109 protein-coding genes and 1 tRNA gene (2 of these 110 running past the window's edge) are annotated in these 115343 nt (G+C 65.2%); 52 read left to right on the forward strand and 58 right to left on the reverse strand.

Translation table 11 applies throughout. The features are described 5' to 3' along the window. From CH291_RS03045 to mrf, 6 genes are all read right to left on the reverse strand, one after another. On the reverse strand, nt 1-309 hold the 5' end (the start) of the coding sequence (locus CH291_RS03045; RefSeq protein ID WP_094686689.1) for a metallophosphoesterase family protein. It extends 1410 nt beyond the left edge of the window; 309 of the gene's 1719 nt are visible here — the first part of the coding sequence; it begins with the start codon at nt 307-309; its stop codon lies beyond the left edge, outside the window. 163 nt (nt 310-472) lie between these two features. Continuing rightward, on the reverse strand, nt 473-1654 hold the full coding sequence (locus tag CH291_RS03050; protein WP_094686690.1) for an RtcB family protein: 1182 nt from the start codon (nt 1652-1654) through the stop codon (nt 473-475). Between the two features lie 318 nt (nt 1655-1972). Continuing rightward, complete coding sequence (locus tag CH291_RS03055; RefSeq protein ID WP_094686691.1) at nt 1973-3031, reverse strand: VIT1/CCC1 transporter family protein; 1059 nt, start codon at nt 3029-3031, stop codon at nt 1973-1975. Nucleotides 3032-3057: 26 nt separating this feature from the next. Continuing rightward, complete coding sequence (gene rpmF / locus CH291_RS03060; protein WP_032388658.1) at nt 3058-3225, reverse strand: 50S ribosomal protein L32; 168 nt, start codon at nt 3223-3225, stop codon at nt 3058-3060. 3 nt (nt 3226-3228) lie between these two features. Further along, complete coding sequence (locus CH291_RS03065; RefSeq protein ID WP_094639541.1) at nt 3229-3489, reverse strand: type B 50S ribosomal protein L31; 261 nt, start codon at nt 3487-3489, stop codon at nt 3229-3231. Continuing rightward, complete coding sequence (gene mrf, locus CH291_RS03070) at nt 3486-4718, reverse strand: ribosome hibernation factor-recruiting GTPase MRF (RefSeq protein WP_094686772.1); 1233 nt, start codon at nt 4716-4718, stop codon at nt 3486-3488. Before mrf ends, CH291_RS03065 begins: the two co-directional genes overlap by 4 nt. Before the next feature lie 137 nt (nt 4719-4855). On the opposite strand from mrf, the gene rpmB reads away from it, so the two are divergent. The 7 genes from rpmB to CH291_RS03105 all read left to right on the forward strand — a co-directional run bounded on the left by rpmB (nt 4856) and on the right by CH291_RS03105 (nt 7977). Beyond that, nucleotides 4856-5092 (forward strand): 50S ribosomal protein L28, encoded by a 237-nt coding sequence (rpmB, locus tag CH291_RS03075; protein ID WP_032404320.1) that lies wholly within the window; start codon nt 4856-4858, stop codon nt 5090-5092. Then, nucleotides 5089-5259, forward strand: a complete 171-nt coding sequence (gene rpmG, locus CH291_RS03080; RefSeq protein ID WP_170944568.1) for a 50S ribosomal protein L33 — start codon at nt 5089-5091, stop codon at nt 5257-5259. Before rpmB ends, rpmG begins: the two co-directional genes overlap by 4 nt. A 2-nt stretch (nt 5260-5261) precedes the next feature. Then, nucleotides 5262-5567: a 30S ribosomal protein S14 gene (rpsN, locus tag CH291_RS03085; protein ID WP_068050178.1), complete on the forward strand. Its 306-nt coding sequence runs from the start codon at nt 5262-5264 to the stop codon at nt 5565-5567. Nucleotides 5568-5583: 16 nt separating this feature from the next. Continuing rightward, nucleotides 5584-5838 (forward strand): 30S ribosomal protein S18, encoded by a 255-nt coding sequence (rpsR, locus tag CH291_RS03090; RefSeq protein WP_008719028.1) that lies wholly within the window; start codon nt 5584-5586, stop codon nt 5836-5838. An 85-nt stretch (nt 5839-5923) separates the two neighbouring features. Next, a complete protein-coding gene (locus tag CH291_RS03095; RefSeq protein WP_094639540.1) occupies nt 5924-6850 on the forward strand; it encodes an AEC family transporter in 927 nt (308 codons plus the stop codon). 46 nt (nt 6851-6896) lie between these two features. Beyond that, a complete protein-coding gene (locus CH291_RS03100; protein ID WP_068050174.1) occupies nt 6897-7361 on the forward strand; it encodes a hypothetical protein in 465 nt (154 codons plus the stop codon). Between the two features lie 25 nt (nt 7362-7386). Then, nucleotides 7387-7977 carry a DUF1707 SHOCT-like domain-containing protein gene (locus tag CH291_RS03105; protein ID WP_094686692.1) on the forward strand — a complete coding sequence of 197 codons (591 nt, stop codon included), beginning with the start codon at nt 7387-7389 and terminating at the stop codon, nt 7975-7977. On the opposite strand, the gene CH291_RS03110 is transcribed toward CH291_RS03105, so the two are convergent. Together CH291_RS03110 and CH291_RS03115 are read right to left on the reverse strand one after the other, a co-directional pair. Continuing rightward, entirely contained in the window at nt 7958-9904 is a 1947-nt protein-coding gene (locus CH291_RS03110) for a vWA domain-containing protein (RefSeq protein ID WP_094686693.1), read from the reverse strand. The genes CH291_RS03105 and CH291_RS03110 overlap by 20 nt on opposite strands. Continuing rightward, nucleotides 9904-11289 (reverse strand): ATP-binding protein, encoded by a 1386-nt coding sequence (locus CH291_RS03115; protein ID WP_094686694.1) that lies wholly within the window; start codon nt 11287-11289, stop codon nt 9904-9906. Before CH291_RS03115 ends, CH291_RS03110 begins: the two co-directional genes overlap by 1 nt. A 236-nt stretch (nt 11290-11525) precedes the next feature. On the opposite strand from CH291_RS03115, the gene CH291_RS03120 reads away from it, so the two are divergent. Further along, complete coding sequence (locus CH291_RS03120) at nt 11526-12389, forward strand: DUF559 domain-containing protein (protein ID WP_094686695.1); 864 nt, start codon at nt 11526-11528, stop codon at nt 12387-12389. A gap of 67 nt (nt 12390-12456) precedes the next feature. On the opposite strand, the gene purH is transcribed toward CH291_RS03120, so the two are convergent. From purH to CH291_RS03170, 10 genes are all read right to left on the reverse strand, one after another. Further along, complete coding sequence (gene purH / locus CH291_RS03125) at nt 12457-14010, reverse strand: bifunctional phosphoribosylaminoimidazolecarboxamide formyltransferase/IMP cyclohydrolase (RefSeq protein WP_094639535.1); 1554 nt, start codon at nt 14008-14010, stop codon at nt 12457-12459. Next, complete coding sequence (purN, locus tag CH291_RS03130; protein ID WP_306437673.1) at nt 14007-14630, reverse strand: phosphoribosylglycinamide formyltransferase; 624 nt, start codon at nt 14628-14630, stop codon at nt 14007-14009. Before purN ends, purH begins: the two co-directional genes overlap by 4 nt. Nucleotides 14631-14701: 71 nt before the next feature. Then, on the reverse strand, nt 14702-16168 hold the full coding sequence (locus CH291_RS03135; protein ID WP_094686697.1) for a cell division protein PerM: 1467 nt from the start codon (nt 16166-16168) through the stop codon (nt 14702-14704). A 71-nt stretch (nt 16169-16239) separates the two neighbouring features. Further along, the gene (locus CH291_RS03140) at nt 16240-17436 is read right to left on the reverse strand and encodes a DUF5336 domain-containing protein (RefSeq protein WP_143545872.1); all 1197 of its coding nucleotides are present in this window, start codon (nt 17434-17436) and stop codon (nt 16240-16242) included. A 95-nt stretch (nt 17437-17531) separates the two neighbouring features. Next, nucleotides 17532-18656 carry a dimethylsulfone monooxygenase SfnG gene (gene sfnG / locus CH291_RS03145; protein WP_068050155.1) on the reverse strand — a complete coding sequence of 375 codons (1125 nt, stop codon included), beginning with the start codon at nt 18654-18656 and terminating at the stop codon, nt 17532-17534. A gap of 108 nt (nt 18657-18764) precedes the next feature. Continuing rightward, nucleotides 18765-19988 (reverse strand): acyl-CoA dehydrogenase family protein, encoded by a 1224-nt coding sequence (locus tag CH291_RS03150; protein ID WP_094686699.1) that lies wholly within the window; start codon nt 19986-19988, stop codon nt 18765-18767. A gap of 68 nt (nt 19989-20056) precedes the next feature. Then, nucleotides 20057-20404: a DUF2200 domain-containing protein gene (locus tag CH291_RS03155; protein WP_094686700.1), complete on the reverse strand. Its 348-nt coding sequence runs from the start codon at nt 20402-20404 to the stop codon at nt 20057-20059. A gap of 135 nt (nt 20405-20539) precedes the next feature. Then, nucleotides 20540-21451 (reverse strand): succinate--CoA ligase subunit alpha, encoded by a 912-nt coding sequence (gene sucD, locus CH291_RS03160; protein WP_068050146.1) that lies wholly within the window; start codon nt 21449-21451, stop codon nt 20540-20542. An 8-nt stretch (nt 21452-21459) separates the two neighbouring features. Continuing rightward, nucleotides 21460-22623: an ADP-forming succinate--CoA ligase subunit beta gene (gene sucC, locus CH291_RS03165; protein ID WP_032377331.1), complete on the reverse strand. Its 1164-nt coding sequence runs from the start codon at nt 22621-22623 to the stop codon at nt 21460-21462. Nucleotides 22624-22769: 146 nt separating this feature from the next. Then, nucleotides 22770-24635 (reverse strand): hypothetical protein, encoded by a 1866-nt coding sequence (locus CH291_RS03170; RefSeq protein ID WP_143545873.1) that lies wholly within the window; start codon nt 24633-24635, stop codon nt 22770-22772. Nucleotides 24636-24875: 240 nt separating this feature from the next. Between CH291_RS03170 and CH291_RS03175 the strand changes: the two genes are divergently transcribed. After that, nucleotides 24876-25895, forward strand: coding sequence for a M23 family metallopeptidase (locus tag CH291_RS03175; RefSeq protein WP_094686702.1), 1020 nt, complete (start codon nt 24876-24878; stop codon nt 25893-25895). Between the two features lie 69 nt (nt 25896-25964). On the opposite strand, the gene CH291_RS03180 is transcribed toward CH291_RS03175, so the two are convergent. After that, the gene (locus tag CH291_RS03180) at nt 25965-28454 is read right to left on the reverse strand and encodes a UvrD-helicase domain-containing protein (protein ID WP_094686703.1); all 2490 of its coding nucleotides are present in this window, start codon (nt 28452-28454) and stop codon (nt 25965-25967) included. A 295-nt stretch (nt 28455-28749) separates the two neighbouring features. Here CH291_RS03180 and CH291_RS03185 point away from each other — a divergent pair, with 295 nt between their 5' ends. Continuing rightward, nucleotides 28750-29040, forward strand: coding sequence for a chorismate mutase (locus tag CH291_RS03185; protein WP_068050144.1), 291 nt, complete (start codon nt 28750-28752; stop codon nt 29038-29040). Nucleotides 29041-29087: 47 nt separating this feature from the next. Here CH291_RS03185 and CH291_RS03190 read toward each other — a convergent pair whose 3' ends face one another. After that, the gene (locus tag CH291_RS03190) at nt 29088-30539 is read right to left on the reverse strand and encodes an NAD-dependent succinate-semialdehyde dehydrogenase (protein WP_094686773.1); all 1452 of its coding nucleotides are present in this window, start codon (nt 30537-30539) and stop codon (nt 29088-29090) included. A gap of 83 nt (nt 30540-30622) precedes the next feature. Here CH291_RS03190 and pgi point away from each other — a divergent pair, with 83 nt between their 5' ends. Beyond that, nucleotides 30623-32272, forward strand: a complete 1650-nt coding sequence (pgi, locus tag CH291_RS03195; protein ID WP_094686704.1) for a glucose-6-phosphate isomerase — start codon at nt 30623-30625, stop codon at nt 32270-32272. A 125-nt stretch (nt 32273-32397) separates the two neighbouring features. Next, complete coding sequence (locus CH291_RS03200) at nt 32398-33366, forward strand: type IV toxin-antitoxin system AbiEi family antitoxin domain-containing protein (RefSeq protein WP_094686705.1); 969 nt, start codon at nt 32398-32400, stop codon at nt 33364-33366. Nucleotides 33367-33433: 67 nt separating this feature from the next. Here CH291_RS03200 and CH291_RS03205 read toward each other — a convergent pair whose 3' ends face one another. Beyond that, the gene (locus tag CH291_RS03205) at nt 33434-35050 is read right to left on the reverse strand and encodes an acyl-CoA dehydrogenase family protein (protein ID WP_094686706.1); all 1617 of its coding nucleotides are present in this window, start codon (nt 35048-35050) and stop codon (nt 33434-33436) included. Next, complete coding sequence (locus tag CH291_RS03210) at nt 35037-35639, reverse strand: TetR/AcrR family transcriptional regulator (RefSeq protein WP_094668576.1); 603 nt, start codon at nt 35637-35639, stop codon at nt 35037-35039. Before CH291_RS03210 ends, CH291_RS03205 begins: the two co-directional genes overlap by 14 nt. Nucleotides 35640-35700: 61 nt before the next feature. Between CH291_RS03210 and CH291_RS03215 the strand changes: the two genes are divergently transcribed. Genes CH291_RS03215 through CH291_RS03225 form a run of 3 tightly spaced genes read left to right on the forward strand, consistent with a single transcriptional unit; the run spans nt 35701 to nt 37971 of the window. Then, entirely contained in the window at nt 35701-36465 is a 765-nt protein-coding gene (locus tag CH291_RS03215; protein WP_094686707.1) for a crotonase/enoyl-CoA hydratase family protein, read from the forward strand. Continuing rightward, nucleotides 36462-37709: a hypothetical protein gene (locus CH291_RS03220; protein WP_094686708.1), complete on the forward strand. Its 1248-nt coding sequence runs from the start codon at nt 36462-36464 to the stop codon at nt 37707-37709. Before CH291_RS03215 ends, CH291_RS03220 begins: the two co-directional genes overlap by 4 nt. 16 nt (nt 37710-37725) lie before the next feature. Further along, the gene (locus tag CH291_RS03225) at nt 37726-37971 is read left to right on the forward strand and encodes a DUF2630 family protein (protein WP_068050123.1); all 246 of its coding nucleotides are present in this window, start codon (nt 37726-37728) and stop codon (nt 37969-37971) included. A gap of 13 nt (nt 37972-37984) precedes the next feature. Here CH291_RS03225 and CH291_RS03230 read toward each other — a convergent pair whose 3' ends face one another. Then, nucleotides 37985-38743: an SDR family oxidoreductase gene (locus CH291_RS03230; RefSeq protein ID WP_094639520.1), complete on the reverse strand. Its 759-nt coding sequence runs from the start codon at nt 38741-38743 to the stop codon at nt 37985-37987. A 29-nt stretch (nt 38744-38772) separates the two neighbouring features. Here CH291_RS03230 and CH291_RS03235 point away from each other — a divergent pair, with 29 nt between their 5' ends. Continuing rightward, nucleotides 38773-40203 (forward strand): dihydrolipoyl dehydrogenase family protein, encoded by a 1431-nt coding sequence (locus CH291_RS03235; protein WP_094686709.1) that lies wholly within the window; start codon nt 38773-38775, stop codon nt 40201-40203. 55 nt (nt 40204-40258) lie between these two features. Beyond that, on the forward strand, nt 40259-41035 hold the full coding sequence (locus CH291_RS03240) for an IclR family transcriptional regulator (RefSeq protein ID WP_094686710.1): 777 nt from the start codon (nt 40259-40261) through the stop codon (nt 41033-41035). Here the strand turns inward: CH291_RS03240 and CH291_RS03245 are convergent. The 5 genes from CH291_RS03245 to CH291_RS03265 all read right to left on the reverse strand — a co-directional run bounded on the left by CH291_RS03245 (nt 41023) and on the right by CH291_RS03265 (nt 46300). Then, nucleotides 41023-42012 (reverse strand): 2-hydroxyacid dehydrogenase, encoded by a 990-nt coding sequence (locus CH291_RS03245; RefSeq protein ID WP_094686711.1) that lies wholly within the window; start codon nt 42010-42012, stop codon nt 41023-41025. The two genes, CH291_RS03240 and CH291_RS03245, sit on opposite strands and share 13 nt — an antisense overlap. Next, nucleotides 42009-42968, reverse strand: coding sequence for a hydroxymethylglutaryl-CoA lyase (locus CH291_RS03250; RefSeq protein WP_094686712.1), 960 nt, complete (start codon nt 42966-42968; stop codon nt 42009-42011). Before CH291_RS03250 ends, CH291_RS03245 begins: the two co-directional genes overlap by 4 nt. Further along, nucleotides 42969-44189 (reverse strand): CaiB/BaiF CoA transferase family protein, encoded by a 1221-nt coding sequence (locus tag CH291_RS03255; protein ID WP_068050101.1) that lies wholly within the window; start codon nt 44187-44189, stop codon nt 42969-42971. It abuts the gene before it with no gap. Nucleotides 44190-44221: 32 nt separating this feature from the next. Next, nucleotides 44222-45613 (reverse strand): GntP family permease, encoded by a 1392-nt coding sequence (locus CH291_RS03260; RefSeq protein WP_068050099.1) that lies wholly within the window; start codon nt 45611-45613, stop codon nt 44222-44224. Between the two features lie 126 nt (nt 45614-45739). Beyond that, the gene (locus CH291_RS03265) at nt 45740-46300 is read right to left on the reverse strand and encodes a molybdenum cofactor biosysynthesis protein (RefSeq protein WP_068050097.1); all 561 of its coding nucleotides are present in this window, start codon (nt 46298-46300) and stop codon (nt 45740-45742) included. A 74-nt stretch (nt 46301-46374) separates the two neighbouring features. On the opposite strand from CH291_RS03265, the gene CH291_RS03270 reads away from it, so the two are divergent. Continuing rightward, nucleotides 46375-47919: a carboxylesterase/lipase family protein gene (locus CH291_RS03270; RefSeq protein WP_068050095.1), complete on the forward strand. Its 1545-nt coding sequence runs from the start codon at nt 46375-46377 to the stop codon at nt 47917-47919. On the opposite strand, the gene CH291_RS03275 is transcribed toward CH291_RS03270, so the two are convergent. After that, on the reverse strand, nt 47912-48778 hold the full coding sequence (locus tag CH291_RS03275; protein ID WP_068050092.1) for a DNA-formamidopyrimidine glycosylase family protein: 867 nt from the start codon (nt 48776-48778) through the stop codon (nt 47912-47914). The two genes, CH291_RS03270 and CH291_RS03275, sit on opposite strands and share 8 nt — an antisense overlap. A 29-nt stretch (nt 48779-48807) precedes the next feature. Here CH291_RS03275 and CH291_RS03280 point away from each other — a divergent pair, with 29 nt between their 5' ends. From CH291_RS03280 to CH291_RS03290, 3 genes are read left to right on the forward strand one after another with little or no spacing between them, the layout of a single operon-like run. Next, a complete protein-coding gene (locus CH291_RS03280) occupies nt 48808-49608 on the forward strand; it encodes a thymidylate synthase (RefSeq protein WP_094686774.1) in 801 nt (266 codons plus the stop codon). Further along, on the forward strand, nt 49605-50114 hold the full coding sequence (locus tag CH291_RS03285) for a dihydrofolate reductase (protein WP_094686713.1): 510 nt from the start codon (nt 49605-49607) through the stop codon (nt 50112-50114). The genes CH291_RS03280 and CH291_RS03285 overlap by 4 nt, the downstream gene beginning before the upstream one ends. 54 nt (nt 50115-50168) lie before the next feature. Then, complete coding sequence (locus tag CH291_RS03290) at nt 50169-50495, forward strand: cupin domain-containing protein (RefSeq protein WP_068050089.1); 327 nt, start codon at nt 50169-50171, stop codon at nt 50493-50495. Here CH291_RS03290 and CH291_RS03295 read toward each other — a convergent pair. Beyond that, on the reverse strand, nt 50488-51348 hold the full coding sequence (locus CH291_RS03295) for a universal stress protein (RefSeq protein WP_068050086.1): 861 nt from the start codon (nt 51346-51348) through the stop codon (nt 50488-50490). The two genes, CH291_RS03290 and CH291_RS03295, sit on opposite strands and share 8 nt — an antisense overlap. A gap of 151 nt (nt 51349-51499) precedes the next feature. Then, entirely contained in the window at nt 51500-52405 is a 906-nt protein-coding gene (locus tag CH291_RS03300) for an acyl-ACP desaturase (protein WP_094686714.1), read from the reverse strand. 368 nt (nt 52406-52773) lie between these two features. Between CH291_RS03300 and CH291_RS03305 the strand changes: the two genes are divergently transcribed. The 3 genes from CH291_RS03305 to CH291_RS03315 all read left to right on the forward strand — a co-directional run bounded on the left by CH291_RS03305 (nt 52774) and on the right by CH291_RS03315 (nt 57227). Then, a complete protein-coding gene (locus CH291_RS03305; protein ID WP_230596303.1) occupies nt 52774-53973 on the forward strand; it encodes a PucR family transcriptional regulator in 1200 nt (399 codons plus the stop codon). Between the two features lie 84 nt (nt 53974-54057). Next, nucleotides 54058-54759, forward strand: coding sequence for an ABC transporter ATP-binding protein (locus CH291_RS03310; protein WP_094686775.1), 702 nt, complete (start codon nt 54058-54060; stop codon nt 54757-54759). A 50-nt stretch (nt 54760-54809) separates the two neighbouring features. Further along, nucleotides 54810-57227 (forward strand): FtsX-like permease family protein, encoded by a 2418-nt coding sequence (locus CH291_RS03315; protein ID WP_143545874.1) that lies wholly within the window; start codon nt 54810-54812, stop codon nt 57225-57227. A 47-nt stretch (nt 57228-57274) separates the two neighbouring features. Here the strand turns inward: CH291_RS03315 and CH291_RS03320 are convergent, their stop codons facing one another. Further along, a complete protein-coding gene (locus tag CH291_RS03320; RefSeq protein ID WP_094686716.1) occupies nt 57275-57508 on the reverse strand; it encodes a hypothetical protein in 234 nt (77 codons plus the stop codon). A 130-nt stretch (nt 57509-57638) separates the two neighbouring features. On the opposite strand from CH291_RS03320, the gene CH291_RS03325 reads away from it, so the two are divergent. From CH291_RS03325 to CH291_RS03345, 5 genes are all read left to right on the forward strand, one after another. Beyond that, a tRNA-Arg gene (locus tag CH291_RS03325) sits at nt 57639-57714 on the forward strand. Nucleotides 57715-57818: 104 nt separating this feature from the next. Further along, on the forward strand, nt 57819-59162 hold the full coding sequence (locus tag CH291_RS03330) for an HNH endonuclease (protein WP_179276432.1): 1344 nt from the start codon (nt 57819-57821) through the stop codon (nt 59160-59162). Between the two features lie 223 nt (nt 59163-59385). Next, complete coding sequence (locus CH291_RS03335; protein ID WP_179276433.1) at nt 59386-60786, forward strand: DEAD/DEAH box helicase; 1401 nt, start codon at nt 59386-59388, stop codon at nt 60784-60786. An 8-nt stretch (nt 60787-60794) separates the two neighbouring features. Further along, nucleotides 60795-62810: a DUF2232 domain-containing protein gene (locus CH291_RS03340; protein ID WP_306437672.1), complete on the forward strand. Its 2016-nt coding sequence runs from the start codon at nt 60795-60797 to the stop codon at nt 62808-62810. Then, complete coding sequence (locus tag CH291_RS03345) at nt 62807-63544, forward strand: energy-coupling factor transporter transmembrane component T family protein (protein ID WP_094668567.1); 738 nt, start codon at nt 62807-62809, stop codon at nt 63542-63544. Before CH291_RS03340 ends, CH291_RS03345 begins: the two co-directional genes overlap by 4 nt. 1 nt (nt 63545) lies before the next feature. Here CH291_RS03345 and CH291_RS03350 read toward each other — a convergent pair whose 3' ends face one another. The 6 genes from CH291_RS03350 to CH291_RS03375 form a co-directional block, all read right to left on the reverse strand. Next, nucleotides 63546-65234, reverse strand: coding sequence for a substrate-binding domain-containing protein (locus tag CH291_RS03350; protein ID WP_255183327.1), 1689 nt, complete (start codon nt 65232-65234; stop codon nt 63546-63548). 60 nt (nt 65235-65294) lie between these two features. Continuing rightward, nucleotides 65295-66926 (reverse strand): substrate-binding and VWA domain-containing protein, encoded by a 1632-nt coding sequence (locus tag CH291_RS03355; RefSeq protein WP_094686719.1) that lies wholly within the window; start codon nt 66924-66926, stop codon nt 65295-65297. Nucleotides 66927-66975: 49 nt separating this feature from the next. Then, a complete protein-coding gene (locus tag CH291_RS03360; protein WP_068050069.1) occupies nt 66976-67407 on the reverse strand; it encodes a type II toxin-antitoxin system Rv0910 family toxin in 432 nt (143 codons plus the stop codon). Nucleotides 67408-67489: 82 nt separating this feature from the next. Further along, the gene (locus tag CH291_RS03365; protein ID WP_176460550.1) at nt 67490-69124 is read right to left on the reverse strand and encodes a solute symporter family protein; all 1635 of its coding nucleotides are present in this window, start codon (nt 69122-69124) and stop codon (nt 67490-67492) included. Further along, a complete protein-coding gene (locus CH291_RS03370) occupies nt 69124-69423 on the reverse strand; it encodes a DUF485 domain-containing protein (RefSeq protein WP_032378306.1) in 300 nt (99 codons plus the stop codon). The genes CH291_RS03365 and CH291_RS03370 overlap by 1 nt, the downstream gene beginning before the upstream one ends. A gap of 218 nt (nt 69424-69641) precedes the next feature. Then, the gene (locus CH291_RS03375) at nt 69642-71384 is read right to left on the reverse strand and encodes a sodium/solute symporter (RefSeq protein ID WP_068283549.1); all 1743 of its coding nucleotides are present in this window, start codon (nt 71382-71384) and stop codon (nt 69642-69644) included. An 86-nt stretch (nt 71385-71470) separates the two neighbouring features. Here CH291_RS03375 and CH291_RS03380 point away from each other — a divergent pair, with 86 nt between their 5' ends. Further along, nucleotides 71471-72172, forward strand: a complete 702-nt coding sequence (locus tag CH291_RS03380) for a GAP family protein (RefSeq protein ID WP_218829008.1) — start codon at nt 71471-71473, stop codon at nt 72170-72172. A 13-nt stretch (nt 72173-72185) separates the two neighbouring features. Here the strand turns inward: CH291_RS03380 and CH291_RS03385 are convergent, their stop codons facing one another. The 8 genes from CH291_RS03385 to CH291_RS03420 all read right to left on the reverse strand — a co-directional run bounded on the left by CH291_RS03385 (nt 72186) and on the right by CH291_RS03420 (nt 81224). Next, nucleotides 72186-72491: a hypothetical protein gene (locus CH291_RS03385; RefSeq protein ID WP_231893895.1), complete on the reverse strand. Its 306-nt coding sequence runs from the start codon at nt 72489-72491 to the stop codon at nt 72186-72188. Between the two features lie 67 nt (nt 72492-72558). After that, a complete protein-coding gene (locus CH291_RS03390; protein ID WP_094639503.1) occupies nt 72559-73368 on the reverse strand; it encodes a LytR/AlgR family response regulator transcription factor in 810 nt (269 codons plus the stop codon). Continuing rightward, complete coding sequence (locus CH291_RS03395) at nt 73365-74537, reverse strand: sensor histidine kinase (protein ID WP_094669772.1); 1173 nt, start codon at nt 74535-74537, stop codon at nt 73365-73367. The genes CH291_RS03390 and CH291_RS03395 overlap by 4 nt, the downstream gene beginning before the upstream one ends. Beyond that, nucleotides 74534-75727 (reverse strand): alpha/beta hydrolase family protein, encoded by a 1194-nt coding sequence (locus tag CH291_RS03400; RefSeq protein ID WP_256980711.1) that lies wholly within the window; start codon nt 75725-75727, stop codon nt 74534-74536. The genes CH291_RS03395 and CH291_RS03400 overlap by 4 nt, the downstream gene beginning before the upstream one ends. A gap of 28 nt (nt 75728-75755) precedes the next feature. Then, entirely contained in the window at nt 75756-77384 is a 1629-nt protein-coding gene (locus tag CH291_RS03405) for a Na+/H+ antiporter (RefSeq protein ID WP_094686722.1), read from the reverse strand. A gap of 77 nt (nt 77385-77461) precedes the next feature. Further along, complete coding sequence (locus tag CH291_RS03410) at nt 77462-77650, reverse strand: antitoxin (protein WP_068051116.1); 189 nt, start codon at nt 77648-77650, stop codon at nt 77462-77464. A 42-nt stretch (nt 77651-77692) separates the two neighbouring features. Beyond that, nucleotides 77693-80089 (reverse strand): HAD-IC family P-type ATPase, encoded by a 2397-nt coding sequence (locus CH291_RS03415; protein WP_094686723.1) that lies wholly within the window; start codon nt 80087-80089, stop codon nt 77693-77695. Between the two features lie 19 nt (nt 80090-80108). Then, nucleotides 80109-81224 (reverse strand): MBL fold metallo-hydrolase, encoded by a 1116-nt coding sequence (locus CH291_RS03420; protein WP_094686777.1) that lies wholly within the window; start codon nt 81222-81224, stop codon nt 80109-80111. A 94-nt stretch (nt 81225-81318) separates the two neighbouring features. On the opposite strand from CH291_RS03420, the gene htpG reads away from it, so the two are divergent. Together htpG and CH291_RS03430 are read left to right on the forward strand one after the other, a co-directional pair. Further along, on the forward strand, nt 81319-83244 hold the full coding sequence (gene htpG / locus CH291_RS03425; protein ID WP_094686724.1) for a molecular chaperone HtpG: 1926 nt from the start codon (nt 81319-81321) through the stop codon (nt 83242-83244). 47 nt (nt 83245-83291) lie between these two features. Then, nucleotides 83292-84095, forward strand: a complete 804-nt coding sequence (locus tag CH291_RS03430) for a crotonase/enoyl-CoA hydratase family protein (RefSeq protein ID WP_094686725.1) — start codon at nt 83292-83294, stop codon at nt 84093-84095. A 62-nt stretch (nt 84096-84157) separates the two neighbouring features. On the opposite strand, the gene CH291_RS03435 is transcribed toward CH291_RS03430, so the two are convergent. Then, the gene (locus CH291_RS03435) at nt 84158-85804 is read right to left on the reverse strand and encodes a purine-cytosine permease family protein (protein ID WP_094686726.1); all 1647 of its coding nucleotides are present in this window, start codon (nt 85802-85804) and stop codon (nt 84158-84160) included. A gap of 113 nt (nt 85805-85917) precedes the next feature. Then, complete coding sequence (gene shbA, locus CH291_RS03440; RefSeq protein ID WP_068051103.1) at nt 85918-86499, reverse strand: RNA polymerase sigma factor ShbA; 582 nt, start codon at nt 86497-86499, stop codon at nt 85918-85920. Between the two features lie 201 nt (nt 86500-86700). On the opposite strand from shbA, the gene CH291_RS03445 reads away from it, so the two are divergent. After that, complete coding sequence (locus CH291_RS03445) at nt 86701-87660, forward strand: alpha/beta fold hydrolase (RefSeq protein WP_094686778.1); 960 nt, start codon at nt 86701-86703, stop codon at nt 87658-87660. Between the two features lie 73 nt (nt 87661-87733). On the opposite strand, the gene CH291_RS03450 is transcribed toward CH291_RS03445, so the two are convergent. The 3 genes from CH291_RS03450 to CH291_RS03460 all read right to left on the reverse strand — a co-directional run bounded on the left by CH291_RS03450 (nt 87734) and on the right by CH291_RS03460 (nt 90662). Then, nucleotides 87734-88408, reverse strand: a complete 675-nt coding sequence (locus CH291_RS03450; RefSeq protein WP_068051100.1) for a hypothetical protein — start codon at nt 88406-88408, stop codon at nt 87734-87736. Nucleotides 88409-88599: 191 nt separating this feature from the next. After that, a complete protein-coding gene (locus tag CH291_RS03455; protein WP_068051099.1) occupies nt 88600-89934 on the reverse strand; it encodes an ammonium transporter in 1335 nt (444 codons plus the stop codon). Then, nucleotides 89931-90662 carry an enoyl-CoA hydratase gene (locus CH291_RS03460; protein WP_094686727.1) on the reverse strand — a complete coding sequence of 244 codons (732 nt, stop codon included), beginning with the start codon at nt 90660-90662 and terminating at the stop codon, nt 89931-89933. Before CH291_RS03460 ends, CH291_RS03455 begins: the two co-directional genes overlap by 4 nt. A 62-nt stretch (nt 90663-90724) precedes the next feature. On the opposite strand from CH291_RS03460, the gene CH291_RS03465 reads away from it, so the two are divergent. Continuing rightward, nucleotides 90725-91792 carry an NAD(P)-binding domain-containing protein gene (locus CH291_RS03465; RefSeq protein WP_094686728.1) on the forward strand — a complete coding sequence of 356 codons (1068 nt, stop codon included), beginning with the start codon at nt 90725-90727 and terminating at the stop codon, nt 91790-91792. Here CH291_RS03465 and CH291_RS03470 read toward each other — a convergent pair. Together CH291_RS03470 and CH291_RS03475 are read right to left on the reverse strand one after the other, a co-directional pair. Beyond that, a complete protein-coding gene (locus tag CH291_RS03470; protein WP_094686729.1) occupies nt 91789-92610 on the reverse strand; it encodes a uroporphyrinogen-III synthase in 822 nt (273 codons plus the stop codon). The genes CH291_RS03465 and CH291_RS03470 overlap by 4 nt on opposite strands. A gap of 23 nt (nt 92611-92633) precedes the next feature. Further along, entirely contained in the window at nt 92634-93482 is an 849-nt protein-coding gene (locus CH291_RS03475; protein WP_094686730.1) for an aldo/keto reductase, read from the reverse strand. A gap of 89 nt (nt 93483-93571) precedes the next feature. Here CH291_RS03475 and CH291_RS03480 point away from each other — a divergent pair, with 89 nt between their 5' ends. After that, nucleotides 93572-95203 (forward strand): ABC-F family ATP-binding cassette domain-containing protein, encoded by a 1632-nt coding sequence (locus tag CH291_RS03480; protein WP_094686731.1) that lies wholly within the window; start codon nt 93572-93574, stop codon nt 95201-95203. A gap of 60 nt (nt 95204-95263) precedes the next feature. Here the strand turns inward: CH291_RS03480 and CH291_RS03485 are convergent, their stop codons facing one another. Further along, the gene (locus tag CH291_RS03485) at nt 95264-96094 is read right to left on the reverse strand and encodes an alpha/beta fold hydrolase (RefSeq protein WP_094686732.1); all 831 of its coding nucleotides are present in this window, start codon (nt 96092-96094) and stop codon (nt 95264-95266) included. Between the two features lie 81 nt (nt 96095-96175). On the opposite strand from CH291_RS03485, the gene CH291_RS03490 reads away from it, so the two are divergent. The 12 genes from CH291_RS03490 to CH291_RS03550 all read left to right on the forward strand — a co-directional run bounded on the left by CH291_RS03490 (nt 96176) and on the right by CH291_RS03550 (nt 107679). Then, nucleotides 96176-96631, forward strand: coding sequence for a MarR family winged helix-turn-helix transcriptional regulator (locus CH291_RS03490; protein ID WP_094686779.1), 456 nt, complete (start codon nt 96176-96178; stop codon nt 96629-96631). A 64-nt stretch (nt 96632-96695) separates the two neighbouring features. Then, complete coding sequence (locus CH291_RS03495; RefSeq protein WP_032372936.1) at nt 96696-96968, forward strand: helix-turn-helix transcriptional regulator; 273 nt, start codon at nt 96696-96698, stop codon at nt 96966-96968. Further along, on the forward strand, nt 96965-97516 hold the full coding sequence (locus CH291_RS03500) for a hypothetical protein (RefSeq protein WP_094639488.1): 552 nt from the start codon (nt 96965-96967) through the stop codon (nt 97514-97516). The genes CH291_RS03495 and CH291_RS03500 overlap by 4 nt, the downstream gene beginning before the upstream one ends. A gap of 16 nt (nt 97517-97532) precedes the next feature. After that, a complete protein-coding gene (locus CH291_RS03505; RefSeq protein ID WP_094686733.1) occupies nt 97533-98426 on the forward strand; it encodes an ABC transporter ATP-binding protein in 894 nt (297 codons plus the stop codon). Further along, nucleotides 98423-99622 (forward strand): ABC transporter permease, encoded by a 1200-nt coding sequence (locus CH291_RS03510; RefSeq protein ID WP_094686734.1) that lies wholly within the window; start codon nt 98423-98425, stop codon nt 99620-99622. The genes CH291_RS03505 and CH291_RS03510 overlap by 4 nt, the downstream gene beginning before the upstream one ends. Nucleotides 99623-99646: 24 nt before the next feature. Continuing rightward, nucleotides 99647-101131 carry a carboxyl transferase domain-containing protein gene (locus CH291_RS03515; protein ID WP_094686735.1) on the forward strand — a complete coding sequence of 495 codons (1485 nt, stop codon included), beginning with the start codon at nt 99647-99649 and terminating at the stop codon, nt 101129-101131. Nucleotides 101132-101659: 528 nt separating this feature from the next. Continuing rightward, on the forward strand, nt 101660-102331 hold the full coding sequence (locus CH291_RS03525; RefSeq protein ID WP_256980712.1) for a class I SAM-dependent methyltransferase: 672 nt from the start codon (nt 101660-101662) through the stop codon (nt 102329-102331). After that, nucleotides 102328-102936, forward strand: coding sequence for a TetR/AcrR family transcriptional regulator (locus CH291_RS03530; protein WP_179276421.1), 609 nt, complete (start codon nt 102328-102330; stop codon nt 102934-102936). Before CH291_RS03525 ends, CH291_RS03530 begins: the two co-directional genes overlap by 4 nt. 88 nt (nt 102937-103024) lie before the next feature. Further along, nucleotides 103025-104272 (forward strand): molybdopterin-dependent oxidoreductase, encoded by a 1248-nt coding sequence (locus CH291_RS03535; RefSeq protein WP_094686781.1) that lies wholly within the window; start codon nt 103025-103027, stop codon nt 104270-104272. Next, nucleotides 104269-104799, forward strand: a complete 531-nt coding sequence (locus tag CH291_RS03540) for a hypothetical protein (RefSeq protein WP_256980713.1) — start codon at nt 104269-104271, stop codon at nt 104797-104799. Before CH291_RS03535 ends, CH291_RS03540 begins: the two co-directional genes overlap by 4 nt. A 47-nt stretch (nt 104800-104846) precedes the next feature. Further along, a complete protein-coding gene (locus CH291_RS03545) occupies nt 104847-106703 on the forward strand; it encodes a propionyl-CoA synthetase (RefSeq protein ID WP_068047755.1) in 1857 nt (618 codons plus the stop codon). A gap of 73 nt (nt 106704-106776) precedes the next feature. After that, nucleotides 106777-107679 carry a DMT family transporter gene (locus CH291_RS03550; protein WP_068047735.1) on the forward strand — a complete coding sequence of 301 codons (903 nt, stop codon included), beginning with the start codon at nt 106777-106779 and terminating at the stop codon, nt 107677-107679. Nucleotides 107680-107715: 36 nt separating this feature from the next. On the opposite strand, the gene CH291_RS03555 is transcribed toward CH291_RS03550, so the two are convergent. After that, nucleotides 107716-109044 (reverse strand): cryptochrome/photolyase family protein, encoded by a 1329-nt coding sequence (locus CH291_RS03555; protein ID WP_068047738.1) that lies wholly within the window; start codon nt 109042-109044, stop codon nt 107716-107718. Nucleotides 109045-109185: 141 nt separating this feature from the next. On the opposite strand from CH291_RS03555, the gene CH291_RS03560 reads away from it, so the two are divergent. The 4 genes from CH291_RS03560 to CH291_RS03575 all read left to right on the forward strand — a co-directional run bounded on the left by CH291_RS03560 (nt 109186) and on the right by CH291_RS03575 (nt 112529). After that, the gene (locus CH291_RS03560) at nt 109186-109392 is read left to right on the forward strand and encodes a hypothetical protein (protein WP_068047758.1); all 207 of its coding nucleotides are present in this window, start codon (nt 109186-109188) and stop codon (nt 109390-109392) included. Nucleotides 109393-109402: 10 nt separating this feature from the next. Continuing rightward, complete coding sequence (locus tag CH291_RS03565; protein WP_068047741.1) at nt 109403-110131, forward strand: response regulator transcription factor; 729 nt, start codon at nt 109403-109405, stop codon at nt 110129-110131. Beyond that, on the forward strand, nt 110128-111429 hold the full coding sequence (locus CH291_RS03570) for a sensor histidine kinase (protein ID WP_179272084.1): 1302 nt from the start codon (nt 110128-110130) through the stop codon (nt 111427-111429). Before CH291_RS03565 ends, CH291_RS03570 begins: the two co-directional genes overlap by 4 nt. 62 nt (nt 111430-111491) lie before the next feature. Then, a complete protein-coding gene (locus tag CH291_RS03575; protein WP_094686737.1) occupies nt 111492-112529 on the forward strand; it encodes an isopenicillin N synthase family dioxygenase in 1038 nt (345 codons plus the stop codon). On the opposite strand, the gene CH291_RS03580 is transcribed toward CH291_RS03575, so the two are convergent. Further along, complete coding sequence (locus CH291_RS03580) at nt 112522-112881, reverse strand: FKBP-type peptidyl-prolyl cis-trans isomerase (RefSeq protein ID WP_032377394.1); 360 nt, start codon at nt 112879-112881, stop codon at nt 112522-112524. The two genes, CH291_RS03575 and CH291_RS03580, sit on opposite strands and share 8 nt — an antisense overlap. Nucleotides 112882-112966: 85 nt before the next feature. After that, nucleotides 112967-113641, reverse strand: coding sequence for a DUF2848 domain-containing protein (locus tag CH291_RS03585; protein WP_094669767.1), 675 nt, complete (start codon nt 113639-113641; stop codon nt 112967-112969). A 130-nt stretch (nt 113642-113771) separates the two neighbouring features. On the opposite strand from CH291_RS03585, the gene CH291_RS03590 reads away from it, so the two are divergent. Next, nucleotides 113772-115121 (forward strand): MFS transporter, encoded by a 1350-nt coding sequence (locus CH291_RS03590; RefSeq protein WP_068047780.1) that lies wholly within the window; start codon nt 113772-113774, stop codon nt 115119-115121. On the opposite strand, the gene CH291_RS03595 is transcribed toward CH291_RS03590, so the two are convergent. Next, nucleotides 115093-115343 carry the 3' end of a GntR family transcriptional regulator gene (locus CH291_RS03595; RefSeq protein WP_068047784.1) on the reverse strand. The gene runs 391 nt beyond the window's last position, so 251 of the gene's 642 nt are visible here — the last part of the coding sequence; its start codon lies beyond the right edge, outside the window; the stop codon is at nt 115093-115095. The genes CH291_RS03590 and CH291_RS03595 overlap by 29 nt on opposite strands.

A 115343-nucleotide genomic window follows, 5' to 3' on the forward strand; every position in this document is an offset into this window, starting at 1 on the left:
CAGCCCGGGATTGCGTGAGAGCTGAGCCGAGAACCGCAGCTGCGTCGCCGGGTCGTTTCCGAATCCCATGTGCCGTCCGGCCACGGCCAGCGGAGCGTCCTGCGCATAGGCGGTGCGTGCGAACACCGAATTCCCGACGCCTACCGCGGCGGCCGTCGCGGCCGCTCCCACCAGGAAGTTTCGGCGACTGACGGGGTGTCGCCGCAGGAACGACCGATGCCAATCGTGTTGCTCGGCCATGGTCATGTTCTCGGCGAGCGTGCCCGGGATGCCGGTTGCGACGGTCTCGCCTGCGGGATTGAGCGTCATGACTCGATCGTGGCGGTGACGCCCGCTCTATCCGTTAACCAAGCGAAGCACTTGAGTGAACAGCACGAGAACACCGATGCACAACGGGACGAACGAGGACAATCCCGTCGTGCATGGAAACTCGTGACCTACTACGAAATTCCACGCACGACGGGAGCTGAACTCAGGTCCCCTTGACGTTGAGGATCTGCCTCAGTTCGTGCTCGATGCTCACCAGGTCGCGGGCGTCCTCCATCACGACATCGATCGACTTGTAGGCGTCGGGAATCTCGTCGATGAAGTCGGCACTGTCGCGAAACTCGATCCCCTTCATCCGCTCCTGCAGGTTCTCGTGGGTGAACCGCTTCCTGGCCTCGGTCCGCGAGAACTGCCGACCGGCACCGTGAGGAGCCGAGCGAAGGCCGGCCCGCGAGCCCTTACCGACGACCACGTACGAGCGCGTTCCCATCGAGCCCGGAATGATCGCCTTGACACCCTCGTGTGCGTCCACTGCACCTTTACGGGTGAGCCACACGTCCTTGTGCGCGTGCGTTTCCTTCACCGTGTAGTTGTGATGGCAATTGATCCGCTCGACCTCGCGATGGTCGTCGGTTCCCATCCACTCGGCGAACACCGCACCGAACCGGTCCATCATCTCGGCACGGTTCAGGTACGCGAACCGCTGCGCCCACTTCAGGTCTCGGATGTACTTCCCGAATTCGGGTGAGCTCTCGGGCAGATACGCCAAGTCCTTGTTGGGCAACGCGATCCACCACTGCGCACACAGACGCTGTGCGACCGCGATGTGCTTCTTGGCGATCTTGTTGCCGACGCCCCTCGACCCACTGTGCAGAAACAGCCACACCCGATCGGTTTCGTCGAGGCACAGCTCGATGAAGTGGTTGCCGCCGCCCAACGAACCGAGCTGCTCACGCCACTGCGGTGAGTGGTTCAGCTCGACACCGTCCTTGGCCGCCAACTCCTCGAGTTCGAGCAACTTTGGCGCGGTGAAATCCCACCGGTCGACGCCGACGTTGTAGTTGCCGGGCGAGAGAGGGATGCTTGCCTCGATGGCGAGTCGCAGGTCCGTAAGATTACGGCCATCGACGTCGTCGAGTATGAATTCCGTTCGGACACCGATCATTCCGCAGCCGATATCGACACCGACGGCGGCCGGAATGACAGCACCCAGCGTAGGAATCACTGTTCCTACGGCGCTTCCCATACCGCTGTGGGCGTCGGGCATCAGCGCGACGTGCGGATGCACGAACGGCATCGACGCTGTTTCACGGGCCTGCTCGAGAGTCTTGTCTTCGAGCTGTGAAGCCCAATTGAGCAAACGCAAGCCCACCTTGTTCGGGGGCATGATGTTTCCTTTCTGCCCCCTTGCACAAGAGGGCGCTATTCGATGGGTCGATTCACGAGCGGAGCTTGTTTACCGCAGAGAGCGGCGCATCCCTCCGGTGAATACGCGCGCAGCACAAGGCCCGTACCTGCCCTCGTGTCGAGAGCGGCACCAGACAGAACGGTTGCGCGCATGACGAGGACCCTATCGAGCGAAACCATGCCCACGCGAGCGAATTATTCGAAACGTAGTGGGACTGAATGCACAGAAGTGCCATGCGCGGACGGGATCCCGTCGCTGAGGCCCGATAGTGTGCAAACCTGCCCACATCGCCGGGACCTACACTCCCCCACCGAATGCGAGTCCCAGTAGATACGTCGCCCCAGCCGCGCCGTAGCCGATGGCCAACTGTCGCAGTGCACGTTTGACCGGTGGCCCGCCGCTGAGCAGTCCCACCACCAAGCCGGTACAGATCAATGCGATTCCGACGAGGACGGCGGCAACGGCAAGTGCCACATAGCCTTCGAGGCCGAACAGATACGGCAGCACCGGGATGACCGCACCGGAGGCGAAGAAGCAGAAACTGGCCGCGGCGGCACCGAGGCCGGTTCCGATGGACTCGTGCTGATCGACGTCGGGGGCCATCTCGTCGGCAGGTAGTACTCGCAGCACTTCGGCGGCTTTGGCGTCGGCTTCCTCGTGGGTCATGCCCCGCGCCCGGTAGACCAGCGCCAGTTCGTTGGCGTCGACGTCGAGGTGTTGGACGGCATCGCGCGCGGCACTGTCCGGGGACGACGCCTCGAGCAGTTCCCGTTGCGAGCGGACCGAGACGTACTCGCCCGCGCCCATCGACAGCGCGCCGGCGAGCAGTCCTGCCAGTCCTGTGACGAGAACGATCTGATTGGACACACCGGATCCGCTGATACCGAGCACCAGAGCCAGGTTGCTCACCAAGCCGTCGTTGGCACCGAACACTGCGGCCCGGAACGTGCCGGACAGTCGATTGCGACCGCGAGCTGCCAGCGCCCTGATCACCTCGGCATGGATCTGCTCGTCGGCCGTCATGGCGTCGGTGGCATCGGAGTCGGTGGCATACGGAGAGCGCGTTTCGGCGCGCTGCGCCAATGCGAGCACGAACACCGACCCGAACCGACGCGCCAGCACACCGAGGATGCGGGTGCGGATGTCGCCCTTGAGCGGCATGCCGACCCGCTCGCCCAGCAGGTTTCGCCAATGCTGCTCGTGGCGGCCCTCTGCATCGGCGAGTGCGAGCAATATCTCGCGTTCCTCGCCGACGCGTCGACCTGCCAGATCGCGATAGACGGCAGCCTCGGCCCGCTCGTCGGCGAGATACTGCCGCCACCGCTTCACATCTCGCGCACTGGGTCCGTCGTTCATGAAAGTGAAGATAGACCCGTGGAGGGTCAGCTCGGGTCGTACACCCCGGTCTGTACTGCTTTGACCAATCTCCGTGGCACTCGGAACTCTCGACCTTGGAACCGCACGGTCACCAGATCGGGAGCAACGGCTTTCCACTGCGCACGACGGCTCCTGGTGTTCGAGCGCGACATCTTTCTCTTCGGAACAGCCATGATTCAGGCGTCCTTTCGGCTTCGTCGACCGTAACGCTTCTCGAATTTCTCGACGCGTCCCTGCGTGTCCATCACGCGGGCGGCTCCGGTCCAGAAGGGGTGCGATTCGGACGAGACGTCGACGACGATCAGCGGGTAGGTGTTGCCGTCTTCCCATTCGGTCTCGCGCGCGGACGTGACGGTGGACCTGGTGAGAAACCTGTTACCGGTGCTCGAATCCTGGAACACGACCGGGTGGTAGTCGGGGTGGATGCCTGGTTTCATTCTGTAGCCTCTCGTGATTGTTCTGCGTACGGGGATTCACTGCTGTCGCAGGGGTCTTCGTGCCACTGGCCGAACGGATCGGTCCAGCCGGACCACGCCGAGGGGTCCGTCATCTCGTCGTCGGATACCAACGCCCACTGCAGGGTTCGGTCGATCTCGGTGGGGTCGGCCTCGTGCACGAGGACCACCAGAGAGGTGTCACGGTCGCCGAACGTCTCGTCCCATCGCAGCGCCGCCATTGCCCGACGGGTGGCGTCGACGCGGTCCTGTTGCTCCGGTTCCATTGCGGCAAGCCACTTTTCGGCGCTCGCAACACGAAGACCGCCGCCTGCCGATTCGATCCACAGCGCTTCGTCGGGCTGAGTGGCGACCCACGCCCGCCCTCGTGCGGTCACGACGCCGTCGAGCAGCACGTCGATGGCCTCGTGCAATCGCTCGGGATGGAACGGCCGCGTTGCGGTGAACTCGACCAGGGTGACGCCGCAGTCGACGGCCAGCGGCGGCTGACCGCGCAGCAGTGGCGAATGCGCGTCGGTGATCGCGCCGCGACGGGCATCGGCGGGCACGGACGCGAGAAGCGCTGGGGCGTCGACCATTGCGTCCCGGGACACCCAGACGACGGGCGCATTCGGTGCCAGCCGCGCGAGGACGGCAGCAAGCCGGGCCCGCTCCCACGCGTCGACGTCCGGGCCCGCGGTGACGACGAGCGCATCGGCGTAGTCGACCTGCCCCACCACCAACTGCGCGACGGTTCGGTCGTCGTCCCCACTGGCGACGATCCCTCGGTCGGCCATGGCGTCGTCGCCGGTGGCGTCGGCCAGCCAGGTTGCGGCATCGAGGCAGTCGACTACTGCCTCGATGCGGACGTCACGCGAGGCCGGGCCGTCGATCTGCCCGACGACACCCGCCACGACGACGTTGTCCACGGCCCAGCACAGCGCCTCGGGCTCGAGCGCGGGGTCCATGGCGAGCACGATGCGATCGACGTTGCTGCGAGCGGACAGTGCGCGCAGCAGCGGCAGCAGATCCTCCCGAAGCGTGCACGAGACGCATCCGTGCGCCAGCTCCAGAATGGTCTCGCGCGGGTTCTCCCCCAGTACGGAGAGTGTGCGACGCACGACACCTTCGGCGACGCGGCTCAGATCGTGGCGGACCGCTACTGTCCCCGGCGCGAGCAGCGATGTCACGACTGCGTCCATGGCTCCGGTCCAGCCGGAGACGAGGACCATCGGGGTTCGATCGTCCGGTGAGTTGTTCACGAGCACCCTTCTTCTCGACAACGATTGTCATTCTCTGAGGATGCACGCTACATTCGAGATCACGCTTTGTCGAAAACGATTGTCATAATGGAAAGAAAGGAGTGCTCGTGTCCGCGCACTGCCAAGTCACCGGCCGCACCCCCGGCTTCGGAAAATCCGTCTCGCACTCCCACGTGCGAACCAGCCGTAGGTGGGACCCCAACATCCAACGCAAGACGTACTACGCACCCAGCCTCGGCCGACGCGTCACTCTCACGCTCTCGGCCAAGGGCATCAAGACCATCGACCGCGACGGCATCGATGCCGTCGTCGCCAAGATCCGCGCACGTGGGGAGAAGATCTGATGGGCAAGAGCACGGACGTCCGTCCGATCGTCAAGCTGAAGTCGACCGCGGGGACCGGCTACACCTACGTCACTCGCAAGAACCGTCGCAACGATCCCGATCGACTGGTGATGAAGAAGTACGACCCGGTCGTGCGCAAGCACGTCGATTTCCGAGAGGAGCGGTAGCCGTGGCGAAGAAGTCGAAGATCGCCAAGAACGAACAGCGCAAGGTCGTCGTCGCCCGGTGGGCAACCCGTCGCGCCGAGCTCAAGGAGACCATCCGCAGGCCCTCGAGCAGCGACTCCGAGCGCGCACAGGCCCAAGCAGCACTGCAGCGTCTGCCGCGCGATTCGAGTCCGGTACGATTACGCAATCGTGACGCTGCGGATGGACGTCCGCGCGGTTATCTACGGAAATTCGGGCTGTCCCGCGTGAAAATGCGCGAGATGGCTCACCGTGGGGAGCTGCCAGGCGTCCACAAGTCGAGCTGGTAAAGGGAAAAGGTTTCAGATGGCAGTCAAGAGAGCACCGTCGAAGAAGGTCCGCGCAGAGGCAGGCCGTCGACCGAAGAAGAACCCGTTGAACGCCGCCAAGGTCACCACGGTGGACTACAAGGACATCAACCTCCTTCGTCAGTTCATCTCGGACCGCGGCAAGATCCGCAGCCGTCGGGTCACCGGGCTCACCCCGCAGCAGCAGCGCCAGGTCGCTGTTGCAGTGAAGAACGCTCGTGAGATGGCATTGCTGCCGTTCACCAGCCGCTGATCCAAACTTTCGTTCAGAGAGGCCACGTAGCCATCGGCTACGTGGCCTCTCTGTCGTTCCCGATCCAGAGATGAGCAGTCCGTAGATGTCCGGCGTCCTCGAGGGCTTCACCGTCATCTTCGTCGTCATCGCACTGGGTTACCTGCTCGCCCACCTGAAAGTGCTCGGCGAACACGGCCAGTTCGTACTGAGCCGACTCGTGTTCTTCGTCGCGACGCCCGCGCTGCTGTTCGTCACGCTGGCGAACTCGGATCTGTCGGTCATTCTGTCGCCTGTACTGGCCGTAGCCGGCACCACGGCACTGCTCGTCGGCGCCGTCTATTTCGTCATAGCCAAGCTGGCTCTGAAACGAACCGTGCCCGACGCGACCGTCGGCGCACTTGCGAGTTCGTACGTCAACGCCGCCAACCTGGGTATCCCGATTGCCGTCTTCGTGCTCGGCGACGCGAACTTCGTCGCTCCCCTGCTGCTGTTCCAGATCATGGTCTACACCCCGATCGCGGTGACGATTCTCGACGTCTCGACGGAGATAGAGAAGGTCTCGGTGCTCAAGACCGTCACCACACCGTTCCGGAATCCGATCGTGCTGGCCGGCGCTGCAGGACTGGTTCTGTCCATCACCGGCTTCGAGCTGCCCGAGGCGTTGATGCAGCCGTTCCAGCTCGTCGGGAACGCGTCCGTCCCCGGCGCGTTGCTCGCCTTCGGCCTGTCTCTCTACGGTGCCCGAGTGCTGCAGAAGGGCATCAGTCCACGACGGGACGTAGCGCTGGCCACGGTGTTCAAGATGGCACTGCAACCCCTGCTCGGCTACCTCATGGCCCGGTTCGTGTTCGGTCTGGACGGGCACGATCTGTTCGCCATCGTCGTCGTCTCGGCGCTGCCGACCGCACAGAACGTGTTCGTCTTCGCCAGCCGCTACCAGCGCGGGGTGGTACTCGCCCGAGACACTGCGTTCGTGACCACGCTCGTCTCGATCCCCGTCATCGCGCTCGTGACACTCTTCCTCGCATGAGCCGAACACAAAGGTTCTCCTCAGCTCACAGCGCTAGTTTGGTTTCATGAGGTTTCTCGCTGCAGGAGTGATGTTGTGCCTGCTGCTGGTCGGCTGCAGCACCGCCTCCGGCAGCGACGACGAGACGACGCCGACGGTCGGATCCACCACACCGGTCGGTCTCGCTCAGCAACCCAGCGCACCTCCGGTTCCTCACGAAGTGCCCGTCGGCGACGTCGGCACGATGTTCGAGCCCACCCCCGATCTGATCCGCGCCACCACCACTCCGTTCGAGTCGTGGAGCCAGGTCTCCCCCAACACCATCGCGGTCCACTTCGTCACCGGCACTCCCGAGTGCTACGGAGCCGACGCGTCGGTGACCGAGACCGACACCACCGTCACCATCGAACTGCGTACCGGGACCAAGCCCGACGCCGCCGACAAGTCCTGCATCATGGTGGCCGTCTACGCCACCATGCAGATGACATTGGCCTCTCCCCTCGGGAGCCGCACCATCCTGAATGCGGCCTGACCCTCACGCAGGTAGGGTCCGGGCGGTGAGCGATCATCTGCCAGACCGAGATCGAAGCCGGATTCGCGCGGCCGATGCGGACCGGAATCTGGTCGCGCAGCTGCTGAGCGACGCCTTCGCGAACGGCCAACTCACCGTCACCGAGTACGACGAACGCACGGCAGCGGTGTACCGGGCGAAGACCTACGGCGAACTCGACGTACTGACCGGGGACCTGGTCCTGTCTCCGCCTCCCGCACGTGCACCATCAGGTGGCTCCGCGAACGACCGCGTGATCGCCATCACGAGCGGTGCGATGCGTAAAGGAGAGTGGACCGCGGCGGCGCGCATCGACGCGTTCGCCTTCTGGGGTGGCATCGAACTCGACCTACGCCGTGCATCGTTCTCCGCCGAGGAAACCACCATCAACTGCGTGGCCATCATGGGCGGCATCGAAGTCACCGTGCCACCCGGAGTGAGCGTCGAGGTCCGCGGCATGGGGATCATGGGCGGATTCGAGCACGTCAGCGCGGCCCACCCCGGCGCACCGCGCGTGGTCGTCACCGGCTTCGCGTTCTGGGGTGGGGTGTCGGTCGAGATCAAGGACCCCGACAAACCTAGGATCGCCGACGCTTGAGGTAGTCGGTCACCACTGCCGCACCCAATCCGTCGAGATCCGGCGCGATGACCCGTCCACCCACTCGTTCGGCCATCTTGTCGACAACTCTGGCCAGGCCGGGATCGTCACCGAGCCGGAAGATCGTCACCTGCGCACCGAGTTTCGCGACGGTATCGAGCTCCCGCACAGTCAATCCCAGAGTCTTCGACGACGGCGGATAGTCGAAATACGCATGGCCGTCCGGCTCGAGATGAGCAGTCGGCTCACCGTCGGTCACGATCAACACCACCGGCTGTGCGTTGGGATGACGCCGCAGGTGACGTACTGCCAGCATCAGTGCGTGGTGCAGGTTGGTGCCCTGATCGTAGGCACCGTCCAATCCCGCCAGCTCCAACGCCGTCAATGTCTGTGCGTGCCTGCCGAATCCGATCAGCTGCAGATCGTCCCCTCGGAACCTGGTGCTGACCAGATGGTTGAGAGCCAGTGCCGTGCGCTTCATCGGCACCCAGCGGCCGTCCATCACCATCGAGAACGACGTATCGACCAACAATGCAACCGCGGCCTGCGTTCTGGTCTCGGTCTCGCTGATCTCCACATCGGTCACCTGCAGCTGCACCGGAAAGCCCGATCCTGTTGCCGCTGAACGCAGTACCGCATTGTTGACCGTACGGGTCACGTCCCACGGTTCGGTATCGCCGAACTCCCACGCCCGCGATGCTCCCGTCGGCTCGCCCATAGCACCCGCCTTGCGAGTGTCCCGCTCGCCGCCGCGTCGAGACAGCTTTCCTGCGACATCCTTCAGCGCGGACTGCCCCAGCTGACGCATCGCTTTGGGTGACAGACGCCATTGCCCGTCGGCACCCTTGTCCATGAAACCCTGCTGCTGCAGCGCTTTTTCGAGTTCGGCGAGCATTCTGGCATCGGCCGCCGCCTCGGGCCCGAGTTGCTTCAGCAGGGCGTCGGCATCGATGTCGTCCAGTGCGGCACCGTTGTACTGCTGCGAGAGCTGATTTCCCAGGTTCTCGAGGTCGGCGATGTCCTGGAGCGCGCCGGTACCGTCGCCGAGTCCCATACCGTTCTCGCCGCGGAAGTTCTGCGAGCCGTCCCAATCCTCACCGGGCCGGGCCTGCTGGAGATTCTGATCGAGTTGATCAAGCTGGTTCAGCAGATTCGAGTCGCCGAAGGCCTGCTGAGCCAACGCATCGAGCTCGGCCCGCTGCTCGGGCGTCAGAGAGTTGCGCAACCGCTGCGCCGCTGCCGCCCGCTGGGCGAGCGAGTCCAACAACTCGCCGACATTCTCGGGGTTCTCCGGAAAATGCTGACCGTGCTTGTCCATGAACTTCTCGAACTGCTCGTCGGTGTCCTCGCCCTTGTTGTGGGCGTCGAGCAATTCGTTGAGGTCCTTCAGCATGTCGCTGATGGCCTGACGGTCCTCCTCGGTGGCACCTTCGAGAGCTTGCTTCATGCCCGCGAAACGCTGATCGAGCATTTCGCGTCCGAGCAGATCCTTGATCTTCTCGTAGTTCTCGCGACCCTCGGACGAACGCCAGTCGTAGTCCGAAAGTTCCTGCACCGCTTGGGCAGTGGACGGAGACAGATCGCCGATCTGCATCTCTTGGAAGCGAGCATCGTCGTCGAGAGCACGCGCCAACGCCTTGCGCTCCTCGAGTACTGCCTTGTCCAGCAGCTCACGTACTTCCTGCAGCGTGCCGTCGAGGTTGTTCTTCTTCAACAGATCTCGACGACGCTTCGCGGCCTGCGCGGCCAGGTCGTCGAGCCCGCGCATGTTCTTCGTCCCGCGACGCAGCATCTCCTGCAATGCCCGACGCGGTGACGCGCCCTCGAGCACGTCCTCGCCGATCGCGTCGAGCGCCTCGCGCAGATCCACCGGTGGCGCAAGGGGATCCGGACCGTCGTGATACCGCCCGTATCTGGAGCGACGCATCAGCTGTACACCGTCTGACCGTCGTCGTCGGGATCCTTGGAGATGCGACGCGCGAGGTAGAGGCCCTCGAGGGCAAGTTCCACGGCGGCCGCCTTCTCCCCGTCCGAGGTGGCGTTGAGCCGCTCGTGGATGTCGCCGATGACCTCGACGTCGGGCAGCTCGTCGAGCAGCGCCTTGGCGGTGATGCGGTCGCCGGTGACGATCGGTTCGCCGGTCTCCACTGCCGTCACCAGAGCGGCGAGGTTGATGCCGCCGAGGTGTGCTCGGACGGTATCGGCGGTCGCGCGGCGCAGCATGTGTTCGAGCACCTCGATTTCGCGGCCTTCTTCGCCGGATTCGAATTCGACCTTGCCGCGCAGCACCTCGATGATGGTGCCGAGATCCACCGGCCGGGCCACGGGCTCGGCCTCCCCCAGGATTGCGGCTCGGTGAACGGCTGCGGCAGCGATGGTTTCGGCTGCGGCGATCGCGAATCGGGCGGAAACGCCGGAGCGCTGGTCCACCGACGGCGACTCGCGCAGCAGTCGGGTGAATCGGGCCAACACCTCGAGCAGGTAGGTCGGGACTGCGGCCTGCAGCTCCGCTTCCTGATCGATGACGGCTACCTCGGCGTCGAGTTCGAGGGGGTAGTGAGTCCTGATCTCGGCTCCGAAGCGGTCCTTGAGCGGGGTGATGATGCGTCCGCGGTTGGTGTAGTCCTCCGGGTTCGCGCTCGCGACCAACATGACGTCGAGGGGCAGGCGCAGCGTGTAGCCGCGCACCTGGATGTCGCGCTCCTCCATGACGTTGAGCAACGACACCTGGATGCGCTCGGCAAGGTCGGGGAGCTCGTTGATCGCCACGATGCCGCGGTGGCTACGCGGGACCAGGCCGAAGTGAATGGTTTCCGGGTCGCCGAGGCTGCGGCCCTCGGCCACCTTCACCGGATCGACGTCGCCGACGAGGTCGGCCACCGAGGTATCCGGGGTCGCGAGCTTCTCGGCGTACCGCTCGCTGCGATGCCGCCACTCGACGGGAAGGTCGTCGCCGAGTTCCTTCACCTTCCTGATGCTGGCGGGAGTGATCGGCTCGTATGGATGCTCGCCCAGTTCGGCTCCGGCGATCACCGGCACCCACTCGTCGAGCAACAAATTCAGGGTGCGCAGCAGTCGCGTCTTGCCCTGACCGCGCTCGCCGAGCAGAACCACGTCGTGACCGGCCAGAATCGCGCGCTCGAACTGCGGCAACACCGTCGAGCCGAATCCGACGATCCCCGGCCACGGATCTGTGCCGTCGCGCAATGCCTTCAGAAGATTTTCCCGCAACTCTTCCTTGATCGACCGCTGCCGATGTTCGGATGCCTTGAGTTCGCCGAGAGTGGAGATGCCAGGTTTGGTAGAGGTCACTTCTCCACGCTACGAGCGTTTGCCGAAAGCTGCCATCGAGAGCGGGGTTCCCGTTCCGCCGAGCTCGAAGTTATGGACAGAAATCGGGCGGATTTCGTCCATAACTTCGAGTTCGGCGGTCGATGCACACTTCGGCCCAAGATCGATCACAGCGGCATAACTGTGGACAACTATTTAATTCATCCACAGCCAGCGCTCGGCCACTTTTCGCGCGAATCCGATGCCACTCTGCGTACATGGACAGCGCACCTTTCGTCGGATCCGAGGCGGTGGCCAACGGGTTGGTCACGCGCCAACAGCTCCGGCAGCACTTTCGTCGCATCTATCGCGACGTATACATCGACCCGAACAGCGATCTGGATGCGCCTACCAAGGCAAGAGCAGCGTGGTTGTACTCCCGAGGCAAGGCAGTGGTCTCAGGAATCAGCGCTGCGGCGGTGCACGGATCTGGCTGGATATCCGCCGACAGCGATGCCGAGCTCATCTGGGCGGAACACCGCCAGAAGATGGGCGGCCTTCGCATCGGCTTCGACGAGCTGCCAGCGGGAGAAATCGAGACGATCGACGGCTTGGTAGTCACCACAGCGGCGCGAACTGCATACGACCTCGGTCGACGCAGGCCGTTCGGAACCGCCGTGGCACGACTGGATGCACTCTGCCGAGCCACTGGAGTCGGCGTTCACGACATCGCCAGGCTTGCCGAGAACCATCGAGGTGCCCGTGGCATCGTTCAGCTCAGGGCCGTGCTCGCTGTGGTCGACGCGGGTTCGGAATCACCACAGGAGACACGCACCCGACTGGCCCTCATGGACGCAGGCCTACCCCGCCCACAAACTCAGATCGAGGTGGTGGGTCCGGATGGGAGAGTTTTCGCCCGCATCGACATCGGCTGGGCACGGTGGAAGGTCGCGGTCGAATACGACGGCGAACAACACTGGTCGGACGAGAAGCAGCGGGCCTGGGACATCGAGCGTCAACACCTGCTCGAAGCAATGGGCTGGACGGTGATCCGAGTCAGCGCGATGCAATTGCGCACCGATCCATGGGGCGTCGCGGCGAGAGTTCGAGACAAACTGCGTGCCGCCGGGGCAAAGGTCTAGCCGAACTCGAAGTTATGGACGGATTTCGCCGGAAATCCATCCATAACTTCGAGCTCGGCGTCAGGCACTAGTGCGCGAAGTGTCGCGATCCCGTCAGATACAGCGTCACGCCTGCATCCTGCGCCGCGGCGATCACTTCGTTGTCGCGTACCGAACCACCCGGCTGCACAACGGCTTTGACGCCTGCGGTCATCAGTACCTGCAAACCGTCGGGGAAAGGGAAGAAGGCATCGGAGGACGCCACCGAGCCGACGACGCGATCCCCGGCTCGCTGAACGGCGAGGTGGGCGGCATCGACGCGGTTGACCTGGCCCATTCCGACGCCGACCGAGGCACCGTCGTGGGCGAGTAGGATCGCGTTGGACTTCACGGCCCTACCTGCGCGCCAGGCGAATTCGAGATCCTTCAGGGTCTGCTCGTCGGCAGGCTCGCCGGCAGCGAGGGTCCAGTTGGCAGGATTGTCGCCGTCTGCGTCGAGAACGTCGCGCTGCTGCAGCAGTGCGCCGCCGGAGATCGGCTTGAGTTCGACGCCCGAGGTGGACGGTGCCTCCGCCAGCAGCACACGAATGTTCTTCTTGCGCTGCAGCACTCCCAGAGCACCGTCGGCGTAGGACGGCGCGATGATGACCTCGGTGAAGATCTCGGCCACCTGCTCGGCCATCTCGACGGTGACCTCGCGGTTGGCTGCGATGACGCCGCCGTAAGCACTCACCGGATCGCACGCGTGGGCCTTGCGGTGCGCCTCGGCGATGTCGTTGCCGACAGCGATACCGCACGGGTTGGCATGCTTGATGATCGCGACGGTGGGGTCGGCATGATCGAACGCCGCCCGCCACGCTGCATCGGAATCGGTGAAGTTGTTGTACGACATCTCTTTACCGTGCAGCTGCTCCGCCCGCGCGATGCCGGAGCTTGCAGGATCGACGTAGAGCGCCGCAGCCTGGTGCGGGTTCTCGCCGTAGCGAAGCACGGCCGAGCGATCCCAGGTTCCGCCGATCCATTCCGGAAACGACGATTCGGTATCGGGGGTCAGTACATTGCTCATCCACGACGCCACCGCGACGTCGTAGGCGGCCGTGTGCTGAAAAGCCTGTGCCGCAAGGGAAGTCCGCTCGGCGAGGGTGAATCCGCCACCGGCGACGGCCGTGAGCACGTCCTCGTAGCGGGCCGGGTCGACCACCACGGCAACCGAGGGGTGATTCTTGGCTGCGGCGCGCACCATCGACGGTCCGCCGATGTCGATCTGTTCGACGCATTCGTCCGGCGTCGCCCCGCTGGCGACGGTCTCGGTGAACGGGTACAGGTTCACCACGACGAGCTCGAACGCCTCGATGCCCAGTTCCTCGAGCTGCGAAAGGTGTTCGGGCTTACGGGTATCGGCGAGCACGCCGGCATGCACCCGAGGATGCAGCGTCTTGACGCGACCTTCGAGGGTCTCGGGGAATCCGGTGAGATCCTCGACCTTGGTGACCGGGATTCCGGCGTCGGCGATCTTGCTCGCCGTCGATCCGGTGGACACGAGAGCGACGCCCGCACCGTGCAAGCCGGTCGCCAGTTCGATCAGTCCGGTCTTGTCGTAGACGCTGACCAGCGCGCGGCGCACTGCTTTACGTTCACTCATCGGATTATCTGAGCCTTTCGTCCATCGGAGGTGACACCTGTGGTGGCCACGGCTGCGATCACGTCGACCAGCAACCGTCGCTCGACAATCTTGATGCGTTCGTGCAGAGCAGCTTCGTCGTCGCCGTCGAGAACCGGTACGGCTTCCTGCGCCAGGATCGGCCCGGTATCGACGCCGGAATCGACCAGATGAACCGTCGAACCGGTCAGTTTGACGCCGTGGTCGAGAGCGTCCCGCACGGCATGTGCGCCGGGGAACGACGGCAGGAGCGCGGGGTGAGTGTTGACGATGCGTCCGGTGAAGGCCCCGAGAAATTGCGGGCCGAGGATCTTCATGAAACCGGCGGTGACGACGAGATCGGGCTCGTGCGCCAGAACGGCGTCGGTGAGCGCGATGTCCCACTGGGCTCGATCGGCGTAGTCCTTCAATCCGACTCGAAAGATCGGCATTCCGGCCTCGTCGGCACGGCGGGCTGCGTCGCACTCTCGATCGACTCCGACGGCGACGATGCGCGCGGGATAGCTCTCGGCAGCAGTCGCGGAGATGAGCGACTGCAGAAGCGAGCCGGTCCCCGATGCGAGGACGACGACCCGCGCGGGTGTCTCACGCAAGGCAGTCAGCGCACTACTCCTGAATTGTCGAGGCGGATCGTTCGAGCCAGCGGAAAGCCTAGTCGCTGCGCCGTCGAGCCCTACCGGGCAGGTCCGTCCCGGTCTCCTGGAGGTGCAACGACCTCGGCATCCAGCGGTTCGGCGGTAGCAGCCTCGACGATCGCGTCCGGTTCTTCGGCCGCTGGCATCTCGGCCGGGACGTCGTCGACGACCTCCGCCTCGACGACATCCTCGACCACCTCGGTCTGTTCGTCGTCCTCCGATTCGGACGGGGCGGTCTCGGACGGGTCAGGCACGGATGGGGCCGGTTCGATCGCCAACTCGGCCACAGGTACCGGAGTCGGAGCGGGATCGTCGCGAGTCGGCTCGGGTTCTGCTCGACGCCACACGACGAAGGCTGCGGAGGCGGAACCGACGACGGCCAGCCAAGCGAACGTCAACAGCCCGAAGCTCCAGACGGTGACTTCGACTGTTCCGAACGTGCCGAGGTTTCCGCCCGCGGCGTAGCCGAGCAGTGCTGCGAGCGCTCCGGCCGCGGCCGCCACGACCCATACCGAGGACACTGCAACCTGGATGTCGGCGCTGCGGATGGCGCAGTCGCGGCCGAGCAGCAGTCCGGCGCCGATAGGGACGACGAGCATGACGACCCAGATCGTCTGGGCCGATCCTTCGGGGAGGACGGCCAGGATCGGCAGCGGTGGTAGCGGTCCTCCGGTGGTGGAGAACAGGCTGACCGACGCCTCGCCGAACCCGGCTGTGGAACCGGTGGCCACCGCGAGTGCACCGATGACGATGTTGGGGAGATAGAGCACGGACAGCACGGTCAGCCCGAGCATGCCGACAACATCGCCTCCGCTCTCGAGCAGTGCGCCGGCGGTCTCCCAGGAGACGAGCAGGGCGAGCAGTACGACCGCCGCCCCGCCTGCAGCGAGGATCGACAGCGCGCGCACGAAGGGCGCAACGAGCGCGCGAACCCAGTCCGGAAGTCCGCGGCGGATCACCACCGAGTCCCAGCACGCGAAGAGCAGACCGGTTCCGGATGCGGCCCCGTGCACGCCTGTGACCCAGGAGAAGGCCACGAGAGCATTGGGACTGGACAGTCCGATGACGGTGGACGCGTCCTTGGCGACGGCCAGAGCGATGGCGGTGACGGCGAGCGGGCCCGCCATCGACGCCGCGAATACCCACCGAAGCACGCGACGGTCGGTGTCGGAGTCCACCGCGTGGTGGACGGTACGAGCGACGGACCAGCCGATGATCAGGGTCGGCAGCAGCGGTGCGACGCCGAGGGATGTGCCGCCGATACTCAGGGGCACCAGGTGCACGGCGAACCACGAACCGGCGATCGCTCCGAGCGTTCCGGTGAGGTCGCTGTTGGCCGAGACGAGGGTGACCAGAGCAAGGGTCGTCGCGATCACCACGACCAGTCCGGAGGTCTTGAAGGCCACTGCGGCGAGCATGCGCGACTGATCGGGCGTCGGTCCGGTGCTCGCGCGGGGAGCCCGGGCGGCCGCGCGTCGCGTCTCTCGGTTCAATAGATCGCTCATCGCAACGAGAGTCGCATCATCTTCGCGGCGCGCCGGTCAGGCGCGCCGCGAAGTGGGTTGTGATGCCTGAATCAGTCGTTCTTCTTCTCGTCGTCCACAGCAGGAGTGGCACCGAACGACTGAGTGGGCGCGCCGTATGGCGTCGACTGCTCGCCCGATTCGGGCTCGTCCGACTTCGCCGGAGGCTGGCCGTATCCCGAAGGCTGGCCGTACTGGTACTGGTTCGGCGGATAGGCCTGCCCGCTCGGACCGGTGTACGGCGGCGGTGCATAGCCGCCCTGAGGCGACGAGGGGTTGGGGGCGGACTGTCCGTACGGCGGCTGCCCACCCGGGTTGTAGGAATGCTGACCCGACGCCTGTCCGCTCGGTGCTTGACCGCTGAGACCTTGACCGCTGGGACCTTGACCGAAGTTCGACGAGGTTCCCTGAGGCTGACCGTACGACGGCGGGTTGCCGTAGGCCTGCGGTTGCGAGGGTCCACCGAACGACGTCGTCGGCGCGTTGTACGGGTTCTGCTGGCCGTATCCGGGCTGCTGATTCTGGTTGCCGTAGCCCGCAGGCTTGGGAGCCGGAGCCTTGACGATGCCCGCGTCGAGCAGCAGTGCCAGCACCGCGGCGGCTGCTTGGACGAAGCCGAGGACGAGCACCAGGATCGCACCGATACCGAGCGAGCTGGTGGTGCTGGCGAACTCGTTGCCCTCTGCGCTGGGCAGACTGAACGACTGGAAGACCAGCACCAGCCAGCCGGCGATCGCCAGGGCGGCAACCACGGCCTGGTTCCTGGCGTCCTTCTGTATGAGCGAGGCACCGGCGATCAAGCCCGCTGCCAGCAGCAGAGCAACCGACACGGCGCTTCCGCCGGAGGCGAAGAAGGTGGTGCTGAACGACGTCTGGATGCTGCTCGGCAGTTCCTGAGACGAGGTGACCTCGGCGGTGACGAGGTCCAGCAGGCCGAGCAGGAAGGTGACGACGCCGAGCCCGAGGATCACGAACGTGAGAATTTTCGGCAGATTCGCCAGACCTGATCCGGGCGACTTACGTCCGGACGCGGCCGGCCCCGGTTCGGCCGGTGCCGAGGTGCCCGGCACCGGAGGGCCGAAGGGATTGGACACCGACGGCTGGTGAAAGGGCTGGTTCTGTCCTGGATGACCCTGTGGGTTGGACGACGGCTGATTCGGCGAGGACGACGGGCCGTAGGACGGGCCACCTCCGCCGTAGCCACCAGAGTTGGAGCCCCCTGTTTCAGGGCCGCCGGGCGAGTAGGTCATCGCGTCTCCTCATCTGAGATTGTCCGTACCCCAGGTCGGTCGGGTCCGAGAACTCACGCTACTGCACGGACCCGACCGATCGCGGAACCGAAAGGTCAGCGGGCTGCCACCAGCTCCTGGTCGTTCGCCTCGGCGGCCTCGAGTTCGCGAACCAGCGGCAGGACTTTCGCCCCGAAGTACTCGATCTCCTCCTGGAAGTGCAGGAAGCCGCCGAGAATCAGATCGACGCCGCGGCGACGGTAGGCCACGATACGCTCGGCCACCTGCTCCGGGGTGCCGATCAACTGCGTCTTGAACCCGTCGTTGTACTGAACGAGGTCCTCGAACGTCGAGTCGGCCCACATTCCCTTCTTGTCGCCTGTCGAATTGCCGGCCTGTTGCACCGCTCCCTTGAAACCTTCGACGGCAGGCTTGTTGGCCTTCTCTATGATCTCGCGCAATGTGTCTCGCGCTTCCTTCTCGCTGTCTCGCGCGATGATGAAGCCGTTGAGCCCGAACTTGACCTCACGCTGGTGATCACGCGCGACGCGTCGGAGATTGTCGAGTTGCTCGGTGACGCCGTCGAAATCTTTGCCGTTGCTGAAGTACCAGTCCGAGTACCGTCCGGCATTCTCCTGCGCTGCAGACGAATTGCCGCCCTGGAACAGTTCCGGGTTGGGACGACCGGGAGTGTTCAGCGGTTTGGGCTTGAGGGTGAAGTCGTGGATCCGATAGAAGTCGCCGCGGAAGTCGACGTCGTCCTCGGTCCAGATCTTTCGCAGCACCTGCAGGAATTCTGCACTGCGACGGTATCTTTCGTCATGTTCGAGCCATGGCTCGCCGAGGTGGGTGAACTCGTCCTTGAACCAGCCACTGACGACGTTGACGGCGAAGCGGCCGTTGGACAAGTGATCCGCGGTTGCGCCGAGCTTGGCCAGTACCGCCGGCTGCCACAGCCCGGGATGCACTGCAGCAATGACTTTGAGCCGCTCGGTCGCCAGCAGCAACGCGAGCGAGAAGCTGGTCGACTCGTGCTGGAACTCGGCCCCGTAGCTGGCTTCGTAGCGCACCTGACTCAAGGCGTATTCGAAACCGTTGTTCTCGGCCGTCTGCGCCAGCTTCTTGTTGTACTCGTAATCCCAGCTGGTGCGCTGTTCGATGGTGCTGGTGACCAGGCCTCCCGAGACATTGGGAACCCAGTATGCGAATTTGATCGCGTCGGTGATTTTTTCGGTGCTCATGTGTGCGTCATCCTTCGGCGGATCAATGTGCCATCCACGCGCTCAGATGGTGTGAATGGCACATTCATCCGGAAATCGGGGGTCGGATCGGGGCCAGAAAGGTGGGGACTACGAGTACCAGGTGGGCTCGGGCAGTTCGCCCGTGAGAACCCAGCGCCCGACCTCGCGTCGCTTGTATGCGACCGGATCGTGCAGGGTGTGCGTACGCACGTTGCGCCAGAATCGGTCGAAGCCGTACTTGCTGGCCGTCGCACGCGCGCCGAGCGCCTCGAACACCGTCGAGGTGATCTCCAGCGAGACCTCGGTTGCGCGAGCCTTGACGGCGGCGACGCGTACCTCGTGATCACCGCGCTCCTCGGCGGTGACGTTCCAAGCGTTGTCGTGAATCTTCTGTCCCTCCAATGCAACTGCGTCGGCGAGAGCTTCGACGGCCCAGAGCTTGGAGGTCAGATCGCCGTAGATGTCGATGATGTACGGCTCGTCGACGGCCTTGTCCACGGTGCTGTGCAGCCAGGCACGGGTTTTGTCCTTGGTGTACGACGCGGCCTCCTCCAGTGCGCCCCTCGCGATACCGAGGTAGAAGTTGACGAACACCAGCTGGATGGTCGGAACGTTGAGGGTGTTGTAGACGCGGGGCTGAAAAGCTTTGTCCACGAACCCTGCTGCGCTGGCCCAGTCGACGCGAACCTTGTCGATGGTGACACTGCCGCTCTCGGTCTGACGCTGGCCTATGTTGTCCCAGTCGTCGTGGAAGGACAGACCCTCGATGTTCGACGGCACGATCGCGAACACGTGATCGGTGCTGCCCTCGAGAGCACCTTCGAGCACGGTGACGTCGGAGACGCGACTGCCGGTGGAGAAGGTCTTCTTGCCGTCGAACACGATGGTGTCACCCTCGTCGGTGACGGCGACATCGTTGTCACGAGGGTTGACGGCACCGCCGAAGAACCATTTGTTCTTCGTGGCGTCTGCTTCGACGGCCTCGATCTGCTCGGAAGTTCCGACGAGTCGTGCGGCCCAGAACCACAGCAGGTGGTAGCCCAGCAGCTGACCGATCGAGCCGTCGGCCTTCGAGACGGTGCGAATCACCTGGTAGGCCGTCGGCCAATTCTGTCCTGCGCCACCGTGTTCGACGGGGCCGAGCAGGGTGACGAGGCCCGCGTCCTTGAGCAGCTGCACCTCGGCGGTGGGGATCTCGCGTCCCTTGTCGCGAGCGACGGCATCGACAGCGAGGAGTTGAGCTACCTCACCGGCGCGGGAAATCCATCCGGCAGCAGTGGTGGGGGCGTCGGGCCAGGACTTGGTGAGGGCACGGTTCTCGGTGGTTGTCATGACGATCAGTGAAGTCCTGCTCCGAGCCCGGGACCACACTTCGAATCAGCGTGATTTCAACAGCGCCGTCAGCTCCGCAGAATTTTCTCCATCTTCTTGCCCTTGGCGAGTTCGTCGATCAGCTTGTCCAGGTATCGGATTTTCTGCATCAGAGGGTCCTCGACGTTCTCGACGCGAATGCCGCAGACGACTCCGGTGATCAGGGTCGCGTTCGAGTTGAGGTCCGCTGCCGCGAAGAACTCGTCGAACGTCGTGTCGTCCTTCAGGTGGCGCTCGAGAGTTGGCTGATCGAAGCCGGTGAGCCAGCGGATGATCTCGTCGACCTCGGCTTTCGTCCGACCTTTGCGCTCGGCTTTGTTCACGTAGTGCGGATAGACCGAGCTGAAGGCGGTGGTGAAGATCCTGTGCACGCGCATCAATCTAGACCCCGCCGCGTGAATGTGACTTTGCCGCGCCCAGACGTGTGCAGTGGTCCATTGACGCGAACCGGGGCGCGCGCACGAAAAAGCCCGCCACCGAAGTCGGTGGCGGGCTTTTCACAGAAGCGAGTCCTACTTGACGGACAGCGATTCCAGGATTTCGCGCGCGAGGGCAGCGGTCTCGGACGGCGTCTTGCCGACCTTGACGCCTGCGGCCTCTAGTGCGTCCTTCTTCGCCTGCGCCGTTCCCAGCGAGCCGGAGACGATGGCACCTGCGTGGCCCATGGTCTTGCCCTCGGGAGCGGTGAAGCCTGCGACGTAGCCGACGACCGGCTTGGTCACGTTGGCCTTGATGTAATCGGCTGCGCGCTCTTCGGCGTCGCCGCCGATCTCACCGATCATGACGATGATCTTGGTGTCGGGATCCGCTTCGAACGCCTCGATGGCGTCGATGTGGGTGGTTCCGATGACGGGGTCGCCGCCGATGCCGATGGCGGTCGAGAAGCCGAAGTCACGCAGCTCGAACATCATCTGGTAGGTCAGCGTGCCGCTCTTGGAGACCAGGCCGATGGGGCCGGTTCCCGAGATGTTGGCGGGCGTGATGCCGACGAGAGCCTCACCGGGAGTGATGATTCCGGGGCAGTTGGGCCCGATGATGCGGGTCTTCTTGCCCTTCTCCACGTTGTAGGCCCACGCGTACGCGGAGTCCTGCACGGGGATGCCCTCGGTGATGACGACGAGCAGCGGGATCTCGGCGTCGATGGCCTCGACGATGGCGTCCTTGGAGAATGCCGGCGGGACGAACGCGATGGAGACGTCCGCTCCGGTCTTCTCCATGGCCTCGGCGACGGAGCCGAAGACCGGGAGTTCGATGTCGTTGCCGTCGGCGTCGACGTGCTTGACCGTGGTTCCGGCCTTACGTGCGTTGACGCCACCGACGACCTGGGTTCCGGCCTTGAGCATCAGGGCGGTGTGCTTGGTGCCTTCGCCGCCGGTGATGCCCTGGACGATGACCTTGTTGTCCTTGTTCAGAAAGATAGACATTGTTTCCTCTACTTCGCTGCCAGCTCGGCGGCCTTGTCGGCGCCCTCGTCCATGGTTCCGGCGAGCGTCACCAGCGGGTGCGCGGCGTCGGCGAGAATCTTGCGGCCCTCTTCGACCTTGTTGCCGTCGAGACGGACGACCAGCGGCTTGTTGGCGTCGTCGCCCAGCTTCTTCAGTGCGCCGACGATGCCGTTGGCTACTGCGTCGCATGCGGTGATGCCGCCGAAGACGTTGACGAACACGCTCTTGACCTGCTCGTCACCGAGGATGACGTCGAGGCCTGCGGCCATGACCTCGGCAGAAGCGCCGCCGCCGATGTCGAGGAAGTTGGCGGGCTTGACGCCGCCGTGTGCCTCGCCCGCGTATGCGACGACGTCGAGGGTCGACATGACCAGCCCGGCACCGTTTCCGATGATGCCGACCTGTCCGTCGAGCTTGACGTAGTTGAGGTCGTTCTCCTTGGCCTTGGCCTCGAGGGGATCGGCTGCGTCCTTGTCCTCGAACTCGGCGTGGCCGGCCTGACGGAAGTCTGCGTTGGCGTCGAGCGTCACCTTGCCGTCGAGGGCCAGGATCTGATCGTCCGGGGTGCGAACCAGCGGGTTGACCTCGACCAGGAGAGCGTCTTCGTTGATGAAGACCTCCCACAGCTTCTGGATGGTCACCGCAGCGGCGTCGAGCACCTCGGCGGGAAGCTTGCCCTTTTCAGCGATTTCACGAGCAAAAGCAAGGTCGACACCCTTGACGGCGTCGACCGGGATACGTGCAAGTGCGTCGGGGTTCTCCTCCGCCGTCACCTCGATTTCGACGCCACCCTCGACCGAACACATGGCGAGGTAGGTGCGGTTGGTGCGATCGAGCAGGAAGGAGATGTAGTACTCCTCGGCGATGTCGGAGGCTTCTGCAACGAGAAGCTTCTTGACGACATGGCCCTTGATGTCGAGTCCGAGAATCGCTTCTGCGTTCTCGGTGGCTGCTGCGACGTCCTTGGAGTACTTGACGCCACCGGCCTTGCCGCGGCCGCCGACCTTGACCTGTGCCTTGACCATTACTGGCTTGCCGATTTCTTCGGCAATCTGTGTTGCTCCGGCGACCGTGTCGGTGACACGACCGGCGGAGGTGGGTACGCCATGCTTGGCGAACAATTCCTTCGCCTGGTATTCGAAGAGATCCATCAGCTCACCGTCTCGTCTACGTTGACGCCCGCTCCAGGGGTGTGAGCGGGTCTGAGCATGGACTTTATCCAGGTGTCCCGACCGCGCATCGGGCGCATGCATGCTATGTGGCCTATCTCACCGCCACCGGCTCGATGAAACGGCCGTCACCGATCGTCGCGGCGGGCCGAAAGTGCCGCGGCGACACCGAGAACGACGATTCCCGCCACCAACGGGAGCACCGCAGGCCCCATTTCCGGATCGGTGGCGCGTGCAGATGTCAGCGGCCACGACGCCAGATGGACGATCCCGGCGACGGCTGCTCCGCCGAGCAGGACGCTGCCGCGTGCGACCCGAGCTCGCGCCGCGACGACGGCGGCCACGACCACGCCGACGGCGAGCAGCATCTGTCCCCAGGTGTCCCAACCCCATGGGAATTCGGTGACGGTGGCGGCAGTGAAATCGCTGCCCCGATACAGCGGCAGAGCCAGGCCGACAGCGAGAAGTACTGCACCGAACAAGCCGGTACCGAGCACCACGCCGTCGGTTGATGCGTCTGCGGACGTATCGACGTCGTCGCGTTCGGCCGAGCCGGCGAACAGTGCCAGCAGTCCGGTGGCCACCGCTGCGACGACGCCCGCGATGATCGCCAGAGCGCCGATGCCGGCACCGACGCCGTCCACGTCCTCGGCGAGCACCACCGACTGCAGCACCCCAGCCGCTGCGGCAACCGCGCCGAGCCAGAACACCGAGACGAACGGCCGCGCAGCCGAAGCGAATTCGGAGAACAGCAGCGGCACCGAACCCAGAATCATCACGAACCCCGCGACCATCACCACGCGAGTGGCCAATATCTGCGGCACGGCGATCCCCGAGTCGGTCTCCAGAATCGGCAACAACGATCCGACGACGAACAGCACGCCTGCAATTACGCCGATGCTGCCGGCCGCGGCATGCCACCTCGTCGATCCGAGGCCTGCGACACCGCGGACACTTCGCGCACCCGACTCGCGCTGCTGCGCTCTCTCCAGCGCCCGACGGTCACGCGCAGCAGCGACGGGTGCAAGCACTGCGCCGCAGATCAGCAGTCCGAGCCCCGCCAGCGTTCCCAGATAGGCACCGAGCCCGGCGTCGACCCGAGCTCCGGTGCTCAGCCCAGCGAGCAGCCCGACCCCGGCGAAACCGAGTACACCGACCCCGGCACCGACGGACGCACCCGACGCCACCTGCGGCGACAGGGAAGCCAGGGCCGACGCAGCCACCACGAGCGCCGCGATACCGACGACTCCGGAGCCCACCGCGACGAACACCGGCGACTCCACCACTGCCGTCACGATCACCACCGGATCGGCCGAGCGGTACAGCGAGGTAAAAGCCGCAACGGCCGCCAGCACACCGAACGCGCCGAGCAGCGCCGCGAGCAACGGTCCGACACGACCCGCCGACGCGCGGCCCACGTGTTCCGAATACACCGAGTGGCCGTACCCGTCACCGAGCCCGGCGCGGTGCACCGCAGACCACCCCGCAACACCCGCTAGCACCGACACAGCGTGACCGGCGAGCAGAACATAGGCACCGGCGGTCGCGTCGAGCATGGCGGCGCTCAGCGGGCGGAAGAGCTCGAGCCGATTCGCATCGATGGGATCGGACAGCAGGGCAACGTCGAGCAACGTGAGGCCGAGTGCCACTGCGCCGTATCCGGCCAGCAGAGCTGCGGCGAACTCGACGCGTTTGCCGACCACACCCGCCGCGGCTCCGAGGACAACGACGACGGGGACGGCAGCGGCCAGGATCGCGGCCGCCATTGCCCCGGTACCCACCGGCGAACCGTCCGCGCTGCGGACGACGCCGATCAGCTGGGCGGCCACTGCGGCAACCGCAGCGATCAGAGCGAGTGCGACGGCAAGCGCGATGCGCGGAGTGGGCGACGGATCGTCGGCTGGGCCGAACTCTCCGTCCTGGGGTCGGATTCGCTGCGGTTCCGCTCGCTCGGAGCCGGAGGCGGACGAGTCGTCGAAGGTGGGAGTCGGCACTCGGATCACGGTATCGGCTCGATCGATGCGAGAACCGTTACTGTCACCGTGTGCCGTCCACGTGTTCTCGTGTCCGATTACGAATGTGGCCCGTCACGACATAACCGCTGGTCGCCTTGTGAGCCATCTCACATATGCCGCCGGTTTGGGCTGTTAACTTGCGCGCCTCGCAATCATTTCGTTACCGTCTGCCGAGTCTTTCAGTAACGGCCAGGTCACGGATAACGGAGGTTGTAGGTCTTGCAGCAACACCGTGCGTCCTTCACATCGAGCAGATTCTCTCGACCCTCGGCCGAAGACGCGACCACGGTCTACAGCTACGAGCCCGCCGCCGCACCTGCCGACAACGGTGCATACGACGGGTATGCCTACCCCGCGTACCAGTACGCCGAGGCCGAGTACGTCGATACCGCCTACGTCGCAGCCGATGAGTCGCCGACCGTCGTCACCACGTTCGCCACCACCGCAGACGCCACCCCCGTGGCCCGTCGCGGCGGAGCGCACCGCATCCCCCTTCCCCCCACCGCACTCAAGGGCCGAGCTGCAGTACTCGCAGTGGCCGCAGGTGCGGTCGTCGCGGCCGGCCAGGCCGTCGTCAACGACGACGCACCCACCGCGGTCGCCACCTCCGAGTACGCACTCGCCGCAGGTGAAGCACCCGCTGCGGCAGCAGTCGCGGCCACCACCGCTCCGCAGACCACCGAGGTCGAAGCCGACTCGTCCAGCGCGACGCCGTCGGAGGCTCCGCAGATCCTCAGCATCGCTGCGCCGGTGGATCTGAGCCAGTTCAACGACCTGCTCGCCAAGGGCCAGCGCTTCAGCGAAGAGCGTGCCGCCCGCGAAGCCGCTGCGCGCAGGCCGCTGTTCGCACTGCCGGCGCAGGGCACCTACACCTCCAACTTCGGCACCCGCTGGGGCGTCCTCCACGCCGGCGTCGATGTTGCCAACGCCATCGGAACCCCGATCTACGCCGTCGCCGACGGCAAGGTGATCGACTCCGGTCCGGCCGCAGGCTTCGGCATGTGGGTTCGCGTGCAGCACGCCGACGGCACGATCACCGTCTACGGCCACATCGACACCTCGACCGTGACCGTCGGTCAGGACGTCATGGCAGGCGATCAGATCGCGACGATGGGCAACCGCGGCTTCTCCACCGGCCCGCACCTGCACTTCGAGGTCCACCTTCCGGGCGAGGTCAAGATCGACCCGCTTCCGTGGCTCGCTTCCCGAGGAATTTCCCTCGGCCCAGAGATGGACTGAGTACACCAGCTTTCGACTCGAAGCCGGACCCCGCTGTCGCAGGGTCCGGCTTTCGCGTTCTCGGCTCTGTTACAGCTTGGTCATCGGGACGCCGCCGATGAGCATCATCTTCACGCGACCAGCCGAACCGAAGTCGACCAACACCATCGCCTTGACTCCGGCACCGGTCGATTCCAGCACCGTACCCAGGCCGTACTTGTCGTGGCTGACTCGATCGCCCACAGCGAGAACGAGGTTCGAGTTACGCCCCTTGGCGGCACCGAAACTCGGCGTCGAACTCTGGCCGCGATTCGAGGAGCCGTAGCTGCCGGAGCCGTAGCTGTTCGAGCCGTAATTGTTCGAGCCGTATCCGCCACCCGATCCGTAGCTGCCGGATCTGCCCCCGCCGATGGCTCGGCCTCCCCCGGTGCCCGGATCCTCGCGTCGCCAGTCGATCAAGTGCTGCGGAACTTCCTGCAGGAAGCGCGATTCCGGATTCGCGATGGGCTGCCCCCATGCCGAGCGCATGATCGCGCGCGTGAGGTAGAGCCGCTGCCGCGCACGGGTGATCCCCACGTATGCCAGGCGTCGCTCCTCGGACAGTTCGTTGGGGTCACCGAGCGCCCGCATGTGCGGGAATTGGCCGTCCTCCCAACCCGTCACGAAGACGACCGGGAATTCCAGACCCTTCGCGGTGTGCAGCGTCATCAGGGTGACGACGCCGGTACCCGAATCGGGGATCTGATCGGTGTCGGCCACCAGAGAGACCCGCTCGAGGAACGCCGCGAGCGACCCCGGCTCGGCCAACCCGTCGACGCCACCGTCCGCGTCGGCGTTCTCGTCGTCCCCGGTTTCGAGAGCCTCTGCCGCCACTGCGGTCTGGTTACGCGCCTCCGAGGTGAATTCCCGTGCGACGCTGACGAGTTCATTGAGGTTGTCGAGGCGCGCGCCGTCCTGCGGATCACTGCTGGCTTCGAGCTCGGCGCGGTAGCCGGTGCGGTCGAGAACGGCTTCGACGACATCACCGATGTCGGCGATGTCGTTGCCGTCTCCGTCGGTGGCGGTGAGCACTGCACGTAGTTCGTCGAGCAACTCCATGAACTGCGCGATCAACTTCTGCTGCCGCGAGTTGAGCAACGCCACCTTGCCCGCAGCCGCGTCGTGCAATGCGCGTGAGAAGCTGATGTCTCGTTGCTCGGCGTGCACGGCGACACAGGCCTCGGCACGATCGCCGATCCCCCGGCGCGGAGTGTTGAGGATCCGTCGCATGCTGACGGTGTCGTCCTCGTTGGACAGCACCCGCAGGTACGCGACGAGGTCTCGTACCTCCTTGCGCTCGTAGAATCGGACTCCGCCGACGACCTTGTACGGCAGTCCGAGTCGGATGAAGATCTCTTCGAGCGCACGCGAGGAGTTGTTGGTTCGATAGAAGACGGCCACCTCGTCGAAGCGCACGTCTCCGCCGTCGACGAGCCGATCGATCTCGGAGGCCACGAACGACGCCTCGTCGTGCTCGTTGTCGGCGACGTAACCGACGATCAACTCGCCCTCGCCGGTGTCGGTCCACAGTTTCTTCTCACGCCGGCCGATGTTGCGCGAGATCACCGCGTTGGCGGCCGAGAGGATGTTCTGCGTCGATCGGTAGTTCTGCTCGAGCAGGATGGTGCGTGCGTCGGGATAGTCGCGCTCGAATTCCTCGATGTTGCGAATCGTGGCACCACGGAATGCGTAGATGGACTGATCCGCGTCGCCCACCACACACAGCTCGCCCGGCGCGACGGTGCCCTCGAGTGCACCGTCGGCGTCGGGGGTACCGACCAATTCGCGGACCAACATGTACTGGGCGTGGTTGGTGTCCTGGTACTCGTCGACCAGAACGTGCCGAAACCGGCGTCGATAGTACTGAGCCACCTGGGGGAACGCCTGCAGAATGCCCACCGTTTCGCCGATGAGGTCGTCGAAATCCATCGCGTTGGCCGCGCGCAGCCGCTGCTGATATATGCCGTAGACCTTGGCCACCAGCCGCGGGAGCTCGGCGGGATCGCCGTCGGCGTCCTCCGCTGCCTTGTCGGGGCCGATCAGCTCGTTCTTCAGGTTCGAGATGGCCGTCGAGAGCAGCCGCGCCGAGAACTTCTTGGTGTCGATCTGCAGATCCTTGGAGATCATCGTCAGCAGTCGCCGAGAGTCGTCGGCGTCGTAGATGGAGAAGTTCGAGTTCAGACCGGGCAGCAGCGCAGCCTGCGCGCGCAGGATCCGCACGCAACTCGAGTGGAAGGTCGACACCCACATGGCGTTCGCACGCGGTCCCACGAGTCCGGCGACTCGCTCGCGCATCTCGGCAGCGGCCTTGTTGGTGAACGTGATGGCCAGAACCTGGCCGGGTGACACTCCTCGCTCGGCCAGCAGATACGCGATACGACGCGTCAGCACCGCCGTCTTGCCCGACCCGGCTCCGGCCACGATGAGCAGCGGAGATCCGGTGTGCACGACGGCCTCACGCTGCTGGGGATTGAGACCTTCCAGCAGTGTGTCGGACGAGGTGTTCTGTCGGGATTGGAGGCCCTGGAGGAATGTGTTCATCGTGTGGTCAGGTTACCGGCGCGTACCGACAAACCCACATCGCGTGGTCGTCGGCCGAACCGACGACTTTTCAGGAGGGTTGACCCGTGGCACACTGGATCGGTGATCGAAAAAACCGTACGTCATCGCCTGCATCGGGTCGGCCACTGTTCGGCCACGCGTGCAGGAGCCTGTCGATAGACGCAACGCCCAGGTTCCGGACGGGACCGAACCGACCGGCGATGCAGTTCCGAATACGAAAGGCGTAACGGTGACGGACGACGCAGCGATCCAAGATGTGACCCGAGGAGAGACGATGGCCATGACGACGAAGATCGACTCAGAGACCGCAGTGCCCACGAGCGAAGCCGAGATCAACGACCTGCGCCAGGAAATCGATCGCCTCGATGCCGAGATCCTGACGGCCATCAAGCGTCGCTCCGAGGTATCGCAGATCATCGGACGCACCCGCATGGCCTCCGGCGGACCGCGCCTGGTGCACAGCCGTGAGATGAAGGTTCTCGAGCGTTTCAGCAGCCTGGGCCAGGAAGGCCACACGCTGGCCATGCTCCTGCTCCGCCTCGGTCGCGGTCGCCTCGGCCACTGATCCGCCCTCGGTTGGGCGCGCGGTGCGCACGCCCAACCGTCAGTAGCTCACTTCAGAGCGATGTACTTGGTCTCGAGATACTCCTCGATTCCCTCGGATCCGCCCTCGCGGCCGAATCCGGATTCTTTGACTCCACCGAACGGCGCTGCCGCGTCCGAGATCACTCCGCGGTTGACGCCCACCATGCCACTGTCGATAGCGTCGGCCACCCGTAGCGCCCGATCGAGACTCTCGGTGTAGATGTACGACGCCAGGCCGTACTCGGTGGCGTTGGCGGCGTCGATACCTTCCTGCTCGGTGTCGAAGCCCACGATCGGAGCCACCGGCCCGAACACCTCTTCCTTCAGAATCCGTGCATCGGCAGGCACTTCGGTGAGCACGGTCGCCGGGTAGAAGTAGCCGTCCCCGCCCGGCGCGGTGCCCCCGAGAGCCACCGTCGCGCCCTTGGCCACCGCGTCGTCGACGAGTTCCTGCACGGTCTCGAGCTGATCGGCATTGATCAGCGGTCCGAGCTTGGTATCGGGGTCGACGCCGGGTCCGAGCTTCATCTCGGCCATCTTTTCCACGAGTTTGGTGGTGAACTCCTCGCGCACGCTGTTGTGCACGTGCAACCGGTTCGCGGCGGTGCAGGCCTCGCCGCCGTTGCGCATCTTGGCGAGCATCGCTCCGTCCACCGCGTCGTCGATGTTCGCGTCGTCGAACACCACGAACGGGGCGTTGCCGCCCAATTCCATCGACGTGCGCAGCAACCGAGTCGCGGACTTCTGGACGAGAGACTTGCCGACGCCCGTCGAGCCGGTGAAGGTGAGCTTGCGCATCCGCGGATCCTCGATGAGGGGGCCGGTGACGTCACCGGACTTGGATGTCGTCAGCACCGACAGCACGCCTTCGGGCAAGCCGACCTCGTCGAAGATCTGCGCGAGCAGCAGCATCGTCAGCGGGGTCTCACGAGCTGGCTTGACGACGATGGTGCAGCCGGCGGCCAGAGCGGGCCCGATCTTTCTGGTACCCATCGCCAACGGGAAGTTCCACGGCGTGATCGCCAGGACGGGCCCCACCGGGGCCTTGGTGACGAGGATTCGACCGTTGCCCGCCGGGGCCGGGGTGTAGCGACCGCCGATGCGTACCGCTTCCTCGGCGAACCAGCGGAAGAACTCGGCACCGTATTTCACCTCGGCCTTGGACTCCGCGAGGGCCTTACCCATCTCCAGGGTCATCAGCAGCGCGATGTCGTCGGCGCGTTCGGTGACCTTCTCGAACGCCGCTCGGAGAATCTCACTGCGCTCGCGGGCGGGTGTTGCCGCCCAACCCTTCTGCGCCGCCGCGGCGGCGTCGAGCGCCTTCATCGCATCGGCGGGCGATGCGTCGGCCACCTCGGTCAGGGGCTTGCCGGTCGCCGGATCGTTCACCGGGAACGTCTTACCTCCCTCGGCGTCGACGGCCTTGCCGCCGATCCACAGTTTTGCCGGAATCGAATCGATCAATGCACGTTGGTCCATACCGTCCATGATGCCTCCGCAGCGCCCGATGCAAACGACAAACGACGCGCGCATGACTCGGCACCGGATTACTGTTGGTTCGTATGAGCGTCGATATCACCGGCACGGATGCCTGGCAGAAGCTGACCGATCACTACTCCACGATCGCCGATACTCATCTTCGGAACCTGTTCGCCGAGGACGCCGACCGAGCGCACACGTTCACGCTCGACGCCGCCGATCTGCATATCGACTACAGCAAGCACCGGATCACCCGCGAGACCATCGAACTGCTCGTCGAACTCGCGCGCACCGCCGACGTCGAGGGCAAGCGCGACGCCATGTTCGCCGGTGAGCACATCAACACCTCCGAGGACCGCGCCGTACTGCACACCGCGCTGCGCCTACCGGCCGACGCGTCGCTGACGGTCGACGGCCAGGACGTCGTCGCCGATGTGCACGAAGTCCTCACTGCGATGGGCGAATTCACCGACCGAGTGCGTTCGGGCGAATGGGTCGGTGCCACCGGCGAGAAGATCGCCACCGTCGTAAACATCGGCATCGGCGGTAGCGACCTGGGACCGGTCATGGTCTACAACGCGCTCCGTCATTACGCCGACGCGGGGATTTCCGCGAAGTTCGTTTCCAACGTCGACCCAGCCGATCTCGTCGGTGCACTCGACGGGCTCGACCCAGCGTCGACGCTGTTCATCATCGCGTCCAAGACGTTCTCCACCCTGGAGACACTGACGAACGCGACCGCGGCCAGGCGCTGGCTCGTCGACGCGCTCGGTGAAGACGCCGTCGCCAAGCACTTCGTCGCCGTCTCCACCAACGCCGAACGCGTCGCGGACTTCGGGATCGACACCGCCAACATGTTCGGCTTCTGGGACTGGGTCGGCGGACGCTACTCCGTCGATTCGGCAATCGGGTTGTCGGTCATGGCCGTTGTGGGCAAGGAAGCGTTCGGCGAGTTCCTCGACGGCTTCCATCGCATCGACGAGCATTTCCGGTTGACGCCGCTCGCCGAGAACGCGCCGGTACTGCTCGGCCTCGTCGGCCTGTGGTACAGCTCCTTCTTCGGTGCGGAAACCCGCGCGGTGCTGCCGTATGCGAATGACCTCTCCCGTTTTGCGGCATACCTGCAGCAGCTGACGATGGAGTCCAACGGCAAGTCCGTCAAGGCCGACGGCTCCCCCGTCACCACGCCGACCGGCGAGATCTTCTGGGGCGAACCGGGCACCAACGGCCAGCACGCTTTCTACCAATTGCTGCACCAGGGAACACGTTTGGTGCCTGCGGACTTCATCGGATTCGCCGAGCCCACCGACGATCTGCCGACCCGCGACGGCAGCGGATCGATGCACGATCTGCTGATGAGCAACTTCTTCGCCCAGACCAAGGTGCTCGCCTTCGGCAAGACCGCCGAGGAGATCGCTGCCGAGGACACTCCGGCAGATGTTGTGCCGCACAAGGTGATGCCCGGCAATCGGCCCACCACCTCCATCCTCGCCCCCAAGCTCACGCCGTCGGTGGTCGGTCAGTTGATCGCGCTGTACGAGCACCAGGTCTTCGTCGAAGGCGTCATCTGGGGCGTGGACTCCTACGATCAGTGGGGCGTCGAACTCGGTAAGACCCAGGCCCTCGAACTGACGCCTGTACTGACCGACGCCGAAGCGCCTGCTGCACAATCGGATTCATCCACCGATGCCCTGGTGCGCTGGTACCGAGCGCAGCGGGGTCGTTCCGCCTGAGTTGCGGCGGCGGATCAGCTCCCCAGTTTCGGATTTCAGACTCCGATCGGCGTCGGATATCCAAAACTGGGGAGCTTTTCCGTTGCTGATGGATCCGTTTCGGCACCCGGCGCGTCCAAGCAGTCATGGACTTACCCCAGACGGACCTGTTCACCCGAGCCGATGCGCTCGCATTCGGATTGACCGACGACGACCTGCGACGACTCCGCCGCACCGGGGAACTGTCGGTCCTGCGGCCGGGGTTCTACGTGTCGACAGCATCGATCGAGTCGGCGAGTCCCACCCAACGACATTCCTTACTCGCGCGGTCCTATCTGATGTCGGCTCCCCCGGACCACGTGCTCAGCCATGTCTCGGCCGCGATCGCCTGGGACTTCGACATCTGGCAGCTACCGCTGGACAAGGTGCACATGACACACGGTCTCGACTACGCCAGCAAGCGTCGGCCGCTACGAATCCTTCACGGCACCGCACTCGAGCCCTCCGAGCGGGCGACGATCAACGGCTATCCGGTCACCTCGGCAGCCCGCACCGTCGTCGACATCGCACGCACCACGACCGTCGAGCGGTCGGTGTGTGTAGGCGACAGCGCACTCAGGTCGGGTCACACCGACACCGACGCTCTGTCTGCTGCAGTGGAGACGGCGCGGTTCCGCACGGGTATCTCCGCCGCCCGGCGAGCGGTGTCGCTGATGACCGGGCGCAGTGAGAGTGTCGGCGAATCTCGAAGTCGGATGCTGTTCGAGACGCTCCCCCTGCCGACTCCGTTGCTCAATCAATGGGTGTACGACGGTGCGGGCCGCTTCGTCGGACGTGTCGACTTTCTGTTCTGGGAGTTCAAAGTGATCGGAGAGTTCGACGGCGAGTCGAAGTACGACTCCAAGCGGGTACTGCTCGACGAAAAGTATCGCGAGGACCGACTACGCCAGTTGGGCTGGGTGATCGTCCGGTGGAATTGGCGGGACCTCGACGATCCGCAAGCGCTACTTCGCCGCTTCGAGCAAGCCTTCGCCCGCGCAGCAGGCCTTCCCACACCGGCCGGGTGGTTCGGAGACCAGCGCCTTTCAACGGATCAGCTCCCCAGTTTCGGATAACCGACTCCGATCGGCGTCACAAATCCAAATGTGGGGAGCCGATCCCCCTCAGACTCGAGCCGAGAAGTCACACCCGCGCCAACACCGCCTCCGTATCGACGCCGACGGGCAGGGTGCCGAAAGCAATGCCCCAGTCACGGTCGAGTCGAGTGGCGCAGAAGGCATCGGCCACAGCGGAATCGCCGTGCATCACCAGCTGCGCGCCTTGGAAGGTCAGAGCCATCAGTTCGACGACTCGCCTGGCCCGGTATTCCATGTCGGAGGTGTCGGAGAGTTCCTTGCCGACGCGGGCGATGGCGTCGTCCAGGCGAGAATCCACGCCCGACGCCTGGCCGATCTCACCGAAGAAGGCCTCGACACTGTCGGGTTGACGGGCCAATGCGCGTAGGGAATCGAGTGCGGCGACGTTGCCGGAGCCTTCCCAGATGGACATCAGCGGTGATTCGCGGAACAGTCGAGGCATTCCCGATTCCTCGACATAGCCGTTGCCACCGAGACATTCGAGTGCTTCGGCGGCGTGTGCCGGCGCCCTCTTGCATACCCAGTACTTGGTGACGGCCAACGCGATTCGGCGCAGTGCACTTTCCTGCTCATCGCCGCGGGCCGAGCCGTCGGTGGCCTGCGCCAGGCGGATCATGGCAGCGGTGGCGGCCTCGGATTCGACGGTCAAGTCTGCCAGTACGTTTCGCATCAAAGGCTGGTCGACAAGGGCAGCCCCGAACGCAGCTCGATGACGCGCGTGATGGACTGCGCGCACTGTGGCGTTGCGGATTCCGGCAGCCGACCCGATGACGCAGTCCAACCGGGTCATGTTGACCATCTCGATGATGGTGCGCACGCCGCGCCCCTCTTCGCCGACGAGCCAGCCGGTCGCCCCGTGATACTCGAGCTCACCGGATGCGTTCGACTTGTTACCGAGCTTGTCCTTCAAGCGCTGCAGCATCATTCGGTTGCGGGTACCGTCGGGCAGCACGCGCGGCAGCATGAAACACGACAGCCCGCCGGGAGCCTGCGCCAGAGTGAGGAACATGTCCGACATCGGCGCGGACGTGAACCACTTGTGGCCGGTGATCGAGTACGTTTCGTCCGACGACGGAGTGGCCGTGGTGGTGTTGGCGCGGACATCGGATCCGCCCTGTTTCTCGGTCATCGACATTCCGGCGATCAGTCCGCGCTTCTCGGACGGAACACGCAGCCCGAAGTCGTATTCTCGCGAGGCCAGCAGCGGCTCGTACTGCGCGGCCAGAGAAGGATTGTGCCGCAACGCCGGAACGACGGCATAGGTCATCGAGATGGGGCACATGTGCCCGGCCTCCGCCTGCCCCCAGACGTAGAACTTCGCGGCGCGGGCAACGTGAGCACCGACGCGATCGTCGGCCCACGGACTGGCGTGCAGCCCGTGCTCGACGGCAACGGTCATCAGATCGTGCCAGTGCGGGTGGAATTCGACTTCGTCGATCCGATTGCCGTATCGATCGTGAGTCTTCAGCACCGGCGGGTTCTCGTTGGCGATCCGGCCCCAGTCCTGTGCCGCCACTCCACCGGCGAGGACTCCCAGTTGCCGAATCTCGTCGAGCGCCCAGCCGCCACCGGTACGCGCGACGCCGTCGAGCAACGACGGGTCCGCGGACGTGTCGAACGGACTCAGGTCGACTGCCTGGTTGAATACCTCATGCGTGTCCATCTCGAACTCCTAACGTGCGCAACGACAATGCGACCAGACCCGGTATCACGTCCACCGAGTTCTGCGATGACAACGGACCTACCAGCACTTCGCCGACGGCACCGACCAGCCCTGCTGCCGAGATGCGGACGTCCTGCTCGGGGATCTCGCCCGCAGCGATGCCGGCCACGATGGCGTCGGCGAAGGCATCGGTGAATTTCTGCCGGAACACCAACCGCTCGGCGTCGACGGCCTGGTCCACCGGTTCGGCCAACAACGCGTACGCCATCGTTCGGTTCTTCAAGGCCCGCCCGGCGAAGGTCTGCACCACTGCCGTGACCCGCTCGGCGGTGCTGCCGTGCCCGGAAACGGCCACCACTGCAGCGACCTCGCGGCTGCAGACCTCGCGAAAGATAGCGACGACCAGATCCGACTTGCCCTCGAAGTGCGTGTAGACGCTGCCTGCGGACACACCTGCTGCCGCGGCGACCGACGCGATCGACAGACCTGCGTAGCCCTGTGTGGAGAGCACCTCGATGGCAGCGTCGAACAGCTTTTCACGACCGGCGTCGAGTCTGGCCTGCACCGCGGGCGTCCGTCGATAGGGCATGCAAGGATTGAAGCACTGATTCACTGCTTCACGCAAGAGAACTCGAGTAGGGTTCACAGACATGTCGGTACGGATCGAACGATCAGGCCCCGTCACCACAATCGTCCTGTCGCGCCCTGAGGTGCGTAACGCGGTCGACGGCCCGACCGCCCAGGAGCTGACCCAGGCGTTCGAGGAGTTCGACGCCGACGAGTCCGCCTCGGTGGCCGTGCTGTGGGGCGCAGGCGGCACGTTCTGCTCGGGAGCCGATCTCGAGGCACTCGGGACATCACGCTCCAACCACGCCACCGAACACGGCGACGGCCCGATGGGTCCGACGCGAATGCGGTTGTCCAAGCCCGTCATCGCGGCTGTCTCCGGGTACGCCGTCGCGGGCGGACTCGAACTCGCACTGTGGTGCGACCTTCGCATCGCCGAGGACGACGCGACGTTCGGCGTGTTCTGCCGACGCTGGGGTGTTCCCTTGATCGACGGCGGCACAGTGCGTTTGCCGCGCATCGTCGGAACCGGCCGGGCGATGGACATGGTCCTCACCGGTCGTGCAGTCGATGCGCAGGAAGCTCTGAACATCGGACTGATCACCCGAGTCGTTCCGGTGGGGCGAGCGCGTTCGGAGGCGGAGGCCTTGGCTGCCGAACTCGCCCTGCTACCCCAGACCTGCATGCGCGAGGATCGCCTGTCCGTCCTCGAACAGGACGGCCTCGACGAGGAGGCAGCGCTGAAGAACGAGTTTCGGCACGGAGCCATCTCGATCACCGCCGACGCACTCACCGGCGCGAGCAAGTTCGTCTCGGGCGCGGGACGTCACGGCACCCCGAGTCCGTGAAGTCCACGCGTCTGTCGGTGATCGACGAGATATTTCTCCGGACCCACCGCGGCTACGGAATTCCCATTGCACTGCAGGGTATCTGGCGCACGACCGAGACGGTGAGCAGGGAAGAACTCGACAGGATCCACGACGAACTGGCCGTCGGGCAGCTCGGTCGTCGAGTCGGCAAGCCCCGCATCCCCGGGGCGCGACTTCGATGGGACATCTCATCCGAATCGCTTCCCCTCGAGTACGGCACCGACGCGGTCGACGACATCATCGGCTGGGCCGACGCGCAGGCAGACGTTCGACTCGATCCGCAGTACGGGCCCGGCTGGCGGTTGACGGCCGCGCCCGTTGCACACGGCGGAACCGTGCTGTCCCTGGTGTGTTCGCACGCGCTGGCCGATGCCCGTGAGCTCATCGACGCTGCGGCACAGGCATTCTCAGGATCGGCACCGGTGCATGTGCTGCGCCCGGGCTCGGACGTGAAGGATGCGCTCGCGATGATCGTCACCGTTCTCCTACGCTCCATCGCGGCGACGGCAAGATTGTGGGTCAGCAAGAAAGCCAGAGCCGAATTGCGAGCGTTCACCACCGCCGACAGCGGCGGTATCGCACCGCACCACGCGAAAAGAATGACGTCGGTGATCGTGGATGTCGATGCTGCGGAGTGGGATTCGGCTGCCCGACGCGTCGGCGGATCGGCCAATTCGCTGTTCGTCTCCGTCATTGCCGCCACGATGAACGAACTCGGCTCTCCCGCAGTGACCGTCGACATTCCTTTCCGCACCGGGTCCGGTGATGCCAATGCGATCGGCATGGCCACCGTCGCCGTGCGCGGAGACGACTCACCCGCGGCCATCCGGGCAGCGTGCAAGGCAGCGTTCGGCAAGCCCGTCGGAGCTCCGGCAGGCTATCCACCCGAGATCGTCCAGCTGCTCCCCCACCGTGTCGCCGCGAAGCTGACGTCGACCCCGGGGCGCGGAGAAGTGTTGTGCTCCAACATCGGCGACATTCCCGACGGCATCGCCGCGCTCGGCTCCCATCGATCGTGCGGACTCGCGACCCGGGCGATCCATCCGAACCCGTCGGGCGCACTGTCGACGATCCGAATGTCCACCTATCTCTCCCGACTGAACGGCAACTACACGCTCTCGCTGGTGTGCACCGATGACGCCCTCGCTGGATCGCCGGCCGAGCTCACCGCGGCCGTGCACCGAGCCCTGGCGACGCGGAACCTGGCCGCCAAACCCTGGTAGGTCTAGCGTTGTCGCCATGAACGAGCACGATATCCACACCAAGATCCAGCAGCTCATCGCCACCGAGCACAAGCTCCGCACCGAAGCCCAATCCGGGGACGTCGACCCGGACACCGAGAAGGCCCAACTGGCCTCCCTCGAGCACGCCCTGGACCAGTGCTGGGACCTGCTCCGTCAGCGTAGGGCGCGTATCGATGCAGGCAAGAACCCAGACGCGGCAACCGCCAACAGCGTCGACCGGGTCGAGGGATACCTGCAGTAGCCCGGCCCGGAACCTAGACCATTCGATCCGTCAGCACATTCGGCAGGAACCGCAGCGCCGCGTCGATGCCCCGCCACTTGAGTCCCGGTAGCGCGGCGCGGCGGGTTTCGCTCTCGATCGCGTCGACCATCGCCGATACTCCCTCGTCCAGAGTGGCTGTGAGAGCGGCACTGTCACCCGCGTTGGCCGACATGTCGGTGGCGATGAAGCCGGGCAGCAATGTGGTGACGGCGATGGCGGTTCGCGACAGTTCCGTCGCCAACGATTCACCCAGCGAGGCCACTGCGGCTTTGCTCGCCGAGTAGGTCGCCTTGGCCCCCGGCAGTCCCCGATCGGCGCTGACGGACGAGACGAACACCAGGTGCCCGTGTTTCTGTGCTCGGAAGATCGACAGGGCCGCCTCGGCCTGCGACAGCGCCCCGATGAAGTTCGTGTGGGCGGTCTGCAGGTTGGCCTCGGCTCGCCCGGTCCCGATCTTCGCACCCTTGCCGAGCCCGGCATTGACGATCACTCGATCGAGTCCACCCAATTCGTCTCGTAATTTTCCGAACACCTCACCGACCGCATCGTGATCGGTGACGTCGAGCGCCCGGACCGCCACGGTGATGTTCGGGTTGTGGTGCATCAACTCGGCGCGAAGGTCGTCCAACCGCTCGACCCGACGCGCACAGAGCGCCAGATCCCGGCCCATGCCTGCGAACCGTCGCGCCATTTCCTCACCCAGCCCCGAGCTCGCTCCGGTGATCAGAATCTTGTTCCGAGTGGTCGCCATAAGCGGCGAGCCTATGTCACTGTGGAGCAATGGCCTCAGAAAGCTCGGAATTCGATGTCATCGTCATCGGCGGTGGACCGGTCGGCGAGAATGCCGCCCAGTACGCCATCGCAGGCAGCGACCGCACCGCCGTGATCGTCGAGCACGAACTTCTCGGTGGTGAGTGCTCCTATTGGGCATGCATGCCGAGCAAGGCACTGCTGCGCCCCAGCGAGGTTCTCGACACCGCGCGAAATATGCCGGGCGTCAAGGAACTGGTGGGCGATCAACCCCTCGACGCCGACGCCGTCCTGGCCCGACGCGAATCCTTCACCCACGGTCTCGACGACTCCTCGCAGGTGGCGTGGGCCGAGTCGGCGGGCATCTCGGTGATCCGTGGCCACGGTCGCATCACCGGGGAGAGAACCGTCGAGGTCGACGGCCGCACGCTCTCTGCCCGGCACGCAGTCGTCCTCGCCACCGGAACCACCGCATCCGTACCGAACACACCGGGCCTGCGCGATGCCCTGCCGTGGATCTCCCGTGATGCCACCAACATTCACGAGACGCCCGGTCACATCGCGGTGATCGGCGGTGGCGTCGTCGCCACGGAGGCGGCCACCTGGTTGCTCTCGCTCGGAGCGAAGGTCACGATGATCGTGCGCGGATCGTCGCTGCTGGCCGGTTCCGAGCCGTTTGCAGGCGAACTCGTCGCCGAGGCTCTGAAGGGGCGAGGCGCGGAGATCATGCTCGACGCCTCCCTCGAGTCGGTGTCACGAGAGAACCCGGTCGACACCGGAATCGGCCGAATCCACGGGGGCACTATCCGTCTCGTCGTCGACGGCAGCGAGATCGTCGCCGATGAAGTGCTCGTTGCTGCGGGACGTACTCCGGCGAGCTCCGACCTCGGATTGTCGAGCCTCGGACTCGAGGACGGGCGCTACATCGACGTGGACGACCATCTGACCGTTCCCGGCCACGACTGGCTCTACGCGGTGGGCGATGTCAACGGCCGAGCTCCGTTGACGCACATGGGCAAGTATCAGGGCCGAGTGGCCGGGGACGTCATTGCCGCCAAGGCCGACGGCAAGCCGCTGAACAGCAAGCGATTCCGCGCATCAGCGGATCACGGCCAGATCCCCCAGGTGGTGTTCACGCCGGTCGAGGTGGCATCCGTCGGACCGACAGAGGCCAAGGCCCGAGAGGAAGGCATCGACGTCGAGATCGTGGCCCAGGACATCGCCGTCGCGGGTTCGTCTCTGCAGCAAGACGATTACTCGGGGCGAGCGCAGCTGGTGATCGACCGCGCCACCGACACGATCGTGGGCGCGACCTTCGTCGGACCGGGTGTGGCGGAGCTGGTGCATGCCGCCACTGTGGCTGTGGTCGGCAAGGTGTCGCTCGACGACCTGTGGCATGCGGTGCCGTCGTACCCGACGGTCAGCGAGATCTGGCTGCGGCTGCTCGAATCTCGTCGCTGAGTACGCGCTCGGCCACACTTGCCTCACGGATCGCGTGGCCGAGTAGATTGGACGGGTGACCACCGAGAGCGCGTCGAAGCAGCAACCGCTTCTGGTGCTGGGCAAGATCACCGAGATTCTCGACGCCTTCTCGTTCGACCGTCCGTCCATGACCCTCGGTGAGATCCAACAGACCACCGGCCTGCCGACCTCGACGGTGCAGCGCCTCGTGACCAATCTTGTGCAGCAGGGATTTCTGGATCGGAGCGGCGACCGCATTCGCATCGGGGTGCGCATGGCCTACTGGGCCGCGACGGCCACCAAGGACCTCGACGTGCTGTCGATCGTCAACCCCGTGCTCAAGGACATGCGAGACCTGACGACCGAGACCGCATGCTTCTTTCGGCCCGAACAGAACTACCGCGTGTGCGTCGCAATCGCCGAGACACGGCATGCCCTGCGCCGAGACATGTACGTCGGCAAGGTCATCCCGCTCAGCGCGGGATCGGCCAGCCGCGTCCTGTTGGCCTGGGACGACGAGCTCGCCGAGCGCGTCCTGTCTCGCGAACTCGAATCGATGACCGAGCAGACGGTGACCGAGGCCGAGACGATGCGAACGCTGTTGGCGCAGACCAGAGCCGACGGGTACGCGATCACCACCGGCGAGCGCGAAACCGGTGCCTCGGGATTGTCTGCGCCGGTGTTCGATTCGGCCGCGGACATCGTCGGTGCCGTCACGATCAGCGGTCCGACGCTGCGGATGCCGCAGTCGCAGTGCGAGGACTGGGTGGACCTGCTGATCTCCCATGCCGAGCAGATCACGAGAACCCTGGGCGGTCGCTACCCCGCGTGAGACCAGGCGTCGGGATTCACCGGATGCGGCGGCATCGAACCGCCGAACATGGCCGCTGCATTGGTTGCGCACAGCCGCGCCATCTCCGAACGCACCGACACGGTCGCGCTCCCCACATGCGGAAGCAACACCGTGTTGGGCAGCTCCGCCAAGCCTGGTTCGAGAGCCGGCTCACGCTCGTAGACGTCCAATCCCGCTGCGGCAACTGTGCCCTCGCGAAGTGCGGTCACCAGAGCTGCCTCGTCGATCACCGGTCCGCGCGCGGTGTTGATCACGATCGCCGACGGCTTCATCGCCCCGAGTACGGCGGCGTCCACCAGATGGTGCGTGGAATCCGACAGCGGAACATGGAGTGACAGGAAGTCGCTGGTCGTGACGATCTCGTCCCACGACGCATGCTCGACGCGACCGGCGAACTCACCGAGCTCGTTCTCGGAGACCTCGCGATCCCCGGGCGGGCGGGGGCAGAACTTGACCGTCATTCCGAAACCCAGTGCCCGACGCGCAGTGGCGCGGGCGATCCGGCCGAAGCCGGCCAGTCCCAGCACCCGGCCCGAGACATCGCTGCCGAGAAGCAGTTCGGGCTCCCAGCCGGTGAACGCGCCGGATCGGACGAACGCATCGGCCTCGACGGCGCGGCGGGCCGTCGACAGGATCAGCAACATCGCGATGTCCGCGGTCGAATCGGTCAAGACCCCGGGGGTGTTGGCGACCGTGATGCCCCGCTGGGTTGCCGCCGCGATATCGATGTTGTCGAATCCGACTGCATAGTTGGATATTCCGACCAGAGACGCCGACTCCAGCAACTCCGCGTCGAACCGATCACGCAATTGAGAGACGACCACGGAGTACTCACCCGAGGCGCAGGCCTCGACCAACTGCTGGTGATCGACTTCCCGCAGGTCCACTTCTCCTGCGGCGCGCAGGATGTCCATGCCCGGCGCGGGGATCTCGGTGGTGACGAGGATTCGACTCATGCGACCCACTCGAAGGCGGCAGGAGTGGAGCCTGCGGAACGACCGGTTCTGGATGAACCCTTGGAACGTGCACCTTGAACGGTTTTCGAGCGCATGGGCTCGTTCAATTCGGTGAGCAGTTCCTCCGACAGAGTTGCCATGGCCGCCAGGGTTTTCGGCTCGAACCAGTCCGGTCGCGTCGCGAACAGGATGTCCTCCGACGAGGTGTTGCCGCTGGCCCCCGGCGCGAAGGGACAGCCGCCGAGCCCGCCGAGCGAGCCGTCGACCATCGTGGCTCCGGCCGAGATCGCGGCGAGTGTGTTCGCGACGCCCAGGCCCCAGGTGTCGTGTCCGTGGAAGACCACTCTGCGATCGGGAGTTTCGGCGCGCACACGCTCGATCAGCGACTGCACCTGCACCGGTACCGCCTGCCCCAGGGTGTCGCAGATGACGATATCGGTTGCGCCGGTGGCACGTTGGTCGTTGGCGATCTCGATGACGCGATCCGGCGACACCTGTCCCTCGAACGGGCAGGTGAAGGAGGTCGCGATGCACAGCTCGATCTCACCGTCCACTGATCGAGTGATGTCCACGGCATCTGGCATCGCGGCCAGGGACACCTCGGTGGTCCGACCGATGTTGGCCTGATTGTGCGAGTCCGACGCGGAGAAGCAGTACTGAAAGTTGCGAGCCCCAGCGGCCGCGGCCTTCTCGACATGCCGCGGAGTGGCAACCCACACCCAGCATCGGGCGAGTTCGGCGGCGGTGAGCTCACCGATGACCTCGAGAGTGTTGGCCATCGGGGGCACCTTGTCGCCCCGCGCCATCGACCCGATCTCGAGCGACGGTACGCCGAGTTCGATGAGGGTCCTGATGATCTCGAGCTTGCGATCGGTGGGGAGCATCTTGCCGGTCAGCTGCAGACCGTCGCGCATCGTGACGTCGCGCAGCTCTGCGGCGGGAGCGAAGCGATACATTTACAGGCCCATCTCTTCGTCGGTGCGGCCGAGCAGGGTCGAGAGTACTTCCCTGGTGTGTTCGCCCAGATCCGGTCCGACGGAACGAATCGGCAGGGACGCGTCGCCGATCACCGGGACGACGCCGACGAATCCGACGTCGGTGGGCTTGTCGCCTCCGGTGTCGACCGAGAAGTGCTGAATCATGTTGCGGGCGGCGTACTGCTCGTCGGCGACGATGTCCGCGGCGGTGTAGATCGGGCCCGACGGCACTCCGGCGTCGTCGAGAATCTTCAAAGCCTGCTCGCGCGAATGCAAGCCGGTCCAGGCCGAGATGGCGGCATCCAGCTCGTCGCGTCGACGCCACCGACCGGCGTTGGAAGCCAGGTCCGGATCGGCTCCGAGGTCGGGGCGATCGATGGTCTCCATGTAGCGCTGGAAGATCGCGTCACCGTTGCCGGCGATGATGATCGAGTGACCGTCGTTGCACGGGTACGCGTTCGACGGGGCGATGCCCTCCATGCGGCCGCCCGTGCGCTCACGTTCGACACCGTAGGCGAGGTAATCCGGAATCAGCGATTCCATCATCGACAGGATCGATTCGTTCAGCGCCACATCGATGGAACGCTGCGCCAACGTCAGCGGCGACTGCTCGTCGGGTGCCTGCGCCGCGCGCTGTGTCTGCCGCTGGAACAGTGCCATGACGCAACCGAACGCGGCGTACAGTCCGGCGATCGAGTCGCCGATCGAGACTCCCACCCGGACCGGTGGCCGGTCCGGATCACCCACGAGATTGCGAAAACCGCCGTATGCCTCTGCGACAGCGGCGAATCCGGGTCGCTGCGACATCGGGCCGGTCTGACCGAAAGCCGAGATGCGCGTGATGATCAATTCAGGGTTGGCGGCAGAGAGCACCTCCGGCGAGATACCCCATTTCTCCAGAGTGCCGGGCCGGAAGTTCTCGAGCACGATGTCGCACTTGGCAGCGAGGTCGACGACGTCCTTGCGTCCCTGTTCGGTACGCAGGTCCAGCACGATCGACTTCTTGTTTCGATTGATCGTGCGATACAGCATCGATGTGGTGCCCGAGTACAGCCGCCAGTTACGCAGTTCGTCTCCGGTTCCCGGCCGTTCTACCTTGATCACCTCGGCACCGAAATCGGCAAGCATGCGCGCCGCGGTAGGGGCGGCGATGTAGTTGCCGAGCTCGAGAACTCGAACTCCGCTGAGCGGCAATGCCATCGTGTTCCTTTCGATACTCACAAAATCAGGGCTCACAGGATCCAGCTCATCGGGACGATCAACGCGATGGCGATGACCGATGCCACCGAGACGCCCACCGAGCACGTCTTGAGTGTGCCCCTGGTCGACTGTCCCATCAAGGACTGCAGCAGCCAGAATGTGTTGCTGGTGACGTGCACGGCGAACAGCGATCCGGCACCGGCGGCGAGCGCGATGAACACCGGATCGAGCCCGATCAACGGAGCGACCGGTGCCAGAATGCCCGCGGACGTGATGGCCGAGATCGTCACCGAGCCCACGGCGATGTGCAACGCGGCAGCGATGACCCACACCATCAACAGCGGAGCCGCGGTGCTGGCGGTGAAGTACTGGCCGAGGATGTCGCCGAGACCCGCCTCGTTGATGACGGCCGCGAGCGAACCACCGACACCGGTGAGGATGAGAATCTGGCCGCTCTCGGCGAAACCACGGGCGAGAGCTTTCTCCACTCGTGCCTGTCCGACGTGATAGCGGCCGATGAGGCAGGTGCCCACCAAGCCGATGAGCAGCGCGATGACCGGGCTGGCGATGAATTCGACCACCGGAACCGATATTTCGGCGACTTCGAGTACCGCTCCGACTGCGATGAGAACGAGCGCGAGCAGCAGCGGCGAGAGCAACACCAGCAGCGACGTCTGCTTCTCGGTGCGCACCTTCTGCGCCACGCCACCTCCGGTTTCGAGGGGCTCGTCCTCGGAATCGGCGGGCTCTGGAACCACAGGCTGCTCGACTACGGTGATCTGCTGCTCGTCCTTCTCCTCGTTCCACCAACCGTGTCGGAAGACGAACGACATGATGGCCACCGACAGCACGACGACGGGAACGATCAGGATCAACCCGTAGATCATCATCTTGCCCAGGGGCACTCCGAGCAGTCCGGCCAGCGCGAGCGTCGCGACACCGGGGACCATGAACACGATGCCGCATTCGAGCGAGATAGCCAGTGCGGTGGCCATTCTCGCCGTACCGTACTTGCCGATCTTGGGGGCGAGGTTTCGAGCGAGCGGAGCGGAGATCACCAGGAGCACGTCGAGGAAGATGGACTGCAGCACGGTCGCGATGGTCAGCGACAACGCGTACGGGAGTCGTTTGGGCCCGAACGTTTTGAGCAAGGTGCCGACGAGTCGCTGGATGGCGCTCATCTCCTGCAGCACCGAACCCATCAGGACTCCGAAGGCGATGAGCAGCCCCACCTCGGCCATGATCTCGCCGAACCCGCCCGTGATGGTGTCGACGGTGGTCGACACTCCGAGCTTGGTCGCCAGACCCAGATACGCGGCCCCGAGAACCAGCGAGATCACCGGATTGAAGTGAAAACGAACGATGAAGACCACCACCGCCAGCACGGCGACGACGGTGTTGATCACGATCCACATGTCGGACATCGGCAGTTCTTCCCACCAGACAGAGTGACCGTCGCCATTGAAGGCGGACCGGTGTGATGCGTCGCACCATTGCTCACATTATGGGCACAGATTTACTTCGTGAGCAAGAGTGGACCCGACTCGACGTCAGATGGGCTGTGCGCGCCGAACCGACAGCGCGGCTCGGGAGGCATCGAGCTCGACCGGCGAGCGCACCGCCACCTCGCCGACCCGCAAGATCCCGTCGGACAACGGTTCCACGCGAAGCCCGCCGCGACCGATCAACGCTTTACGGGCACCGTCGACGACCATCCGGTCCATCCACGCGCACGGGTGAGCCGGTCGTCCACCGCGAAAGCGGATCCACCCGTCACCGGAATCGAGTTCGAATTCCCGACCTCGCAACGGGTCGAGCTCGAGCCCACGCACGACGACGTTTCGCCTGGCCACGGCCGGGTCGGGGACCTCGACGCCGAGCACATCCCCCACTGCCTCCCAGGCCTCGACGGCCAGAAAGCTCACCGCCGCTTCGGTGTGCGCCCGCACGCCGAAGAACCGATCGCCCCGAATGCCCTTGTGGGCCACGATCTCGACACTCTCCGGCAGGTCGGTCGGTACGTCGGCCGGGCCGTCCTTGGATCTGCCGAAATAGGCGTGTGTGGGCGCTCGCAGCAGCTGCACGATCTCGGCGCGGTACTCGAAGTACATGCCCTCGAGTCTGCCGTGTGCCCGTCCCCCGCTGTTCTTACCCGCGGGTAAGGAGAGATCAGTACACTCGCGACATGGCTGTGACGACCCGCGTGACCACATCGGACGGCATCATCGAGGGAAAGCCGGTGGGTGATCTGATCACCTGGCGAGGCATTCCCTACGCCGCCCCGCCCGTCGGACCGCTTCGTTTCAGAGCGCCCCAACCGACCGAACCCTGGTCGGGTGTGCGCGACGCCACCGAGTGGGGCAATGCCTCCGTTCAGCACAAGCGCGGAACGATGCTCGCAGTGGGCAAGTACCAACCGTCGAGCGAGGATTGCCTGACGCTCAACGTGTTGGCCCCGAGCACACCGAGCGCGAGCCCGCGGCCGGTCATGGTGTTCATCCACGGTGGTGCCTACACGCTCGGCACATCGGCGACCCCGCTGTACGGCGGCGGCTCTCTGGTACGCCGCTCGCTGAAGGACGGCGACGGCATCATCTACGTGTCTGTCAACTACCGACTCGGCGCACTGGGTTACCTCGACATGTCCCAGTTCTCCACTCCCGAGCGGCCGTTCGACTCCAACCTGGGCTTGCGGGATCAGGTTGCGGCGCTGGAATGGGTGCAGCGCAACATCGCGAACTTCGGCGGCGATCCGAACAACGTCACCATCTTCGGCGAGTCCGCGGGCGGCAATGCGGTCACCACTCTCATGACCGTTCCCGCCGCGAAAGGCCTGTTCGCGCAGGCCATATCCGAAAGTTCCGCCCCGGGAATGACGGCCACCAAGGAGCGCGCCGACCAGTGGGCGCGCGAGTACGTCGGCTACCTCGGCGGCACGGTCGAGACCGCCACCGAGACCCTCGACAACGCCGAGGTGCTCCGGCTCGGTCGGGCGGGCACCAAACTCGGCCTCACCACCCTGCACCGCACCCCGGGGCTGCTCCCGTTCGGCCCGGTGATCGACGGCGACTTCCTCCCGGTCAGCCCGGTCGAGGCCTACGCGAACGGAACGGCGCACCGCGTCCCGCTGATCATCGGCACCAATGCCCGTGAGGGAACACTGTTTCCGAAGTTCCTCGACGCATTGCCCACCAATCCCGAGCGGATCACCAAGCTGTTCTCCCTCACCGATCCCGACGCCGAGGCCGTGGTCACTTCAGGCTACCGGGGCTACCCCAACGAGCGGGCAGCCATCGACTTCGGCGGCGACTTCACCTTCTGGAAGCCCTCTCTCGAAGTGGCCGAAGGACATTCGCGTCATGCACCCACGTACTTCTACCGGTTCGACTTCGCCCCGCGGTCGATGAAGCTGCTCGGCTTCGACGCCACCCACGGCTTCGAGTTGTTCGCCGTGTTCGGCATCAGCGAGACACTGTTCGGCAAGGCGCTGACGCTGGCAGGCGGGCGGAAGGCCTTCGCCGAGGTCACCGAGCAGGTCCAGTCGAACTGGATTGCGTTCGCCACCAACGGAAAACCCCTCGAATCGTGGCCGGCGTACAACGAGGCCGACCGCAAGACGTTGATCTTCGACACCCGCACCCGCGTACAGAAGGACCCACGGAGCGACCGTCGCAAGGCGTGGGAAGGCTACCGGGGCTACGACAGCCAGAAGCTCGAGCCCGTCACTTGAGCAGTCGCGACATGCGACGGTCGGCGAGAATCTTGCCGGCCGTCTGACACGTCGCGCAGTACTGAAAAGAGCGATCGACGTAGGCGACTTCGCGGACCGGGTCGCCGCACACCGGGCACGGAAGTCCGGTTCTGGCGTGCACGCGCATCCCCGATCTCTTCTCCCCCTTCAGACGCGCCGCATCCTGCCCGGCCGAGCGGGCCACCGCGTCGGACAGCACCGAGCGCATCGCCGCGTACAGCGCCCCGACGGCCTCGGGATCGAGCTTGCTCGACGATGCGAACGGCGAGAGCTTCGCCACGTGCAGTATCTCGTCCGAGTAGGCATTGCCGATGCCGGCCAACAGCGATTGATCCACCAACGAGGTCTTCAGCCGCGCGGTGGTGCTGCTGAGGATCTCGGCGAATTCGAGCTCGGTGACCGTCATCGCGTCGGGTCCGAGCCGGGCGATACTCGCCACCTGTTGCGGATCGCGTACCACCCATACCGCCAGCCGCTTCTTGGTCCCCGCTTCGGTCAGATCGATCGCGGGCGTCGCTCCCTCGGGGGTGAAGAAGTGGATCCGCAGCGCGAGGGGCCCTTTGCCCGGCTTCGGCGGCGCGGCGCTGGGGTTGTCCACCCACCGCAGCCATCCTCCACGCGAGAGATGGGTGATCAGCCAGAGGTCACCGGCTCGAAGTGCCAGGTGCTTTCCGAAGCGGGCGGCATCGGTGACGTCCTTGCCCTGCAGCTCGGTGATCGGCGGATCGAATGTCTTGAGAACGCTGAGCGCAGCGATGTCGATTCGGCCGATCACGGCTCCGACGGCATGCTCGCGCAGAAAGCCGGCAAGGGCTTCCACCTCGGGTAATTCCGGCATGCGTCCAGTATGCAGCTACGATGACCGTCGTGATGGTTCCGACTCCGTACGAAGATCTGCTGCGCCACATCCTCGATACCGGGACGGCGAAATCCGACCGCACAGGAACCGGCACCACCAGCGTGTTCGGGCATCAGATGCGCTTCGATCTGGCAGCGGGCTTCCCGTTGATCACCACCAAGAAGGTCCACCTGAAGTCGATCGTCTACGAGCTCTTGTGGTTCCTACGCGGAGACTCGAACGCCACGTGGCTCCAAGAGCGCGGCGTCAGCATCTGGGACGAGTGGGCCGCTCCCGACGGCGAGCTCGGCCCCGTCTACGGAGTGCAGTGGCGATCGTGGCCCACCCCGTCGGGCGAGCACATCGACCAGATCAGCCAGGTCATCGAGACCCTGAAGACCGATCCGGATTCGCGGCGAATGATCGTCTCGGCATGGAACGTCGGCGAGATCCCACGGATGGCGCTCCCGCCGTGCCACGCGTTCTTCCAGTTCTACGTGGCCGACGGAAAACTCTCCTGCCAGCTCTACCAGCGCAGCGCAGACATGTTTCTCGGCGTGCCGTTCAACATCGCCAGCTACGCACTGCTCACGCACATGGTGGCGGCGCAGACCGGCCTCGAGGTCGGCGAGTTCGTCTGGACCGGCGGCGACTGCCACATCTACGACAACCACCGCGAGCAGGTCACCGAGCAGCTCTCACGCGAGGCGTATCCGTACCCCACTCTCAAACTTGCGCAACGGGATTCGATCTTCGATTACACCTACGAGGACATCGAGATAGTGGACTACCAGCATCACCCGGCGATCAAGGCCCCGGTAGCGGTGTGAGTGCACCGCAGTTCGTCGGCCTGATCTGGGCTCAGACCACCGCCGGCGTCATCGGAGACGCGGGATCGATCCCCTGGCACGTCCCCGAGGACATGGCGCACTTCAAATCGAAGACGGCCGAGCATCCGGTGATCATGGGCCGCAAGACCTGGGACTCACTGCCCGCGAAGTTCCGTCCACTGCCCGGCCGTCGCAACATCGTGGTCACCCGCAACTCCTCGTGGACTGCCTACGGTGCCGAGAACGCACCGAGTGTCGCCGACGCCGTGGCCCTGGTGGGCGAGAGCCCGGTCTGGATCATGGGCGGCGGCGAAATCTATCGCAGTGCAATGGATATCGCGACCCACCTGGAGGTGACCGAGGTCGATCTCGACGTCGAGGGCGACACGAGGGCTCCCGAGATTCCGGCCGGCTGGGTCGCGACGGCGGGCGAATGGCAGAACAGCCGGGTCGACGGGACCCGATTCCGCTTCGTGGAGTACGGAAAGCCTACCCAACCTTCTTGAGCGCGTTCAGGATTCCCCCGTCGCGACTGCGAGCGGTGCGTCATACTGACGATCATGGACAAGAAGTCACTCACCGCCCTTGCCCGCCAACAGCTCAAACTTGCAGTCGGCGCGTCGAGTGGCCGCAGTTCGCAGACGGTGTACGGCGGTCACCAGCGCCACCTGCGGCAGACGGTCGTGGCTCTGGCCGCAGGGAACAAGCTGGCCGAACACGACCTCTCCGGCGAGTCGACCGTCCTGGTACTCAGTGGCAAGCTCGAACTGATCTCCGGTGAGCGCTCCTGGAAGGGCTCGACCGGCGACCTTCTCGTCATCCCCGACGCCCGCCACAGCGTCGAGGCCCTCGAAGACGTGAGCTTCCTGCTGACCGTCGCTATGTGAGCGCTTTCCGCACCACCAGCACGGGGCAGTCCGCGGTGTTGACGAGCGCGAAACTCGTGGAGCCCAACAGCATTCCACCGAATCCGCCGCGCCCCCGGTTGCCCACCACGATCAACGCCGCGGTTTCGGACAGTCCGCTCAGAACCCGCACCGGACGGTCCTGAGCGACGACGCGCTGCACTTCGACGTCGGGGAACCTCTCCTGCCAGCCGGCGAGGCTCTCTGCCAGCAGAACCTCCTCGCCGTCGGCGATGGCCTGCCAGTCCTTGGGCGCACGGCCGAACGACTGGGTGAGATCGACATCGGACCACACGTGAACCGCGATCAGCACGGCACCCCGAGCGGATGCTTCGACGAAAGCCCACTCGACCGCAGCCTGGTTGACGTCCGAGCCGTCGATACCGACGATCACCGGCCCCTCGGCAACCGGGCGGCCATCGATGTCGCGGCCTCGCACCACCGCGACCGGGGACACGCTGTGCGCGGCCAACGAGAGTGTGACAGCGCCGGTTTCGCTGGCCCCGATCACCAGCATCTCGGCCTGCGCCGAGACGCCGATGAGAACATCCATCACGCCGCCCTCGACGGCACTGGAGGTCACCTCGAAGGCTGGATCGTCGACGACCAGTGCGGCCAGCGTTTCTGCCGCCACCAACCTCGACTTGGCAGTGGCAACGAATTCGGTTGCTTCTCCTGCGAATTCGCTCAGGTCGACCACCCCCGGCATGTCGACGGCAGTGACGATGTGCAATCGCCGATCCCGTCGGTGAGCGCAGAGAGCCGCCCAGATCACGGCCTTGTCCGCTGCAGCGGATCCGTCGATACCGACGATGATCGGTCGAGAGCCTGTCACGTTTCGGGCCTCCGGTCTTGCGCGAGAACCAATCCTCGCGCGTATGACGAATAGGCGTTCAGGCTAGTCGATGGGGTCCGCCCGAGCGCCTCTTCGATTCGAATCGAACCGAAGAGGCACCGGTCCCACGGACCCCCCGGGGTATGTGGTGTCAGCTGGCGCGCAATGCGTTCGAGTATTCCCGGACTCGTGTGCGGCCGAGCTGGGTTGCGGCGTCCTGGGCGTCGAGATGATCGAGATAGTCGGCCAGTTGGTCGCGGCTGCGGGCTCCGGCACCGAGATCGGTGCGCTCGAAGATGCGCCACTGCGACAACAGGGGTCGCAGAACATCGTCGAGATGGCGGCGCAGATCGTAGATTCCGTCCCGCGAGATGAGCATCGCGCTGCGCGCGAACCCCGGCAGGTTGGTGCCCGGCAGCTGAAAGTTCATGACGACCTCGGTGATCGCCGTGACGGTGAGCGACGGTGCCACCTCGAGCGCCGCGGAGACCAGGTCGGAAAAGAAGCGGACATGCAGATCCTGATCGGCGACGATGCGTCCGAGCAGGCGATCGGCCACCGGATCGTGGCACTGAGCGGCAGTGTTGCGATGACAGATGCTCGACACCGACTCGTCGAGGGTGACCTGGGCCAGCGACCGGAGCAGGTGCGCTCCGTTCATCGGGGCGTCGAAACCCACCGTCATACACTGCGCTCGGGCTCGACCGAGGGCGACCGGATCGACGCTGCGGGTGGCCACCAGGTAGTCGGTGACGGCCACTGCATGCCGGGTCCGTTCGTCGCTCCACTCCGTGAGCCACGACGGCCAGACCCCGACCTCGGAGGCAGCGGTATCTCGCCGGTAGAGCGGAATGTTCTGTTCGACCAGCAGAGTGGTCACCAGTGCCGCTTTGGCGGCCTCGGTCAAGGTCGAGGGCCGCGAACCCCAGTACATCTCGGCTCGGACGTAGTCGGCCGGTTCCCACGGCGCGGCCTCGGCGCGATGACGAGCCAGGTTGGCCTCGATGGTCGGCAACAGTTCTCGCAGAACCGCGAACTGCCCGATATCACTGCGCATGACCGCCCCTTCGTCGCCCGCCTACCCACTCCGACGGAGACAAAGGTAGATCCGCCGAACTCGCACCGCGGAGCGCTTGCGGATTGTTTAGGGCAAGTCGCAAGCGCTCGGGGAGCGCGCTCGAGACAGGTCACAACGAGTTTTGCCGAAATGGTGGATCACGCGTTGATAACAACCTATGATCGACCCTGTTAGAGGCCTGGAAACAAACTTGAAGTACGAAAACGCCGCGGTTTCGTCGGGGATTGCATACATTGAGCCGCGGAAGCGCATCGATACGCGCAAGTAAGTTTGCTCTCCGATGACCTGAAGATCCCAACACGAAGGGTTGATCTGTGACCGTTCACAACTCGACTAGCCTCGGAATCATGGTCGCGGGTCAGCCTGCGTCGGCTCCTCTTCGCGACTTCCGTGCAGTGGCACGGCTCCTCGTGGGGCACTTCGCCGCCAACACCCCCTGCGGGTCGTTGCCGGGCGAACAGCTCCACGGCGACGTCACCGAATTCACCGTCAAGTGCATCAGTATCGCCGTGCAGATGCTCGACGAACGGCGTGCTCCGGCCGAGTCCGACCTGGCCGAACTCCGCGCCAAGGCCAGCCAGTGGGCCCGCGAGGGTGTGCCCCTCGAGTCCGTGCTCAGCGTCTACCACGAGGGCATCCAGATCGGCTGGAATCTGGTGTCCAAGAGGGCAGGCGAGGGTGATGCCGCGCAACTGATCGAGGCCGCCCGGATGTTCGTGCTGCTGTCGGAGAAGGTGTCCATCGCCGCCAGCAAGAGCTACGTCGAGGAACTCCAGGCGGTCGCCAGCGAGCACCACACGGCAGCACACACCCTGGTGACCTCGCTGCTCAGCGGACACAACGCGGTCTCGATGGCCCGTCAGTCCGGCATCGAACTCGCCGACAGTTACCTCGTGCTCGCCATCTCGGTGCCGCCGCACCCCGACGAGAACGACCCCAACATCCAGAAGACCGTCGCCGCCCGCAGAAAGCTGCGCCGCGTCCAGGCCGAGCTGGCCACGATCTGCGGTCGCACTCCCCTCTCTCTGCTCAGCACCGAGGGTGGCACCGTGCTCATTCCCGGCACACACGACGACGAGTGGGTCGAGGCCCTGGTGCATCGCATCGGTACCGCCGCCGAGGTTCCCGTCACCGTCACCGCCGAGCAGGCCGCAACCGCCGACATCCCCACCGCAGCCGATCAGGTACACGAACTTCTGTCGCTGGCACACCAGCTGCACCGCCCGTCCGGCCTGTACCGCATGGACGACCTGGTGCTGGAGTACCAGCTCACGCGGCCTGGCCCCGGGCGGCGCCACCTGACCCAGATCCTCGAGCCACTCGATTCGTCCCCCGAGCTGCTCGAAACCCTCGAGATCCACATCTCCCACGATCTGAACCGTCAGCGGTCCGCTCGCCAGCTCCATCTGCACACCAACACCGTCGATTACCGCCTCAAGCGGATCGCGCAACTCACCGGGTTCGATCCCACCCGTCCCTCGGGAATTCGGCACCTGCAGGCCGCACTGGTGGCCCGGCGGCTCGAATCCTCGCGCGGCGCAGCGTGATCTGAGAACTCCGACCGGTTTCTCGACCCGACGGCAGGTAGCGTCGGAAGTATTCGAGGAGCAGGGGATCGTTGCATGACCAATTTGAAGCTCGAGCTGTCCGGTGTGGTCAAGGAGTACCCCACCGGCGAGCAACCGGTACGCGCGTTGGACGGTATCGATCTCACGATCGAGGGTGGCCAGTTCGTCTCGCTCGTCGCGCCGTCCGGTGCCGGAAAGTCGACGCTGCTGCACATGCTCGGCGCTCTCGACACGCCGACATCTGGTTCCATCCGGTTCGACGACGTCGAGGTCACCACCCTCGACGACAACGCCCAATCCGATTTTCGACGCCACCAGGTGGGGTTCGTCTTCCAGTTCTTCAACCTGCTGCCGACGATGTCCGCGTGGGAGAACGTCGCCGTGCCCAAGCTGCTCGACGGCACACCCATCAAGAAGGCCAGGACAGACGCGATGCGTCTGCTCGAGATGGTCGGACTCTCGAACCGATCCGAGCACCGGCCGGCACAGTTGTCCGGTGGTCAGATCCAGCGCATCGCGATCGCCCGGGCGTTGATGATGGATCCGGCGCTGCTGATCGCCGACGAACCGACCGGCAATCTCGATTCGAAGACCTCCCACAACGTCCTCGAGATCCTCGCCGACGTGGCGCACGCCAGCAACGGTCGTCGAGCAGTGGTGATGGCGACCCATGACCTCGAGGCGGCACGGTCCACCGATCGCATCGTCAGCATGATCGACGGTCGCGTCGAGACCGACACCCCGACCGCGGGCCTCGATCGGTGATAGGCACCGCGCTCAGCAGATTCAGAGTCATCAGCCTTCGCGATCTCCGCATGCACTGGGTGCGTTCGCTGGTCTCGGCCGGCGTCGTCGCCGTCGCGGCCGGGCTGCTCATCGCCGTCCTCGGCACGTACGGCTCCTTGACCGGATCCGTCGAGCGTCTCGCCGTGTCGATCGCCGGTAACGCGAACTACGAGATCGTCGGTGTCACCGACTCGGGCTTCGATCAGAGCGAACTCGACGCCGTCCGTGCTGTTCCCGGCGTCGAGACAGCGGTTCCATTGCTGCGAAGCACCGTTCGATCCGACGTCGGAGACCTGACGATTCTCGGTGTCGACTCATCCATCACGGCACTGCAATCCGATCTGGAAGGCGCAGTCGGCAACGCGGCAGGGTTGCTCACCGATCCGGCCGGCGTATTGGTCGGAGCCGCAACGGGTCTGACGCAGGGCGACACCGTCACCATCGACGAAGTTCCGACGGCGGTGGTCGGCGTGGTCGACGGCCCGGGAACGCAGCGCATCGGCGGGGGTATGTTCGCCGTCGCACTCGTCCCGACGGCTCAGGCGCTCACCGACCGCGCGGGTCAGCTCGATTCGATCTTCGTCCTCGGCAGCGGCGACTCTCTGCGCACCGACCTGGACGCCGCATTGGCCGGCCGGGTGTCGGTGATGAATCCGGACTTCCGGGCCGACCGCGCGAACCAGGCCATGAGCCTGACTCGCAATGCGACACTGATGGTCTCGCTCATCGCGTTCGTCGTCGCGGCGTTCCTCGTCTTCAACGTCATGAACATGGCCATCGCGAAACGTCGACCCACCATCTCTCTGCTCCGGGCAGTCGGCGGCCGCCGCGGCGACATCGTCCGCGACCTGCTGTTCGAGTCCGTGTTGGTCGGTCTCGTCGGCGGTGCCGTCGGTGTTCCGCTGGGAATCATGATGGGCCGCATCGCGATCGAAAGTCTGCCGCCGTTCCTCTCCCAAGCCTTCGATGCGCGAATCGAATACGTGCTGCCCGGCTTCGCGATTCCGGTGGCGATCGTCGCGTGTGTGCTGGCCTGCGTCGGGGCGTCGGCCGTCGCCGCCGTGCAGGTGTATCGCATCTCGCCGATCGAAGCGCTCGCAGTCGGCGGCGGAGAGACCTCCGGTGGCCCCGGTCTACGATTCACCCTGGCCGCGACCGTGTTCGGTGTGTTCGCCGTCGCCGGATCCTTCCTGTTCGCCGTCAACGTCGACGGGCAGTTGACCCTCGGAGCCGGTGCGTTGTTCATGTTCGGCGTCGTCGCGCTGTGCGTCGGCGCGACCGGTCCGATCGTGTCCGTCACCGCAGCGGTCCCCCGCCGCTGGGGTGGTGCCGGACGCCTCGCGACCGCCACCATCGAACGCGCCCCACGGCGAATCTGGGCAACCGTGATGACGATCGTGATCGCCGTGGGAGTCAGTGTGGGAGTGTCGGGTTCGCTGACCAACATGACCGACTCGGCAGCCGAATCGTTGTCGTCCTTGGCGAACACCGACCTGTACGTGTCGATGACCTCACCCGACGCCATACCGTCGGGCCCGATCGTTCCCGCTTCTGTCGACGACGCTGTCCGGGCGACGCCGGGGGTCTCTCGCATCGTCGAGGGACAGTGGGCATACGCGACGATCGACGGCGAGACGGTATCCATCCAGGGCGTCGCCGACGGTAGCAACGCGGTGACGCTCGCATCGCTCTCCGACGACGTGCGCGCGGCGGTGCTCGCCGGTGACGGTGTGGTGCTGTCACAGGGGTTCGGCAGAACACTCGGTGTCTCGGTGGGCGACTCCATCGATCTGCCGACGCCGACCGGGGTGCAGACCGTGCGGGTGCTGGACCTGGTCGAATACATCAACGCCGCCGGCGGCACGATGGCGATCTCGTTGGATTCGATGCAGCGTTGGTACGACCGGCCCGGGGCTACCTACCTCGAGATCAGCGTCGACGGAGACGTTGCGGCAGTCCAGGATTCGCTGCGCGCGGCGCTGCCACCCGAGGCTTTCGTCTACACCGGCGACGCCGCACTAGAGGGAACGAGCGCCGCTATCCGACAGTCCGGGGCACTTGCCATCGCGTTGCAGTGGATCGTGGCGCTCGTCGCTGCCGTCGCGTTGCTCAACACGTTGACACTGTCGGTACTCGAGCGTCGCCGCGAACTGGGGGTGCTGCGCGCCATGGGCGGTGGCCGCGGAACCCTGGCGCGAATGGTGCTCGCCGAGGCGCTCTCGGTCGGCGTCGTCGGTGGTGTGCTCGGCCTGATCATCGGTGCGGGTCTGCAATACCTGAGCACCCTGATCCTCGGAGCCAGCATCGGAATTCCGGTCGCCTACACCGCGAGCTGGTCGGTGCTGCTGTACGGACTCGTTGCCCTCGGCCTGTCGCTGTTGGGTTCGGCTCCACCTGCCGTGCACGCCTCTCGACTGAGCATCGTGGACGCTATCGCGGCGGATTAGATGGGGGGCGGGCTGGTCCTCAGGATCCGCAAATGCGCTCGCGTTTGTCAGGTGCGAGCGGAATAGACAGCCAGTGGCCGGCGACTCTGCGCGCGTTTGGCGAATGCGCGCGCGTTCGCACGAGGATGGTCGACGCCTTCGCCCGCGACATTCAATGCTTCGTCGGCATCGAATCGGCTGCCGATCACTCCGCTCACCAGCACCGCACTGCCCTGAACTTGATCGCATCGCCGACCGGAACGGCGAGGAGCAGCGGCAACCTGCTTCACGATCGGCACCATGGGCCGCTAGACTAGCGAGCGCGATGTGGGCCAGCTGCGCACCGAGGCAGCGAACCCATCCGCAACCGATTGTTCGATGGATCGAAAGCCGTTGCTGGACAATGGCTTCGGATCAGCAGAACGATCACCAGCCTTCGTAGCTCAGGGGATAGAGCAACCCTCTCCTAAAGGGTAGGTCGCAGGTTCGAATCCTGCCGAGGGCACCACGAGTCGACTTTGAGCTCCACCCTCCCCAATTGCTGGCAACTATTGCGCAGCCAGAAAACTCCCCGTATTATCGAACATGCATTCGAGTACTGGGGAGGAACTCGTGGTCACAGCTGTACAAGATTCACCACTCACGTCCGATGAAGTGCTGCGCTTCGTCGCGCGTCTTCAGTCATCGGAGTTCGACGCCGACGCAGCAGCCGGCATCGATTTGATCTCCGCTCTCGAGACCGTCAAGTGCGCCAGCGTGGCAACGCAAGCCGTGGTGACCGATGCCGTCGCAACGGCCATCAGCAACGAACGCAAAGAGCGAGGTAAGCCGAAAGCCCAGTGGCGCAATGGTATTGCATCACAGATCGGACTGGCTCGGCGCGAATCACCGAACCGTGGGGGCACTCACCTGGGACTCGCTCGCGCGCTCGTGCACGAAATGCCGCACACCCTGGCGCGGCTGAAAGCCGGGGAACTCAACGAGTGGCGCGCCGTGATCCTCGCTCGCGAAACCTCATGCCTCACCGTCGACGATCGCCGCACCATCGACGAACGACTGTGCGCAGACCCCGCCACTCTGGCCGGTGCCGGCGACCGCACCATCGAAGGCCGCGCCCGCGCACTCGCCAACGAACTCGACGCCGCCTCCCAGGTGAAACGACGCGCCAAGGCCTATGCAGCCAGGCGCACCAGCACCCGTCCAGCACCCGAATCGATGGGCTTCTTCACGGTCCTCACCTCGATGGAGAAGATGGTCTGCATGTGGGCGACGCTGCGACGAGACGCCGACACCATCATCAACTCCGGCGGTGACACACGCACCCGCGATCAGATCATGGCCGACCTCGTATTCGAGCGGGTCACCGGCGCATCAGCAGCACAGGGACCGCCGGTGACCGTCGACATCGTCATCTCGGATTCCACCCTCCTCGCCGGCGGTAACACGTCCGCCTACATGCACGGCTACGGCGACATTCCGTCCGATGTCGCACGGCAACTGATCCGAGACACACTCGACTGTGAGACGCACGTCGCATTGCGCCGCCTCTACGCGCACCCGACATCCGGTGCGCTGACGGCAGTGGAGTCCACTTCGCGCGCATTTCCCACCGCGCTGGGACGCCTGATAGATCTCCGCGATCGCACCTGCCGAACCCCGTGGTGCGACGCACCGATCCGTCACCACGATCACATCAGACCTCATTCAGCAGGCGGCAGAACGAGTGCCGAGAACGGCGCAGGCCTTTGTGCTGCATGCAATTACGCCAAAGAAGGTGAGGGCTGGACAGCCGAAGCATGGCGGGACAAACAGAACGCGCGACACCGCTACCGGCTCATCTCACCCACCGGGCACAGCTATGACTCGAGTGCGCCGCCGATGCCGGTGGTCGAGCTGTACAGCTCGACGATCGAGAACGTGATGATCACCGGTCTCTTCGACGACGACGCCGCATGACGGGTTGCGGCGGGAAGATACCGAGCACCGACTCGGTTACACTCGTCAACGGCGCGCGTAGCTGCACGCCAGACGTCGTGGAATGCTCCCGAACCTCCATGTGCACCCTGCACAGGCTTCTCTTACGGCGATCGAAACTGCCCACCGGCAGTCTCGCCACCTTGCATCTCGGCCCGAAGGCCCGCAGGTGCAACACCCTGCCCGAAAGGCACTTTTCATCACTATGACGACCCCACAGACTTTTTCTGCACTCGGCGTACCCCAGGCCATCGCGGATGTACTCGCGAGCCAGGGCAAGACCGAGGCATTCCCCATCCAGGCCGACACACTCCCCGACACACTGCAGGGACGCGACGTGCTCGGACGCGGAAAGACCGGCAGCGGCAAGACACTCGCCTTCTCGATCCCGATGGTTGCTCGCCTCGCCGGCCAGCTTCCCGGTAACCGCAAGCCCGGCCGCCCCCGTGGCCTGATCCTCGCGCCGACGCGTGAGCTCGCCACCCAGATCGCCGTCGCGATCGAACCCCTCGCGTCCGCGTACTCGCTGAAGGTCACCACGATCTTCGGTGGTGTCTCACAGGTCCGCCAGGTCTCCGCGCTCAAGGGCGGAGTCGACATCGTCGTCGCGTGCCCCGGTCGCCTCGAAGACCTGATGAAGCAGCGCCACCTCACCCTCGACGGCGTTCAGATCACCGTCCTCGACGAGGCAGACCACATGGCCGATCTCGGGTTCTTGCCCGTCGTCACCCGCATCCTCGCCGCCACCCCGGACAAGGGCCAGCGCATGCTGTTCTCCGCGACCCTGGACAACGGCGTCGACAAGCTGGTCAAGCGATTCCTGCACAACCAGATCACGCACTCCGTCGACGAGGCCACCTCACACGTCGAGGCCATGACGCACAGCGTGTTCGAGGTCGACGGCGTCGAAGCCAAGAAGAAGCTGGTCCACCAGCTCGCCTCCGGCACCGGACGACGCATCCTGTTCATGCGCACCAAGCACCAGGCCCGCAAGCTCGCCAAGCAGCTCACCGACGCCGGAATCCCGTCCGTCGACCTGCACGGCAACCTCTCGCAGGCCGCCCGTGACCGCAACCTCGCCGCGTTCTCCTCCGGCCAGGCCCGTGTTCTCGTCGCCACCGACGTCGCAGCTCGCGGCGTCCACGTCGACGACGTCCAGCTCGTCGTCCACGTCGACCCGCCGGCCGAGCACAAGGCGTACCTGCACCGTTCCGGCCGCACCGCACGCGCGGGAAGCGCCGGAGACGTCGTGACCGTCGTCCTGCCCGAGCAGCGCAAGGACACCGCAGTTCTGCTGCGCAAGGCCGATATCAAGGTCACCCCGGTCCGCGTCACCGCCGACTCGCCCGCAGTGGCGAACCTGGTCGGCGAGCAGGCTCGCTACGTCCAGCCGATGCCGAAGGCCGAGCCGGAAGTTCGCGCCGCGAACCCTCGCAACAGCAACAACGCCCGACGCGGCGGCCCGGCCCGCTCCGGTGGGCAGCCGCGCTCCGGTGGACAGCCACGCAGCGTTGGTCAGCCCCGCAATGGTGGTCAGCCGCGTAGCGGTGGCGGCGGCCACAGCCGTCGTGCAGCAGGGCCTGCCACGAGCCAGCGCAGCCGCTGACCCAGCCCGTGCGCACGCCCAAGTCCGGCCCTCTCGGTCCGCAGGAAATGGCGACCGCTGCCGTCATGAGCAGCTTCACCGTCGCGTTGACGGTGATCGGTGTGCTGGTACCGATGGCGGCGATCCTTCAGGTCGTCGCGGCGATTCCCATGTCGGTGGTCGCGCTCCGGTATCGGACTCGCGCACTGGTCACCTCCGCGGTCGCGGGCACCCTCGTCGGATTCGTCGCGGCCGGAACCCAGACAGCCATCACCGTGGCCAGCGCCGCCCTACTGGGCGGCCTGGTCGGGCGGGCGAAGCGCAAGAAGCAAGGACTGTTCGGCGTTCTCGTCACCTCGATGGTCGTCGGGCCGGTGCTCGGGGCGATGACGGTGCTGATGCTGCTCGTTCTCGTTCCGTTGCGCGAGCTGTTTCTCGAGACTCTCCGCAACACCTTCGAGGGCATTTCTCGGTTGCTCGAGCGCACATCGGCACTGCAAGGCGTGGCCGACGTGATCCGCACCAGCTCCACGACCGTGCTCGACAACTGGTGGTGGTGGGTCGGCGGGTCGATCGCCTTCGGCATCGTCACCGGAACGTTGTTCGCGTGGCTCATCCTCACCGCGATTCTGGACCGTCTCTCCACCATCCCCACCCCCGAGCCCCTGGCTTCCAGCACCGACGACGAGATCGGGCCGCTGCCGGTCACACTCACCGCGGTCGGGTTCCGGTACCCGGGAAGCACGACGTCCGCGTTGACCGGCGTCGACCTGCGCATCGACACCGGTGAATTCGTGGCGATCGTCGGCCACAACGGTTCCGGCAAATCGACGCTGACGCGGATCCTCGCCGGCCTCGAACCGTCGGAGGGCACCGTGGACAGGCCCGGCTCGACCGGACTCGGACGGTACGGCGGCACCGCGGTGGTGCTGCAGCGCCCCGAAAGCCAGATCCTCGGCACCCGCGTCGCCGACGACGTGGTGTGGGGACTGCCGCCCGGCGATTCACGCCCCGACGTAAAGGCCTTGCTCGACGAGGTCGGGCTCGGCGGTATGGGAGCGCGCGACACTGCCTCCCTCTCCGGCGGCGAAATGCAGCGACTCGCTGTCGCCGCAGCACTTGCTCGCCGTCCTGCACTGCTCATCGCCGACGAGGCAACCGCCATGATCGACGCCTCCGGGCGCGAACATCTGGTCTCGCTCCTCGCCGAATTGCCCCGCAGGCACCGGATGTCGGTTGTGCTCGTCACCCACCACGTCTCGGAAACCGTCGCCGCGGATCGCGTCGTACATCTGCACGAGGGTTATCAGGTGCAGCACGACTCGACGTGGATGCACGCTCGGACGGAGAACCCCGCTGCGCTGCACGACAATTCGAGCGAACGTCTTCTGGAACTGAGCGGCGTCGAACACACGTACAACCGGCGCACACCGTGGGCGCAGGTAGCACTGAACGGCATCGACATCACTGTCAAACGCGGTGAGGGTGTGCTCGTTCTCGGCGGGAACGGTTCGGGCAAGTCCACTCTCGCCTGGATCATGGCCGGCCTCACCGGCCCGACCAGAGGCACCGCCGAGCTCGGCGGCAAGGCGATGACCTCACGTGTCGGCGATGTCGGACTCGCATTTCAGCACTCGCGCCTGCAGCTGCAGCGGCGCACCGTCTCCGAGGACATCGCTGCCGCTGCCGGTCCCGAAACAGGTTCTGCCACAGTGTCGGCCGCGATGGATGCCGTCGGCCTGGACAGGTCGTTGGCGGCTCGCGACATCGATTCGCTCAGCGGCGGTCAGATGCGACGCGTGGTGCTCGCCGGGCTGATCGCGCGTCGTCCTCGGCTACTGGTTCTCGACGAACCCCTGGCCGGGCTCGACCCTCCCGGCCGCGACGACATCATCGGCGTTCTCGCCGGACTGCGCGATCGCGGCGTTGCCATCGTCGTCATCTCGCACGACGTGGACGGTATGGACACCGTCTGCAGTCGCACCATCACGATGGCCGACGGCCACATCGTCTCCGATTCGATCCTGGGGAGCGTGCACTCGTGACCACCGTCGTCTTGCGTCAGGTCCCGCGATTCTCACCGATCCACCGCCTGTGGGCCGGCACCAAACTCGTCGCCGTGCTGCTGCTGAGCATCACTCTCGTGGTGGCACCGACGTGGCCTGCCCTCGGAATAGTGTTCGCGCTGTTGGTCATCGCCGCGATCATCGCTCATGTCCCGATCACCGCGGTGCCGCGTCCACCGTGGTGGATCTGGGCACTGTTCGGCGTCGGAGCTCTCATCAATCTGCCGATCGGCGGCGCGGCAGTGCTGGTGTATCTGCGCGCGACGCTGTTCATCTTCGTCCTGCTCGGCGCATCGATGATGATCGGCTGGACCACGTCGATGAGCGACATCGCCCCTGCGGTCTCCAAACTGGGCGCGCCGCTGAAGAAGCTGAAGTTGCCGGTCGACGAGTGGGCCATCGCCGTGGCCCTGAGCCTGCGGTCGCTTCCGCTGCTGATCGAAGAGATGCGCACCCTCAATGCTGCCCGACGCCTTCGCCCCAAGCCGGTCGTCAACAGCGCGTCGGACAATTCTCTGGTCGACATCGTCACGACGGTGATGTCGGTGGCGATCAGGCGGGCCGACGAAATGGGTGGGGCCATCACCGCCCGCGGCGGAACCGGAATGATCACCGCCACCGACGCCCGGTTCAAGGCCTCCGACGCGGTGACGCTGACCGTGGTGACTCTGGCGTGCGCCGCAGCCATCGCGATCAGCTTCCTGTTGGGCTGACCTACTCCCCCGCGAGACGTTCGGTGCGCGAGTTCAAGGCCTTGACGAACACGTCCGGGATGTCTCGCGGATCCTCGGCGACATAACTCGTTCCGCCGGTCGCAGCCGAGATCTGCTGCAGTGCAACCGGATCTGCATCACTGGTGACACCGACTGTGATGATCACGATGGGTCGCACCGGATCCTGCTCCTTCTGCAGCGACGCCAGCAGCTCGTCGAGGGAGATACTGCCCTCGTCCTCGTTGGCACCGTCGGTCAGGATGATGACACTGTTGACGTAGTCGGGGTCGTATCCCTCCTTGACCCGCCGGAATGCAGCCAACGTGGTGTCGTAGAGCCCCGTTCCGCCGCCGACGAGAGCCGGGAGCCCCCGGATCGAATCGAGAATGGCGTCGCGCTGCGATTTTCCGTTGAACGTACCGTCGGCCTTACCCATCGGCACCAGCTCACGGTGGTCCTGCTTGCCACCACCGAGCCCGATCGAGAACGCCCACAACCCCATCTGCGTCTGATCGCTGAAGAGTGAGTTGGCACCTACCGACGCGTCCACGGTCAGCGCGATGCGGGTGGAGTCGCCCGATTTCGCGGCCATCGAACCCGACACGTCCTCGACGACGAGGGTGCGCAACGGCAGTGCGAGTACGGCCCAGTCCCGCAGCGTCGTCTCGATGGACAGCGGGTTCTTGATCTCGAGCGACGCAACGGACCCGACGCCTCGGCCGTCGGGAAGTGGTGTGCCACTCGATGTTCGGAAGCCGGCTGCGACCAAGGTCTCGGCGGCAGACGCGGTGGCGAGAACCGAGCCCAGTGCGGCTCCGGCCTGCTTGACGCGGTCGTATTCGGGGCCGGCAGGCGCGGTCACGGCCAGCGGGTAGTTGAGGAAATAGCTGCCGGTCGGCGGAACCGACTCGGTCAGTCCCGATCCCGGATTGTCGGCCTCGTACGCAAGCAGTGCCTGCTCGGTCGCCACGCTGGTGCCACCCTCGGCGGCCACCTGGGCCACCAGATCCGGGGTGTCGTGTGGAGTGTCCGCGATTCGTCCGAAGTCCTGAGCCATCGGGACCAGGGCCGCCGACACGGCCTTGGCGTCGGAGATTGCCACCTCGGATTCGGCCAGCGCACCGAGGATCGCGGCATTCGAGGCGCTGCTGGTCAGGGGATCACCGATGCGTTGCCCGGGAAGCTGGAGCACGCTGAGCCAGGTATCGGTCACCGGCGCGGCATCGGACTTCGAGACCAGGACCGGCAGCGTGTTCGCGACGGAGGCCTTGGCCAGCTCGGGAAGCGCACCGGTCGAGCGAAGAGTCTTGAGCAGCCACAGCGTCGAATCCGGTATCCACAGGTCCGGGCGATTTTCGGTTCCGGCGATCTCGGTGGCGGTGTCGGCGGGACGTTCGGGGCGAACCTCGAAGTTCACGCAACCACGATCGAACTCGGTGGCCTGCGCGAGAATCTGCTCGACGGGCTCGGCGATGGAGGTGTCCACGGCGAGCGAGACGGTGTCGACGGAATCGCAGGAATCAACACCGGACGCGCGGACGGCCTGAACGCCGAACCAACCACCGACCACGACGACGACTGCCACCAGCGCAAGCACCGACCAGATCGCGGCCGAACCGAACCGCCGCGCACTACCGCTGTGACGTCCCGACATCGATGCAACCCCCTGCTCGCCCCCCGCTGCACTCACAGGACGAGTGCAAGCGCACGCGCCCTCAGAAGTGACGCGACGCACAGCATAGTAGCCTTCTCAGCGACCGGAGCGACTTCTCAGCGCATTGACGAAAACGTTCGGGATCTCCGCGGGATTTCGAGCAACGAAGCTCGTACCACCCGTTGCTGCCGAAATCTGTTGCAGCACACCAGCATCGGCGTCGTCGGTGATGCCGATGGTGACGATGACGACCGGCCTGGACGGGTCCTGCTCGGCGCGCAGAGTGGACAGCAGCTCGTCGAGCGCGATGCTGTCGGGGTCCTCGTTGGTGCCGTCGGTGAGGATGATGACGCTGTTGACCGCGTCGGGATCGTAGCCCTGCTGCACCGTGCGGAACGCTGCCAACGTGGTGTCGTAGAGACCGGTACCACCTCCGACCAGGGCCGGAAGCGTTCGAGTCTGCTGCAGCAGCACCTCACGCTGCGTGGTGTTGCCGACTTTTTCGTCCATTCGCCGGATCGGTGCGAGCTCACGGTAGTCCTGCGATTCGCCGCCGAGTCCGATCGAGAATGCCCACAACCCCATCGACGCGTTGTCGGGGAACAGTCGATTTCCGGTTTCGCTGGCCTGCACCGTCAATGCGATACGTGAGTCGGCCCCCGCGCTGTAGTTCATCGATCCGGAGACGTCCTCCATCACCAGAGTCCGCGACGGCAGCGCCAACACCTGGTACTGGCGCAGCGTCGACTCGGCGGCCTGCTGGTCGGCGATCGTCAGAGGCGTCACGTCACCGATCCCGCGATCGGAATCGAGGGGTGCGTTGTCCGCGGAGCGGAACCCCGCATCGGACAGAGCCCGCTGCCCCTGTTCGGATTCGATGGCCGTGGCCAGTGCCGTCCCGACGGATTTCGCGGTCTCGTGTCGATCCCCTGCGGGCTCGGTCACGGCCAGCGGAAAGTTGAGGAAGATGCTGCCCGTCGGCGGCACCGTCGCGCCCAGTTCGACGTTGTTGTCCTGCTGGTAGGCCAGAAAGGCCTGCTCGGAGACCACTGCGACACCGCCGTCGGCAACCAGATCGTCCAGCCGTACCGTCGGATCGGCCTCACCGCGAGTGGCGGCCTGGGCCTGAGCGATGGGGACGAGCGCCGCTCCGACCGAGTCCAGGGCGGTCTCGTCCGATCCGGCCTCGGCCACCGCGCCCAGGATGGCCGCATCGGATGTGGTGTTGGTCAGCGGGTTGCCGATGCGCAGACCTTCGAGCTTCAACGCGGTGAGCCAGGTGTCGAAGAACGGCACCTCGTCCTTGCGGGCCGCGAGCACAGCCGGGGTGCCGGCCACCGACTGACTCGCCAGGTCGATCAGCGACGCAGTGGACCGCACGGTCTTGCCGATCCACAGCGAGGAATCCGGAATCCAGAGAGAGGGAACGTCGTCGCCCTTGGCGACCGCAGCCGAGACCTGGCCGGATTCGGTTGCGGTGACCTCGATCCGAGCGCAACCGAGGCTTTCCGCGGACGTCTCGTCGACGATCTTCTGCAGCACCGGCGCGATGGCAGGGTCCGCGGCCAGAGAGTAGGACGCGGGATCGCCGCATTCGGAACCGAATGCCTTCTGCGCGACGACCACTCCGCCGCCCACCACGAGAAACAGGGCCACGGCCACGACGCCGTACTTGGCGAATCCTCTGCTGCTCGTCGCGGACGACGGGGCACTGTGTCTACCGGGCATGGACGGCTCCTACTTCACTGGTCGTTCCACAGGCTCCACCCCTGCCGCGTCAGGCGTAGATCTTGACGAACGTCTTCAGCGAGTTCTCGATGTCGCCCTTGAGGGCGCGTGCGACGCCGGACCCGATCGGACCGAACAGCGGCGCGCCGCCGAGGTTGACGTCGATGGTGATCTCGGAGCCTTCACCCTTGGATTTCACGGACAGGTTCAGGCCGATCTTGACGCCGCCCTTACCGTTGCCCTTGAGCTCGAGCTTCTTGGGCGGATCGTAGGACTCGATCTTCCAGGACACCCGGTTGCGCATGCCCTTCACGCTGGCGACGGAATCCAAGGTGGTGCCCACGGCCAGTTGCTCGGGCAGCTCACCGCGCCACGCTTCGTGGATGGAGAGCCACTGCTCGTATCCGGACAGATCGGACGCGTGCGCCCACGTCTGCTCGGGGGTGAGTGGGACGTCGAGGGAAACCTTCAGCTTGGCCACAGCAGGGATGGTAACCGCTGCACGAAAAATGTCCGTGTGAGGCCTTGCTCACACGGACATTTTCGGGGGGACCTGCTATCGACTAGTGAGCGCTGGCCTTCTCCGCACCGATACCGGTGAGGGAGCGAACCTCCATCTCGGCCTGCTTGTCGGTGTTCTCGGTGTCCTTCGAGATCAGAGTTCCGACGATGCCGAGGATGAATGCCAACGGGATCGAGACGATGCCGGGGTTGGAGAGCGGGAACCAGGCGAAGTCCGAGCCGGGGACCATCGACGTCGGCGATCCGGAGACGGCCGGGGAGAAGATGATCAGCACGATCGTCGAGATCAGGCCGCCGTACATGCTGAACAGTGCGCCGGTGGTGGTGAAGCGACGCCAGAACAGCGAGTACAGGATGGTCGGCAGGTTCGCGGCCGCAGCAACGGCGAACGCGAGTGCCACCAGGAAGGCGATGTTCTGCCCGTTGGCGAGGATGCCGAGGCCGATGGCCAGGACGCCGATTACGACGGCGGTGATCCGCGAGACCTTGACCTGCTTCTTGTCGTCGACCTTGCCCTTCTTGATGACGCTCGCATAGATGTCGTGAGCGAACGACGCCGAGGCGGTGATCGTCAAGCCGGCGACCACGGCGAGGATCGTCGCGAAGGCGACCGCCGAGATGATGCCGAGCAGGATCACGCCGCCGAGCTCGAAGGCCAACAGCGGAGCCGCGGAGTTCTGGCCGCCGGCCGAGGCCAGGATGCGGTCTGGTCCGACGATCGCTGCGGCTCCGTAGCCGAGCACGAGGGTGAACAGGTAGAACGCACCGATGAGCGCGATGGCCCACACGACGCTGCGGCGAGCTTCCTTGGCGGTGGGCACCGTGTAGAAGCGCATCAGCACGTGCGGCAGACCCGCGGTACCGAGCACGAGTGCGAGACCGAGCGAGAGGAAGTTGATCTTCGAGGTGGCACTGCCGCCGTACTGAGCGCCGGGCTCGATGACGTCACGTGCAGCCACGGCCTCGTTGGCCGATCCGGCCACCATGGCCTGCGCGCTGCCGAGCAGTTCGGAGAAGTTCATGCCGAACTTCGCGAGAACGAGGACGGTCATGAACGCTGCGCCGGTGATGAGCAGGACGGCCTTGATGATCTGCACCCAGGTGGTGCCCTTCATTCCGCCGATGAGCACGTACGCGATCATCAGCACGCCGACGATGGCGATGACAATGGACTGTCCGGTGCGGTCGGAGATGTCGAGCAGCAGTGCGACGAGTCCGCCGGCACCGGCCATCTGCGCGAGCAGGTAGAACAGCGAGACGGTCAGGGTCGACAGCGCGGCCGCGGTGCGAACCGGGCCCTGCTTGAGCCGGAAGCTCAGTACGTCCGCCATCGTGAATTTGCCGGTGTTCCTGAGCAATTCGGCGACGAGGAGCAGCGCGACGAGCCAGGCGACGAGGAAACCGATGGAGTACAGGAAGCCGTCGTAACCGTAGACGGCGATGGCACCGGCAATGCCGAGAAAGCTTGCTGCAGAGAGGTAGTCACCGGCGATCGCGACGCCGTTCTGCGGTCCGGAGAATCCGCCGCCTGCGGTGAAGAACTCCGCGGAGGTCGCATTCTTCTTCGATGCGCGGATGACCACGAACATCGTCACGAGTACGAACGCACCGAAGATCGCGATGTTGACGAGTGGTTCACCGACGGTGGTGTCGGTGGCCTGGGCAAGGATGTTCATCAGCTTTTCGCTCCCTGGGAGGCTTCCATCTCGGCGCGCAGGGCTGCGGCGCGAGGATCGAGTTCACGGTTGGCGAACTTCACGTAGATGCCCGTGATGGCGAACGTCGTGACGAACTGGCCGAGGCCGAGCAGCAGCCCGACGTTGATGTTGCCCCACACCTTGGTCGACATGAAGTCGACCGCGTAGGTGCTCAGCAGCACGTAGATGACGTACCAGACCAGGAAGAACCCGGCCATCGGGAACACGAAGCTACGCAGACGACGCCGAAGTTCCTGGAACTCTGGACTGGCCTGCATGTCGACGAACGCTTGCGCGTCCGGTGGCGAATTGGTTTCCGGTGCGGTCACCTTGGACTCCTGAAGTAGATGTGAGCTGTAGCTGACTCGGAACAGTAATGAGAGTCAGGTCACAAAATCAGGAGGTGGTGTCGATCACACGATGGGAAGCGGGAGTGTGCGACAAGCGGTCGAGAATGGCAGTTGAGCGGTGGAGCCTGCGGAATGACCCAGCGGTCTCAGAGCTCGCGCTCGCGATCTTTGCCCATGTCGAGGCCTTCGGGCAGGTGCAGTCGCGCGAAGATGCGGGAGATGTCGGGCGGGACGGTTTTTCGGGTGGCGAGGCTGACGGCGATCATCGCGGCGAAGGCGACGGGCACGCTGACGGCGGCGGGGTAGCCGAGAATCGCTGCTGCCCAGCCGCCGAGGACGCCGTCGGAGATGGGGGTGACGACGGAGATCGACGCAGCGACGAGAGAGATGCCGCCGCCGAGGAACAGTCCGGCTGCCGCTCCCGCCGCGGTGAGTCCGCGCCACCAGATGCCCAGTACCAGCAGGGGGCACAGGGTGGATGCGGCGACGGCGAAGACGAGCCCGACGGTGCGCGAGAGGTCCAGGGAGACAACGCCGATCGACAGCGCCAACGGAACGGCGCCGGCGAGAATCGCGGCGACGCGGAAGTCTCGGACCTTGCCCGAGAGGACGTCGGTACTGAGCACCCCGGCGATGCTGACCAGCAGACCGGATGAGGTCGACAGGAAGGCCGCGATGGCACCGGCGGCCACCAGCGCGGCCAGCAGTTGGCCCGGTATTCCGGACAGCACCGAGCCGGGCAGCAGCAGCACTGCGGCGTCGGATGCTCCGGTGATCAGCAGTTGCGGCACGTACAGGCGGGCGAAGACGCCGAGCACCGTCGGGAACAGGTAGAACATGCCGAGCAACGCCAGGACGGTGAGCGAGGTCAACCGCGCCGCTCGGCCGTCCGGGTTGGTGTAGAACCGCACCAGCACGTGCGGCAGGCCGAGGGTTCCGAGGAACGTGGCCAGAATCAGCGAGTAGACCTGATAGAGGGGATGCGCTCCGCCCAGTCCCCCGCCGGGCATCGCCCACGCTCGGTCGGTGGTCGGCGCGCCTGCGACGACGGGAACAGGCGATCCGGCGTCGAGCGTCAGCAACGTGCCCGAGCCCAACCGGTGTTCACCTGCGTCCAGTAGCACTCGCCCGTCGACGCTCTCGTCGTCGAGGGTTCCCACCACCGACACGACGATCGGCGAATCGACCTGCACGAGAACGTCGGTGGTGATGTCGACGACGGTCTGCTCGGACACGGTCGGCGGGGCGGGGCTGCCGACGCTACGGTCGTCGGCGAAGAAGTGCACGGCCAGCACCAGTGCCGGGATGGCGATCGCGGTCAGTTTGAGCCAGTACTGGAAGGCCTGGACGAAGGTGATCGAACGCATGCCACCGCCGACGACGTTCGCGATGACGATGAGTCCCACCGCCAGGGCCCCGACCCACCCCGGCACCCCCAACAGAATGTTCAGCGTCAGGCCTGCGCCTTGGAACTGCGGCACCAGGTACAGCGCGCAGATGACCACGACCACGAGCATCGCCACGGTGCGCAACCATGGTGCGCCGAGCCGGAATTCGACGAAATCGGGCACCGTGTACGCGCCGCTTCGACGCAGCGGTGCGGCGACGAACAGCAGCAGACCCAGGTAGCCGGCGGTGAACCCTACCGGGTACCACAGCGCATCGGCTCCGTACTTCGCGATGAGCCCCGCAACCCCGAGGAACGATGCAGCAGAGAGGTATTCACCACTGATGGCGGCGGCGTTCCAGCGTGGACCGACGCTTCGCGAGGCGACCAGGAAGTCGGAGGTGGTGCGTGCCAACCGAACTCCGTAGATACCGATGCCCACGGTGGCCACGGCGGCCGCCAGCAGCGCGATCACCGTCGCGATCGGAATGGACCCGTTCACCGAATCCGCCCCTTCTCGCCATGCCCTGCACGGGAACGGCGCACTTCGCGGACCGTAGCGAAATCGACGACATCTCGGGTCGTGCAGTGGGACGATCTACCGATGCAGTGGACGAGCGCCACCTGATGTCCGTGACGGCAGCCGTCTCTGCGTGTCTTCCGTTGGCGGCCGGGGCGCTGATCGCGCACCTGCCCACCACGGCGATGGCTGCTGCCCTGGCCACACTCAACACCGGTTCCGTACTCGCTCGGTTCACCGCCGGATGGCTGGTCGGCGTCACGGTCGTCGGGACGGCAGGCTTGGTGGTCGTGGACACCGCGGTGGTGGCCGCGGACTCGTCCGCCTGGGTGCGGTGGTTGAGAATCGCGCTCGGCGTCGCTCTGCTGATCCTGGGTGCCCGCAAGCTGATCGAGCGCGTACGACACGGCCCGGCCCGCGAGGAACCGAAATGGGTGGACAGAGCACGTCGCCTCGACGGTGGCAGGGCATTCGCGACCGCGTTCCTCCTCGGATCGGTCAATCCGAAGAGTGTGGTCATCGCACTGTCGGCCGTGGCGGTGATCGTGGACGCGTCCTCGGCCGTGGCCGTCCAAGCGGCGGCTCTCGTGGTGTTCGTGGTGGTGTCCAGCCTCGGTGTAGCGGCACCCGCACTCGCGTTGCTCGTCTTCCGCGACCGTGCTCGCCGGCCACTGAACGCGATCGTCGACGGATTCATCGCGCACAGTGGCCTCGTTCTGGCCGTGATCCTGTTGGGCCTCGGCACGTACATGACACTGAACGCCCTCTGATCCCTCGGCGTCGTCAATCATCGGTCAAGGCGGTGAAGTCCTGCTCGTTGCGTTCGGCTCGACGCGTATACACCCAGCCGACACCGAACAGCAATGGATAGATCGCCACCCCCAGCACCAACCACGGCAGACCGATACCGAACGGCGCGACGTCGGTGAAGCGGGCGAGGAGCATGCCCAGCAACGGAATTGCGAACAGAATCGACAGCGTCATCACCGCCAGGCGCACCGACAGCAACAGCTGCGCGCGAACCAGGCTACGAACCAGAGCGTCGCCGACCTCGGTCTGCTCCTGCACTTCGACGCGGGTGCGCACCATCCGTGCGCCGCGACGTTGCGAGAGCACCACCCGTTGTCGGTGCGGCTGGCTCACTGCCGATCCCTCGTCACCGAGACGACCACGATTGCAACGGACCGCGGACCAGTCTGTCCTTGAGTTCTCTGGCGTGCCGTCGACTCACCGGCAGTTCGCAGGCAGCGAGGTTACCGCTGGCCCGCAGGCACACCACCAGACCCGAACCGACGCTGCGGATCCCCGTGACCAACCGCAGCGAGACCAGGTAGGAGCGGTGCACGCGCAGGAATCCGGCATCGGCCCAACGACTTTCGAGAGCCGAGATGGGTATGCGCACCAGGTGTGAGCCGTTGGAGGTGTGCAGTCTCGCGTAGTCGCCGTCGGCTTCGACCCACGCGACCGACGACCGGTGCACCAGGGTGGTGGTTCCGCCGAGTTCGACGGGAATGACCTCGTCGGCCGAGGTGTCCGCGGACTCAGCGGGTCGACGCCGCGCGAGCAGCACCCGGCGCAGCGCCTCGGTGAGCCGATCCTCCCGCAACGGCTTGAGCAGGTAATCGACGGCACCGAGATCGAAGGCAGCCAGTGCCCGGTCGTCGTGGGCGGTGACGAACACGACCGCGGGTGGCCGCGCGAATGCCGACAGGATGCCGGCCAGTTCGAGACCGTCGAGCCCGGGCATGTTGATGTCGAGGAAGACCGCGTCCACCACTGGTTGCCCCGGGGCGGCGGTGTTCTGGATCTGCCGCAGGGCAGTGGTGGCGTCCTGCGCCGTGAACACCTCGGCGACGGTCTCCTGCTGGCGCAGCAGGAAGGCGAGTTCGTCCAGCGCCGGGCGCTCGTCGTCGACGGCGAGGACGACCAATCCGCGGCCGGGGTTGTCTTTGGCAGCCTGCGTCATGCCCGCACTCCCGGCCTGAATTTGGGCACCCGCATGCTGACTTTGGTGCCTGCGCCCGGTGCGGTGTCCACTACGAGACCGTAGTCGTTTCCGAAGGCTGCCCGCAGCCGATCGTCCACGTTCGCCAATCCGACATGGGCCGCGTCCTCGGTGTGCAGGCTTCCCGAGCGCAACACCTCGGGGTCCATCCCCACACCGTCGTCCTCGATACTGATCACTGCGTCGGTGCCCTCGTCGGCGGCGATGATCGTCACGCGGCCGCCGTCGGCCTTACCGGACAGGCCGTGCCGGACGGCGTTCTCGACGAGCGGCTGCAGCGCGAGAAACGGCAGGGCGACGCCCAACACCTCGGGCGCGACCTGCAACGTGACCTGCAGGGAGTCGCCGAAGCGGGCGCGTTCGAGCATCAGGTACCGATCGATGTTGCGTAGCTCGTCCGCGAGCACCGTGAACTCTCCTGCGTTGCGAAACGAGTATCGGGTGAAGTCGGCGAACTCGAGCACCAGCTCCCGCGCCCGATCCGGGTCGGTGCGCACGAACGACGCGATCGTGCCCAATGCGTTGTAGATGAAGTGCGGACTGATCTGTGCGCGCAGGGCCCGCACCTCGGCGCGGTCCAACCGCGCTCTCGACGCATCGAGTTCGGCGAGTTCGATCTGCCCGCACGCATAGCGAGCCACCTCGGCGATGGCCCCGAGCATGCCCGGTCCTGGCTCGGCGACGACAGCGGCCCCCAACACCCCGACCACCGGAGATTCGTCGACGACCAACGGCTGCACCACCAGCGCTCTCACCTCGTGGATCGACCCGAGCGGCAGACGCACCAGGACGCGCCGCTGCCCGTCCACCGCCCGCTTCGCCGCCTCGACGAATGCCGGTGTCAGCTCGTCCCACGGCCCGTCCCAGGCCAGCAGCGAACCGTCGGGATCGCAGATGCCCAGAGCATCCGCACCCGTCAGCACCCGCAGATGCGGCGCGGCGGCGGCGGCCGAACGAGCGTCGAGACCGTCGCGCAACGGCTTGGCCGCCAGCGAGGCGGTGTGCAGGGTGGCGTGGACGGCCCGCTCGGCAGGTGTGGTGAGGTCACGTCGACCGCGCAGGCTGATCACGGCGATCACCGAGACGATCACGGCCACGATCACCGCCAGTGCCGCCAGTGCCGCGGTCATCGCGCGCACGTGGTCGAGGTGGGCACGTTCAGGAAGCGTTCGACGAGCCAGTCGACTCCGATGCCGTTGGCGGCCAGTTCGGCATGGCCCTGCTCCGGTTCGAAGCGAAGCTCGACATCGTCGCCGAGTGCGCAGGCCCGCGCTACCGCGTCGCGGGTCCACCGGGGATCGATGAGGTCGTCGCGTTCGCCGACCAGGACGAACAGCGGTACCCCGGTGCGAGTGGTCGGTAGCGCCTCCGATTCGAGCCACCGCCTCATCCGATCCGATGCCTCCTCGGAGTCCGGGAGGGCATCGGCCGGATCGAGGACGGCTCCGGCGTCGGCCTTGGAGAAGCCGAGCAGATCACTGCAGGCGGTCAGTGCGGTCACGTTGTCGGCGAACGTGCCGCGGATGTAGTCGGAGCGTTCGGCACTCGGATCCGCGGTGCGCAGACCCTCGTACAGATACGGCACCAGCAGCTGACGCGGCACGCTCTGCTCGGTCTCGGGCGCGAAGAAACGCGTCAGATCGGCCGTGGGCGAGAGCGCCGCGGCTCCGACCAGTTGCAGACCGTCGCCGTAGTTCTCGTTGCGCTCGGCTGCCGCCCAGACTGCTTGTCCGCCTTGGGAGGTGCCCACTGCACCCCACCTGGTGCCGACGTCGGGGACCACGTTGCGGGCCGCGCGGACCGCGTCGATGACGTCGTACGCTGCGGCGTCCCGGTCGAGGTAGGCCGGATCTCCCGGAGTCCCGAGGCCCTGATAATCCGTCACCACGACCACCGTGCCGCGTTCGAGGAACGGCGTCACCAGGCCGATGGTGCCCAACAGATTCGGGTACAGCGAGGGCGCACACTCGTCGGTGACACCGGTGGTTCCGTGCCCGACCGAGACGATCGGCCAGCCTCCGGGCGGCGCAGACCCGTTGGGCACGAACACCGTTCCCGAGGTCTGCGTACCGCCTCCGGTGACCCCGTCGGTGGTGCGGTAGACGATTTTCGTGGCGGTCGCGCCGAGATAGGCGACACCGATGTCGACCTGACCGAGCAGCATCGAGGACACGATCTCACCGCGTTCGAAGCCCTCGGGTGCCGGAGCGGAGCCTGCGGACTGCACGGGGGCCGGGTCGACCGATTCGGCGGTGGGAGTGCTGCACGCGGCAAGGGCGAACACCAGTGCCGCGGCGACCACCGATCCGGTCGACCTCACTGTCTCTGCGCTCCTACATTGCGTTCGTCTACGTCGTGCGTCGTGCGATGCGGGCTTCCGCCGCAATTTCTTCCACGTCCAAGCCATTCAACACTGCCCGCAGAGCTTCGTCCTCCAACTCCCCCGAGTCGCGGGCCGCGATGAGTGCCGCTCGCTGCGCGACCAGGACGTTGTGCCGCAGCGAATCGAACAACGCTCCTGCCGCCGCGATTCGCTTCTCGCGATCCTCGGTCTCGTCGGCATCCAATCGAGCGCGCACCGAGCGTCGGACGCGCTCGATCACCTCCGCGACACGTTCGCTGTCCACTCCTGGAATTCCGTCCTTCGCCGCGCGCTGCAGATAGTCCTCCGCCGCGGTACGGGCGATGGCCTGCGAGAGCAGCCGCTGATTGTCGTTGCGCTGTTGCTCGAGTGGATCTGCGACGTCGAGTCGACGGATCAGCAGCGGAAGCGTCAGCCCCTGCAGCAGCAACGTCCCGACCGCGACGACGAAGGCCACGGCCTGAATCACTGCGCGGCCGGGGAATTCGTCGCCGAGCACGGTGGTCAGCGGCACACCGGCCGCCGCAGCGAGCGTGACCACCCCACGCATGCCCGCCCACGAGAGCACGAGGTTCTGCTGCCACGTCAATCCCGCTTCACCGGTCGCAGATCGTCGAAACAGCTTACGAAGCAGTATGTCTCGACCGGAGTTTGCGAAGATCCACGCTGGACGCACCGCTATGACCGCGACGAGCACCAGCAACGCATAGGCGAATACGTGGTGGACCGGCAACCCCTCACGCTGGACCTCTTCGATGACGAACTTCAGCTGTAAACCCATGTAGGCGAACACGAATGCTTCGAGCAGAAGATCCAGCGTTGGCCACACCTGCCGTTCCTGGACCCTCGTGGCCACCGAGACGTCGGCAGTGACGCGGCCCAGAACGAAGCCTGCCGTGACGACAGCGAGCACACCGGAGGCATGAATTTCCTCGGCCGCCAGATAGGCCGCGAACGGTAGGACGAGTCCGAGCACAGTTTCCAGCGCCGAGTCGGCGATGCGATTGCGGACGAAACGAACGAGGCGCGAGAGGACGAATCCGACCAGAACACCGCCGACGATCTCGTACAGGAAGAACAGCACCGGTGAGCCCAGTTCGATTCGACTGCCCGTCACCGACGCGACGGCCAGGGTGAACAGAGTCAACGCGGCCGCGTCGTTCACCAAGGACTCGCCGGTCAAGATCGCCATCATCCGCGCGGGCAGACCGAGTTTGCGGCCGACGGCGACGGCGGACACCGCGTCGGGCGGGGCGACGACGGCACCGAGGACCAGAGCCGCACCCAAGGTCAGCTCCGGAATCAGCAGATTGGCGAACCAGCCGACGGCCACCGTCGTCACGATCACCATGACCAGTCCGAGCCGAAGGATCTGACCGAGATTTCGCCGGAAGGTGACGAACGAGAAATCCAGCGCGGCGGAGTACAGCAGCGGCGGAAGCACCACGCCGAGGATCAGCTGAGGCGACAGGCTGACGTGCGGGACCCCGGGAACGAACGAGGCAATGGATCCGACGGTGACCAGGACAAGCGGGACCTGCAGATCGATACGCCTGGCGAAACCGGCGACTGCGATCGCGAAGATGACTACGAGAAGAAGAATCGGTCCGTCCACCCCGACGATTGTGCCGTCAGCCGCACCCCGGGGTACGACCGACGGCCACGATCACCGATGCGGAAGACCGAAAGGTCCTACTTGTCCGGAATCGCCTTCTTGACTGCGTCCTGAACCTTGTCGACCTTGTCGGAGTACTTCCCGCCGGTCTTGTTGTCGATGAAGTCCCCAGCCTTCTCCACGACGTCGTCGATCTTGTCCGAGTTCTCGGCCGCAAGGTCCTTGCCCTTGTCGACCATGCCCTTCAAATTGTCTGCGAAGCCCATGAAACTCTCCTGCCGGTCGGGTGCAACGGAACACCCGGAAGCCTACGTTTCGTTCTGCCGATTGCGTAGTACCGATCCGAATCGATGAGCCACCTCGACGAGCGCGATACCGATGCCGCCGATGATCAACGCACTGGTGGTGGCTCCGACGTTCGACGGATCGAGCTTGAAGAAGGTGCGGCAGAACGGGATTGCGAACAGCAGCAGATAGCCACCGACCGACCCACCGAGCAGCAGGATCTTCCACCAGTTGTAGGGCCGCGCGACGACGGCCAACACCCACAGCGCGATCATGATCAACGTGATCAGCGCGGTGGTACTGGCCTGCGTCACCTGGGTCTCGCTGGCGTTGGGGCCCGCGTAGACCAGCAGGTAGGAGACGAACGTGCACGAGCCGACGATCAGACCGGACGGGACGGCCAGCCGCATCACCCGCGAGACGAATCCGCTGCGCGCCCGCTCGTTGTTGGGCGCGAGCGAGAGAACGAACGCCGGGATGCCGATGGTGAACCATGCCGCGATCGTCACGTGCCGGGGCAGGAACGGATACGGAATCGGCTCGAAGTGGAAGATCTGCGAGAGCACACCCGAGAGCCCGATCAGAAACGCCAGCAACACCGAGTACACGGTCTTGGTGAGGAACAGATTGGAGACACGCTCGATGTTGCCGATGACGCGTCGCCCCTCCCCCACGACGTAGGGCAACGTGGCGAACTTGTTGTCCAACAACACGATCTGCGCGACGGCTCGGGTGGCCGCACTCCCCGAACCCATCGAGACGCCGATATCGGCGTCCTTGAGTGCGAGCACGTCATTGACGCCGTCGCCGGTCATCGCGACCGTGTGGCCGCGAGATTGCAACGCGCCCACCATCGCCCGCTTCTGATCGGGCCGGACCCGACCGAACGTGGTGGAGGACGCCACGGCGTCGGCCAGCTTGTCGGAGTCCTCGGGCAGATCACGCGCATCGATCGGGGCGTCGCCGCCCGGCAGGCCGAGCGAACCCGCGACCGCACCGACCGAGACGGCATTGTCGCCGGAGATGACCTTGACCTCGACGTGCTGGCTTGCGAAGTACTCCAACGTGTCTCGGGCATCCTCGCGCACCTTCTGCTCGAGAATCACCAGCGCACGCGGTGTCACCACACCGGGTGCCTCGTCGTCGTCGACCGAGCGGTCCGAGCTGGCGAGCAACAACACCCGGAGTCCACGCGAGCCTGTTTCCTCGGCGCGACGAGCAATGTCGGAGGAGGCGTCGAGCAACACGTCCGGTGCACCGAGCAGCCAGTTCCCGTGGTCGCCGTAGGACAGTCCGCTCCACTTCTTGGCCGAGGAGAACGGGGCCACGGCGCTCTGCGTCCACCCGGGCGCGTCCGGATACGCTTCGCCGACGGCCTGCACGCTCGCATTCGGCCGCGGATCGTCGTGCGCCAGAGATGCGAGAGCCGCTGTGACGGAGTCGGAATCGTGCTCGTCCATCAGCATCAACTCGGACAGCCGCATACCGTTCTCGGTGAGGGTTCCGGTCTTGTCCGCACACACCACGTCGACGCGGGCGAGGCCTTCGATCGCAGGCAGCTCCTGGACCAGGCACTGCCGTTGACCGAGTCGGATCACACCCACCGCGAATGCGATGGACGTCATCAACACCAGGCCTTCGGGCACCATCGGAACGAGCGCGGCGACCATACCGTTGAGGGCCGGCTTCAAAGCCTGACCGCTGGAGAACAATTGGTTGTAGATGATCAGCGCGCCCGCCGGAATCATCAGGTACGTGATGAACTTCAGGATCTTGTCGATACCGCTGCGCAGCTCGGACTTGACCAGCGTGAACTTGCTCGCCTCCTCGGCGAGCTTGGCCGCGTACGCATCTCGGCCCACCTTCGTCGCACGGTACGCCCCACTGCCTGCGACCACGAAGCTTCCCGACAGCACCTGCGTCGCTTCGAGTTTGTGCACCGTGTCGGCCTCGCCGGTGAGCAACGACTCGTCGACCTCGAGGCTTGCGCTCTCGATCACCTCACCGTCGACGACGATCTGATCACCGGGACCGAGTTCGACGATGTCGCCGAGCACGACCTCGTCGGGGGGAATCTGCTTCGAGACGCCCTCGCGTCGAACCTGAGGCTTGTTCTGTCCGACGATGGCCAGCCGATCCAGCGTGCGCTTCGCGCGAATCTCCTGCACGATGCCGATGCCGCTGTTCGCGACGATCAACAGCCCGAACATGCCGTCGATCACCGAGCCCGTCGAGAGCACGATGATCAACAGCACACCGAGGATCGCGTTGATTCGGGTGAACACGTTGCCGCGGACGATGTCGCGAACCGACCGAGAAGCACGGGCCGGAACGTCGTTGGATTTTCCCTCGGCCCTGAGCCTGGCGACGTCCGCCTCGGTCAGCCCGGTGTCCCGCTGAGCATCGGCCTCGATAGACATGCGTGCAGCTTAAACCCGCTCAGCCGAGCCGAGACCACCAGCGATCGTCGTGCAGGGTTCGGGTGCCGTCGATGCGCTGGCCCGGCATCGGTACCGCCACCTGCACACCGACGTCCTGCGCAGCGGCATGCAGCCGCACGATCGGCTCGGACCACGGATGGAAGGCGAGGTTGAACGTGGCCCAGTGAATCGGAACGAAGATGCCCGACGCCGTCAGGTCGATGTGCGCCGTGACCGCTTCCTCGGGATTCATGTGGATGTCCGGCCACCGGGCGTCGTAGGCCCCGACGGGCAGCAGCGTCAGGTCGAAGGGGCCGTAGTTGCTGCCGATCTCGGCGAACTTCGGTGTGTAGCCGGTGTCGCCGCCGAAGAAGACGCGTCGAATCGGACCGGCGAAGGCCCAGGACGCCCACTGCGTCGAGTCCCGGGTCAGACCGCGGCCGGAGAAATGCCGAGCCTCGGTGCACGTGACAGTGAGGCCGCCGATGTTGGTCTGCTCGTCCCAGTCCAGCTCGATGATGCGCTCGTCGGGCACCCGCCACTTACGCAGGTGAGCGCCGATGCCGAGCGGCACGACGAACGGAGCCGACTGTGTACTCGCCAGCTTCTGCACCGTCGCCTTGTCGAGGTGGTCGTAATGATCGTGGGAGATCACGATGGCGTCGACCGTCGGTAGGTCGACCAACTCGACCGGCGTCGGATGCAGCCGTGCCGGGCCCACCACCGAGGACGGGGACACCCGGTTGCTCCACACCGGATCGGCGAGGACGCGATAGCCGTCGACCTCGACGAGCACACTCGAGTGGCCGTACCAGGTGACGGCCAGCTCGCCCGCGTCCACCGGCGCGATGGGCGGCGCCAACGGAATCGGGCGTTGCGGCCTGCCCTTGCCGCGTTCGGTGATCAGCGAGACGAACATGTTCTGCTGTCCCTTCTCGCCGCGCCCCGGTACGTAGCTCGAGCTCGGGTCGGAGTTGTGGAACCGGCGATCGCGGTATCGCGGAGACCCGGCGGCATACGGAGTGATGTGCACGCGTCGGGCACCGATGGCCGACGGCAGACCCCACAGCGCACGCGCCAACCAGGCCCCGCTCAGTGCTGCCGTTGCTCCCAGAACGAACTTCGTCTTCGTCACGGCCACCACAGTAGGCGGCGCCGACGTCTTCGCAGCTCACCCGTAGTCTTGCCGTAGAATATTCGCGTCGGTTTTGCTGCTAGAAGGGGAGACATTGAGTACCGAACAGCTCGAATTCCAGGCGGAGACGCGTCAGCTCCTGGATCTGATGGTGCACTCCATCTACTCCAACAAGGACAGCTTTCTCCGTGAACTGATCTCGAACTCCTCGGACGCGCTGGACAAGCTGCGCCTGGAGTCGTACCGCAACAAGGACCTGGACGTCGACGTCTCGGATCTGCACATCGAGATCGACATCGACGCTGCGGCCCGCACGCTGACCATCCGCGACAACGGCATCGGCATGTCGCGCGCCGAGGTCATCGACCTCATCGGCACGCTGGCCAAGTCCGGCACCGCCGAGGTTCGCAAGAAGCTCAAGGAAGCCAAGGACGCGGCCGCCTCCGAAGAACTGATCGGCCAGTTCGGCATCGGCTTCTACTCCACGTTCATGGTGGCCGAGAAGGTCACGCTGCTCACCCGCAAGGCGGGCGAGAAGACGGCCACCCAGTGGGAGTCCACCGGCGAGGGCACCTACGAGATCACCGACGTCGACGACGCCCCGCAGGGTTCGTCGGTGACGCTGGCCCTCAAGTCCGCCGACGAGGAGGACCACCTCCACGATTACGCGTCCGAGCGCAAGATCAAGGAACTGGTCAAGAAGTACTCCGACTTCATCGCCTGGCCCATTCGCATCGACGTCGAGAAGCGCGTCAAGAGCGAAGAAGAGGGCGGCGAGGACACCGTCACGATCGAGACCGAGACGATCAACTCGCAGAAGGCGCTGTGGACCCGCTCCAAGGACGAGGTGTCCGAGGAGGAGTACAAGGAGTTCTACAAGCACGTCAGCCACGCCTGGGACGAGCCGCTCGAGGTCATCCCGTTCAAGGCCGAGGGCACGTTCGAATACCAAGCGCTGCTGTTCATTCCGTCACAGGCACCGTTCGACCTGTTCATGCGCGAGAGCCAGGCCGGCGTGCACCTGTACGTCAAGCGCGTGTTCATCATGGACGACTCGCAGGAACTGCTGCCCGAGTACCTGCGCTTCGTCAAGGGCGTAGTCGACGCAGCGGACCTCTCGCTCAACGTCTCTCGCGAGATCCTGCAGCAGGACCGGCAGATCCGTGCGATCCGTCGACGCCTGACCAAGAAGGTGCTCTCCACGGTCAAGGAACTGCAGAGCGAGCAGCCCGACAAGTACAAGACGCTGTGGTCGCAGTTCGGCACGGTCCTCAAGGAGGGCCTGATCTCCGACGCCGACAACCGCGAAACCCTCTTGGGCATCTCCTCGTTCGCGTCCACCAACTCCGAGGAGGGTGTGACCACCCTCGCCGAGTACGTGGACCGGATGAAGGACGGCCAACAGCAGATATACTACATGACGGGTGAATCCCGTCAGCAGATCGAGAGCTCGCCGCACATGGAGGCCTTCAAGGCTCGCGGGCTCGAGGTGCTGCTGCTCACCGATTCGGTCGACGAGGTGTGGGTCGGCAACGTCACCGACTTCGACGGAAAGTCGTTCCAGTCCATCGCCAAGGGCGAGGTGGACCTCGACACCGAAGAGGAGAAGAAGGAATCCGAGGCCAAGCGCGAGGAGCAGGACAAGGAATTCGCGGACCTGCTCACCTGGCTGACCGAGACCCTCGGCGAGGACGTCAAGGAGGTGCGCCTGTCCACCAGACTCACCACGTCCCCGGCCTGCGTCGTCGGCGACGAGTTCAGCTTCTCCCCGCAACTCGAGAAGATGTACAAGGCGTCGGGACAGTTCGTGCCGACCTCCAAGCGGATCCTCGAACTCAACCCGACCCACGATCTCGTGACGGGACTGAAGAAGGCCCGCGAGGATCGCAGTGACGATCCGCACCTCGCCGAGACCGCCGAATTGCTCTATGCGACGGCCCTGTTGGCCGAAGGCACCGAGCTCAAGGACCCGGCGAAGTTCTCGCGTCTGCTGGCCGATCGATTGACCCGCACCATCTGAGTGCCTGCGCCGCATGTGCGCACGAGACGATGGAGGACCCTCCCGCCATGACCGACGCACCACTGCTGATCGAGCGCACCGGGGACATCGTCGCCTGGACGTTGAACAACCCCCAGGCCCGTAATCCCATCTCCGAGGCGGAGACCATCGACGCCCTCGAGGCCGCGATCGCCGACGCGAACGGGGATCCATCGATCAGGGTTGCCGTCCTGACCGGTGCCGGTTCGGCATTCTCCTCGGGCGGGAACGTCAAGCACATGCGGGACAAGCAGGGAATGTTCGGTGGTAGCCCGGCCGAGTTGCGGCAGGGCTACCGCCACGGCATTCAACGAATCCCGAAGGCGTTGTATCACTGCGAGATTCCCACGATCGCCGCGGTCAACGGCCCAGCCATCGGAGCCGGTTGCGATCTGGCGTTGATGTGCGATCTTCGAATCGCCTCGACCACTGCGACATTCGCCGAGAGTTTCGCCAAGGTGGGCATCATTCCCGGAGACGGTGGGGCCTGGCTGCTCCCCCGGGCCATCGGCATGGCACGGGCGAGCGAAATGGCGTTCACCGGCGAGGCCATCGACGCCGCTACGGCATTGGAATGGGGCCTGGTCTCTCGGGTCGTCGAGCCCGAGGATCTGCTCGACGCTGCCCACGCGCTGGCACGGCGCGTGGCGGCCAACCCACCGCAGGTACTGCGTATGACGAAGAAGTTGTTGCGCGAGGGCCAGCAGCAGAGTCTGGAATCCTTGCTCGAACTCTCCGCCGCCTTTCAGGCCATCGCACACCACACCGAGGATCATTCCGAGGCTGTCGACGCGATGCTCGAGCGTCGCGATCCCGAGTTCCGAGGACGCTGACTCGCCAGGTGAGTGGAAACTCGGGCCCCACTACGAGTTTCCGCTCACCTGCGACGAAGTCGCTACTGCGGGGGCAGGATGTGCTCCCCCGTCTTGTCGGTGCTCAGCGACAGTGAACTGATGTACTGCTTCTCCCCGTTGGGCCCGGGCACGTTGGACGCGATCATGTCGGGTCGCTCGAATTCCATACCGCTGACGTGGCACATCACGAGTGCGTCGGACGGGTTGCCGTGCTCGTCGAACATCGGCAGATCGATGCCGTCATCGGTACGCCGCAGGTAGTACTTGCCCTTGGTTGCCACCGCCAGGATGGGCGGAAGTATCAGTGCCAGAACGAGAGCCACGATCGGCGAGTACGGTTTGATCGCCGGTCCGAATGCTCCGAAGAACACCAGAATCGACAGGATGGCCGACGCCGCCATCGATCCGAAGCCGACCGGATTGATGTTGTAGAGCATGCCGCGTCGAAACTCGGGGACCTTGGGTGAGAGCTTCAGGATGTACTTGTTGAAGACGATGTCCGACGCCACCACGGCGATCCACGCGATACCGCAGTTGGCGTAGAAGCCGAGGATGTCGTTGAGGAAGCTGAACATGTTGGCTTCCATCAGGATCAGCGCGATCGCTAGATTGAAGAGCACGAAGACCATGCGCCCCGGGTAGGTCTTGGTGATGCGGGTGTAGGAGTTGGTCCACGCCAGCGACCCGGAATACGCGTTGGTCACATTGATCTTGATCTGACTGATGACGACCAGGATCACCGCGAGGGTCATGGCGAGCCAACCCGGCATGAAGTTCTCGTAGATCTCCAGGAACTGGTGCACCGGCTCGTTGGCGATGGTGGATCCGTCGACCACGTTGGCGATCAGATACACGGCGAGGAACAGTCCGACGACCTGCTTGAGTGCACCGAAGATGACCCAGCCCGGACCGGCGAGAAGTACTGCGGTCCACCAGCGTCGGGAATTCTCGGGAGTCTTGGGCGGCATGAAACGCAGGTAGTCGATCTGCTCGGCGATCTGCGCGATGAGCGACAGGCACACGCCGGCCGCGAGCATCACCGATCCGATGTTGACCCCCTTGCCGTCGGCACCGTCCTGACCGCCGTAGGCGAAGAACTCGCCGACCGAATCGGGATTGCTGAACACGAGGTAGACGAACGGCAGCACCATCAGCACCAGCCACAGTGGGGTGGTCCAGACCTGCAGCTTGGCAAGGGCTTTCATGCCGTAGATGACCAGCGGGATGACCATGATCGTGGACACCGCGTAGCCGATGGGCAGCGGAATGCCCAGGCCGAGTTCGAGACCCTGCGCCATGATCGAGCCTTCGAGCGCGAAGAAGATGAACGTGAACGTCGCGAAGATGACGTTGGTGACGACCGATCCGTAGTAGCCGAAACCGCTTCCCCGCGTGATCAAATCGAGGTCGATGTTGTAGCGGGCGGCATAGTAGGCGAGCGGGAGCCCGGTCAGGAAGATCACGACGGCGAACACCAGGATGCCCCAGAGCGCGTTGCCGGTTCCGTAGGAGATTCCGATGTTCGCACCGATGGCGAAGTCCGCGAGATACGCGATGCCGCCGAGGGCGGATGTCGCGACGACTCCGGTTCCCCACTTGCGGTAGCTACGCGGCGCGAAGCGCAGCGTGTAGTCCTCGAGCGTCTCTTTCAGCGCGGTGTCTGTCGGCGCAGGCTGTACAGCGGTCATGGGTCAACAACGTAGAACCGCCACGTTGCCGCTATGTCTTGGAGAGATGTAGCTCCGGTTACTCACTCCGGCGATTCGGACATTCGTCCCCGTAGTCCCGCCGGCGAGGTTTGTCAGGCGACTGCGCGCGCCGCCAGCAGCGAGAAGTTCGACAGCTCGGCGCGCAGCATGTTCATCGCCCGGTGCTGGGCCACTCGCACGGCTCCGGCCGTCATTCCGAGCGCCTCGCCGGTCTGCGGTGCCGTCATTCCCCACACGACTCGCATCAGGATGATCTTGCGGTACTTCGTCGGCAGGGTGTCCATCAATGCCTGGGTGTGGCTACGCAGTTCGTCGCCGAGTGCAAGCTGCTCCGGCCCGGCATCGGTGGATTGCTCCTCCGGCATCTCGTCGATCGAGAACGACTGCCGCAGTACCGATTTACGGCCCGCGTCGGCCAGCTTGTGCGCGGCGATCCCGTACACGAACGCCATGAAGGGCTTGCCCATGTCGCGGTACTTGGGGATGGCGGTGACCAGTGCGAGGCAGACCTCTTGCACCACATCGTCCGCGGCGACGTCGAGATTCCCGATGCGAGCTGCGCAGTATCGACGAACCGGTGGCTGGATCAACACCAGCACCTGTTCGAGAGCGAGTCGATCTCCCGCAACGGCGCGGGGCACAACGTCCTCGAGCCTGTCCATGCCGAAACTCATGGCCGATCTCCTCACTGGCAACGCGCGTCCTCTCCTGAACGCTCACCAGTACTTCGGTGCCGATTCCCACCCGGCTTGGTCCGAGTGGGTACCACACCGAACAAAAATTGTGATTCAGGTAACACGGTGTGTCGGCGAAGCGAAGTACCGGACAACACCGTCGTCGCAGCACGTGACACTCACACCCGCGGAGCGCCGCCCATGAATACCAACGAGATCACCAGCGAGCAGAGCCATCAGGTCGGTCGCCGCAGCACCGTCGCTGCCGGCGACGGCACCGCTCTGGCGGTTCGCGAGTTCGGGCATCCGAATGCGCCACTGACCGCGGTGTTCGTGCACGGACACTGCCTGCGGATGCAGTCGTGGACCGACCTGCGTGCACAGGTGGAACACGCCTGGGGAGACGATGTGCGGATCGTGATGTACGACCACCGCGGGCACGGGGAGTCGAGTGCGGCCGCGCCGGAGAGCTGCACCATCGATCAGCTCGGTGAGGACCTGGCCGACGTCATCCGTGCGATGGTCCCGTCGGGACCGTTCGTCGTCGTCGGCCATTCGATGGGGGGAATGACGGCGCTCTCCTACGCCCGTCAGAACCCGGAGGCCATCGGCACGCGCCTGGTCGGAGTCGGTTTGATCGCGACGTCGGCGGGTGGAATCACCGACGACGGACTCGGCAGTGCCCTCGCGCATCCCGCGGTGTCGGTGTTCCAGGCCGCTGTTCGACGCGCCCCTCGACTGATGTCGGGTGCCAAGAGACTCAGTCGCGGCGTGTGGGCACCCATCGTCAGGACCGCGGGCTGCGGATCCCGAAGAGTCGGTCCGAGGGTGGTGACGCTGGCGACGGCAATGCTGGGCGAGACGTCCATCGTGACGTTGGCCGGCTTCCTCGGGGCATTCCGAGGTCTGGACGAGGTGGCCGGCCTGGCTACGCTCGCCTCGATCCCCACCCTGGTGTTGTGCGGCTCGGACGACCTGATGACACCGATGCGTCACTCGGAAACCATTGCCGAACATCTGCCCGACGCTCGCCTGGTGTGCGTCGCGGAGGCCGGGCACATGGTGATCCTCGAACGGGCCCACGAAGTGGCCGATGCCGTCGTCGAACTCGTGACGGCGGCTCGCCGTGCACACGTGCGAGATCTCGCCCTGGCTCGCTAGCGACAAGGACCTGCCGACGACTGTGGCCCGCAACGGAGGATCCGATGCGGGCCACAGCACTGCTGTACGAGAGTTACTTCTTGACGGCGGGAGGAGCGTTGAGGAGCTGGATGAACTGCCCTGCGTTGCCGGCGATGGCACCGAGACCACCGATGGCGGTTCCGGCGAGCGAAGCACCCGAGCCGAGAAGCAGTGCGCCGCCGACGCATCCGGCTACCGGTGCTGCACCGAAGAGCAGCAGGGCAGGCGCGGAGACGGTGCCGGCGGCGATGGCTCCGAGGAAGCAACCGGTGACCAGACCGGTTGCGGCTCCGAGGAATCCACCGACCGAAGCGGACAGGCTGATGTTGTCCTTGACGCCGGAGACCGCGGCGGGCAGGTCGACCTGCTGCAGACCCGGGAGAGAGGCGGAGACCGGCGTTGCCGCGGCAGGCGAGGCGTCGGCGGTCAGGGTGGCGCGGTTTCCGTCGATGACGGCGGCGACGGGGTGCGAGAAGCCGTCTGCGGCAATGGCCAACGGCACCGAGTCGACCAGCACACCGTTGGCGTCGCGGACGACGAGGTGGTTGTCCTCGTTGCTCAGGGTGCCGGCCGTCGTGTCGACGAGGACCTGGTTGCCGGCCTGGGTGACGTTCCACCCGACGGCAGCGGCGGGAGCCGGTGCCGGATCCGCATAGGCGGTGCCCATGGCGGTCGTCATCGCTGCAATGACCAATGCGGACGTTGCCGCGAATCGAGTCAGCTTCATGTTCCTCAGTCTTTCGTCGTGTCCATCACTCGATGCGAGCAGCGAAAAACTATGGGTGGAACACGCGGGTCAGGAGAACCGAAGATGAACGATCGGGGTCGAACCGAACAACGATTGCACGCATCGACTCATAAGGGACAGAACGGGTTTCGAAGTCCAAACCGTTCGTAAACGACACGCGCGGGTTGTCTCTACTTACCGAAAAGACCCGGCTTGTTGCTGCCTCCGTGGCTCACCCCGAAGTCGTAGGCGGACTCGGCGTGCTCGTGCTCGTCGAGACCGTCGGCTTCGTGTTGCGCGTCGGCGCGCACTCCCATGACAGCCTTGATCGCGAACGCGATGCCGGTGGTGACGACGGCGCAGTAGGCGAACACCGCAGCCACCGCGACCGCCTGTACCCACAGCTGATGCAGCCCGCCGCCGTACAACAGACCGTCCACCCCTGCCGGCATCTTCGCACTGGCCACGAGTCCGATCATCAGCGTGCCGACGATGCCACCGACGAGGTGCACACCGACGACGTCGAGCGAATCGTCGTAGCCGAAGCGGTATTTGAGGCCGATGGCCAGAGCACACAACGCACCCGACGCGATGCCGATCGCCGCGGCACCGATCGGGGTGACCGCCGTGCACGAGGGTGTGATGGCCACCAAACCGGCCACGACGCCCGAGGCCGCACCGAACGACGTCGCATGGCCGTCCCGCAGCTTCTCGACGACGAGCCACGCCGCCATGGACATCGCTCCTGCACCCATCGTGTTCACCAGAGCCACCGCGGCGACGCCGTCCGCGGCCAACGACGACCCCGCGTTGAACCCGAACCAACCGAACCACAGCAGCCCGGCTCCGAGCATGACGGCCGGAAGGTTGTGCGGGCGCATGGGATCTCGCGGCCAACCCCGCCGCTTGCCGACCACGAGCGCGAGAACGAGGCCGGCGACGCCTGCGTTGATCTCCACCGCAGTTCCGCCGGCGAAGTCGATGGCACCGAGCTTGTTGGTGATCCACCCACCGAACTCACTGGTGAGCCCGTCGAGCGAGAACACCCAGTGCGCCACCGGAAAGTAGACGAGTGTGGACCACAGCGCCGCGAACAGCACCCAGGGTACGAATCGCATTCGGTCTGCGACGGCGCCGGAGATCAGCGCCACCGTCACCATCGCGAAACCTGCCTGGAACGCCGCGAACACCAGCGCTGGAACGGTTCCCACCAACGGAATCGACACCGTCCCTGCGGCCGAGGTGTACACCCCGCCCAGCAGACCCTCGAAACCGGCGTACTGCAACGGGTTTCCGATCCACCCGCCGATCACGTTGTCGCCGAACACCATCGAGAATCCGAACGCCAACCACAGCAGCCACACCACTGCGATTGCCGACAAACTCATCATCATCATGTTCAGCACACTCTTCGAGCGCACCATGCCGCCGTAGAAGAAGGCCAGGCCGGGAGTCATCAACAGCACCAGCGCGGTACTGGTCAGCAGCCACGCCGTATCGCCCGCATCGGGCGCGCCGACGATCACCGTCCCACGAACTTCGGCTTGCGCTTCTCGGATCGTGCGCGGCGCGCTTCTTTCATGTCCTCGCTGCTCCACGCGGCCTCGAACGCAGCGACCTGCTCCGGCGTCGGAACATCCTGTGCTCCATCGTCGTTGAAGACGAGCTTGAGGTGACGCAACGCCAAAGGAGCGAGTTCGGTGATCGACTGCGCCCACTGTGTCGCGACGTCCAGGTCGCCGAGTTTGTTCGCCAGCCCGCAGGTGAACGCCTGCTCGGTGTACACCCGCTCACCGCCGAGCAGGATGGTGCGCGCAACACCTCCGCCCGCGAGCGAGGCCAACCGCCGGATGGTCCAGTTGCTGACCGCGATGCCGAGCCGGGTCGACGGTATTTCGAAGAAGCTCCCCGGCGCAACGACTCGCAGATCGCACGCGACAGCCAACTGTGTGCCGGCACCGACGGCCGGTCCGTTCACCGCGGCCACGACCGGAATCGAGGTCCGCTGGATTGCCGTCAGCATCTCTTCGAGGATCTGCCCGAAGTGCTCGGGAAACGCGTCCCCCGTCAGGTCTGCACCCGCACAGAAGCTGGTGCCCTGGCCGGTGACGACCACGACCCGCGCGCCGTCACGCTCGGCTTGTTCGACTCCGCGATGCACCGCCAGGCACAACTCGGAGTTCAACGCGTTCCGTCGATCCGGCCGCTGCAGTTCGAGGGTGACGACGTCGCCGTCACGAGAGAGTCCGATCACGAGAGCAGAGGTTACCCACCAGTACACAAAATGACAGTGCGGGGCCTGATCTACTGGTCTCCATGATCGACACTCGGGTCGCCGTCATCGGCGCCGGCCAAGCCGGACTCTCGGCCGGTTATCACCTGCACCGCACCGGACTCACCGCAGGCGAGGGCTTCGTGATGTTGGATCGCTCCCCCGGGCCGGGCGGCGCATGGCAGTTCCGCTGGCCCTCGCTGACGCTGAGCACCGTCAATGGCGTCCACGACCTGCCCGGTATGGCCTTCGCGGACACGCTCGGAGACGAGCCGGCCGAGACCATCGCCGCCGCCGACGCCGTCCCCCGGTACTACCGCGAGTACGAGGAACGCTTCGAACTGCATGTTCGACGCCCCGTCACGGTGACAGTCGTGTGCGATCGGGAACCCCGATTCCGAGTCGAAGCCGGCGAGACCGTCGTCATGGCCGAGGGGCTGATCAACGCAACCGGGACGTGGGAGAAGCCGTTCGTTCCGCACTACGACGGAGCCGAGACGTTCGCAGGCAGGCAACTGCACACCAAGGACTATCGGACGGCCGACGAGTTCGCAGGCAAGCACGTCGTGGTGGTGGGCGGCGGCATCTCGGCCGTCCAACTGCTCGACGAGATCTCACAGGTCACGTCCACGACATGGGTGACGCGTCGACCACCGGTGTTCCGGGACAGCGAATTCGACCACGATGCCGGCCGCAAAGCCGTCGCCATGGTCGAGGAACGTGTGCGGGCAGGCCTGCCACCCGGCTCGGTCGTCTCGGTGACCGGGCTGTTGCTCACGCCGTCGTTGGCTGCCGCCCGCGAGCGCGGGGCTCTGGAACGCAAGCCGATGTTCTCGTCCATCACGGAAGATTCCGTGATGTGGGAGGACGGGTCGAGTCAGCACGCCGATGTGATTCTGTGGGCCACCGGTTTTCGGAGCGCCCTCGACCACCTCGCTCCGCTGCGCCTGCGCGGACACGGCGGCGGAATCGTCATGGACGGCAGGCTCACGACCCGGGTCGCCGCGAACCATCGCGTCCACCTGCTCGGCTACGGGCCGTCCGCCAGCACGATCGGGGCGAACCGAGCCGGGCGAGCCGCGGTCACGGAGTTGCTGGAAACTCTGGGCTAGGAGAGCTGCTCGGTCACGAATTTCGCCAGCGCCCCCAACCGTGCACGGCTCGGCATCGAGGTCGGAACACCCAACGCATCCAAGGGAGCCGACGTCACCGGCCCGACGCAGATCGCGGCGACGGGGCCTCGAAGCGCGTCGAGGAAGGCGTCGAGCAGGCCGTTGTCCTTGGCGGTCGAGAGCAGGGACGCTACCGCGGGGGCGCTGGTGAACGTCACCGCGTCCACCCGATGGTCGATGACCTGTTCCAACAGGTCGACGAGTGGAGCCTGATCCGCGGGGCGAATCCAGCGGTACACCGGGATCGGTCGGACGTGCGCGCCGAGTCCCGCCAACGCATCGCTGAGGTGAATGGTCGGCTCCCACTCGGTGATCACCCCGTGCAGCTGAACTGCGATGTCCACCCCGGCAACACCCTCGGCCTCGAGATGATCGGAGACTTCCTGCGAGGCCTCGGTGGCCGGCGACCACTCCTCGCGGAGCCCCGTGCCACGAATTGCCCCGCGCGCCTTGGGACCTCGCGCAAGGATTCGAGTGTGACCCAGCGCTGTCACGAGTTCTTCGCGCATACCCCAGTCGGCGGCCGCGTCGAGCCAGCCCCGAAAACCGATGCCGGTACTGATCACGACGATCTGCGGTGGGCGTTGGACGATGCCCTCGGTGGCGGACCTCAGATCGGAGTCGTCGATCAGGGGCAGAACGTGAATCGCCGCGGCGTGAACGATGTTCGCGCCGCGGCGTTCGAGCATGGTGGCCAGTTCGTCTGCACGTCGCTCGGCAGTGAGGGCAACGGTCTTGCCTGCGAGCGAATCGGACATGGGTACAGACTAGGCCCCCGGTGTCAGCTGCTGAACTTGTCCGGGTCCGGGCCGGTGCGGCCGTCGGCGGAGTCCAGCGCGTTGATCTGCTGGATCTCGTCGTTGCTGAGCTCGAAGCCGAACACGTCGAAGTTGCTGGCGATGCGCTTCGGGGTCACCGACTTGGGGATCACCACGTTGCCGAGCTGAATGTGCCAGCGCAGGATGACCTGGGCCGGAGTGACGCCGTGCGCGTCGCCGATCTTCGCGAACACCGGCTCGTCGAGGATGGTGCCCGAGCCGAGCGGACTCCAGGCCTCGGTGGCGATGCCCTTCGAGGTGTGGAACGCGCGCAGCTCCTCCTGGATCAGCCGCGGATGCAGCTCGATCTGGTTGACCGACGGTGTCTCGCCTACCGCGTCGATGAGCTTCTCCAGGGTGGGGATGGTGAAGTTGGAGACGCCGATGGAACCGATGCGGCCGTCTGCCTTGAGCTTCTGAAATGCCTTGAACGTGTCGATGTACTTGTCGCGGTCGAGCTGCTGCCAGTGAATGAGGTACAGGTCGAGGTACTCGAGTCCGAGGCGATCCATGCTCGCGTCGAATGCCTTCAGAGTGGAGTCGTAGCCCTGATCGTCGTTCCACAGCTTGGTGGTGACGAACAGCTCGTCACGGGCGATGCCGGACTCTGCGATTGCGCGGCCGGTGCCGGTCTCGTTCTCGTACACCTTGGCGGTGTCGATGCTGCGGTAGCCGACCTCGAGCGCCTCGGTCACTGCGGCCTGGGCACCGTCGTCGGGAACCTGCCACACACCGAACCCCAGCTGGGGAATGGACGTGCCGTCGTTGAGCACGATGGTCGGGACAGTACTGGTCTCGGCTGAATACGTCATACGAATGGCAACGGTGGGTGGGGTGGTGTTGTTCCCGGGCAGGAGTGGAGCCTGCGGAACGACCAGAAGTCGCAGCTTAGAGTTTCGGTGTGACCGCAACGCTTCGTATCGATGATCTCGCCGCTTTCCACGGCGATCGAACCCTGTTCTCCGGACTCGATCTGACGGTTACCGAGGGTGATGTGATCGGGCTCGTCGGAGCGAACGGTGCAGGCAAGTCGACGTTGTTGACCCTGCTCGCGGGTGTGGGGACGGCCGATCACGAGGGTGAGATCTACACCAGCCCGCCCGACGCGACCGTCGGATATCTGGCGCAGGAGCCCGAGCGGATCGCCGGGGAGACGGTGTTGGACTTCCTCGGTCGGCGCACCGGGGTGACTGCGGCCGAATCGTCGATGAACGCCGCCGCCGAGGCTCTCGGTTCGAGTGATGACGACCTCTACACCCCGGCATTGGAGAAGTGGCTGGCACTCGGCGGCGCGGATCTGGCGGAGCGCACGGCGAAGGTGCTTGCCGATCTCGGTCTGGATGTCGACGGGTCTGCGCTGATGACGGCGCTGTCCGGTGGGCAGGCTGCCCGAGCGGGGCTCGCCGCGATTCTGCTCGCTCGCTACGACATCCTGCTGCTCGACGAGCCCACCAACGACCTCGATCTGGCGGGACTCGAGCAACTGGAGCAGTTCGTCGTCGCGACGCGGGCCGCGATCGTCGTCGTCAGTCACGATCGTGAATTCCTGGCACGGACGGTGACGGGCGTCGTCGAGCTCGATCGGGCGCAGCGTCGTATCGATGTGTACGACGGCAGCTACCAGTCCTATCTGGCGGAGCGCGAAATTGCGCGCCAGCACGCCAGGGAGAAGTACGACGAGTTCGCAGACACCAAGTCCGCGTTGGAGTCTCGCGCGCAGATGCAGCGAAACTGGATGGAGTCGGGGGTGCGTAATGCGCGCCGGAAGGCCACCGACAACGACAAGATCGCCCGCAAGACCCGCGCCGAGTCGACCGAGAAACAAGCAGCGAAAGCTCGTCAGACCCAGCGGCGCATCGAGCGACTCGAGGTGGTCGAGGAGCCGCGCAAGGAATGGGAGCTGCGGATGGAGATTGCGGCGGCTCCCCGCAGTGGCACTGTCGTCGCAGTTCTGGGCGGTGCCATTGTCCGGCGATCCGGGTTCACCTTCGGCCCGGTGACGACGCAGATCGAGTGGGGCGATCGAATTCTGATCACCGGACCGAACGGCTCCGGCAAGACGACGTTGTTGTCGGTACTACTGGGCCGGTTGGACCCGGACGAGGGCTCGGCATCGTTGGGTTCGGGTGTGGCGGTCGGTGAAATCGACCAAGCGCGAGCATATTTCGTCGGCGAGGGAACAGTGTCCGACGCCTTGAGCGCAGCGGTTCCCGAGTGGCCCGACGCCGAAGTCCGTACCCTGCTGGCCAAGTTCGGCCTCCGCGGCGACGATGCACTGCGGCCGGCGTCGTCTCTCTCGCCCGGTGAGCGAACCCGCGCGGCACTCGCGCTGCTGCAGGCCCGCGGCGTCAACCTGCTGGTACTCGACGAGCCGACCAACCACCTCGATCTACCTGCCATCGAACAACTCGAACGTGCGATGGAGAACTTCGAGGGAACACTGCTGCTGGTCACCCACGACCGCAGAATGCTCGACACTGTTCGCAGCACTCGCCACTGGACGATGAACGCTGGACAGCTGAGCGAGAAGTAGATCACACTGAATCGGGTGCAGCTGACTGCGGTGAGCGCGGTCAGCTGCACCCGATTCACATCAACTGAGGAGAATGTCGTTGACCTCGGCGGCAGGGTGCATCGGCAGCCCGTGGTGGGTGGCTGCGTCGAGTATCGAGATTCGCGCGTCAGGTAACACGGCTCGGACTGCCGCTTCGATGTGAGACGCTCTGTGCACCTTGCCTTCACCCGCCAACACGACTGTGGTGTCGACGTCGAATCCCTCGAACGCAGCGGGCTTCGGCCGCTTCGGAACAATGGTCTTTGCCGTCGGGAAATAAGCGGCTCCGAGAGCGAGGACGTCGAACCAGTCGGGATCCAAAGCCAGGCCATCGGTCTCCCACGCGACGAAGCGGCGCTGCCGGTTTTCGTTGGGCCGCAGCAGTATCGGTAGCGCATGCAGCAGGTACCGCGGACTCATGGAGCCGAAGCAGGCATTGGGATCGAGCAGAGTGAGCGCATCGATGCGGCTTTGATTGCGCAGGGTGTACGCCAGGGCGATCATCGCGCCGTAGGAATGTCCGCAGAGTGCCGCAGTTCGAAGGTCCAGTGCATCGAGAACCGCCGTCACCCAGTTCAGCAGCTCGTCCACGGAGTCGATGGACTGGTCACCTGGAACGCTGCGTCCGACGTCGCCCATGAGGTCGACCCCGTACAGCCGATATCGCTGCGAGAGTGCCTCGACGTTGGCGAACCACACGGTGGACGTGGCACCCGCCCCGGGGAGCAGCACCAGCGCCGGGCCGTCGACGGGTCCGCAGACGTTGATTCGTGTGGTGCCGTGCACCGTGTTCACGTCGATGGCTTGGGTATCGGCCGGCCACTTCTGCAGCACCCGGTCGTAGGCGGAGAAGAATTCGTCCAGCGACATTGCAACCCTCTATTCTCTCGATCATCGAGATAGTAGACAATGGAGAGACCGCTCGTCCAGCATCTTCCGAGGGATCAGCACATGACCGAACCTGTCGCCGCCGTGCATCAGCTGCGAGCACTCACCGTCGAGCTCGATCTCCTCGGCGCAGACTTCGCCCAGAAGCACTCACTTCACCCGACCGACATCCGCGCGCTGATCTGCCTGCTGGATGCGGACCGAGCCGGAACGCGTGCCACACCCGGCTGGCTCGGCGCGCAACTGGGTCTGGAATCGGCGTCTGTCACCGCCCTGATCGATCGAATGACCAAGCGAGAGTTGGTGCTACGCGAACCCGACCCATCCGATCGCCGGCGAGTACTGCTGCGTGTGACCGCGCATGCGTCGGAACTCGGCACGACGTTCTTCGGCCCCGTCATCGGTCGGGCCGTCGACGAACTCGCGCGCTTCACCCCCGATCAGCGGGCAACGATCGACGAGTTTCTGACGACGATGCGCGCCATCGTTGCCGACACCCGGGACCAACAGGCAACGTAGTCAACGAAAGCAATCTGTTATTAACCGTTGACAGATCGTTGGGTTTATACAACACTCCATTGTCATGAGCCCCGTCAAGCGCGGTACCGCGCTCCCGATCTTCAACAGGGTGGGTGTTCTGCGGGCAGAACGGAAGATGAGCCGCGCGCAACTGGCCGAACTCGTCGAAGTGAATCCCCAGACGGTGGGTGCCCTCGAACGAGGCGACCACTACCCGAGCCTCGACCTCGCGATGCGCATCTGCGACGTCTTCGATCTGCCGATCGAAGCAGTGTTCTCGCGCACCGAACTCGGACCACTCTCGGCCGAACTCTTCCGAAGGGAGAAGGATCGATGAACACGCCCAGCTCCGACCTCCTCACCCGCTACCAGGCGTATCGAACTCGACGATTCCTGGAGCACGACGCGAAAACCCGTCACTGGCTTCCGAACTGGCGCACCCAGAAACGTCGACGCGTACTCGCAGTCTCCGTGATGGCGTCCTTGCTCATCCTGCTGGTAGTTGCCGTGTGGTCACTGTTCTCCCGGTGGGCACCGATCGCATGGATCCCGGCCACTGTGATGTTTCTCGTCACGTGGACGATGTTGCAAACAGTGTCACGTCGGCACAGCGATGCACCGATGGGTGCACTCGACGAATGGGAAGTGCAGCAGCGCAACGAAGCACGCTCGATCGGTCTCACCGTCACTCAGGCCCTGGTGATGGTGGCAGTTCTGGTCCTGATCGTGCTGTCGGGAACGTATGACAACGAGAACCTGGCTTACGCCGGAGCTTTGTGGACGCTCGCTGCTCTGTTGGCCGGCGGATGCGCACCGGCAGCGATTCTCGCCTGGATCACCCCCGACCCCGAACTCGAAGACACCGAAGATTTCGACCCGAAGTAACGACCGAAAGGGCACCATGAGCACCCTCACGATCGACTCCGTTTCCAAGAAGTACGGCGACAAAATCGCCCTGGACAATCTCAGCTTCGACGTCCGGCCCGGCGAGCTGTTCGGCTTCGTCGGCAGCAACGGCGCGGGCAAGACCACCACGATGCGCATCGCGCTGGGAGTTCTGTCTGCAGATTCCGGCCAGGTTCTGTTGGGCGGCAAGCCCGTCGACCTCGACGTCCGCCGCACCATCGGCTACATGCCCGAGGAGCGCGGCCTGTACCCGAAGATGAAAGTCGGTCCGCAACTTGCGTACATGGCGGAGTTGCACGGACTGTCGTCCAAGGACGCGAAGGCAGCGGTGATTCGCTGGACCGAACGTCTGGGAATCGATCAGCGCGTCAACGACACTGTCGACGCATTGAGCCTGGGTAACCAGCAGCGCGTGCAGTTGGCGGCCGCGCTGGTGCACGATCCCGCAGTGCTGGTCTTGGACGAGCCGTTCTCGGGACTCGACCCCATCGCCGTCGACGTGATGAGCGAGGTTCTGCGCGAAAAGGCCGCTGCCGGAGTGCCGGTGGTGTTCTCGAGCCACCAACTCGATCTGGTGCAGCGCCTGTGCGACCGTGTCGGCATCATCGCTGCCGGCTCGATGAAGGCCGTCGGAACCGTCGACGAGCTACGCGGTTCGGGAGATGCGCAACTGCGCGTCCATGCACCGAACGCTGCCCCCGGATGGGCGTCGGGCATCGCCGGGGTGAGCACCCTCGGCCACAGCGACGGCGTCACAGTCCTGGGCTTGGCACCCGGGGCCGACGATCAAGAAGTCCTCCGAGCCGCACTGGCGACCGGTCCGGTACACGACTTCTCCATCCAGAAACCTTCCCTGAGCGACCTGTTCCGAGAGGCGGTAGTGGCATGAGCTCCCAACTGAACTCCTTCAGCGCAGTATCTTTGATAGCCAAGCGCGAGTTCACCGTTCAGGTGATGAAGAAGAGCTTCGTCATCAGCAACGTGATCATTCTCGCCGTCATCGTCGGCGGCATCATCGCGTTCTCGATCTTCTCCGGCAGCGGTGACGAAGAGCGCGACGTCGTCGGCGTCGCCGGAGACCAGTCCATCGCAGCCGTGGTGGAAGCAACCGGGGACGACGTCGGATCCCCGGTCGAGGTGCGCGAAGTCGCCGACGCGGCAGCCGCACGCAGCGGCGTCGAATCCGGGGATCTCGACGTGGCGCTGGTTCCGGACGGAACCGCGGGTGCGTACACCGCCGTCACCGAGTCCGATCTGACCGGAACGTTGAGAGCCGTCGTCGAAGGCAGTGTCGCGACGCAGGCAACGAATACTGCACTGGCGCAACAGGGTGTCGATCAGAACGAACTCGGGGCAGCGACGAGTGCCGCGACGGTCACCGTCGACGCAATCGATCCACCGGATCCCGAGGCCGGTCAGCGTACGGCTCTTGCCCTGTCCGCAGTGTTCCTGCTGTACGCACAGATCATCGGCTTCGGCATGTACGTCGCGATGGGCGTCGTCGAGGAAAAGTCCTCGCGTGTGGTCGAACTGTTGCTCTCCACCGTCCGCCCCCTGCAGTTGCTGTGGGGAAAGATCCTCGGTATCGGCGCGGTCGGCATCCTGCAGCTTGCTCTGTACGGAATAGCCGGTGTGGGAGCAGGATTGGGCACGGGGGTACTCACGATCACCGGTGCCGCGGTGAGCGTCTTCGCGGCAACGCTGGCGTGGTTCATCCTGGGGTTCGCCTTCTTCGCGGTGCTCTACGCCGCCGGCGGCTCGATGGTCTCGCGCCAAGAGGACGTCAACTCGACGACCATGCCGCTACTCATCCTGATCATGGCGATGTTCTTCGCGGCCTTCTATTCCGTCAGCGATCCGGAGAGCACCCTGGCCAACACCTTGAGCTGGATCCCCCCGTTCTCCGCCATCATGATGCCGCTGCGCATCGCTGCCGGGGTGACCTCACCGGTACAGATCGTCGGTTCGGCAGTCCTGATGGTGATCACCACCGCGATCCTGGCGATGGGCGCAGCGAAGATCTACCAGCGTTCCATTCTTCGGATCGGCAAGACCGTCTCGTGGAAGGAAGCGTTTGCTCGCTAGGGTTCGCTGCGTAGGCTCCCCGACATGCGCCCACGAACATCCGCCGCCGAGATTCTCGATTCCGTTCTCGACGGCGGATCGTTCGTGTCCTGGGACTCCACGCCGGTCGACGTTCACCCCAACGACTCCTATCAGCGCGACCTCACGAAGGCGCGGGAGAAGAGCGGGGTCGACGAGTCGGTGCTCACGGGCGAGGGCACCATCGACGGCCGGCGGGTGGTGATGATCGCGTGCGAGTTCGCGTTTCTCGCCGGTTCGATCGGCGTTGCGGCGGCCGAGCGCATCACCTCGGCCATCGAGCGCGCCACCGCGGAGGGCCTGCCGCTCATCGCCTCCCCCACCTCCGGCGGCACGCGCATGCAGGAGGGAACGTTGGCTTTTGTGCAGATGGTCAAGATCGCCTCCGCCGTCACCGCACACAAGGCGGCGCACCTGCCGTACCTGGTGTATCTGCGCAACCCCACGACCGGCGGGGTGTTCGCGTCCTGGGGATCGTTGGCGCACGTCACCGTCGCCGAACCCGGTGCGCTCATCGGATTTCTCGGTCCGCGGGTCTATCAGGCGTTGTACGACAAGCCCTTTCCGGACGGGGTGCAGACCGCCGAGAATCTCTACCAGCACGGCGTCATCGATGGCGTGGTGCCGTTGGATCACCTGCGCCACCTACTGATTCGCACACTTCGAGTGATCCTCGACGCCACCGTGTGGCCCGACCTCACCGACGACGTACAGGCCGAGATACCGGAGCAGTCTGCCTGGCATTCGGTGCAGTCGTCGCGTCGCGCGGACCGGCCCGGCATTCGGCAACTCATCGAACACGCTGCCAGCGAACACGTTCCACTGAGCGGCACCGGTCAGGGCGAGGCCGACACGTCGATCCTGCTGTTGCTGTGCCGAATCCGAGGGATCTCTTGCGTCCTGTTCGGCAACGACCGAAGCAGCAGCACCGCCACCGCCACCATGGGTCCGGCGGCACTGCGAGAAGCGCGACGCGGCATGCGCCTCGCCGAGGAACTGCGCCTACCGCTGGTGCTGGTGATCGACACCTTCGGGGCGGCACTGTCCAAGGAAGCCGAAGAAGGCGGCCTGGCACCCGAGATAGCGCGCTCGATCTCCGATCTCGTCACCGTCGATACCCCGACCGTCTCGGTTCTGCTCGGCCAGGGCACCGGCGGTGGAGCGCTCGCGCTTCTCCCCGCCGACCGGGTGCTGTGCGCCCAGAACGCCTGGCTAGCACCGCTTCCGCCCGAGGGTGCCAGTGCCATAGTGCACCGCGACACCGCTCACGCTCCGAATATGGCCGAGGCCCAAGGCATCAGGTCGGTCGATCTTCTGCGCGATGGCATCGTCGACGCCATCGTTCCCGAACTCCCCGATGCGGCCGACGAGCCCGCCGCGTTCTCCGGCCGCATCGCCGACGCCATCGTCCGGGAACTGCACGCGCTGTCGATCGTCGATCCCGCCACCCGGACTCGAAACCGACTCGGCCGCTACCGCAATCTCGGATAGAGCGGCTCCGCCGTGCGCCTGCGAGGTCACGAGCGCCAGCACGTCGCCGGCACGGAGATCGGCGGGCAACTCCACCGGACTGACGCAGCGTCGCCCCGGGCCGTGCACATCGACCTTGACCACCGCGCCCACCGAATGCCGGTTGACCACCACGGCCTGGCGCAGATCCCCGAACTCGGCGTCGACACCCACCTCACCGGCGATCACCGAACGCACCCGCGTCACCAGAATCGAGCCCCACTGCACCGGAGTGCCCTGCGCATCTGCCAGATCCTCCAACGCAACGCCGTCGACGGTGATGCGGCCGCACACACAGTGTGTGTCGGCAGGCCAGAGCGCTGGATCGCACCGCGCAACGTAGGCGGCACCGAGGGACGGAAGCATGTCGAGAAGTGTCATGAGAAGCAGTCTTGCGCCGCGCGGTGGCGTCGAACAGAGGTGTTGACGCAATCTTGACGGCACCGGCAGGAAATTTGACGACTTCGGCTCGCGATGCCCTCTACTGTACCCACTGGTACATTCAGTCGGGTGATTGCAGACGACGTCTACCGCCGCGGCCGAGCCGGCCTGCCCTCGTGGATCACCGATCACGACGGCCGCCGCACCGAACTTCCGATCGCGCGCTGGATGGGCGGAACCCATTCGACGATCGAAGACATCAGGGCGGACGAAGCCTCGATCGCTTTCTGCACCGGCCCCACCCTCGATCTCGGCTGTGGACCAGGGCGTTTGACCGAGGCTCTCACCCGCGCCGGCGTTCCCGCTCTGGGAGTCGATACGTCCTCGGTCGCTGTGGAGATGACGAACCATCGCGGCGGTCTCGCGTTGCAGCAGGACATCTTCTGCGCGATACCGGGCGCGGGCCAGTGGTCACACGTGCTGCTCGCGGACGGCAACATCGGCATCGGCGGTGACCCGGCTGCACTTCTGAGGACGGTTCGCTCGCTGCTGCACGAGACCGGCACGGCCGTCGTCGAAGTGGATTCCGCGTCGGGTGTCGACGATCGGAATCGAACGGTCCGGTGGGAAACCGACGACTGCGTGGGCGAATGGTTCACTTGGGCCAGCGTGGGCGCGAGCGCGCTGTACGCGCTGGCGGCCACGGCGGGCCTGCGGGTCCGCCGGACTGTCGAATCGAACGGACGAGTGTTCACCGAACTCGCTGTTCACAGCATCGACCGAGGAGTCGGAGACCCGTGAGCAAGGAACTGCCGAGAACAGCCAAGGGCAGACGAACCAGAGCGGTGATCGTCGATGCGGCCGCGTCGATGATGTACACGCACGGCGTCGCCGGAACGACTCTCGACGACGTACTCGCCGCGTCCGAAACCGGAAAATCGCAGCTGTACCACTATTTTTCCGACAAGTCGGACCTGGTCGAAGCCGTAATCGCACGTCAGCTCGAACGCGTCCTCGCCGCCCAGCCGCGCCTGGCCCACATCGACAGCCTCGAGGACATCGACGCATGGGCCGCCGAGATCGTCCGCAATCACGAACAACCAGGGGGCCCGTTCTCGTGCCCCCTCGGTTCGCTCGCCGCAGAACTCAAGAACGACCCGGCGTTCGTCCCCAGCCTCCATGCCGCGTTCCGACGCTGGGAACAACCGCTGGAACAGGGGCTTCGCCGCATGATCGACCGCGGGGAACTCGATGTGTCGACCGATCCGGCCGCTGCTGCCGCCACGCTGATCGCGTCGCTTCAAGGCGGAATGTTGATCGCGCGCATCGCGGGCGACGTGCACCCACTGCGCGACACTCTGGACGCCGCCGTAGCCGCAGTCCGTCGCCGTCGGACTCGACACTGACACCGACCCTGGCGAACGGGCCCGAAGTGCGCTAACCTCGACCTCACAGTTTGTACTAATAGGTACAAAATTGGAGACGGGAACCAGAATGCAGCGACTTCCCACGTTCCGCAGCCCGATCCGCGGCGTCTGGTTCACGTCGGTCCTGGCGTCCGTCCTGCTCGTCGCCCTGCCGATCGTGACGATCACCGGCTTCATCTCCTGGGCCGCATACGGCCCCCAGTTCGGCCAGGCCATGCCAGGCGACGTCGGGTGGCTGCGAATTCCCTCGTTCGATTGGCCGACCGAGCCCGCCTGGCTCTATCGACTCACCCAGGGCCTGCATGTGGGACTTGGACTGGTCATGGTGCCGATCGTGCTGGCCAAGCTGTGGTCGGTGATCCCGAAACTGATCGAGATGCCCCCGGTTCGCAGTGTCGCGCACCTTCTCGAGCGAATCTCGTTGCTGGCGTTGGTCGGTGGCATCCTCTTCGAGATCATCACCGGTGTGCTGAACATTCAGTACGACTACATCTTCGGCTTCAGCTTCTACACCGCCCACTACTGGGGCGCCTGGGTGTTCGTCGCCGGCTTCGTCGCCCACGTGGCGCTCAAGCTTCCGACCATGGTGACCGCGTTGAGAACGCGGCCGTTCCTGGAATTGATGCGCATTCGAGTCGCCGATACGGTGCCCGATGCCGACGACGAATCAGGTCTTGCTGCAACCGATCCCGCTCCGGCGACGATCAGCAGACGCGGAGCTCTCACACTCGTGGGCGGTAGCGCACTGTTCGTCGCGGTCCTCAGCGTTGGGCAGACGACGGGCGGACCACTGCGCTCGGCGGCGATCCTGCTGCCTCGCGGACGCTCGTACGGCGACGGCCCCAACGACTTCCAGATCAACCGCACCGCGGAGTCCGCAGGCGTCACCGATGCGCAGACAGGCGATGCGTGGCGGCTGACCGTACTGGCCGGCGGTACCGAGGTAGCACTCACCCGAGCTCAACTCGAGCAGATGGACCTGCACACCGTCGAACTCCCGATTTCCTGCGTCGAGGGCTGGTCGACGGTTCAGACGTGGACCGGAGTTCCGCTGCGAGATCTGGCGGCACTCGTGGGTGTCGATGCCGTCGATACCGGTGAGGTGCGGTCGCTCGAACCCGTCGGGTCGTTCAACCGCGTCACCTTCGGAGGACACCAGATGATGCATCCGGATTCGCTTCTCGCACTGAAAGTGAACGGGGCCGACCTGTCCCTCGATCACGGCTATCCCGCTCGCATCATGATGCCGGCGATACCCGGAGTGCACGCGACCAAGTGGATCGAATCCGTCGAATTCTTCGAGGAGCGAGCATGACGACGTTTCGAGCCAGGTACGGCGCAGGACCGCTGCATCTCGCGGTCACGGCCTGCTGCCTCGCCCTGGCCGGCGCGGTCGTCCTGACGATCGGCTTCCCGGCCCTGTGGAACACCGATACGTGGTGGCAGTCCATCGGCCTCTGGTTCGTCGGGGCAGCGGTGGTGCACGATGCGATCCTGTTTCCGCTGTACGCCGTGCTGGACCGGACGCTGGTCGCTCGTCTGGGCAGGTTCGTCAACGCGGTCCGCGTCCCCGCGCTCGGGACGGGATTGAGCCTGCTGCTGTTCGCACCGGGGATTTTCGCCCACGGGAGCGACACGTACGAGGCCGCCACGGGTCAGACACAGGAGCCGTACGCAATGCGATGGCTGCTGTTGGTAGCGGCGATGTTCGCGGTCAGCGCCGCGTTCTACGGCGGCCGCGAAATCCTCAGGCTGAGGCGTCGACGCGATCTTGACGTGCACCGGGCACGGTTGCACGCAACGACCGTCGGTCGACGGGATTCCGCCGGTCGTCGCCGGTAGTGCGCAACCCGGCCCGCACCACGCAGCCCCGAACTACGCTCCACAACATGAGTGGCGAGTATCGGCAGGCCTTCGAGGACAGTATCGACAACCGCGAGCAATTCTGGCTCGACGCCGCGGCGGGAGTCGACTGGGACACCCCTCCCACCAGCGCGTTCGACGGCACTCACTGGTTTCCCGAGGCCCGCCTGAACACCTGCTTCAACGCCTTGGACCGGCACGTCGACGCCGGACACGGCGACCGGACCGCGTTGATCTACGACTCGGCGATGCTCGGACTCAGCCGCAGCTACACCTACGCCGAACTTCTCGACCACGTCGCTCGATTCGCCGGTGTGCTGCGTGAGCAGGGCGTCGGACCGGGCGACCGCGTCGTGATCTACCTCCCGATGATCCCCGAGGCCGTCGTCGCGATGCTCGCGTGCGCTCGACTCGGCGCGGTGCATTCGGTGGTGTTCGGCGGCTTCGCAGCCAAGGAGCTGGCAGCGCGAATCGACGACGCCGAGCCGGTCCTGCTGATCACCGCCAGCGGCGGGTTCGAGCCGGGTCGCGTCATCGAATATCTGCCGCTGGTGCAGCGCGCCCTGACGCTGACGACCGCGAAGGTACCGGCGGTGATCGTCAAGACCCGCGAGGGAATCCCCGGCAGTCACGACTGGCTGGACTGGGACTCCCTCATCGCCGACGCCACCGCGGCACAACCGGTTTCGGTGCTGGCAACCGATCCGCTGTACATCCTCTACACCTCGGGTACGACCGGTAAGCCCAAGGGTGTGGTGCGCGACAACGGCGGTCATGCCGTCGCGTTGACGTGGTCGATGCGCAACATCTACGACGTGGGTGCCGGTCAGGTGATGTGGACCGCGTCCGACGTCGGCTGGGTCGTCGGGCACTCGTACATCGTCTATGCACCGCTGTTCGCCGGGGCCACAACGGTTCTGTACGAGGGCAAACCCGTCGGGACTCCCGATGCCGGCGCGTTCTGGCGGGTGATCCAGGATCATGGCGTCCGGGCCCTGTTCACTGCGCCGACTGCACTGCGCGCCATCCGCAAGGTCGATCCCCATGCGACCGAGCTCGAGAAGTACGACGTCTCGTCGCTCGAGACCCTGTTCGTCGCAGGTGAGCGTCTCGATCCCGATACGTACGAATGGATTTCGCGAACCCTGGACCGGCCCGTCGTCGACCACTGGTGGCAGACCGAAACCGGGTGGGCCATCTGCGCCAATCTTCGTGGTCTGGAACCACTTCCGATCAAGTCGGGATCGCCGACGGTGCCGGTGCCGGGGTTCCAGGTCGGTATCCTCGACGCCTCGGGCAATCCGGTGGACGCAGGCACCGAGGGCAACATCGTCGTGAAGCTGCCGCTGCCACCGGGTGCGTTGGTGGGGCTGTGGAACGACGAATCACGTTTCCAGCGTTCGTATCTGGACACGTTCCCCGGGTACTACCTCACCGGCGATTCGGGCTACATCGACACCGACGGCTACGTCTACGTCCTCGGCCGTAGCGACGACGTCATCAACGTCGCCGGCCACCGTCTGTCGACCGGGTCGATGGAAGCCGTGCTCGCCGGTCACCCCGCCGTCGCCGAATGCGCGGTGATCGGCATCCACGACGACCTCAAAGGCCAACGCCCCAGCGGGTACGTGGTGCTCAAGGCCGGCGAGCAGATCACCGAGGAACAGCTGCGCACCGAACTGGTGGCCATGGTCCGCGATCAGATCGGTGCCCTCGCGACGTTCCGCGATGTGACGATCGTCGGAGCGCTGCCCAAGACCCGCTCGGGCAAGATCCTGCGGAAAACCATGCGGCAGATCGTCGCCGGTGAGGAATACGGCGTGCCGTCGACCATCGAGGATCCGGCAGTCCTCGATGCGCTGGAGAAGTTGCTCGGCAGATAGGCGGCGGTAATACGAGCAACCATGGCCGAAACCCGCGCGCCACAGGAGTCTCCCGCGCGATAGCGTCGTCGACATGACAGATCTCGACACCCGTCCCGCGGTGGATTGGCTTGCGCTCGGAGCCGTCACCGTCACGGTGATCTCGTGGGCCTCGGCCTTCGTGGCGATTCGTGGCGTCGGCGAATCCTTCGGAGCCGGTCCGCTCGCATTGGGCCGGTTGCTCATCGGATCCGTCGCGCTCGGTGCGATCGTTCTGGTCAGAAGGCAGTGGGTCAAGCCGAACCGCACGCAGTGGCTGCAGATCATCAGCATCGGCGTGTTCTGGTTCGGCATCTACAACGTCGCCCTCAATGCCGCCGAGCAACGCGTCGACGCCGGCACGACGTCGATGATCATTCAGATCGGTCCGATTCTGGTCGCCCTGTTCGCGGGTCTGCTGCTGGGCGAGGGCTTTCCGAAGTGGTTGGTGATCGGAGCGGGCATCGCGTTCGCCGGAGCAGTGATGGTCGGTGTCGTCACAGCCGTCACCACCACGTCCACGACCAAGACAGACGCCGACTTCCTGGGCATCGCACTGTGTCTGGTCTCCGCGGTGACCTACGCCGTCGGAGTGCTCAGCCAGAAGCCGGTGCTGCGCACCATCCCCGGACTTCAGGTGACGTGGATGGCCTGCACCATCGGCGCAGTGTGCACACTGCCCTTCGCGCCTGCTCTGCTCGGCGACCTTTCCACTGCATCGGCGGGAGCCACCAGCGGATTGATCTACCTCGGCCTGGTACCGACGGCCCTGGCGTTCAGCACCTGGGCCTACGCGTTGACGCGAATGAACGCGGGCAAGCTCGGCATCACCACATATGCCGTTCCGCCGATCACCATCACACTGGCCTGGTTGCTACTGGGCGAGGTTCCGCATTACCTCGCCGTGGTCGGGGGCATGATCTGTCTGGTGGGAGTCGGGTTGTCCCGCAGAAGATAGGGGTCACTCCGCAGGCTCCGCTCGAGCGCTGAGTTCTCACAGCGCCTTGAAGCGCGCGATCGCAACTTCTCGCTCGTGTTTGTGGTCGACGATGGGCTCCACGTAGTCCTTGGGTCGCCCGAACTTCAACGTGTGCACGGCTTTTCCTTCTTCGCCACGTAGCTCCGGCACCCAGCGCCGCACGTAATCGCCGGTGGGGTCGAATTTCTCGCCCTGGGTGATGGGGTTGAACACGCGGAAGTACGGCGAGGCGTCGGTGCCCGTTCCGGCGGTCCACTGCCAGCCGTGCTGGTTGTTGGCCAGATCGCCGTCCACGAGATGCTGCATGAAGTAGCGCGCACCTCGCCACCACGGCAGGTGCAGATCCTTGACGAGGAACGATGCGACGATCATGCGGACTCGGTTGTGCATCCACTTCTCCGAGTTCAACTGCCGCATACCGGCATCGACGATCGGGAAGCCGGTCTCGCCCTTGCACCAGGCCTCGAACAACTCGTCGGCGTGCTTGCCCGAGTCGATCTCGATCTTGTCGAACTTCTTGACGTAGTTCTCTCGGGCGCTGTCGGGGCGCTGGAACAGGATGTCGGCGTAGAAGTCTCGCCAACAAATCTGCCTGCGATACGACGCTGCCCCTTCGCTGCGCAGCTTGCCGAGGTCGGCCAGCATCGTTCGTGGATGAATGGTTCCGTACTTCAGATGCACCGACATCCGGCTCGTCGAGTCGAGGTCGGGACGATTGCGCTCGTCGTCGTACGCCGAGACCTCCTCGAGGAATTCCTTCCACTGCTTCGACGCAGCCTTCTCACCGGCTGCCGCGTCGGACGCCTCTTTCTCGGTGGGAATCTTCGCCCGCCGAACGCCTTTCACCTCGTCCGGGTCGATCCATTCCACGGTCTTCGCGGACGTGTCGGCCGGTCCGCGCCACCCGTGCTCCAGCCATTGCCGGGAGTACGGCGTGAACACCTTGTACGGTTCGCCGTCAGTCTTGGCGATCCGCCCGGGTGCGATCGCGTACGGGGACCCGGTCTCGACCAGGGTCACCTTCTCGCCGACGCGCTTGTCTCGGTCGCGTCCGTACGGGCCGTAATCGGCGCTGATGTGTACGTCCTCGGTGCCGATCGCCTTCGCGACCTTGGGGACCACGGTCTCGGGGTCGCCGTGCACCACCATCAACCGGCCGTCGAGTTGCTCGTTCAATGCTTCGAGCGAACGGAACAGAAAATCCTTGCGCGGCCCGCCCGAGGGCTTCAGTAGACGGTCGTCCAGTACGAACAGCCCGAGCACCGGATCTCCGGACTCGGCAGCGGCGGTGAGTGTGGGCAGATCCCCCAGACGGAGATCACGGCGAAACCATACGAGCGACATGGTTCCAGTCTTACCCACCGACGCGGTCGGCAATCACAGCCCGCTCTCGGCCGAACTCTCAGAGAACCGCCAACGATGGCTCACCATGGCCGCAACATGGGGCTCTACCTTGGGAAACACAGAAGAGAAAAGGAGAACATCATGACGAACACACGCCCCTTCCCCGGCGCTCTTTCCCTGGTGGACAGCACCTGCACCTTCGAGAAGTACTACGAGCAGCTCTACGCCAAGGCACCTGCACTCGCCTGGTCACTCGATGCCGACACCGGCCGCCGCAGTGCTCTCGAGGAGTTCTTCGCCAAGACGCCTGCAGAACGCCGAAGCACCGTCGACAGCTGGGTTGCATAACATTGGAACGGTGACCGAATCGTCGAGTGCCCCCGCCACCGTCCTCGTCGTCGACGACGATGTCGACGTGCTGTCGTCGCTGCAACGCGGACTGCGCCTGTCCGGGTTCACCGTCATCACCGCATCCGACGGCGCGGAGGCGCTCGGCGTGGTGTCGCGATCGATGCCCGACGCCATCGTGCTCGACATCAACATGCCGGTACTCGACGGCGCGAGCGTGGTGACCGCGTTGCGCGCCATGGGAAACGACATCCCGATCTGCGTGCTCAGTGCCCGCAGCTCGGTGGACGATCGCATCGCCGGGCTCGAATCCGGTGCCGACGACTACCTCACCAAACCGTTCGTGCTGGCCGAGCTGGTCGCACGGATTCGCGCCATGCTGCGTCGTCGCGGCACCGGTCCGGTTGTGCCGGTTGCAGATTCGGGCGCGCCGAACTCGGCCGTCGCCATCGGAACCCTGGTGGTGGACATCCCCGGCTATCGCGTCCACCGCGGCGGAGCCGACATCGATCTGACCAAACGCGAGTTCGAGTTGCTCGCGATTCTGGCCCGCAACAAGGGCGTCGTCCTCACGCGTGAACGACTGCTCGAGCTGGTGTGGGGCTACGACTTCGTCGCCGACACCAACGTCGTGGACGTGTTCGTCGGATATCTGCGACGCAAACTCGAGGCCGACGGTTCGCCGCGCATCCTCCACACGGTTCGCGGAGTCGGCTTCGTCGTCCGGGACGCCGCATGAGCTTCTCTCTGCGCGCCCGCGTGGCCGCCGCCACGACCCTCGGTGCCACCCTCGTCGTCGCCGCACTCTCGGTGGTCACCTCGGTCGCTATTTCGCGCAACAACGTCAACCAGCTCGACGAGCGGCTGACGACGGCGTCTCAGGTGCTGATCCCGACCTCGACGACGCTGGAGGCGTTCCTCGATCAGCTCTCCGGCGCGTTCGCCGTCACCATTCGCAGTGGCGACATCGTCGTCGCGTCCACTCCGACACGGCTGCCCGCGCTCGAGACCGGGTCGCAGACCGTCGACGTCGACGGGCAACGCTTCCGGGTCTACACCGCCGTTTCGACCGCGGTGTCGTCCATCTCGATTTCCATCGGCGTGCCTGCCATCGAAGCGCAACAGGTCACCGACGAACAGCAGCGGCAAGTGATTCTGCTCGGACTCGCTGCGATCGCAGTGTCCACCGGCCTGGGCTGGCTCTTCGGTGGCAGAGCCGTCAAACCGTTGGTGACCTTGACCCGGCAGGTCAGCGCGCAACCACCGACCGCGCCCGAAACCCGCACCGGTGTCACCGAAGCCGATGCTCTCGCGGTCGCCATCGGCGGCATGTTGACCAGACTGAACGAAGCACAGGACCGCACCAATGCCGCGCTCGACACCGCACGCGACTTCGCGGCCGTCTCCGCACACGAGCTGCGAACCCCACTGACTGCGATGCGCACCGACATCGAGGTGCTCAGAACTCTCGACCTCGAGCCGGCGCAGCAGCAGGAGATTCTGGGAGATCTCGAGCGGACGCAGGGTCGAGTGGAGACAACCCTGACCGCCCTGGAACGACTCGCGTCGGGCGAATTGTCCAGTGAGGGCGACAGAGTCGAGACCGACATCATCGACGTCTGCGACGTCGCAGCCCAGGATGCGCAACGACTGCATCCGGGACTCGACATACGCGTGGAGTACGCCGCCGACTCCGAGATCACGATGCGCGCACTGCCGACCGGTCTTCGGCTGGCCGTCGACAACGTGATCGGCAACGCCGTTCGACACGGCAACGCGACGTCGATCGTCATCACCGCCGAGCGCGAGGGCAAGACGGTACGTGTCCTGATCGACGACAACGGATCCGGCGTTCCCCTCGACGAACGCGAGACGGTGTTCGGCCGGTTCGAGCGCGGCACCCGAGCCGCCAAGGGCGGCTCCGGGCTCGGCCTGGCATTGGTGGCGCAGCAGGCCGAATTACACGGTGGGCGTGTCTACTTCACCGACAGCCCGCTCGGCGGTGCCCGATTGGTGCTGGAGCTGCAGGACAGCTGAAGTTCGGCAGTCTTTACGCGGGAGAAACCTGCGGGCCCATCCGAGCCGTGGATCATGTACCCATGCACACGTTGTCGGATTTCTTCGTCCCCACCATCGACATCTCGCCGTACGTTCTGGGTGATGCCACCCCGACAGGCGACGGGACTGCCCGACGCAGCGTCGCGGCGGACGTCGACTATGCCTGCAGCACAGTCGGTTTCATGCAGATTCTCGGGCACGGCATTCCCGAGGACACCGTGGCCGGACTCGCGTCGGCGATGGATTCGTTCTTCGGGCTCGACCTGGCGACGAAGCGAACCTACATCTGCCCACCCGAAGTGAATCGGGGATACACCGCTCCGAAGAGCGAATCGCTGAGCCTGAGCCTGGGAGTCGAATCGGCGTCGGGCATGAACGATTACTTCGAGGCCTTCAACGTCGGCACCGGAGAACCGAACACCTGGCCCGACTCCTCGAAGTTCCAGCGCGCCGTCGACGAGTATTTCGCCGAGGCAGCACGCGTAGCCCGGACGCTGACCACAGTGTTCGCCGACGCACTCGGCGTGTCACCGAATACGTTCTCCGACATCACCGGTCGATCGCTCGATACCCTGCGGATGAACAACTACGCGCTCGAACCCGGCATGCATGTGCCGGATGCCGAGCTCACCGGGATGAGCGAACACACCGACTACGGATTGGTGACGGTGCTGTGGGCCGATCGAGTGCCCGGCCTGCAGGTTCTCGGAACCGACCGACGGTGGCACGACGTGCAACCCGCCGACGGAGCCATGTTGGTGAACCTGGGAGATCTGACGGCCCGACTGACCAACGATCGCTGGATGTCGACGCTGCATCGGGTCCGTCCGCCGATCACCGACGGGACGATCCAGCGCAGGCGATCTGCCGCGTTCTTCCACGACGGCAACCTCGACGCGGTGATCGCGCCACTGCCGTCGTGCATCGAGCCCGGTGACGTGGCCCGGTACGAGCCGGTGACGGTAGCCGGGCACATTCACGCCAAGCTCGCGGGTTCCCGAGAGGGAACTGCCAATCCCGCGGCAACCCGCGAAGCCGAGCGGGTACGCAATGCCGTTGGCGGCCCTGCAGTTATTTGACGTCGAGCAGATCGATGACGAACACGAGGGTCTTGCCGGAAAGACGGTGTCCTGCACCGGCGGGACCGTAGGCGAGCTCCGGCGGAATGGTGAGCTGACGACGTCCGCCGACCTTCATTCCGGGAATGCCGTCCTGCCAGCCCTGGATCAGTCCGCGCAGCGGGAACTGGATGGACTCGCCGCGGTTCCAGGAGGAGTCGAACTCTTCTCCCGAATCGAACTCGACGCCGACGTAGTGCACCTCGACGGTGCCACCGGCCACTGCCTCTGCGCCGTCACCCTCGACGAGGTCGACCGTCACCAGGTCCAAGGGCGCCGGTCCGGCCTGAAATTCGATCACTGGCTTCGTCACTGAAGTCTCCTGCGGTTGATGCCGGCCCGCCGACGCCGGCTGTCTATCTCTGGGCATATACCGCTTCGACCATACGTCGTGACGCTCAGCCGATCGGAGCTGGCATCAATATCGTCTTGTATTCGCAGGTCAGAGTATTGCCGGTGGCGGGGTCGGTCATCTCGACCTTCCAGGCGTCGGAGAACTGATTCACCCCGTGGTGCATCGAGATGGTGCCCGAGATCAAAACCGTTCCACGCGAGAACAAGCCACGCTCGGTCAGCACATCGAGCCAATACTGCGGCGCGAGAAGATCACCGAGCGTTCCGGTCTGGATGAGTGTGCCGTCGGCCCAGGCGGTCAACGTGATCTCGTCGAGTCGATCGGCCACCTCGGACAACCGCCACGCGCCGGTGCCCAGCACGTCGGGAGCGGCGTTCTTGCTCCACGCGACGCTGTGAACCTCCAGGTCACGGTCGGTGTGATCGCACGCCACCGTGAGCAGCACGTCGTCGATCGTGTCGCCGAGGATCACCAGAGCCCACTCCGCCTCGCCCGAGGTGCGACCGTGTTGGACGGCGACGGAATCGGTCTGCTGCGCCAGATACGGCGAGATGGGGTACAGCGCCGGGGTCACAGTCGGAGCCGGGACACCCAGTTCGGCCAGCTCCGCGATGTGCGACGCCACCTCGTCCTGGTTGCGTCCGGCATATCCCGCATTGAGCAGGGCGGTCACCTCGAGCGATTCGGTCGAGCCGTCGGGCAGCGTGAACGTGAGCATCAGTAAGGACCCTCTCCTCGTAAATTTTCTGTTTCCGATACGCCGAAAGCCTTGCGCATACGTCTTGTATACAGCAAGTATGGAGCACGTACAACGGATAGCGTGATCCCAGGCACACGAAGGAGTCGTCATGACCGAACCTGTTTCGGTGGATAGAAAGGGCCTGGCCAAGGCCTTCGCGGCCAGCCTGACCGGAACGGCATTGGAGTGGTACGACTTCGCCGTCTACTCGGCCGCCGCGGCGCTGGTGTTCCCTCTGGTCTTCTTCCCGGACAGCGATCCGCTGACCGGGACACTGCTGGCCTTTTCCACCTACGCCGTCGGGTACGTCGCCCGACCGGTCGGTGGATTCGTCTTCGGGCGCCTCGGCGATGTCATCGGCCGCAAGCAACTACTCGTCATCACGCTGATGCTGATCGGCGTCACCACGTTCGCCATCGGCCTGATCCCCGGATACGACACGATCGGCATCGCAGCCCCGATCATCCTCGTCACCATGAGGTTCTGCCAGGGTGTTGCCGTCGGCGGAGAGTGGGGCGGCGCGGTTCTGCTTTCCAGCGAATACGGCGATCCACGCAAGCGCGGCTTCTGGTCGTCCGCCGCGCAGATCGGACCACCGGCAGGCAACCTGCTCGCCAACGGCGCACTCGCGATACTGACTCTGTCACTGACCGACCAGCAGTTCGAGTCCTGGGGATGGCGAGTGGCGTTCCTCTTCTCGGCCGTACTCGTCGGATTCGGTCTGTGGATCCGCTTGAAGCTCGAGGACACCCCGGTGTTCAAGGCGCTGCAGGAAAGCGGCGATCGATCGGAAGCCCCGATCAGCGAGGTGTTCAAGACCGAACTGCGGCCACTGGTGGCGGGCATCATGTCCCGCGTCGCACCGGACGTCATCTACGCGCTGTTCACCGTCTTCTCCATCACCTACGGCACGCAGAAGTTGGGCTTCGAACGCAGCGAGGTGCTGACCGCCATTCTGGTCGGATCGGCGTGTCAGCTCGGTCTGATCCCGCTCGCCGGAGCGGTGTCCGACCGCATCAATCGGCGCCTCGTCTACGGAATCGCAGCGGTGGGCGGCGTTGCCTGGAGCGCGATCTTCTTCCTCGTCATCGGCGGCGGATCCCTGCCGCTGCTGATCCTGGGTGTCGTTGTGGGACTGGCGTTCCACTCGTTCATGTACGGACCGCAGGCTGCGTTCGTCACCGAACAGTTCAGCGTCCGACTGCGGTCCACCGGCAGCTCGTTGGCGTACACGATCGCCGGCGTGTTCGGTGGCGCAATGGCACCGCTGATCTTCGTCTACCTGCTGGACAGAACGGACAGCTGGGTGCCGATCGCGGGATACATCGTGATCGTCGGTGCCGTGACACTCGTCGGTCTCGCACTCGGTCGCAACCCCGACCCCACCGAGGACGAGCACTACGTGCTGCTGGGCCAGGAGCGCGAAAAGGCTACGCGCGCAGCAGAGTCTGAAGTGTGACTTCGAGGTGAGCGTCGATCTTCGCGTGCACCAGGTCCTCGTCGCCCGCACCGAGTGCGTCGATGATGGCCTGGTGCTCGGCGCACACCCGGTGCTGACGGTTCGCCGCGGTGAACAACGCGCTCAACCCGACCCGAAGTTGGCGAGCCCGCAGTCCGGCGTACGTGCGCGAGAGCAGATCGCTTCCCGCCGAATCGATCAAACTCTGATGGAATGTGCCGT

It is taken from the genome of Rhodococcus sp. 14-1411-2a (assembly GCF_002259485.1).
Classification (GTDB): domain Bacteria; phylum Actinomycetota; class Actinomycetes; order Mycobacteriales; family Mycobacteriaceae; genus Rhodococcoides.

Excerpts from the sequence above, each read along its gene's own strand:
- CH291_RS03050 (WP_094686690.1), bottom strand. The coding sequence starts at position 1,654 with ATGCCCCCGAACAAGGTGGGCTTGCGTTTGCTCAATTGGGCTTCACAG.
- CH291_RS03055 (WP_094686691.1), bottom strand. The coding sequence starts at position 3,031 with ATGAACGACGGACCCAGTGCGCGAGATGTGAAGCGGTGGCGGCAGTAT.
- rpmF (WP_032388658.1), bottom strand. The coding sequence starts at position 3,225 with ATGGCTGTTCCGAAGAGAAAGATGTCGCGCTCGAACACCAGGAGCCGT.
- CH291_RS03065 (WP_094639541.1), bottom strand. The coding sequence starts at position 3,489 with ATGAAACCAGGCATCCACCCCGACTACCACCCGGTCGTGTTCCAGGAT.
- mrf (WP_094686772.1), bottom strand. The coding sequence starts at position 4,718 with ATGGTCCTCGTCTCCGGCTGGACCGGAGCCATGGACGCAGTCGTGACA.
- rpsR (WP_008719028.1), top strand. The coding sequence starts at position 5,584 with ATGGCAGTCAAGAGAGCACCGTCGAAGAAGGTCCGCGCAGAGGCAGGC.
- CH291_RS03095 (WP_094639540.1), top strand. The coding sequence starts at position 5,924 with ATGTCCGGCGTCCTCGAGGGCTTCACCGTCATCTTCGTCGTCATCGCA.
- CH291_RS03100 (WP_068050174.1), top strand. The coding sequence starts at position 6,897 with ATGAGGTTTCTCGCTGCAGGAGTGATGTTGTGCCTGCTGCTGGTCGGC.
- CH291_RS03110 (WP_094686693.1), bottom strand. The coding sequence starts at position 9,904 with ATGCGTCGCTCCAGATACGGGCGGTATCACGACGGTCCGGATCCCCTT.
- CH291_RS03120 (WP_094686695.1), top strand. The coding sequence starts at position 11,526 with ATGGACAGCGCACCTTTCGTCGGATCCGAGGCGGTGGCCAACGGGTTG.
- purH (WP_094639535.1), bottom strand. The coding sequence starts at position 14,010 with ATGAGTGAACGTAAAGCAGTGCGCCGCGCGCTGGTCAGCGTCTACGAC.
- CH291_RS03135 (WP_094686697.1), bottom strand. The coding sequence starts at position 16,168 with ATGAGCGATCTATTGAACCGAGAGACGCGACGCGCGGCCGCCCGGGCT.
- CH291_RS03140 (WP_143545872.1), bottom strand. The coding sequence starts at position 17,436 with ATGACCTACTCGCCCGGCGGCCCTGAAACAGGGGGCTCCAACTCTGGT.
- sfnG (WP_068050155.1), bottom strand. The coding sequence starts at position 18,656 with ATGAGCACCGAAAAAATCACCGACGCGATCAAATTCGCATACTGGGTT.
- CH291_RS03150 (WP_094686699.1), bottom strand. The coding sequence starts at position 19,988 with ATGACAACCACCGAGAACCGTGCCCTCACCAAGTCCTGGCCCGACGCC.
- CH291_RS03155 (WP_094686700.1), bottom strand. The coding sequence starts at position 20,404 with ATGCGCGTGCACAGGATCTTCACCACCGCCTTCAGCTCGGTCTATCCG.
- sucD (WP_068050146.1), bottom strand. The coding sequence starts at position 21,451 with ATGTCTATCTTTCTGAACAAGGACAACAAGGTCATCGTCCAGGGCATC.
- sucC (WP_032377331.1), bottom strand. The coding sequence starts at position 22,623 with ATGGATCTCTTCGAATACCAGGCGAAGGAATTGTTCGCCAAGCATGGC.
- CH291_RS03180 (WP_094686703.1), bottom strand. The coding sequence starts at position 28,454 with ATGAACACATTCCTCCAGGGCCTCCAATCCCGACAGAACACCTCGTCC.
- CH291_RS03185 (WP_068050144.1), top strand. The coding sequence starts at position 28,750 with ATGGCCATGACGACGAAGATCGACTCAGAGACCGCAGTGCCCACGAGC.
- CH291_RS03190 (WP_094686773.1), bottom strand. The coding sequence starts at position 30,539 with ATGGACCAACGTGCATTGATCGATTCGATTCCGGCAAAACTGTGGATC.
- pgi (WP_094686704.1), top strand. The coding sequence starts at position 30,623 with ATGAGCGTCGATATCACCGGCACGGATGCCTGGCAGAAGCTGACCGAT.
- CH291_RS03200 (WP_094686705.1), top strand. The coding sequence starts at position 32,398 with ATGGACTTACCCCAGACGGACCTGTTCACCCGAGCCGATGCGCTCGCA.
- CH291_RS03205 (WP_094686706.1), bottom strand. The coding sequence starts at position 35,050 with ATGGACACGCATGAGGTATTCAACCAGGCAGTCGACCTGAGTCCGTTC.
- CH291_RS03210 (WP_094668576.1), bottom strand. The coding sequence starts at position 35,639 with ATGCCCTATCGACGGACGCCCGCGGTGCAGGCCAGACTCGACGCCGGT.
- CH291_RS03215 (WP_094686707.1), top strand. The coding sequence starts at position 35,701 with ATGTCGGTACGGATCGAACGATCAGGCCCCGTCACCACAATCGTCCTG.
- CH291_RS03225 (WP_068050123.1), top strand. The coding sequence starts at position 37,726 with ATGAACGAGCACGATATCCACACCAAGATCCAGCAGCTCATCGCCACC.
- CH291_RS03230 (WP_094639520.1), bottom strand. The coding sequence starts at position 38,743 with ATGGCGACCACTCGGAACAAGATTCTGATCACCGGAGCGAGCTCGGGG.
- CH291_RS03235 (WP_094686709.1), top strand. The coding sequence starts at position 38,773 with ATGGCCTCAGAAAGCTCGGAATTCGATGTCATCGTCATCGGCGGTGGA.
- CH291_RS03245 (WP_094686711.1), bottom strand. The coding sequence starts at position 42,012 with ATGAGTCGAATCCTCGTCACCACCGAGATCCCCGCGCCGGGCATGGAC.
- CH291_RS03250 (WP_094686712.1), bottom strand. The coding sequence starts at position 42,968 with ATGTATCGCTTCGCTCCCGCCGCAGAGCTGCGCGACGTCACGATGCGC.
- CH291_RS03255 (WP_068050101.1), bottom strand. The coding sequence starts at position 44,189 with ATGGCATTGCCGCTCAGCGGAGTTCGAGTTCTCGAGCTCGGCAACTAC.
- CH291_RS03260 (WP_068050099.1), bottom strand. The coding sequence starts at position 45,613 with ATGTCCGACATGTGGATCGTGATCAACACCGTCGTCGCCGTGCTGGCG.
- CH291_RS03265 (WP_068050097.1), bottom strand. The coding sequence starts at position 46,300 with ATGTACTTCGAGTACCGCGCCGAGATCGTGCAGCTGCTGCGAGCGCCC.
- CH291_RS03270 (WP_068050095.1), top strand. The coding sequence starts at position 46,375 with ATGGCTGTGACGACCCGCGTGACCACATCGGACGGCATCATCGAGGGA.
- CH291_RS03275 (WP_068050092.1), bottom strand. The coding sequence starts at position 48,778 with ATGCCGGAATTACCCGAGGTGGAAGCCCTTGCCGGCTTTCTGCGCGAG.
- CH291_RS03290 (WP_068050089.1), top strand. The coding sequence starts at position 50,169 with ATGGACAAGAAGTCACTCACCGCCCTTGCCCGCCAACAGCTCAAACTT.
- CH291_RS03300 (WP_094686714.1), bottom strand. The coding sequence starts at position 52,405 with ATGCGCAGTGATATCGGGCAGTTCGCGGTTCTGCGAGAACTGTTGCCG.
- CH291_RS03305 (WP_230596303.1), top strand. The coding sequence starts at position 52,774 with ATGGTCGCGGGTCAGCCTGCGTCGGCTCCTCTTCGCGACTTCCGTGCA.
- CH291_RS03315 (WP_143545874.1), top strand. The coding sequence starts at position 54,810 with ATGCACTGGGTGCGTTCGCTGGTCTCGGCCGGCGTCGTCGCCGTCGCG.
- CH291_RS03320 (WP_094686716.1), bottom strand. The coding sequence starts at position 57,508 with ATGGTGCCGATCGTGAAGCAGGTTGCCGCTGCTCCTCGCCGTTCCGGT.
- CH291_RS03335 (WP_179276433.1), top strand. The coding sequence starts at position 59,386 with ATGACGACCCCACAGACTTTTTCTGCACTCGGCGTACCCCAGGCCATC.
- CH291_RS03355 (WP_094686719.1), bottom strand. The coding sequence starts at position 66,926 with ATGCCCGGTAGACACAGTGCCCCGTCGTCCGCGACGAGCAGCAGAGGA.
- CH291_RS03365 (WP_176460550.1), bottom strand. The coding sequence starts at position 69,124 with ATGAACATCCTTGCCCAGGCCACCGACACCACCGTCGGTGAACCACTC.
- CH291_RS03370 (WP_032378306.1), bottom strand. The coding sequence starts at position 69,423 with ATGCAGGCCAGTCCAGAGTTCCAGGAACTTCGGCGTCGTCTGCGTAGC.
- CH291_RS03385 (WP_231893895.1), bottom strand. The coding sequence starts at position 72,491 with ATGGTGCGCACCCGCGTCGAAGTGCAGGAGCAGACCGAGGTCGGCGAC.
- CH291_RS03390 (WP_094639503.1), bottom strand. The coding sequence starts at position 73,368 with ATGACGCAGGCTGCCAAAGACAACCCCGGCCGCGGATTGGTCGTCCTC.
- CH291_RS03395 (WP_094669772.1), bottom strand. The coding sequence starts at position 74,537 with ATGACCGCGGCACTGGCGGCACTGGCGGTGATCGTGGCCGTGATCGTC.
- CH291_RS03410 (WP_068051116.1), bottom strand. The coding sequence starts at position 77,650 with ATGGGCTTCGCAGACAATTTGAAGGGCATGGTCGACAAGGGCAAGGAC.
- CH291_RS03415 (WP_094686723.1), bottom strand. The coding sequence starts at position 80,089 with ATGTCTATCGAGGCCGATGCTCAGCGGGACACCGGGCTGACCGAGGCG.
- CH291_RS03430 (WP_094686725.1), top strand. The coding sequence starts at position 83,292 with ATGACCGACGCACCACTGCTGATCGAGCGCACCGGGGACATCGTCGCC.
- CH291_RS03435 (WP_094686726.1), bottom strand. The coding sequence starts at position 85,804 with ATGACCGCTGTACAGCCTGCGCCGACAGACACCGCGCTGAAAGAGACG.
- shbA (WP_068051103.1), bottom strand. The coding sequence starts at position 86,499 with ATGAGTTTCGGCATGGACAGGCTCGAGGACGTTGTGCCCCGCGCCGTT.
- CH291_RS03445 (WP_094686778.1), top strand. The coding sequence starts at position 86,701 with ATGAATACCAACGAGATCACCAGCGAGCAGAGCCATCAGGTCGGTCGC.
- CH291_RS03450 (WP_068051100.1), bottom strand. The coding sequence starts at position 88,408 with ATGAAGCTGACTCGATTCGCGGCAACGTCCGCATTGGTCATTGCAGCG.
- CH291_RS03465 (WP_094686728.1), top strand. The coding sequence starts at position 90,725 with ATGATCGACACTCGGGTCGCCGTCATCGGCGCCGGCCAAGCCGGACTC.
- CH291_RS03470 (WP_094686729.1), bottom strand. The coding sequence starts at position 92,610 with ATGTCCGATTCGCTCGCAGGCAAGACCGTTGCCCTCACTGCCGAGCGA.
- CH291_RS03475 (WP_094686730.1), bottom strand. The coding sequence starts at position 93,482 with ATGACGTATTCAGCCGAGACCAGTACTGTCCCGACCATCGTGCTCAAC.
- CH291_RS03485 (WP_094686732.1), bottom strand. The coding sequence starts at position 96,094 with ATGTCGCTGGACGAATTCTTCTCCGCCTACGACCGGGTGCTGCAGAAG.
- CH291_RS03490 (WP_094686779.1), top strand. The coding sequence starts at position 96,176 with ATGACCGAACCTGTCGCCGCCGTGCATCAGCTGCGAGCACTCACCGTC.
- CH291_RS03495 (WP_032372936.1), top strand. The coding sequence starts at position 96,696 with ATGAGCCCCGTCAAGCGCGGTACCGCGCTCCCGATCTTCAACAGGGTG.
- CH291_RS03500 (WP_094639488.1), top strand. The coding sequence starts at position 96,965 with ATGAACACGCCCAGCTCCGACCTCCTCACCCGCTACCAGGCGTATCGA.
- CH291_RS03505 (WP_094686733.1), top strand. The coding sequence starts at position 97,533 with ATGAGCACCCTCACGATCGACTCCGTTTCCAAGAAGTACGGCGACAAA.
- CH291_RS03510 (WP_094686734.1), top strand. The coding sequence starts at position 98,423 with ATGAGCTCCCAACTGAACTCCTTCAGCGCAGTATCTTTGATAGCCAAG.
- CH291_RS03515 (WP_094686735.1), top strand. The coding sequence starts at position 99,647 with ATGCGCCCACGAACATCCGCCGCCGAGATTCTCGATTCCGTTCTCGAC.
- CH291_RS03535 (WP_094686781.1), top strand. The coding sequence starts at position 103,025 with ATGCAGCGACTTCCCACGTTCCGCAGCCCGATCCGCGGCGTCTGGTTC.
- CH291_RS03540 (WP_256980713.1), top strand. The coding sequence starts at position 104,269 with ATGACGACGTTTCGAGCCAGGTACGGCGCAGGACCGCTGCATCTCGCG.
- CH291_RS03545 (WP_068047755.1), top strand. The coding sequence starts at position 104,847 with ATGAGTGGCGAGTATCGGCAGGCCTTCGAGGACAGTATCGACAACCGC.
- CH291_RS03550 (WP_068047735.1), top strand. The coding sequence starts at position 106,777 with ATGACAGATCTCGACACCCGTCCCGCGGTGGATTGGCTTGCGCTCGGA.
- CH291_RS03555 (WP_068047738.1), bottom strand. The coding sequence starts at position 109,044 with ATGTCGCTCGTATGGTTTCGCCGTGATCTCCGTCTGGGGGATCTGCCC.
- CH291_RS03560 (WP_068047758.1), top strand. The coding sequence starts at position 109,186 with ATGACGAACACACGCCCCTTCCCCGGCGCTCTTTCCCTGGTGGACAGC.
- CH291_RS03570 (WP_179272084.1), top strand. The coding sequence starts at position 110,128 with ATGAGCTTCTCTCTGCGCGCCCGCGTGGCCGCCGCCACGACCCTCGGT.
- CH291_RS03575 (WP_094686737.1), top strand. The coding sequence starts at position 111,492 with ATGCACACGTTGTCGGATTTCTTCGTCCCCACCATCGACATCTCGCCG.
- CH291_RS03585 (WP_094669767.1), bottom strand. The coding sequence starts at position 113,641 with ATGCTCACGTTCACGCTGCCCGACGGCTCGACCGAATCGCTCGAGGTG.
- CH291_RS03590 (WP_068047780.1), top strand. The coding sequence starts at position 113,772 with ATGACCGAACCTGTTTCGGTGGATAGAAAGGGCCTGGCCAAGGCCTTC.